This is a genomic window from Paeniglutamicibacter psychrophenolicus (genome assembly GCF_017876575.1).
In the GTDB taxonomy this organism is placed as follows: Bacteria; Actinomycetota; Actinomycetes; order Actinomycetales; family Micrococcaceae; genus Paeniglutamicibacter; species Paeniglutamicibacter psychrophenolicus.
In genome coordinates, this window is the sequence record NZ_JAGIOE010000001.1 from 1,207,397 (window position 1) to 1,318,222 (window position 110,826).

General features: G+C 65.9%; 110 protein-coding genes (2 of these 110 only partly in view). 57 read left to right on the forward strand and 53 right to left on the reverse strand.

Annotated elements, in window-relative coordinates; genetic code table 11:
• The 4 genes from JOF46_RS05240 to JOF46_RS05255 form a co-directional block, all read right to left on the reverse strand.
• Positions 1–170: the start of an amino acid ABC transporter permease gene (locus JOF46_RS05240; RefSeq protein WP_209906350.1), read on the reverse strand. 805 nt of this gene lie to the left of the window's left edge; only the first 170 of its 975 coding nucleotides appear in the window; it begins with the start codon at positions 168–170; the stop codon falls past the left edge of the window.
• 3 nt (positions 171–173) lie between these two features.
• A complete protein-coding gene (locus tag JOF46_RS05245; protein WP_209906351.1) occupies positions 174–1,133 on the reverse strand; it encodes an ABC transporter substrate-binding protein in 960 nt (319 codons plus the stop codon).
• A gap of 15 nt (positions 1,134–1,148) precedes the next feature.
• The gene (locus JOF46_RS05250) at positions 1,149–2,738 is read right to left on the reverse strand and encodes an amidohydrolase (RefSeq protein ID WP_209906352.1); all 1,590 of its coding nucleotides are present in this window, start codon (positions 2,736–2,738) and stop codon (positions 1,149–1,151) included.
• A 234-nt stretch (positions 2,739–2,972) separates the two neighbouring features.
• Positions 2,973–3,683: a GntR family transcriptional regulator gene (locus JOF46_RS05255; RefSeq protein ID WP_209906353.1), complete on the reverse strand. Its 711-nt coding sequence runs from the start codon at positions 3,681–3,683 to the stop codon at positions 2,973–2,975.
• Positions 3,684–3,746: 63 nt separating this feature from the next.
• Between JOF46_RS05255 and JOF46_RS05260 the strand changes: the two genes are divergently transcribed.
• A complete protein-coding gene (locus JOF46_RS05260; protein WP_209906354.1) occupies positions 3,747–4,895 on the forward strand; it encodes an ATP-NAD kinase family protein in 1,149 nt (382 codons plus the stop codon).
• 19 nt (positions 4,896–4,914) lie between these two features.
• Entirely contained in the window at positions 4,915–5,673 is a 759-nt protein-coding gene (locus JOF46_RS05265; protein ID WP_209906355.1) for an SDR family NAD(P)-dependent oxidoreductase, read from the forward strand.
• Between the two features lie 194 nt (positions 5,674–5,867).
• Here the strand turns inward: JOF46_RS05265 and JOF46_RS05270 are convergent, their stop codons facing one another.
• The 3 genes from JOF46_RS05270 to gcvPA all read right to left on the reverse strand — a co-directional run bounded on the left by JOF46_RS05270 (position 5,868) and on the right by gcvPA (position 10,920).
• A complete protein-coding gene (locus tag JOF46_RS05270; RefSeq protein ID WP_245348016.1) occupies positions 5,868–7,520 on the reverse strand; it encodes a DUF726 domain-containing protein in 1,653 nt (550 codons plus the stop codon).
• 425 nt (positions 7,521–7,945) lie between these two features.
• Positions 7,946–9,547 (reverse strand): aminomethyl-transferring glycine dehydrogenase subunit GcvPB, encoded by a 1,602-nt coding sequence (gene gcvPB / locus JOF46_RS05275; protein ID WP_209906356.1) that lies wholly within the window; start codon positions 9,545–9,547, stop codon positions 7,946–7,948.
• Positions 9,548–9,549: 2 nt separating this feature from the next.
• Complete coding sequence (gene gcvPA, locus JOF46_RS05280) at positions 9,550–10,920, reverse strand: aminomethyl-transferring glycine dehydrogenase subunit GcvPA (RefSeq protein ID WP_209906357.1); 1,371 nt, start codon at positions 10,918–10,920, stop codon at positions 9,550–9,552.
• A gap of 314 nt (positions 10,921–11,234) precedes the next feature.
• Between gcvPA and JOF46_RS05285 the strand changes: the two genes are divergently transcribed.
• From JOF46_RS05285 to JOF46_RS05295, 3 genes are read left to right on the forward strand one after another with little or no spacing between them, the layout of a single operon-like run.
• Positions 11,235–12,542, forward strand: a complete 1,308-nt coding sequence (locus JOF46_RS05285) for an ABC transporter substrate-binding protein (RefSeq protein ID WP_209906358.1) — start codon at positions 11,235–11,237, stop codon at positions 12,540–12,542.
• Positions 12,543–12,544: 2 nt separating this feature from the next.
• Positions 12,545–13,486 (forward strand): carbohydrate ABC transporter permease, encoded by a 942-nt coding sequence (locus tag JOF46_RS05290; RefSeq protein ID WP_209906359.1) that lies wholly within the window; start codon positions 12,545–12,547, stop codon positions 13,484–13,486.
• Entirely contained in the window at positions 13,486–14,304 is an 819-nt protein-coding gene (locus JOF46_RS05295) for a carbohydrate ABC transporter permease (RefSeq protein ID WP_209911587.1), read from the forward strand. The genes JOF46_RS05290 and JOF46_RS05295 overlap by 1 nt, the downstream gene beginning before the upstream one ends.
• A gap of 61 nt (positions 14,305–14,365) precedes the next feature.
• On the opposite strand, the gene JOF46_RS05300 is transcribed toward JOF46_RS05295, so the two are convergent.
• Positions 14,366–15,601, reverse strand: coding sequence for an MFS transporter (locus tag JOF46_RS05300; protein ID WP_245348017.1), 1,236 nt, complete (start codon positions 15,599–15,601; stop codon positions 14,366–14,368).
• 165 nt (positions 15,602–15,766) lie between these two features.
• On the opposite strand from JOF46_RS05300, the gene JOF46_RS05305 reads away from it, so the two are divergent.
• The gene (locus JOF46_RS05305) at positions 15,767–16,345 is read left to right on the forward strand and encodes a VOC family protein (RefSeq protein WP_425355033.1); all 579 of its coding nucleotides are present in this window, start codon (positions 15,767–15,769) and stop codon (positions 16,343–16,345) included.
• A gap of 17 nt (positions 16,346–16,362) precedes the next feature.
• Here JOF46_RS05305 and JOF46_RS05310 read toward each other — a convergent pair whose 3' ends face one another.
• Positions 16,363–17,181: an AraC family transcriptional regulator gene (locus JOF46_RS05310; RefSeq protein WP_209906361.1), complete on the reverse strand. Its 819-nt coding sequence runs from the start codon at positions 17,179–17,181 to the stop codon at positions 16,363–16,365.
• A gap of 111 nt (positions 17,182–17,292) precedes the next feature.
• Between JOF46_RS05310 and JOF46_RS05315 the strand changes: the two genes are divergently transcribed.
• Positions 17,293–18,660, forward strand: a complete 1,368-nt coding sequence (locus tag JOF46_RS05315) for a plasmid pRiA4b ORF-3 family protein (protein WP_209906362.1) — start codon at positions 17,293–17,295, stop codon at positions 18,658–18,660.
• An 80-nt stretch (positions 18,661–18,740) separates the two neighbouring features.
• Here JOF46_RS05315 and JOF46_RS05320 read toward each other — a convergent pair whose 3' ends face one another.
• Positions 18,741–20,102, reverse strand: a complete 1,362-nt coding sequence (locus JOF46_RS05320; RefSeq protein ID WP_209906363.1) for an MFS transporter — start codon at positions 20,100–20,102, stop codon at positions 18,741–18,743.
• 154 nt (positions 20,103–20,256) lie between these two features.
• Here JOF46_RS05320 and JOF46_RS05325 point away from each other — a divergent pair, with 154 nt between their 5' ends.
• From JOF46_RS05325 to JOF46_RS05335, 3 genes are read left to right on the forward strand one after another with little or no spacing between them, the layout of a single operon-like run.
• The gene (locus JOF46_RS05325) at positions 20,257–21,129 is read left to right on the forward strand and encodes a shikimate dehydrogenase (RefSeq protein ID WP_209906364.1); all 873 of its coding nucleotides are present in this window, start codon (positions 20,257–20,259) and stop codon (positions 21,127–21,129) included.
• Entirely contained in the window at positions 21,130–22,971 is a 1,842-nt protein-coding gene (locus JOF46_RS05330; protein WP_209906365.1) for a bifunctional sugar phosphate isomerase/epimerase/4-hydroxyphenylpyruvate dioxygenase family protein, read from the forward strand. It abuts the gene before it with no gap.
• Between the two features lie 26 nt (positions 22,972–22,997).
• The gene (locus tag JOF46_RS05335) at positions 22,998–23,777 is read left to right on the forward strand and encodes an IclR family transcriptional regulator domain-containing protein (protein ID WP_209906366.1); all 780 of its coding nucleotides are present in this window, start codon (positions 22,998–23,000) and stop codon (positions 23,775–23,777) included.
• Between the two features lie 60 nt (positions 23,778–23,837).
• Here JOF46_RS05335 and ppsA read toward each other — a convergent pair whose 3' ends face one another.
• Entirely contained in the window at positions 23,838–26,234 is a 2,397-nt protein-coding gene (ppsA, locus tag JOF46_RS05340; RefSeq protein ID WP_209906367.1) for a phosphoenolpyruvate synthase, read from the reverse strand.
• Positions 26,235–26,383: 149 nt separating this feature from the next.
• A complete protein-coding gene (locus tag JOF46_RS05345; protein ID WP_209906368.1) occupies positions 26,384–27,229 on the reverse strand; it encodes a pyruvate, water dikinase regulatory protein in 846 nt (281 codons plus the stop codon).
• Between the two features lie 246 nt (positions 27,230–27,475).
• Here JOF46_RS05345 and JOF46_RS05350 point away from each other — a divergent pair, with 246 nt between their 5' ends.
• Both JOF46_RS05350 and JOF46_RS05355 read left to right on the forward strand, forming a co-directional pair.
• Entirely contained in the window at positions 27,476–27,967 is a 492-nt protein-coding gene (locus JOF46_RS05350; protein WP_209906369.1) for a helix-turn-helix domain-containing protein, read from the forward strand.
• A 360-nt stretch (positions 27,968–28,327) separates the two neighbouring features.
• Complete coding sequence (locus JOF46_RS05355; RefSeq protein ID WP_209906370.1) at positions 28,328–28,846, forward strand: hypothetical protein; 519 nt, start codon at positions 28,328–28,330, stop codon at positions 28,844–28,846.
• Between the two features lie 2 nt (positions 28,847–28,848).
• Here the strand turns inward: JOF46_RS05355 and JOF46_RS05360 are convergent, their stop codons facing one another.
• Positions 28,849–29,121: a hypothetical protein gene (locus JOF46_RS05360; RefSeq protein WP_209906371.1), complete on the reverse strand. Its 273-nt coding sequence runs from the start codon at positions 29,119–29,121 to the stop codon at positions 28,849–28,851.
• A 275-nt stretch (positions 29,122–29,396) separates the two neighbouring features.
• Between JOF46_RS05360 and JOF46_RS05365 the strand changes: the two genes are divergently transcribed.
• Positions 29,397–30,542, forward strand: a complete 1,146-nt coding sequence (locus tag JOF46_RS05365) for a glycoside hydrolase family 3 protein (protein WP_209906372.1) — start codon at positions 29,397–29,399, stop codon at positions 30,540–30,542.
• Positions 30,543–30,563: 21 nt separating this feature from the next.
• Here the strand turns inward: JOF46_RS05365 and JOF46_RS05370 are convergent, their stop codons facing one another.
• The 3 genes from JOF46_RS05370 to JOF46_RS05380 form a co-directional block, all read right to left on the reverse strand.
• Positions 30,564–31,196: a GNAT family N-acetyltransferase gene (locus JOF46_RS05370; RefSeq protein ID WP_245348018.1), complete on the reverse strand. Its 633-nt coding sequence runs from the start codon at positions 31,194–31,196 to the stop codon at positions 30,564–30,566.
• 202 nt (positions 31,197–31,398) lie between these two features.
• Positions 31,399–31,953: a Dps family protein gene (locus JOF46_RS05375; RefSeq protein ID WP_209906373.1), complete on the reverse strand. Its 555-nt coding sequence runs from the start codon at positions 31,951–31,953 to the stop codon at positions 31,399–31,401.
• A gap of 160 nt (positions 31,954–32,113) precedes the next feature.
• Positions 32,114–32,605 carry a DUF6328 family protein gene (locus JOF46_RS05380; RefSeq protein ID WP_209906374.1) on the reverse strand — a complete coding sequence of 164 codons (492 nt, stop codon included), beginning with the start codon at positions 32,603–32,605 and terminating at the stop codon, positions 32,114–32,116.
• 138 nt (positions 32,606–32,743) lie between these two features.
• On the opposite strand from JOF46_RS05380, the gene JOF46_RS05385 reads away from it, so the two are divergent.
• Positions 32,744–35,284, forward strand: coding sequence for an excinuclease ABC subunit UvrA (locus JOF46_RS05385; RefSeq protein WP_209906375.1), 2,541 nt, complete (start codon positions 32,744–32,746; stop codon positions 35,282–35,284).
• Between the two features lie 51 nt (positions 35,285–35,335).
• Here JOF46_RS05385 and JOF46_RS05390 read toward each other — a convergent pair whose 3' ends face one another.
• From JOF46_RS05390 to JOF46_RS05400, 3 genes are read right to left on the reverse strand one after another with little or no spacing between them, the layout of a single operon-like run.
• Complete coding sequence (locus tag JOF46_RS05390) at positions 35,336–35,938, reverse strand: protein-tyrosine phosphatase family protein (protein WP_209906376.1); 603 nt, start codon at positions 35,936–35,938, stop codon at positions 35,336–35,338.
• A 1-nt stretch (position 35,939) separates the two neighbouring features.
• The gene (locus JOF46_RS05395; protein WP_209906377.1) at positions 35,940–36,593 is read right to left on the reverse strand and encodes a VWA domain-containing protein; all 654 of its coding nucleotides are present in this window, start codon (positions 36,591–36,593) and stop codon (positions 35,940–35,942) included.
• Positions 36,594–36,623: 30 nt separating this feature from the next.
• Complete coding sequence (locus JOF46_RS05400; RefSeq protein ID WP_209906378.1) at positions 36,624–36,986, reverse strand: hypothetical protein; 363 nt, start codon at positions 36,984–36,986, stop codon at positions 36,624–36,626.
• Positions 36,987–37,112: 126 nt separating this feature from the next.
• On the opposite strand from JOF46_RS05400, the gene JOF46_RS05405 reads away from it, so the two are divergent.
• Complete coding sequence (locus tag JOF46_RS05405) at positions 37,113–38,255, forward strand: hypothetical protein (protein ID WP_209906379.1); 1,143 nt, start codon at positions 37,113–37,115, stop codon at positions 38,253–38,255.
• A 3-nt stretch (positions 38,256–38,258) separates the two neighbouring features.
• On the opposite strand, the gene JOF46_RS05410 is transcribed toward JOF46_RS05405, so the two are convergent.
• From JOF46_RS05410 to JOF46_RS05450, 9 genes are read right to left on the reverse strand one after another with little or no spacing between them, the layout of a single operon-like run.
• Complete coding sequence (locus JOF46_RS05410; RefSeq protein WP_245348019.1) at positions 38,259–39,803, reverse strand: FAD-dependent oxidoreductase; 1,545 nt, start codon at positions 39,801–39,803, stop codon at positions 38,259–38,261.
• Between the two features lie 60 nt (positions 39,804–39,863).
• Complete coding sequence (locus JOF46_RS05415; RefSeq protein WP_209906381.1) at positions 39,864–41,276, reverse strand: cryptochrome/photolyase family protein; 1,413 nt, start codon at positions 41,274–41,276, stop codon at positions 39,864–39,866.
• Between the two features lie 42 nt (positions 41,277–41,318).
• Positions 41,319–42,176, reverse strand: a complete 858-nt coding sequence (locus JOF46_RS05420) for a prenyltransferase (protein ID WP_209906382.1) — start codon at positions 42,174–42,176, stop codon at positions 41,319–41,321.
• A gap of 2 nt (positions 42,177–42,178) precedes the next feature.
• Positions 42,179–42,535: a lycopene cyclase domain-containing protein gene (locus JOF46_RS05425; protein WP_209906383.1), complete on the reverse strand. Its 357-nt coding sequence runs from the start codon at positions 42,533–42,535 to the stop codon at positions 42,179–42,181.
• Positions 42,532–42,891 (reverse strand): lycopene cyclase domain-containing protein, encoded by a 360-nt coding sequence (locus JOF46_RS05430; RefSeq protein WP_342592370.1) that lies wholly within the window; start codon positions 42,889–42,891, stop codon positions 42,532–42,534. The genes JOF46_RS05425 and JOF46_RS05430 overlap by 4 nt, the downstream gene beginning before the upstream one ends.
• Positions 42,888–44,516 (reverse strand): phytoene desaturase family protein, encoded by a 1,629-nt coding sequence (gene crtI, locus JOF46_RS05435; protein ID WP_209906385.1) that lies wholly within the window; start codon positions 44,514–44,516, stop codon positions 42,888–42,890. Before crtI ends, JOF46_RS05430 begins: the two co-directional genes overlap by 4 nt.
• Positions 44,513–45,445 (reverse strand): phytoene/squalene synthase family protein, encoded by a 933-nt coding sequence (locus JOF46_RS05440; protein ID WP_245348020.1) that lies wholly within the window; start codon positions 45,443–45,445, stop codon positions 44,513–44,515. The genes crtI and JOF46_RS05440 overlap by 4 nt, the downstream gene beginning before the upstream one ends.
• 3 nt (positions 45,446–45,448) lie before the next feature.
• Positions 45,449–46,567, reverse strand: coding sequence for a polyprenyl synthetase family protein (locus JOF46_RS05445; RefSeq protein WP_209906386.1), 1,119 nt, complete (start codon positions 46,565–46,567; stop codon positions 45,449–45,451).
• Positions 46,564–47,064 (reverse strand): MarR family winged helix-turn-helix transcriptional regulator, encoded by a 501-nt coding sequence (locus JOF46_RS05450; RefSeq protein ID WP_209906387.1) that lies wholly within the window; start codon positions 47,062–47,064, stop codon positions 46,564–46,566. The genes JOF46_RS05445 and JOF46_RS05450 overlap by 4 nt, the downstream gene beginning before the upstream one ends.
• 122 nt (positions 47,065–47,186) lie before the next feature.
• On the opposite strand from JOF46_RS05450, the gene JOF46_RS05455 reads away from it, so the two are divergent.
• Both JOF46_RS05455 and JOF46_RS05460 read left to right on the forward strand, forming a co-directional pair.
• Positions 47,187–47,999, forward strand: coding sequence for a TspO/MBR family protein (locus tag JOF46_RS05455; RefSeq protein ID WP_209906388.1), 813 nt, complete (start codon positions 47,187–47,189; stop codon positions 47,997–47,999).
• Positions 47,996–49,468 (forward strand): SDR family oxidoreductase, encoded by a 1,473-nt coding sequence (locus tag JOF46_RS05460; RefSeq protein ID WP_209906389.1) that lies wholly within the window; start codon positions 47,996–47,998, stop codon positions 49,466–49,468. Before JOF46_RS05455 ends, JOF46_RS05460 begins: the two co-directional genes overlap by 4 nt.
• Here JOF46_RS05460 and JOF46_RS05465 read toward each other — a convergent pair.
• A complete protein-coding gene (locus JOF46_RS05465) occupies positions 49,465–50,031 on the reverse strand; it encodes a MarR family winged helix-turn-helix transcriptional regulator (protein WP_209906390.1) in 567 nt (188 codons plus the stop codon). The genes JOF46_RS05460 and JOF46_RS05465 overlap by 4 nt on opposite strands.
• 266 nt (positions 50,032–50,297) lie before the next feature.
• On the opposite strand from JOF46_RS05465, the gene rlmN reads away from it, so the two are divergent.
• The 6 genes from rlmN to JOF46_RS05495 all read left to right on the forward strand — a co-directional run bounded on the left by rlmN (position 50,298) and on the right by JOF46_RS05495 (position 55,454).
• Positions 50,298–51,503 (forward strand): dual-specificity RNA methyltransferase RlmN, encoded by a 1,206-nt coding sequence (rlmN, locus tag JOF46_RS05470; RefSeq protein WP_245348341.1) that lies wholly within the window; start codon positions 50,298–50,300, stop codon positions 51,501–51,503.
• 53 nt (positions 51,504–51,556) lie between these two features.
• A complete protein-coding gene (locus JOF46_RS05475) occupies positions 51,557–52,024 on the forward strand; it encodes a carboxymuconolactone decarboxylase family protein (protein ID WP_209906392.1) in 468 nt (155 codons plus the stop codon).
• Positions 52,025–52,031: 7 nt separating this feature from the next.
• Positions 52,032–52,850 (forward strand): oxygenase MpaB family protein, encoded by an 819-nt coding sequence (locus tag JOF46_RS05480; protein ID WP_209906393.1) that lies wholly within the window; start codon positions 52,032–52,034, stop codon positions 52,848–52,850.
• A 352-nt stretch (positions 52,851–53,202) separates the two neighbouring features.
• Positions 53,203–53,568: a thioredoxin gene (gene trxA, locus JOF46_RS05485; RefSeq protein ID WP_209906394.1), complete on the forward strand. Its 366-nt coding sequence runs from the start codon at positions 53,203–53,205 to the stop codon at positions 53,566–53,568.
• 127 nt (positions 53,569–53,695) lie between these two features.
• Positions 53,696–54,901 carry a pyridoxal phosphate-dependent aminotransferase gene (locus JOF46_RS05490; RefSeq protein WP_342592371.1) on the forward strand — a complete coding sequence of 402 codons (1,206 nt, stop codon included), beginning with the start codon at positions 53,696–53,698 and terminating at the stop codon, positions 54,899–54,901.
• Between the two features lie 142 nt (positions 54,902–55,043).
• A complete protein-coding gene (locus JOF46_RS05495) occupies positions 55,044–55,454 on the forward strand; it encodes a DUF2695 domain-containing protein (RefSeq protein WP_209906395.1) in 411 nt (136 codons plus the stop codon).
• Position 55,455: 1 nt separating this feature from the next.
• Here the strand turns inward: JOF46_RS05495 and JOF46_RS05500 are convergent, their stop codons facing one another.
• Positions 55,456–56,376, reverse strand: a complete 921-nt coding sequence (locus tag JOF46_RS05500) for a LysR family transcriptional regulator (protein WP_209906396.1) — start codon at positions 56,374–56,376, stop codon at positions 55,456–55,458.
• A gap of 126 nt (positions 56,377–56,502) precedes the next feature.
• Between JOF46_RS05500 and JOF46_RS05505 the strand changes: the two genes are divergently transcribed.
• The 4 genes from JOF46_RS05505 to JOF46_RS05520 all read left to right on the forward strand — a co-directional run bounded on the left by JOF46_RS05505 (position 56,503) and on the right by JOF46_RS05520 (position 60,942).
• A complete protein-coding gene (locus JOF46_RS05505; protein ID WP_209906397.1) occupies positions 56,503–58,119 on the forward strand; it encodes an amidohydrolase in 1,617 nt (538 codons plus the stop codon).
• Positions 58,120–58,171: 52 nt separating this feature from the next.
• The gene (locus tag JOF46_RS05510; protein WP_209906398.1) at positions 58,172–59,152 is read left to right on the forward strand and encodes an ABC transporter substrate-binding protein; all 981 of its coding nucleotides are present in this window, start codon (positions 58,172–58,174) and stop codon (positions 59,150–59,152) included.
• 75 nt (positions 59,153–59,227) lie between these two features.
• Positions 59,228–60,175 carry an amino acid ABC transporter permease gene (locus JOF46_RS05515; RefSeq protein WP_342592373.1) on the forward strand — a complete coding sequence of 316 codons (948 nt, stop codon included), beginning with the start codon at positions 59,228–59,230 and terminating at the stop codon, positions 60,173–60,175.
• A complete protein-coding gene (locus JOF46_RS05520) occupies positions 60,172–60,942 on the forward strand; it encodes an amino acid ABC transporter ATP-binding protein (RefSeq protein ID WP_209906400.1) in 771 nt (256 codons plus the stop codon). The genes JOF46_RS05515 and JOF46_RS05520 overlap by 4 nt, the downstream gene beginning before the upstream one ends.
• Positions 60,943–61,315: 373 nt before the next feature.
• On the opposite strand, the gene JOF46_RS05525 is transcribed toward JOF46_RS05520, so the two are convergent.
• Positions 61,316–61,801 (reverse strand): septum formation family protein, encoded by a 486-nt coding sequence (locus JOF46_RS05525; RefSeq protein ID WP_209906401.1) that lies wholly within the window; start codon positions 61,799–61,801, stop codon positions 61,316–61,318.
• Between the two features lie 144 nt (positions 61,802–61,945).
• Between JOF46_RS05525 and JOF46_RS05530 the strand changes: the two genes are divergently transcribed.
• Both JOF46_RS05530 and JOF46_RS05535 read left to right on the forward strand, forming a co-directional pair.
• Positions 61,946–62,590, forward strand: coding sequence for a hypothetical protein (locus JOF46_RS05530; RefSeq protein ID WP_209906402.1), 645 nt, complete (start codon positions 61,946–61,948; stop codon positions 62,588–62,590).
• Positions 62,587–62,787 (forward strand): DUF6186 family protein, encoded by a 201-nt coding sequence (locus JOF46_RS05535; RefSeq protein WP_209906403.1) that lies wholly within the window; start codon positions 62,587–62,589, stop codon positions 62,785–62,787. The genes JOF46_RS05530 and JOF46_RS05535 overlap by 4 nt, the downstream gene beginning before the upstream one ends.
• A gap of 26 nt (positions 62,788–62,813) precedes the next feature.
• On the opposite strand, the gene JOF46_RS05540 is transcribed toward JOF46_RS05535, so the two are convergent.
• Together JOF46_RS05540 and JOF46_RS05545 are read right to left on the reverse strand one after the other, a co-directional pair.
• A complete protein-coding gene (locus tag JOF46_RS05540; RefSeq protein WP_209906404.1) occupies positions 62,814–63,251 on the reverse strand; it encodes an acyl-CoA thioesterase in 438 nt (145 codons plus the stop codon).
• An 87-nt stretch (positions 63,252–63,338) separates the two neighbouring features.
• A complete protein-coding gene (locus JOF46_RS05545; protein WP_209906405.1) occupies positions 63,339–63,854 on the reverse strand; it encodes a MarR family winged helix-turn-helix transcriptional regulator in 516 nt (171 codons plus the stop codon).
• A 92-nt stretch (positions 63,855–63,946) separates the two neighbouring features.
• Here JOF46_RS05545 and JOF46_RS05550 point away from each other — a divergent pair, with 92 nt between their 5' ends.
• Entirely contained in the window at positions 63,947–64,618 is a 672-nt protein-coding gene (locus JOF46_RS05550) for an NADPH-dependent F420 reductase (protein WP_209906406.1), read from the forward strand.
• A 39-nt stretch (positions 64,619–64,657) separates the two neighbouring features.
• Positions 64,658–65,701: an LLM class flavin-dependent oxidoreductase gene (locus JOF46_RS05555; RefSeq protein WP_209906407.1), complete on the forward strand. Its 1,044-nt coding sequence runs from the start codon at positions 64,658–64,660 to the stop codon at positions 65,699–65,701.
• 507 nt (positions 65,702–66,208) lie between these two features.
• On the opposite strand, the gene JOF46_RS05560 is transcribed toward JOF46_RS05555, so the two are convergent.
• Entirely contained in the window at positions 66,209–67,105 is an 897-nt protein-coding gene (locus JOF46_RS05560) for a hypothetical protein (protein ID WP_245348021.1), read from the reverse strand.
• A 416-nt stretch (positions 67,106–67,521) separates the two neighbouring features.
• Positions 67,522–68,067 carry a YceI family protein gene (locus JOF46_RS05565; RefSeq protein ID WP_209906408.1) on the reverse strand — a complete coding sequence of 182 codons (546 nt, stop codon included), beginning with the start codon at positions 68,065–68,067 and terminating at the stop codon, positions 67,522–67,524.
• Positions 68,068–68,421: 354 nt separating this feature from the next.
• Between JOF46_RS05565 and JOF46_RS05570 the strand changes: the two genes are divergently transcribed.
• A complete protein-coding gene (locus tag JOF46_RS05570; RefSeq protein WP_209906409.1) occupies positions 68,422–69,519 on the forward strand; it encodes a pyridoxal-phosphate-dependent aminotransferase family protein in 1,098 nt (365 codons plus the stop codon).
• Positions 69,520–69,582: 63 nt separating this feature from the next.
• Here JOF46_RS05570 and JOF46_RS05575 read toward each other — a convergent pair whose 3' ends face one another.
• Positions 69,583–69,831: a hypothetical protein gene (locus JOF46_RS05575; protein WP_209906410.1), complete on the reverse strand. Its 249-nt coding sequence runs from the start codon at positions 69,829–69,831 to the stop codon at positions 69,583–69,585.
• A 357-nt stretch (positions 69,832–70,188) separates the two neighbouring features.
• Between JOF46_RS05575 and JOF46_RS05580 the strand changes: the two genes are divergently transcribed.
• The 13 genes from JOF46_RS05580 (at position 70,189) to JOF46_RS05640 (ending at position 80,641) form a co-directional block, all read left to right on the forward strand.
• Entirely contained in the window at positions 70,189–70,539 is a 351-nt protein-coding gene (locus JOF46_RS05580) for an ArsR/SmtB family transcription factor (protein WP_209906411.1), read from the forward strand.
• The gene (locus tag JOF46_RS05585) at positions 70,536–71,021 is read left to right on the forward strand and encodes an SRPBCC family protein (protein ID WP_209906412.1); all 486 of its coding nucleotides are present in this window, start codon (positions 70,536–70,538) and stop codon (positions 71,019–71,021) included. The genes JOF46_RS05580 and JOF46_RS05585 overlap by 4 nt, the downstream gene beginning before the upstream one ends.
• A 160-nt stretch (positions 71,022–71,181) precedes the next feature.
• Positions 71,182–72,414: a LolA family protein gene (locus JOF46_RS05590; protein ID WP_209906413.1), complete on the forward strand. Its 1,233-nt coding sequence runs from the start codon at positions 71,182–71,184 to the stop codon at positions 72,412–72,414.
• Positions 72,411–73,382: an ABC transporter ATP-binding protein gene (locus JOF46_RS05595; RefSeq protein WP_209906414.1), complete on the forward strand. Its 972-nt coding sequence runs from the start codon at positions 72,411–72,413 to the stop codon at positions 73,380–73,382. Before JOF46_RS05590 ends, JOF46_RS05595 begins: the two co-directional genes overlap by 4 nt.
• The gene (locus tag JOF46_RS05600; RefSeq protein WP_281070092.1) at positions 73,372–74,187 is read left to right on the forward strand and encodes an ABC transporter permease; all 816 of its coding nucleotides are present in this window, start codon (positions 73,372–73,374) and stop codon (positions 74,185–74,187) included. Before JOF46_RS05595 ends, JOF46_RS05600 begins: the two co-directional genes overlap by 11 nt.
• A 38-nt stretch (positions 74,188–74,225) precedes the next feature.
• A complete protein-coding gene (locus JOF46_RS05605) occupies positions 74,226–75,173 on the forward strand; it encodes a hypothetical protein (protein WP_209906415.1) in 948 nt (315 codons plus the stop codon).
• Positions 75,174–75,318: 145 nt separating this feature from the next.
• The gene (locus JOF46_RS05610; RefSeq protein ID WP_209906416.1) at positions 75,319–76,518 is read left to right on the forward strand and encodes a hypothetical protein; all 1,200 of its coding nucleotides are present in this window, start codon (positions 75,319–75,321) and stop codon (positions 76,516–76,518) included.
• Between the two features lie 246 nt (positions 76,519–76,764).
• Entirely contained in the window at positions 76,765–77,700 is a 936-nt protein-coding gene (locus JOF46_RS22145; RefSeq protein ID WP_342592374.1) for an excalibur calcium-binding domain-containing protein, read from the forward strand.
• Entirely contained in the window at positions 77,693–78,652 is a 960-nt protein-coding gene (locus tag JOF46_RS05620) for an HNH endonuclease family protein (protein ID WP_342592375.1), read from the forward strand. The genes JOF46_RS22145 and JOF46_RS05620 overlap by 8 nt, the downstream gene beginning before the upstream one ends.
• A gap of 137 nt (positions 78,653–78,789) precedes the next feature.
• Positions 78,790–79,377, forward strand: a complete 588-nt coding sequence (locus JOF46_RS05625) for a hypothetical protein (RefSeq protein ID WP_209906417.1) — start codon at positions 78,790–78,792, stop codon at positions 79,375–79,377.
• A complete protein-coding gene (locus tag JOF46_RS05630) occupies positions 79,374–79,943 on the forward strand; it encodes an OmpA family protein (protein WP_209906418.1) in 570 nt (189 codons plus the stop codon). Before JOF46_RS05625 ends, JOF46_RS05630 begins: the two co-directional genes overlap by 4 nt.
• 87 nt (positions 79,944–80,030) lie before the next feature.
• Positions 80,031–80,198, forward strand: a complete 168-nt coding sequence (locus tag JOF46_RS05635; protein ID WP_209906419.1) for a hypothetical protein — start codon at positions 80,031–80,033, stop codon at positions 80,196–80,198.
• Between the two features lie 62 nt (positions 80,199–80,260).
• Positions 80,261–80,641 carry a DUF1304 family protein gene (locus JOF46_RS05640; RefSeq protein WP_209906420.1) on the forward strand — a complete coding sequence of 127 codons (381 nt, stop codon included), beginning with the start codon at positions 80,261–80,263 and terminating at the stop codon, positions 80,639–80,641.
• Positions 80,642–80,785: 144 nt separating this feature from the next.
• Here JOF46_RS05640 and JOF46_RS05645 read toward each other — a convergent pair whose 3' ends face one another.
• The 4 genes from JOF46_RS05645 to JOF46_RS05660 all read right to left on the reverse strand — a co-directional run bounded on the left by JOF46_RS05645 (position 80,786) and on the right by JOF46_RS05660 (position 85,504).
• Positions 80,786–82,312: a Fic family protein gene (locus tag JOF46_RS05645; RefSeq protein ID WP_245348022.1), complete on the reverse strand. Its 1,527-nt coding sequence runs from the start codon at positions 82,310–82,312 to the stop codon at positions 80,786–80,788.
• Positions 82,313–82,395: 83 nt separating this feature from the next.
• Positions 82,396–83,409 carry a TAXI family TRAP transporter solute-binding subunit gene (locus tag JOF46_RS05650; protein ID WP_209906421.1) on the reverse strand — a complete coding sequence of 338 codons (1,014 nt, stop codon included), beginning with the start codon at positions 83,407–83,409 and terminating at the stop codon, positions 82,396–82,398.
• Positions 83,406–84,839 (reverse strand): sensor histidine kinase, encoded by a 1,434-nt coding sequence (locus tag JOF46_RS05655; protein WP_209906422.1) that lies wholly within the window; start codon positions 84,837–84,839, stop codon positions 83,406–83,408. Before JOF46_RS05655 ends, JOF46_RS05650 begins: the two co-directional genes overlap by 4 nt.
• A complete protein-coding gene (locus JOF46_RS05660; RefSeq protein WP_209906423.1) occupies positions 84,836–85,504 on the reverse strand; it encodes a response regulator transcription factor in 669 nt (222 codons plus the stop codon). The genes JOF46_RS05655 and JOF46_RS05660 overlap by 4 nt, the downstream gene beginning before the upstream one ends.
• 305 nt (positions 85,505–85,809) lie before the next feature.
• Here JOF46_RS05660 and JOF46_RS05665 point away from each other — a divergent pair, with 305 nt between their 5' ends.
• From JOF46_RS05665 to JOF46_RS05675, 3 genes are all read left to right on the forward strand, one after another.
• Complete coding sequence (locus tag JOF46_RS05665) at positions 85,810–87,246, forward strand: MFS transporter (RefSeq protein ID WP_209911615.1); 1,437 nt, start codon at positions 85,810–85,812, stop codon at positions 87,244–87,246.
• A 148-nt stretch (positions 87,247–87,394) separates the two neighbouring features.
• The gene (locus JOF46_RS05670) at positions 87,395–87,772 is read left to right on the forward strand and encodes an ArsR/SmtB family transcription factor (protein ID WP_209906424.1); all 378 of its coding nucleotides are present in this window, start codon (positions 87,395–87,397) and stop codon (positions 87,770–87,772) included.
• Positions 87,769–88,407, forward strand: coding sequence for an SRPBCC domain-containing protein (locus JOF46_RS05675; RefSeq protein WP_209906425.1), 639 nt, complete (start codon positions 87,769–87,771; stop codon positions 88,405–88,407). Before JOF46_RS05670 ends, JOF46_RS05675 begins: the two co-directional genes overlap by 4 nt.
• 88 nt (positions 88,408–88,495) lie before the next feature.
• Here the strand turns inward: JOF46_RS05675 and JOF46_RS05680 are convergent, their stop codons facing one another.
• The 4 genes from JOF46_RS05680 to JOF46_RS05695 form a co-directional block, all read right to left on the reverse strand.
• Positions 88,496–89,038 (reverse strand): DinB family protein, encoded by a 543-nt coding sequence (locus JOF46_RS05680; RefSeq protein WP_209906426.1) that lies wholly within the window; start codon positions 89,036–89,038, stop codon positions 88,496–88,498.
• A 13-nt stretch (positions 89,039–89,051) separates the two neighbouring features.
• Positions 89,052–89,381 (reverse strand): hypothetical protein, encoded by a 330-nt coding sequence (locus JOF46_RS05685; RefSeq protein ID WP_209906427.1) that lies wholly within the window; start codon positions 89,379–89,381, stop codon positions 89,052–89,054.
• 127 nt (positions 89,382–89,508) lie between these two features.
• On the reverse strand, positions 89,509–90,348 hold the full coding sequence (locus tag JOF46_RS05690) for an aldo/keto reductase (RefSeq protein ID WP_209906428.1): 840 nt from the start codon (positions 90,346–90,348) through the stop codon (positions 89,509–89,511).
• Between the two features lie 46 nt (positions 90,349–90,394).
• Positions 90,395–91,594, reverse strand: coding sequence for an MFS transporter (locus JOF46_RS05695; protein ID WP_209906429.1), 1,200 nt, complete (start codon positions 91,592–91,594; stop codon positions 90,395–90,397).
• A gap of 159 nt (positions 91,595–91,753) precedes the next feature.
• Here JOF46_RS05695 and JOF46_RS05700 point away from each other — a divergent pair, with 159 nt between their 5' ends.
• On the forward strand, positions 91,754–92,200 hold the full coding sequence (locus JOF46_RS05700; protein WP_209906430.1) for a MarR family winged helix-turn-helix transcriptional regulator: 447 nt from the start codon (positions 91,754–91,756) through the stop codon (positions 92,198–92,200).
• A 28-nt stretch (positions 92,201–92,228) separates the two neighbouring features.
• Here JOF46_RS05700 and JOF46_RS05705 read toward each other — a convergent pair whose 3' ends face one another.
• Entirely contained in the window at positions 92,229–92,570 is a 342-nt protein-coding gene (locus JOF46_RS05705) for a hypothetical protein (protein ID WP_209906431.1), read from the reverse strand.
• A 96-nt stretch (positions 92,571–92,666) separates the two neighbouring features.
• Between JOF46_RS05705 and JOF46_RS05710 the strand changes: the two genes are divergently transcribed.
• From JOF46_RS05710 to JOF46_RS05720, 3 genes are all read left to right on the forward strand, one after another.
• Positions 92,667–93,803, forward strand: coding sequence for an IS630 family transposase (locus JOF46_RS05710; RefSeq protein ID WP_209906432.1), 1,137 nt, complete (start codon positions 92,667–92,669; stop codon positions 93,801–93,803).
• A gap of 287 nt (positions 93,804–94,090) precedes the next feature.
• A complete protein-coding gene (locus JOF46_RS05715) occupies positions 94,091–95,326 on the forward strand; it encodes an acyl-CoA dehydrogenase family protein (protein WP_209906433.1) in 1,236 nt (411 codons plus the stop codon).
• A gap of 41 nt (positions 95,327–95,367) precedes the next feature.
• Positions 95,368–96,618, forward strand: a complete 1,251-nt coding sequence (locus JOF46_RS05720) for an acyl-CoA dehydrogenase family protein (protein ID WP_209906434.1) — start codon at positions 95,368–95,370, stop codon at positions 96,616–96,618.
• A gap of 86 nt (positions 96,619–96,704) precedes the next feature.
• Here the strand turns inward: JOF46_RS05720 and JOF46_RS05725 are convergent, their stop codons facing one another.
• Positions 96,705–97,946: a hypothetical protein gene (locus JOF46_RS05725; RefSeq protein WP_209906435.1), complete on the reverse strand. Its 1,242-nt coding sequence runs from the start codon at positions 97,944–97,946 to the stop codon at positions 96,705–96,707.
• Positions 97,947–98,075: 129 nt separating this feature from the next.
• Between JOF46_RS05725 and JOF46_RS05730 the strand changes: the two genes are divergently transcribed.
• Entirely contained in the window at positions 98,076–98,717 is a 642-nt protein-coding gene (locus JOF46_RS05730; protein WP_209906436.1) for a hypothetical protein, read from the forward strand.
• Positions 98,718–98,940: 223 nt separating this feature from the next.
• Here the strand turns inward: JOF46_RS05730 and JOF46_RS05735 are convergent, their stop codons facing one another.
• On the reverse strand, positions 98,941–100,410 hold the full coding sequence (locus JOF46_RS05735) for an APC family permease (protein ID WP_209906437.1): 1,470 nt from the start codon (positions 100,408–100,410) through the stop codon (positions 98,941–98,943).
• A gap of 417 nt (positions 100,411–100,827) precedes the next feature.
• Here JOF46_RS05735 and JOF46_RS05740 point away from each other — a divergent pair, with 417 nt between their 5' ends.
• Genes JOF46_RS05740 through JOF46_RS05750 form a run of 3 tightly spaced genes read left to right on the forward strand, consistent with a single transcriptional unit; the run spans position 100,828 to position 103,275 of the window.
• The gene (locus JOF46_RS05740) at positions 100,828–101,790 is read left to right on the forward strand and encodes an ABC transporter ATP-binding protein (RefSeq protein ID WP_209906438.1); all 963 of its coding nucleotides are present in this window, start codon (positions 100,828–100,830) and stop codon (positions 101,788–101,790) included.
• A complete protein-coding gene (locus JOF46_RS05745) occupies positions 101,787–102,542 on the forward strand; it encodes an ABC transporter permease (RefSeq protein WP_209906439.1) in 756 nt (251 codons plus the stop codon). The genes JOF46_RS05740 and JOF46_RS05745 overlap by 4 nt, the downstream gene beginning before the upstream one ends.
• A 58-nt stretch (positions 102,543–102,600) precedes the next feature.
• Positions 102,601–103,275 carry a metal-dependent transcriptional regulator gene (locus tag JOF46_RS05750; protein ID WP_209906440.1) on the forward strand — a complete coding sequence of 225 codons (675 nt, stop codon included), beginning with the start codon at positions 102,601–102,603 and terminating at the stop codon, positions 103,273–103,275.
• Here JOF46_RS05750 and JOF46_RS05755 read toward each other — a convergent pair.
• The 3 genes from JOF46_RS05755 to JOF46_RS05765 are packed head-to-tail and all read right to left on the reverse strand — an operon-like array spanning position 103,272 to position 105,879.
• A complete protein-coding gene (locus JOF46_RS05755; protein WP_209906441.1) occupies positions 103,272–104,180 on the reverse strand; it encodes a metal ABC transporter permease in 909 nt (302 codons plus the stop codon). The genes JOF46_RS05750 and JOF46_RS05755 overlap by 4 nt on opposite strands.
• On the reverse strand, positions 104,177–104,920 hold the full coding sequence (locus JOF46_RS05760) for a metal ABC transporter ATP-binding protein (RefSeq protein WP_209906442.1): 744 nt from the start codon (positions 104,918–104,920) through the stop codon (positions 104,177–104,179). The genes JOF46_RS05755 and JOF46_RS05760 overlap by 4 nt, the downstream gene beginning before the upstream one ends.
• Positions 104,917–105,879 (reverse strand): metal ABC transporter substrate-binding protein, encoded by a 963-nt coding sequence (locus JOF46_RS05765; protein ID WP_209906443.1) that lies wholly within the window; start codon positions 105,877–105,879, stop codon positions 104,917–104,919. Before JOF46_RS05765 ends, JOF46_RS05760 begins: the two co-directional genes overlap by 4 nt.
• A 270-nt stretch (positions 105,880–106,149) precedes the next feature.
• Here JOF46_RS05765 and JOF46_RS05770 point away from each other — a divergent pair, with 270 nt between their 5' ends.
• On the forward strand, positions 106,150–106,932 hold the full coding sequence (locus tag JOF46_RS05770; RefSeq protein WP_209906444.1) for a VOC family protein: 783 nt from the start codon (positions 106,150–106,152) through the stop codon (positions 106,930–106,932).
• A gap of 147 nt (positions 106,933–107,079) precedes the next feature.
• Here JOF46_RS05770 and JOF46_RS05775 read toward each other — a convergent pair whose 3' ends face one another.
• The 3 genes in view from JOF46_RS05775 to JOF46_RS05785 are tightly spaced (each overlapping or abutting the next) and all read right to left on the reverse strand, a layout consistent with a single transcriptional unit that may run on beyond the window.
• Positions 107,080–108,588 carry an FAD-dependent oxidoreductase gene (locus JOF46_RS05775; protein ID WP_245348023.1) on the reverse strand — a complete coding sequence of 503 codons (1,509 nt, stop codon included), beginning with the start codon at positions 108,586–108,588 and terminating at the stop codon, positions 107,080–107,082.
• Positions 108,585–110,753 carry a molybdopterin oxidoreductase family protein gene (locus JOF46_RS05780; RefSeq protein WP_209906445.1) on the reverse strand — a complete coding sequence of 723 codons (2,169 nt, stop codon included), beginning with the start codon at positions 110,751–110,753 and terminating at the stop codon, positions 108,585–108,587. Before JOF46_RS05780 ends, JOF46_RS05775 begins: the two co-directional genes overlap by 4 nt.
• Positions 110,754–110,826, reverse strand: the end of a protein-coding gene (locus JOF46_RS05785; protein ID WP_209906446.1) for an MFS transporter. It continues 1,283 nt past the right edge of the window; only the last 73 of its 1,356 coding nucleotides appear in the window; its start codon lies off the right edge, out of view; the stop codon is at positions 110,754–110,756.

Consider the following 110,826-nt stretch of genomic DNA (forward strand, 5'->3'; position numbering starts at 1 on the left):
TCCCCCCAGATGATGTGGTCATTGGTGGCCAGCACCCAGACGAACCAGCTGATGCCAGCGATGCACAGCAGCGCTACGATGAGGCGCCCCGGGTGGCGCAGCCGGACGGTGTTGCCGGGCCCGGGTTGCTCGACCAGCCGCGGCGGTGCCGCGACTTGTTCCTGGGTCATGGCCTACTTGCCCTGGTTGACGGTTGCCTCGGGAAGCGCCATCTGGTCCAGTTCCCAAGCGCCGAGGATCTCGGTGTAGGTGCCGTCCTCGATGAGCTTGTTCATGGTGTCCTGGATCAGCTTCACCAGTTCCTCGTTCTTCGGGTCGATCGCGATGCCGAACAGGGAGCTGCCGGGGATTTCGATGGCTTCCAGCGCTCCGTTGGATTCCTTGGCGCGGAAGACCGCCACCGGGTAGTCGTTCAGACCGGCGACGGCGCGGCCGTTTTGCACCTGCAGCAGGGCCTCGGGGTCGTTGGCGAAGCCCAGGATCTTGATGGGCTTCTCGTTCTTGGCCTCGCAGTCCTTGCTGAACTGTTCGGCCAGCTGCATGTAGTACCCGTTGTCGAGCACAGCCATGGTCTCGCCACAGAGGTCTGCCGGGGACTTGATGCCCTCCGGGTTGCCCTTGGCGACCATGATCGAGCCCGAGGACTTGGCGTAGTCGACGAAGGAGACCTTTTCGCGGCGCTCGGCGGTGTCGTTGAAGCCCGACATCAGCACGTCGAAGCGACCCGAGACGACGCCGGGCATCATGCCCGAGACATCCGAGTTGCTGATCTTGGCCTCGACTCCCAGCAGGTTGCCCATGGCGCGGGCCAGGGACATGTCCACGCCGACCATGGTCTTGCCGTCGGTGTCGAACATTTCCATCGGCGGATAGCCTTCGGCCGCTGCGATCTTCAGTCCGCCGGTCTTGATGGCTTCCGGAACGCGGGCCGCGAGGTCGGAATCGACAGTGATGGCCGCGATCTGGGCGGCCGCAAGGTCGCCTGAAGGTGCGGTGTTTTTGAACGCGCCCGCCTCCGCGGCACCGGAAGCCGAGGGGGTTTCGGCCAGGGACTGGCCGCCGCATCCGGTCAGGGCTGCTGCGCCCAGGGTGAGAACGGCAGTGAAAAGCATTCCTCGCTTGAAGGATTTCATGTGTTTCTCCTTGTGTTAGTCGGACCAGTGGATGCGGCCGTCGATGACTGTCATCAGTGTGTGGGTCGAGTGGAGTTCCAGGGGCGTGCAGGAAACCGGGTCGCGGTCAACGACGATGAAGTCGGCCAGCTTTCCGGTTTCCAGGGTTCCCTTGAGGTGCTGTTCCCCGGTGGCCCGGGTGTGCGAGGTTGCCGCGGCATGTAGGGCCTGGGAGCGGGTGAGGATCTCCTCGGGTTGCCAGCCCCCGGCAGGGAAGCCGTTGGGACGCTGGCGGGTGGTGCCGGCGTGGAGGCCATGGAAGGGGTTGGTTCCCTCGACCGGGGCGTCGGAACTGAAGGAGACTGCCCCGCCCGCGTCCAGGATGCTGCCCCACGCGTAGGAAAGCACGTCGTGGTCGCCCAGCAGGGAGTCGACCAGCTCGATGTCCGAGGTGCAGGACGCAGGTTGCATGCAGGCCAGCGCGCCACTGGCGGCGAGCCGGGGCAGGTCGCGGCGGGCGATGTGTTGGACGTGCTCGATCCGGTTGGATGCGGCCGGCAGCGACGTGCGGTTTTGAGCGGCCAGCTCGAAGGCATCCAGGGCGTTGGAGACGGCGCGGTCGCCGATGGCGTGCACTGCGGCGGACAACCCGTTGTGGTTGGCGAGCTTGACCAAGCGGTTCAGCTCCTCCGGCGCGGTGACGGCCAGGCCCTCGGAGCGGGAGTGGCCGTAGGGTGCGTGCATGAGGCAGGTGCCCGATGAGAGGGACCCGTCGGAGAAGATCTTCACGCCGCCGCGCCGCAGCCAGGGGTCTCCCTGTCCGCTGCGCACGCCCTGCTCAATGATGTGGTCCAGCACCGCGACGGGCATGATCTTGTTGACCCGCAGTGGAAGTTCACGGCGTTCATGCAGGTCGGAGAAGGCATCCCACGCGTCCATGCCGTCGATGTCGTGAATGGAGGTGATGCCCTGGCGGACCAGGGTGCGCAGTGCTGAGGGCAGCAGCTTCGCAAGGGCGTCCCGGGTGACTTCCTCCAGGGCCCGGCCGGCGTTGAATCCGGCGGCTTCCAGCAGGATGCCGGTGGCGGAGCCGGAGGTGTCGCGCACGATGGTTCCACCGACCGGGTCGGGGGTTGCCGCGTCGATACCGAGGTATGCCAATGCCGCGGAGTTCAGCCAGTAGGTGTGCAGGTCCGAGTGGTGCAGTGCGGTGGGGTGGGAACCGGTGGCGGCGTCAAGTTCGTGCCGGTCGGGGAGTTCTGTTTGGTCCCATGCGCGGTGGTTCCAGCGGCCGCCGAAGATCCAGCTGGTGGAGTCGCCGGGTTCGAGCTGCGCCACGCGTTGGGCGACCAGGGCGACGGCTTCCGAGGATGAGCTGGCGGGGGAGAGATCGACTTCAGCCTGGCGCAGTGCGAACTGGGCGGTGTGGATGTGGCTGTCGGCCAGTCCGGGCATCGCGTGCGCCCCGCCGAGATCGATGCGTCGTGCCTGCGGGGCAAACTCCCGGGCCTCGCCGACGGATCCAAGGAAGCGGATCCGGCCCTCGTCCGCAACCAGGGCGGATGCCGTCGGATTGTGCGGGTCGAGGGTATGGAAAACAGCATTTTCGTACACCGTGAACGTCATGCAGGGCCCCCATCATGCGGTGATTTTTCGCCATTCGAAGCTCCTGTGCATCGAATACTTTGCACTGTATACCGCATACAGATTCTGTTCAAGACTTTTCTTGATCCATTCAACAGGTGGCTCAATTGTGACCTGGCGTGGGGGTTCTTGGGGTCGGCGACCTTGTGGAGAAATGCAAAAAGCCGCGTCGGGAATCCCTGAGGGGTTCCCGACGCGGCTTTGCGGTGGGCGGTCCTAGACGGCCACCTTCGCGCCTTCCTTGCTTGCCATGGCCTTGCCGATGCGAGAGGTGCTGTTGAGCCAGTTGGCGGTCAGCGCCGCCTGTGCGGCGGAAAGGTCTTTCGCAATTAGCGCCTTGGCGATTGCCGAGTGCTCGGTTGCTGCTCGTTCGACGCGGTCCTTTGCTCCAACGAAGAACTTCTCGTAGCGCCGCAGGGCAACCTTGTGCGAGGCGATGGTTTCCAGAAGCCGCCGGTTGGGGCATTTGGAGAGCAGAAGCTCGTGGAAATCATCGTCGTGGCTGTTGACCTCTTCGGCCAGGGCCTCGGTGGCGGTGAATGCCTGCGCTGCAGCCAGGATCCGTGGCGCAATCACGTTCAGCTCGTCCGCGGGACTAAGTTCCAGCCCGAGGCACTCGAGGGCGGCAATGATCTGCACGGCCTCGGCGAAATCGCGCTCACTGATGGGAGCCCAGCGGAAGCCCTTGCCGGAAATGCGCGTAATGACACCCTGCTGGGTTAGTGAAATGAGCGCTTCGCGCAGTGGAGTCCGACTGACGCCGAGATCGGCGGAGAGCGTTACCTCGTTGATGCTCTCGCCCATATCGAAATCGCCTGCGCCGACGCGGTTCATGATTTCTGTTTCGATCTGTTCGCGCAGTGATTGGCGTTGTATTGCCACTGTCGCCCCCTGGTTCTCGATAGATGAAGCACCGGATTTGATCACCTCTATTGTACTAGAGACTGGGTTCAGTATACTGTATACAGAAATATGGGAGGAAGTTCACGCATGAACGTGACCATCGGCTTGATTGTGAACCCGGTCGCCGGTCTTGGCGGCCGTTTGGCCCAGAAGGGCAGTGACGCCTCGGATATCCGCGATATGGCCGAGCGCGCGGGGATCGATTCCCTGGCTGCGGAACGGGCCGGGCAAACGGTTCGCCGGCTGATGGACGGGCTGGAACCATCCCGGGTTGCCGTGCGGATCCTTGCAGGTGCCGACGAAATGGGTGCCGATGCGCTCGACACCGGCACGCCCCATGAAACCGTCACTTCCGACGTCGTCCACCCCGGTGCCTCGAGTTCCGACGACACCAAATCAATGGCTCGGAACATGGCGGACCAAGGTGTCGACTTATTGCTCTTTGCCGGGGGAGACGGCACTGCCCGCGACATCCTCGACGCCGTCGGAACCCGCGTCCCCGCGCTGGGCATCCCCGCGGGCGTGAAGATCTACTCCGGCGTATTTGGCCTGACGCCTTCGGAAACCGGCGCGTTGGCCGCGGGTTGGCTGGCCAACCCGAACCGGTGCAGCGATGAACGCGAAGTCGTCGACATCGACGAGGACGAACTGCGCCAGGGCCTTGCGACCCCCAGCCTCTATGGGACGCTACGGGTCCCCTCGGACTCCCGCAGGCTCCAGCCCCGCAAGTCCGGCAGCCCCGCCTCCGACGCCAACGCGGCCCGGTCGTTGGGCATTGCGTTCGCAGCCACCATGGTCCCGGACCGGCAATACGTGCTCGGCCCGGGAAGCACCACCATGGCCATCGGCAGCGCACTGGGTTTGGAATTGACGCGGCTGGGAGTTGACGTCATCTGCAATGGCCGGCTCATGGCCGAGGACGTCGACGCCGAAACATTGAACTCGTTGGTCCCCGCGGAGGGGGCCACCATCGTTGTCACCCCGCTGGGGCAGCAAGGTTTCGTCATCGGGCGCGGCAACCAGCAAATCGATCACCGCGTGCTGCAACGCAGCGAGCTGAGAATCGTTGCCACGCCCTCCAAAATGATTTCCCTGGGCGGGCGACCGCTCTGGGTTGATTCGGGACATCCCGAACTCGATGCCACGATCTGTGGCTACACCAAAGTATTTACCGGAGCGAAAGCCGAAGTAATTTATCCCATCAGCAATTCAGCTGATGCCCAGGTTCGAGCCTAAACACCACAAGGAGCAGTTCATGCGTTTGAAGGACAAGTCTGCAATCGTCACCGGCGGCGGATCCGGCATCGGCCGGGCCACGGCACTGGCCATGGCTGCCGAAGGCGCCAACGTCGCGATCTTCGACATCAATGAAGAGGCGGCAAAGGCCGTTGCCGCCGAAGCCGCGGCATTTGGCGTCAAGTCCCTGGGCCTGGCCGTCAACGTTGCACTGGATGAAGACGTGAAGCGCGGGGTCGCCGCGGCCGCGGCCGAATTCGGCACAGTCAACGTCCTGTTCAACAACGCAGGCATCATCCGCCGCGCCAACGTCATCGACACCACCCTCGAGGAATGGGACCAGGTCATGGGCGTGAACGTGCGCGGCCCGTTCCTGCTCTCCAAGTACGTGATCCCGCTGATGATCGCCGACGGCGGCGGTGCAATCGTCAACACCGGTTCCGGCTGGGGGCTGAAGGGCGGCGGCGATGCACTGTCCTACTGCACCTCCAAGGCAGCCGTGGTGAACATGACCCGCGCCCTGGCCATCGACCACGGACCGGACAACATCCGCGTGAACTCGGTGAACCCTGGCGACACCAACACCCCGATGCTGCGCGAGGAAGCCCGCCAGCTGTCCCAGGCCGAGGCCGCCTTCCTGGAGGAGTCCAACGACCGCCCGCTCAAGCGCATGGGCACCCCCGAGGAAATCGCCGAGGCCGTCATCTGGCTCGCCAGCGATGCCAGTAGCTACGTCACCGGCGCGGCACTGGTTGTCGACGGTGGCGGCATCGCCTAAACAACGCATGCAAGACGGAATGCCGCCGTGCGAAGCCTAGCTTCGCACGGCGGCATTCTTTACGTTCCCCTCGTCGGGGGTACGCGAGGACCTAAAATTGTAGATGCCTACGTTAGCCGAGGACCGCGGCGAAGCTGGTTTGCGAAAGTGGCTCCAGTTGCCCGCTGTGTTTCGAGAGGAACCAGTGCATTCTTTCACTCGGTAACAGTAGGCTCCTCGAGAGCTCCAACTAGTTGGACTTTTTTGTGATAGTCGAAGTGACTCTTGACCTGTTCCGAGACATCAATGTTCCTCAGTTTGATTTCACTCGGTGTGAAGCCCGTGAGACCGGCTGGGGATTGTCCTGCCTCGGCGACTTTGTAGGCAACTTTTAGGACGCCGTCATCGGTCGAATGGTAGTTGTAAACCGCATCGTCAACCGCTGCGGTCAGGGTGTGCCAGTCGCTCTTGGCTCCGATAGCAGCACCCAGAAGATGGAGGGCTTCGATCCGTGGACCATCGGGTTTGGTTCCCAAGGCCTGAGCAGCGAGCACCATTGCCCTGGCGCCGAGGCTATGGCCCACCAGCACATAGGATTCCTCGTTGGTTCGGGCGAGCAGGTCGGCCAAAATGGCGCCGGTTTTCTCAGCACGATTCTTGGCGACGTGCCAGGGGTTCTTGGCCAGTTCGACAACGACCATGGCTGGCGCGAGCGGACCAAGCGTCCTAACGGCCCGCTTTGCGGCTTGCGCTGCGACCTTCTTCAGGGCGGCTCCGATGGCGAATCTTGCTGCTGCGTCGCCACCGAGGAGTCCCAGGTCTTTGAGTTCCTTGGCGCCCCAGTGGACCCGATAGACAGGTGAGTCAGGGTATCGCTGAGTGATGATTTCCCGCCACTCTCCCCAACCTTTCCCGGTCTTGCTGAGGAAGCCATTGCAGACGACTACCGGTACACCTGTTCCTCCGCACAGCATTTCGATATGGAACGACTTGTCTTCCTGCACATAGGCGTTCGCAACAGTGGAACCCAGCACGCCACCCAGAGCGGCTCCAATTCCTGTGACTACGGCAGTGCCTCCGGCCATGCCCAGTCCTCCGGCGGCAATCGCCCCGCCTCCTAGGAACGCAAGCCCATAACTGGTGGCGGCTGCGCCGGAGTAACCTCCTACGAGCACGCCGACAGCACCTCCGATGGCAGATGCGCCGAAATAAGCGAACGGCGTGGCTAGTGCGATTCCAGCACCAGCGAGACCAACAACTTTAACGGCACGAGCAAGGTTGGGTTTGTCGTATTTGAGGAACTGTTCGTAGTCGTTGAGTGCCCCCATTTTGCTGTTTGCCTTGGCGAAACCGGGGGTTTTATGAAGGTGTTCGGCGCAGTACCGCTGTATTAGGACAGCACCTTGCCCTCGCGTGGCCATGTTTCTGCAACCAAGCCCTGCGCATGGAAGGGTTGGCGATCCGCAGTCATCACACAGATAGGCAGGCAGCTGGCCCAGCGGCCGCTTCGCCTTAATATGGTTGTGCAGACCGAAGCAGGCAGAACACCAGCCGTGCTTCTTCTCAGTCGTGAGTTCGTCTGCCACGCCGACGATCCACTCCGCCGTCTTGCGGTGCGCCTCCGCTCGCTTCTCGGCGTTCTTCTGCTGCTGTTGATCAGGCAGGTTGACCGCGGCATACCTGTCCATTGCAAAAGCCCATGCGCTGTTTACCAAAGCGCGGTTGTTCCCGAGCCCGACTTTTTCGAAGGTGGGCTCTTCACCCGTAGTGTTGCCGGTCAGTGTGAGCTTTTGGCCACTAGGCGAAACGATCTGACATTGAATCTGGTTTCCCTCAAGGACGCGGGCGACAACCTTCGATTTCTGCATGCTGTCATATTCTCATGCGCAGGTCGCCGCGATGCTCATCAACCAGAGCGGGCGCGCCTTACCCAGCGAGGTGTGCATCGAGCTCGTGCAGCACGGCCACCCTATGTCAGTCTGGCGCGTTACGGGCGTGATAGATCCAATCGATTCGATAGCAACCGGTCGGAAACCATGAACCCAAGAAATTGTTCAGCGGATAGGCGCCGCGGGTTGCCTGGGTTCATGACGCTTGCGGGGCTCATCCGAGTTGACGGATTCAAACGCCTGATGCATCAGCGTTTGCCACAATCTATTCACTTCTGGCTTGACTGGGGGAAAGGCTGTCAGAGTTATTAGCAACGTGAGCCCAGACATGGCGATACCCATGTGGGCTGCCGCCGGGAACCCGGCGACAGCCCACATGGGTTATCCGTTAGTCATCTATCTGGTTAGCCCACCGAAACGGGTTCTTCAGCCAACGTCGCCTCGACGCCGCTGAAGTACTTCTTCTGGTACGAGCGCCAGGTGATGGCCCAGCGTGCTGGATCGTCCAGGTCGTCGTGGTCGATCTGGTGGACGGTCTGGTTGTGCGGGGCTGAACGCACCAGCTCGGGGTTCTCCCGGGCCTCGGTGGCGACCTGTGCCAGCGCCGCGACGTACTCGTCGATTTCGGTCTTGGAGTACGATTCGGTCGGCTCCAGGGTGAACGGCTGCGGGACCAGGTACGGGTGGTGGCTGGTCCAGTAGTGCATGCCGTAGTCGCTCATGCGGATGCCGATTTCCTCGGAGCTGATGCCGGTGTCCTCGAACAGTTCCTGCCAGGAGTAGCGGACCTGCTCGATGCGGTGCTTGCCCGTCGCGTACGGTGCGCTGGCGCCCGGGATCTGGCGGACCAGCGCCAGCAGGTAGTTGTTGTTCAGCACGGCGATCTCGGCGACCTGGCGCAGGCCGGAGGCGCCCAGTGCCATGATCCAGGCGTAGGCGCGGACCACGTTCGGGGCGACGCCGAAGAACGGCGCAACCTTGCCGATGGACTTCTCGCCGCCGTAGTTCACGGTGAAGCCGGCGTCGGTCTTTTCGATGCGCGGGTTGGGCAGGAACGGGGCCAGACGTTCGGAGACGGCGCTGGCGCCGGCACCCGGACCGCCGCTGGCGTGCGGGGTGGAGAAGGTCTTGTGCAGGTTGAAGTGGCACAGGTCGAACCCTGCATCCGAGGCGCGGGTGATGCCCAGGATGCCGTTGGCGTTGGCCTGGTCGTAGGCTGCAAGGCCGCCGGCCTCGTGGACGATCTGCACGAACTCGCGGATCTTGTGGTTGTAGATGCCCGTGTCTTCGGGGTTGGTGATCATCAGGGCCGCGGTGCGCGGGGAAACCGCGGCGCGCAGCGCCTCGATGTCCGGGTAGCCGTTGGCGTCCGGCATCAGGGTGATGACCTTGAAGCCGGCGGCCTTGGCACAGGCGGCATTGGAGGGATGGGAGAAGATCGTGGTGATGACCTCGTCGCGCACCTCGCCCTCGCCGTTGGACTCGTGGAAGGCGCGGATCATGGAGATGTTGGCCCAGATCGCGGCGGAGCCGCCCTGGGTTTGCAGGCTGACGGCGTGCATGCCGGAGATCTCGGCGATCGCCTGCTCGGTGCGCCAGAAGATCTCCAGCACGCCCTGCAGCGAGGCCTCGTCCTGCAGCGGGTGCAGTTCGGCGAGCTTCGGGGTGCGGATGATCGTCTCGTTGACCTTGGGGCTGTACTTCATGGTGCAGGTGCCCTGGCCGATGTCGACGTTGAAGTCGGCTCCCAGGTTCTCCTGGCTGATGCGCAGGTAGTGGCGCACCACGCGCATCTGGGCCAGTTCCGGAAGCGCGGGGGCGCTGGCGCGGCGCAGCGAGGACAGCTGGTCCTCGACGGCGCCCAGGGCCTCGACGGCGGCCGGCTCGGCCTGGGAGACCAGGATGCCGCGCTCGCCGGGGGTGCTGAGTTCGAAGATGATCGGCTCATCCCAACGGGCCTGGTGGAACCGGCGGTGGGCTGGCTTGGGGCTGACTGGAAGGGCCATTGTTACTTCTCCTTCAGGAAATCGGTGAGGGCTGAGACCAGGGTGTCGATGTGTGCCGTGGTGATGCGTTCGGTGACGCAGACCAGCAGGTTGTGTTCGCCGATGACCACGCCGGGCTCGATGTTCAGTGCGCGCAGGGCGGTGACAACCTCGGCCGCGGTCTTGCCCGAGGCCGAAAGGTCGAGCACGAATTCGCGGAAGTGCGCGGCCGAGTCGCCGAGTGAAACGCCGTCGATGCCGGCGAGCTGCGCCTGGGCGTAGGCGGTGCGTGCCAGGACGGTGTTGCCCAGGTCGGACATGCCGGTCGGGCCCATCGAGGCCAGGTAGACGCCGGCGGCGATGCCCCAGAGGGCTGCGGCGGTGCCGACCCATTCCTTGCCTTCTTCACGCAGGGCGAAGGAGGTGCGGTCCCAGGCGACGTCGCCGAAGCCGTACTCGCCCTCGACGGAGGTGCTGGCCAGGCCGAAGAGGCGCGAGGGCATCTCCATGATGAACTTCGGGTCGTCGTGCACCGCGATGAAGCCGCCGCGTCCGCCGCCGAACCACTGGTGGATGCCCAGGGACTGGATTTCGCCGCAGACGATGTCGGCTCCCCAGTCGGCCGGGGGAGTGATGCTTCCGTAGGCGATCGGGTCGGTGCCGACGACCAGCAGCGCGCCGGCCTCGTGGGCCAGGTCCGCGATCACCTGGCCGGAGGTTTCCAGCCCGCCGTGGAAGCTGGGGGTCTGGATCCAGACCGCGGCGGTGTCGGCGTCGAGCCGTGCGGCCAGGGCAGCGGTGTCGACCAGGCCGTTGACACTCGGCACAAAGACCAGCTCGGTGTGGCTGCGCACGTAGTCGGTGACCTTGGAGACCAGATCCGGGTTGGTGTCGGAGGCGACGATGATCTTCGAACGTCCGGTGATGCGTCCGGCCATGGCCAGCGCCGTGGCTGTGGCCTGCATGCCGTCGTAGGTCGGCACGTTGACCACGTCCATGTTGAGCAACTCGCCCATCATGGAGGTGTACTCGAACAGTGCCTGGAAGCGGCCGTGGTCCTCGTAGGGCTCGCCCGCGTAGGCGGTGAGGAATTCGCTGCGGTTGATGACCTCGTCCACGACGGACGGGACGTAGTGGTTGTAGACGCCGGCGCCCAGGAAGCTGATGACCTCGCGGGTGCTGCGGTTCTTGTTCAGCAGCCCGGTGACGTGCTCTTCCAGTTCGGCCTCGGCAAGGAACGGCTCCGGGAGGTTCAGCAGGCCCTTGACGCGCAGGCTCTGGGGAATGTCTTCGTAGAAGTCCTCGATGCTGGTTGCTCCGGTGACCGCGAGCATTTCCTCGATGACCGAGGGAACCGTATTGGGAATGTAGGGGTGAACTGTGGAATTTTGCATGGAAGGTCGCCTCCTGCTTTTGTCATGACCCGGCACATTCCCTGGGGGCGCAGCGCGGGATAACTTTGATGAAATTCTGTATACAGTGCACATTATGCGGAATTGTTGCGAGAGTCAATTGTGACCCACGCCGCTCCTCGGGCGGGGCCGGGGCCCCGTGCGAGGAGCTCGGAGGGGGCCCCGGGCCTGGGGTAGTCGCGTGTGTCATTTTGGTTGGATTTGATGGAAAAAGTCCGAAAACTATCCCAAATGTTTTGAATACTGTGTACAGTGTCGTCAACTAACGAGGTCTTCCTGACGACAAGGAGCTCCAAATGTTCAAGCCCATGAAGCTGGCCGCACCGGCCATCGCCCTTGCCCTGTTGACCGGCTGCGCCGGCGGCGGAATTCCCGCGCAAAGTGGCGCGACACTCACGCCGGATGCACAAGTGTCAGGCGAAATCACCGTCTGGAGTTGGGATGTCGCCGCGACCGCGCTGAAGCGGCTGGCCACCTCGTACTCCGCCGAGCACCCCGGCACGACCGTCAAGGTCGTGGACATCGGATACGACAACGCCTACGACAAGATGTCGGTTTCCCTGCAGGCCAACAGCGGGCTGCCCGACGTCGTCACCGTCGAAACCGACCGGATGCCGGCCTACGTCACCCAGTTCCCCAAGGGATTCACCGACCTGGCGCCATTGATTGACAACGCCACCAAGGACTTCGACCCGTCGAAGATCGCCGCGTCATCCGACAAGGACGGGCGCCTGCTGTCCCTGCCATGGGATTCGGGAACCGTCGGACTGTTCGTGCGCACCGACTACTTCGCCGAGGTGGGCATCGACCCGGCCTCGATCAAGACCTGGGACGAACTGGTGACCGCCGGTGAAGCCATCAAGAAGAAGACCGGCCACACACTGATCTCCACCGATCTCTCGGGCGGCGGCATCTTCTCCATGCTGCTCCAGCAGCAGGGCAAGGGCACCTTCAACGCCGCGGGCGACATCGACCTGAACTCGCCGGAAGCGGTACAGGCGCTGACCTTGATGAAGACCATGAACGAGAAGGGCCTGCTGCACAACGTCAAGGGCTGGGACGGACAGGTCACCGCGGCCAAGGACGGCAAGTCGGCAACCAACCCCGAGGCCGTTTGGTGGATCGGCACGCTGACCGGCGAGGCCCCGGAGCTCTCCGGGAAGTACGGCGTGCAGCCGCTGCCGGCGTTCACCGACGGCGGCGGAACCACCTCCAACAATGGCGGTTCGACCCTGGCCGTGCCCACACAGGCCAAGAACCCGGAACTGGCGGGCTCATTCGTCAAGTACGTGCTGGCCAACAAGGACAACCAGGTCTCGATGATGAAGGACGAGGGCTTGTTCCCGTCCTACCTGCCGGCGTTCACCGACCCGCTCTTCGCCGAACCGCAGAAGTACTTCGGCGGGCAGAAGGTCTACCAGCTCTTCGCCGAGCAGACGGCCAAGATCCCCGCCGGCACCACCAATAGCGACAGTGCCAAGGCAGGGGACATCGTGGCCAATGCCGTGGTTTCGGCCGTGCTCAACGGGGCAGACCCGGAGACCGAGCTGAAGTCCGCCGCCGAGCAGATCGCCACCGCTACCGGCCGCAAGATCGCCCAGTAACCATGACCACCACGTTGACGCGGCCCTCCGCACCGAAGGAGGGCCGCTCCTCGGCCCGCTCCGCAGCAGGCCGGGCGGCGCGGCGGGCCGCCCGCCGCCACCGTCCCGGATATTTCTTCATCGCCCCGGCGCTCGCCCTTTTCGCCCTGTTCTTCATCTATCCGCTGGTCTCGTCGTTCATCCAAAGCTTCCAGTCGATATCCGGCGGGGAAACCAGCTGGGTGGGCCTGGCCCAGTACCAGCGGTTGTTCGACGATCCGCTGGTGGCCCAAAGCCTGTTCAACGTCTTTTTGATCCTGGTCATCCAGGTGCCGCTGATGGTGTGCATCGCTATTGCCCTGGCCTACATCCTGAACCAAAGCTGGGTGCGCTTCCGGACCGGGTTCCGGGCCATCTACTTCCTGCCCGCGGTCACCACGCTGGTGGCCTACTCGCTGGTCTTCAGGGTCATGCTGGCCACGGACGGGGGCGCGGCAAACCAGATGCTGGGCATGTTCGGGATGGACCCGATCGACTGGCTCAACTCCGAGGGCTGGGCGCGGGTGGCGCTGATCGCCTCCATCACCTGGCGCTGGACCGGCTACAACATGATCATCATCCTGGCAGGCCTGCAGGCGATCCCCGCGGAGCAGTACGAGGCCGCCCGGATCGACGGGGCCGGCCGCTGGGCGGTGTTCTCCAGGATCGTGGTGCCGCAATTGCGCCCGGTGATCCTGTTCAGCTCCATCACCTCGACGATCGGCGCACTGCAGCTCTTCGACGAGAACTTCATCCTGACCGGGGGAGGACCCAACAATGCGACCCTGACCCCGGTGCTGTACCTCTACAAGGTCGGCTTCCAGCAATTCGACTTCGGCTATGCCTCGGCCATCGCCTGGCTGGTCGTGGCCATCATCGCCGTCATCTCCGTTATCCAATTCCGAATCATGAGGGAAAAATCGTGATGCAGACCCTGCGCCGTTCCCCGCTCTACGTGCTGCTGGCCTTGGGCGCCGCGGTGTCCCTGGTCCCGTTCCTGTGGATGGTCATCGCCTCGACCCACACGACGGCGGAGATATTCTCCACGCCGATGCCGCTGCTGCCCGGGGGAGAGCTGTGGACCAACCTGGCCCGCCTCCAGGCGGAGACCGGCTTTGCGCGGGTCATGCTCAACAGCGTGCTGGTGGCCACCCTCTACACCGTCTTCTCCTGCATCGTCAGTGCCATGTGCGGGTACGGGCTGGCCAAGTACCGCTTCCGCGGGCGGGGCCTGATGCTCGGCGGGGTGCTGCTGACCATGATGATTCCCGGCCAGGTGCTGCTGGTGCCGCTGTTCCAGATGATGGCCAGCGTCGGGTGGATCAACAGCTTCCAGGCGCTGATCCTGCCGTTTTTGGCCAACGCCTTCGGCATCTTCCTGATGCGCCAGGCCTTCCTCGATTTCCCCGACAGCCTCATCGAGTCCGCGCGGATCGACGGGGCCAGCGAGATCAGGACGTTCTACCGGATCGTGCTGCCGGTGGCCCGGCCGCAGCTGGCCGCCCTGGTGATCTACACCTTCATCAGCCAGTGGAACTCCTTCATCTGGCCGCTGCTGATGCTCAACAGCGAGGAAAAGTACACGCTGCCGGTCGCGCTGAACACCATGGTGGGGCTCTCCCGCGTCGACTACTCGGGGCTGATGCTCGGCTCGCTGCTGGCCACCCTGCCGCTGCTGATCGTCTTCCTGCTCTTCCAGAAGCAGTTCATTTCCGGGCTCATGGGCGGAGCGGTCAAGGGGTAGCCGGTTGCAGGCGCGCCGGCCGCTGGCTGGCCGGGCCGGGAGACCTGTGGGGACGACGATGTCAGGCGTGTGAAAAATGCATGCCGCCGCGCCGCCCGACCAGGACCGCTGACAGGATAATTCCCAGGACGGCGAAGACGCTGGTCATCCACCACGTCGAAGACCAGCCGCCGGTGCTCATGGCCAGCCAGGCCACGACCATCGGGCCGGTGAAGTTGCCGACGTTGTAGATCTGCTGCATCAAGCCCATGGCCGCTGGGGCCGAACCGCCCTCCGGCGCCAGATCCACCGCCATCCGGGTATTGGTCGCCGGGATCATGGCCCCGGAGAAGGAGAAGAACCCGACGCAGGCGACCTGCCAGGCCAGCCCGCCGGGAACCGGCGACCAGTCAACGGCAAAGGTCGCCAGGCCCGCCGCGGCCATCAGCACGAAAGACAGGAACAGCAGGGCCCGGGCCGGGGCCCCGCGCTGGAGCAGCATGCCGGTGATGATGGCGCCGACCCCGTTGAGCCCGCCGACAACGGCCGACAACACCCCGGCGTGCGTGCCGCTCAATCCGCTGTCCCCGTAGAGAGTGGGCAGGAACCCGACCACGGCCATCCACTGGACGGTGTAGCAGCCGAAGACCACCCCGGCGATCCACACCTTGGGCGAACGGGCGGTGATGCCGATACGTCCGGCCGCCGCCCTGGCCCCTCCTGCGCCGGCGGGCTGGTCCTTCGGGACCAGGCGCAGCACCAGCGGGATCGGCACCAGGCTGACGGCGGCCATGACCCACCACCACGCCTGCCACGTGCCGACCTGCAGGAAGTAGGCACTGGCAATCAATCCCACGAAGGTCGCGGTGCCCTGGTAGGCGCTCCAGCAACCAACGGCCATGTTGACGCGGCGAAACGGTGCATGGCGGCGGATCAGGCCCGGGCCCACCACGGTGGCCACAATGAACCCGACGCCCTCGATGGCCCGCGAGGCCAGCAGGGTGTTCGCGCCGATGGACAGGGCGCCAAAGATCGACCCGGCACTCAGGAAAACCAATCCCAGCAACAGGGTCCGGCGCTCGCCGATGACCTCGGCCAACAGGGACACAGCCAGGCCGCCGACCATGCCGGCCACCTGCACGATGCCCAGCAACACCCCGGCGGCAAGCAGGGACAGGCCCAGGTCCTCCTGGATCCTTGGAAGTGCCGCGGGCAATTTCCAGATATGCAGGGCAGCGGTGATGCCGGCAACCACCACCACGATCCATGCGGCGTTGCCGCTGGCGGTGCTTTGGAGGCTCGGTTGGGTCAAGGTCAATGGAACAGGTCCTTCGGTGGTCAGCTGATCGGATTCTTCCATCTCAGCGACCGGAACACGAAGATAAGTCGCCGCGAGCAGGACGGCGGACAACGACCCGGAACATGAATCGGCAAGGAACGCTGTCGGATTCCTTCAAGACCACGGACCTGCCCGAGGAGTTCAATGGAACGGCAAGCAACCATCCACGCCACCAAAGGAAAGCCGATCATGTCCCCGGAACCAACAACCACGGCAGCAACCGGAAAGCACACGACCAACGGGGTGCCGAACGGCTACACGTCGCTGACGCCGTTCATCGTCGTTGAGCCGGCGCAGGCAGCCATCGAGTTCTACCGCGAGGTCTTCGGCGCCACCGTGCTCTCGGTGATGCCAGGTGCCCCGAAGGAGGACGGCAGCCCCACCGTCTCGCATGCGGAACTCGACTTCGGCAACGGCTTCCTGCAGCTCTCGGACCCGCAGCCGGGATACGGGTTGGTCGTGGCGGATGCGCAACACACCAACAATTCCATCGCGGTTTACGTGCAGGACGTTGACGCCGTCTTCGCACGTGCGCTGGAACGCGGAGCCACCGCCGTCGAGCAGCCCGCCGACTTCGTCTCCGGGGACCGCTTCGCCACCTTCGTGGATGCGTTTGGGCGCCGCTGGAACGTCATGACCCGCGTGGAAGACCTGTCCCGGGAGGAATCCGAGCACCGGGTCACCGCCTGGCTGCAGACCTTCAACGCCTCGGGCACCGAGTAGCGAGATCGCGGCACGGCTCAGCTGCCGACGGACCCGGCCTGGACCTGCCGCACGTATTCTCCCGGGCTCATCCCGGTCACGCCGGCAAAGTCCCGGGTGAAATGCGCCTGGTCCGCATAGCCCAGCGCGTGGGCCAGGCGCGCCAGGTTCGGGCCCGTGCCCCGGCCCATCAGCGCAGCGGCCTCCTGGAGCCGGCGGCGCTGCAGCAGCCACTTCGGCGTGATGCCCATGCGGGTGTGCACCAGGCGCTGGAGGGCCCGCTCGCCGATCTGCCAGTGTTCGCACAGCTGCGCCACGCGCCCGATTCCCGGGGTGGATTCGATGTCCGCGCAGATCCGGTTCAACAGCAGTCCTTCGGCGTCCATGCCGGTCGGGAGCCGTTCCACCAACCAGTCCTCGAAGATCGCGATGGCGCTGCGCTGTTGGTGCTCGATGGTTCCCTCCGCGTGAAGGGCCTCGTGGATGGCTCCGGCGCAGTCAAGCCCGCAGTCCAGGGCAGGGATCGAGCCGTCCACCAGCTCCGGAACGGGAATGTTGCACAGCAGGGCGCCGGTGCCCGGCCGCAGCAGCACCCCGAACGCGCGGCCCGATCCGGACAGCCGCTTGAGCGAGAGCCGGGTGACCGGCCCGTAGAGCGTGCCGATGCCGTCCTCGATGGCGAGGTTGCATCCCGGGTAGGAAAGGATGCGCTGTTCGTGGTTTGCCCCGGCCGGGATCTGCCAGGTGGGGAGCCAGTAGTGGACCACCAGCTCGCGCAGCGCCGCGGAAGGTTCGAGGCGGGCGACGTGCGCCGTTCCTTCGCCTGTCGGTTGCAGCGGTCCGCGCGGGGTGTCCATGGATGCCATTATGCTGCCACGGCACGGCGAACGCCGTGGTTCGGCGCAAGAAAGCCGGGGGACGCGGTGCCGTTTCGCCCCGATCGGTCCCCGATGCAGCAGACTGGAACCATGAAGAACTTGCGTACCCAGCACACGCTGCACATCCAACTCCATGGCTCAGAACCGGCCATCTGGCGGCGCATCGAGGTCGACGGATCCATGACGCTGGAGCGTTTCCACGAGGTGCTGCAGGGAGCGTTGGGCTGGACCAACTCCCACCTGCACCTGTACATGGACCGCAATCCTTTCATCCGGGGCCAGGTGGCGCCGGGCGAGCAGCCGACGACCTGGCTGATGGCCAACAGCATCGAGGACGGGCTGGAGGGCGAGGACGAAACCGGCTCCACCCTCACCGAGGCACTGGCCCGCTCCGGCGGCACGCTCTGGTACGAGTACGACCTGGGCGACAGCTGGATGCACCTGATCACCGAGGAATCCTCCCGGCCGCTGGACCCCGCGGCTCCCGAGGCCCGCGTGCTCGACGGCGCCCTGCGTGTTCCGCTGGAAGACTGCGGGGGACTGGGCGGCTGGTACGAGATGCTCAAGCTGTCCCGCGTCCCCTCGGCGAACCCCGACCGCAGCTACATCGTGGACTGGTTCAGGGCCCACTTCGGCTACTTCACTCCCGTGGATCCCGAGGCCTTCGATGCGGGAGCGGCGAACATGCGGGTGCGCCTGCTGCTCGGCGGGATGCCCCAGGACACCGCCACCGGAAAATGGCTTTCCACCCTCCCGGTGTACGCTTCGCTGGTGTTGGCCGAGTTCCTCCACAGCCTGGGAATCGACGTGTTCGCGCATCCGGCGCCGGCGCCGATGCCCGAGGATGCACCGCGGGCCATGGCCTCGATCCTGTGGTGGATCGCTGCCTGCGAAGGCACGGGCCTGCCGCTGACCGCGGCCGGCTACCTGTCCCCGTCCGTGCTGCCGGAGGTGATCGCGGGGATCGGCTGGGAGCACGAGGACTTCGTGCAATTCGGCGGCAAGACCGAGGTGCACCTGCACGGCATCCACGATTTCCGGTTGATGCTCATGGAAGTCGGCCTGCTCAAGGCCCAGGGCAGGAAGCTGGTGGCCACGCCCGCCGCGCTGCGCGTGGCCAGGGACCCGTCCGCGCTGTGGGCACACCTGGCCAAGCGCGCCAGGAATTCCATCCGTGACAAGGTCAGCTACGATGCGACGATGCTGGCCCTGCTGGCTGCCGCCGGGGCGGGGGACGCGGACACCAAGGCCATCGAGGCGCGCACCAACGAGGGCATGCGGCTGCTGGAATACGTCCACCACGACGGGCGCACCATCGAAGACGGCGACTTCAACCGGCTCGGGGACAGGTACACGGCCCTCACCAAGGCGTTCCGCATGGCGGTGCTGGAAAACGGCAACAGGGGCCGCGCGCCCGGGCTCGAGCGGGCCTTCGCGCTGGCCGTGCTGCGTTCCTGATCGCTCCACTGTACGACCAAGGCCCCGGGGCCTCCCAGAAACGGGAGGCGCCGGGGCCTTGTTTGTGGTGCGCGGCTGCGCTACTGCACGTGGGCACCGGAGGCGGACTCGACCTTGTGCGCGGTGCGGCCCAAAAGGTGCGTGGGCACCTTGTAGGTTTCCTTGGCGGTCAGCGCGGAGATCGAGGCAATCAGCGCGATCGCCAGGGTGAACAGGCTGATGACCACCCAGCCGCCGGGCTCCAGGCCGCCGAGGGCCGCAACGATGGACGGGGCGAAGCCGGCCATCAGGAAGCCGAGCTGGGTGCCGATGGCCAGGCCGGAGAAGCGGACCTGGGAGGAGAACATCTCGGCGTAGAAGGAGGGCCAGACGGCATTGGCCGCGGCGTAGGCGCAGGAGAAGACCAGCAGCGAGAGTGCGAACTGCAACAGGGTGTTGCCCGACTCCATGGAACGCAGGTAGAACGGCATGAACGCGGCCGAGGCCAGGGCCCCGTAGATGAACACCGGCTTGCGGCCGATCCGATCGGCCAGCTTGCCGAAGAACGGCTGGGTGAACAGTGCCCCGACGTTGCCGGCAACCACCAGCCACAGGGTGACCGACGGATCCATGTCCCCAACGGTCTTGCCGTAGGAGATGGCCAGGGTGCCGTAGACGGTGGAGACCGCTGCGATGAAGGCGCAGAAGACCACGCGCAGCACGTCGCGCCAGTGGAAGCGGATCAGCACGCCCAGGGGCAGCTTGGCGATCTCGTTGTTCTTCTTGGCCTTCTCGAATTCCGGGGTCTCGTGCAGCGAGCGGCGGATGAAGAAGGTGACGATGACGACGACCGCGGAGAGCCAGAACGGGATGCGCCAGCCGATGGTGTACTTGAACTCGTCGGGCATCGCGACCACGGGAATGAAGATCAGCGCGGCGAGGATCTGGCCGCCCTGGGTGCCGGTCAACGTCCAGGAGGTGAAGAAGGAGCGTCGGTCATCCGGTGCGTGTTCCAGGGTCAGCGAGGAGGCGCCGGCCTGCTCGCCGGCGGCAGAGAGGCCCTGCAGCAGGCGCGCGAGCACCAGCAGGATCGGGGCCAGCCAGCCGACCTGGTCGAAGGTGGGCAGGCAGCCGATCATGAAGGTCGCCGCGCCCATCAGCACCAGGGTGAACATCAGGACCTTTTGCCGCCCGATCCTGTCCCCGAAGTGGCCCAGGATCACCGCGCCGACGGGGCGGGCGACGTAGGCGAAGCCGAAGGTCGCCAGCGACATGACCGCGGAGTTGGCATCGGCGTCGGGGAAGAACACGTGCGGGAAGATCAGTGCGGCGGCGGAGCCGAAGATGAAGAAATCGTAGTACTCCACGGCGCTGCCCATGAAGCTGGCCAGGGCGGCCTTGACCGGCGTCCTGCCCCCGGTGCCGGGCGCGGGTTGCGCCGTTGTGTGATCGGTGTTTGGCATCGGATACTCCTAGGTAAGACGGGGGCATTGGGGAGATGAACGGCTATTTGTGCGCATTGCGTACAGTTGTACGAATTGCGTACAACCATTAGAGTAGAGCTAAATCACATCCATGACAATCCCCATGCAGGAAATCCCACGGACCGGAGCACTCATGAGCACCACCACGCAGTCGTACCTTGTAGGCCTGATCGGGGACGGGGTCATGCCATCGCTGACGCCTCCCATGCACGAGGCCGAAGCGGACGCGCACGGATTGCGCTACCTCTACCGCCCCATCGACCTCACCGAGATCGGCAAGGAAGGCAAGGACGTCGGGGAGCTGCTGCGCGCCGGGGCCATGCTGGGATTCAACGCCTTCAACATCACCCACCCCTGCAAGCAACTGGTGCTCGAGCACCTGGACGAGATCAGCGAAGAAGCCCGCGCCATCGGTGCGGTGAACACCGTTCTCATCCGCGACGGGAAGTTCCACGGCTACAACACCGACGCTTCCGGCTTCACCTACGCACTGGCCAACGGCCTGCCCGGTGCAGCCCTGGACGCGGTGCTGCAACTCGGAGTCGGCGGGGCCGGCTCCGCGGTCGCCTACGCCTTGCTGGCCTCCGGGGCCAAGGAACTCTTCCTCGTGGATCCCGAACCCTCCCGGGCCACCGAACGCGCCGACACCCTTACGGCCCAGTTCCCCGAGAGCACCATCACCGCCCACACCCCTGCCGACGTTCCCGCCCTGCTGCCACGGGCCAGCGGCGTGCTGAACGCAAGCCCCATCGGCATGCACCACCACCCGGGTGTGCCGCTGGATGTCACCGGCCTGAACGCCGGCCACTGGGTGGCGGATGTGATCTACCGGCCCGTCGACACCGAACTCCTGAAGGCCGCCCGGGCCCTGGGCTGCCAGACCCTCGACGGCGGGCACATGGCCGTGGGCCAGGCGGTCGACGCCTATCGCATCATCACCGGACTCGCCCCCGAGGCGCCGCGGATGCGCAACCACCTGCTTGAAATGCTGGAGGCGGGCCTGTAAATGCGCACCTCCATCGCCACCGTCTGCATCTCCGGCACGCTCGAGCAGAAGATGCTCGCCTGCGCCAAGGCCGGCTTCGACGGCATCGAGATCTTCGAGCAGGACCTCACCGTCTCGGCCATGTCCCCCGAGGAGGTCCGCGCCCTGGCCGACCGCCTGGGCCTCACCCTGGATCTCTTCCAGCCCTTCCGCGACTTCGAGGGGGTCGATGGGGCAACGCTGGCCGCAAGCCTTGCCCGCGCCGAGGCCAAGTTCAAGCTCATGAACAGGCTGGGCATCGACACCATCCTGCTGTGCTCCAACGTCGGCACCGCCACCATCAACGACGACGAACTGTTCGCCACCCAGATCCGTGCCCTGGCCGAGCTTGCCGCCGCGCACGGGGTGAAGATCGCCTACGAGGCCCTGGCCTGGGGCAAGTACGTGAACACCTACCTGCATTCCTGGAAGATCGTGGAACTGGTGGACCACCCCAACGTGGGCCTCTGCCTGGATTCCTTCCACATCCTCTCCCGCGGGGACGACCCGGCGGGCATCGCGGACATCCCGGCCGAGAAGATCTTCTTCGTCCAGCTGGCCGACGCCCCGGTGCTGTCCATGGACGTGCTCTCCTGGTCGCGGCACTACCGCGTGTTCCCCGGCGAGGGCGGCTTCGAGCTCGATAAGTTCATGGGGCACCTGGTCCGCTCGGGCTACGACGGGATCGTCTCGCTGGAGATCTTCAACGACGTCTTCCGCCAGTCCAACGTCGAGCGCACCGCCGTGGACGGGATGCGCTCGCTGATCTGGCTGCAGGACCGGGCCATCGCGCACCTGGGCGACGGCGCGGCCGATTACCCGCTGGGGATCGCGGCGCTGCCCGGCGCCCAGGCCCCCTCCGGCTTCGACTACGCCGAGATCCGCACCGAGGACCCCGAGGCCGTGGCCGGGATGCTGGCCCAACTGGGCTTCACCTTCCGCGGCCAGCACCGCCGCAAGCCGGTCACGCTCTGGAGCGCCGGGGACGCCCGGATCATCATCAACACCCAGCGCAGCCGCGGGATCACCGCGGAGGTCTCCGGCTTCGGCATCCAGGTCCCCGACGCGGCCCTGGGCACCCGGCGCGCCACCGCGCTGAAGGCCCCGGCCGTCCCTCGCCACCACACCGTGGACGAGCAGCCGCTGCACGGCTTCACCGCCCCGGACGCGACCGAGGTGTTCTTCGGGACCACCTCCGCCGAGCCGGCCTGGGCCCCGGAGTTCGGCAACGGCAGCAAACCCGCGGACACTTCCCTGGTGACGGGCATCGACCACATCAACCTGGCCCAGCCCTGGCAGGCCTTCGACGAGTCCGTCCTCTTCTACACCTCCGCGCTGAACCTTCAGGCCCGCCCGGGCACCGAGGTCCCCAGCCCCATGGGCCTGGTCCGCTCCCAGGTGCTGCGCACGGCCGACGGCGCGGTGCGCCTGGCACTGAACATCGTGCCGCACGGACTGGAGAACACCACTGACCGCGCCCCGGGGTATCCCGAGCACATTGCGGTGCACACCGATGACATCGTCACCCTGGCCCGCCACGCGGTGGGAGCGGGCATGGAGTTCCTGGCCGTCCCGAACAACTATTATGAGGATCTGGCGGCACGGTTCGGACTCGACGAGGCCACGCTGGGGCAGCTGCAGGAACTGAACCTGCTCTACGACCGCGACGAGCACGGGGAATTCCTGCATTTCTACACCGAAACCGTGGGCACCATGTTCCTCGAGGTCGTCGAACGCCGCGGCGGCTACGACGGCTACGGGGCACCGAACGCCCCGGTGCGGCTTGCCGCGCAGTTCGAGCGCAACCGCCTGACGACGCACTAGGGAAGAACAAAGGGGAATGGTGAGCCATGGCCGAGCAGCCTGACTACTACGTGAAGTCGGCGGAAAAGACGCTGGCGGTGCTGCTGGCCTTTGACGCCGGACACCAGTCGCTGACCGTCACCCAGGTGGCCGAGGCCATTTCCGTCTCGCGCGCCGCGGCCCGCCGCTTCCTGCTGACCCTGGTGGACCTGGGATACCTGGAGGCCGACGGCAACGCCTACCGGCAGACCCCGCGGGTGCTGGACATCGGCGCCTCCTACCTTTCCGGGCTGACCCTGCCGCAGGTGGCCCGCCCGCACCTGCAGTCGCTGGCCGTCGAGCTGTCCGAGACCACGGCATTGTGCGTGCTCGATGAGCAGGACATCCTGTATGTGGAGCGCATCAGCAACCCGCGCCTGCATTCGATGAATGTGTCCATCGGCAACCGGCTTCCGGCCTGGGCCACCTCGATGGGCCGGGTGCTGGTCGCCGAGCTGCCCGAGGCCGCGCGCGAGGAATTCCTGGCCAACGCCCAGCTGCGGAACTACACCTCCAAGACCGTGGCCAGCATCGGGCAGCTGCGTGCCGAACTGGACCTGGTGCGCGCGCAGGGCTGGTCGCTGGTGGCGCAGGAACTCGACGAGGGGCTGCGCGGGCTGGCGGTTCCCGTGTACCGGGGCGCCCAGCTGCTCGGTGCCCTGAACGTCTCGGTGCAGCCCGGGCGCATCGGCTCGACCTCGATCACCGAGGAGATGCTGCCGCTGATGCGCCGGACCGCCAAGAACATCGCCGACGACTTCGGCGGGCGCACCGCGGCACGCAACTAGGGGCGCAGCGCCGGCCCGCCACCGGCCTCGCTGCACCCCAAGGCGTCGTTTTCGAAGGTGCTACCGCGGTGCCGGCACCTCCGCGGCCTTGGCGGCCAGGCGCAGCCAGGTGTCAACGACGGTGTCCGGGTTCAGCGACACCGAATCGATGCCCTCCTCGACCAGCCACTGCGCGAAGTCCGCGTGGTCGCTGGGGCCCTGCCCGCAGATTCCCACGTACTTGCCGCGGGCCTTGGCCGCGGCAATCGCCATGCTGAGCACCTTCTTGACCGCCGGGTTGCGCTCATCGAAACCGCCGGAGACGATGGCCGAATCCCGGTCCAGGCCCAGCACCAGCTGGGTCATGTCGTTGGACCCGATCGAGAAGCCATCGAAGTGGTCAAGGAATTCATCGGCCAGCAGCGCGTTGGACGGCAGCTCGCACATCATGATGACCTCAAGCCCGTTCTCGCCGCGGCGCAACCCGTTCTCGGCGAGCAGGTCGATGACCCCGCGGCCCTCGGCCAGGGTGCGCACAAACGGGATCATCAGCTTGACGTTGGTCAGCCCCATCTCGTTGCGGACAAAGGACAGCGCCTCGCATTCAAGATCGAAGCAGTCCCGGAAGGATGGTTCCAGGTAGCGCGAGGCCCCGCGGAAGCCGAGCATCGGGTTTTCCTCGTGCGGCTCGTAGGCCCGCCCGCCGACCATGTTGGCGTACTCGTTGGACTTGAAGTCTGACATGCGCACGATCACCGGCTTCGGTGCGAACGCTGCGGCAATCGTCGCCACGCCCTCGGCCAGGCGCTTGACGTAGTAGTCGCGGGGGCCGTCGTAGGCGGAAATCAGTTCGCGGATTTCCACGGCAATCCCTGCCGGCTGGTCCTCGAGGTTCAGCAGCGCCTTGGGGTGGATGCCGATCTGCCGGTTGATGATGAATTCGAGCCGGGCCAGGCCCACCCCGTCGTTGGGCAGCTGGGAGAAGGCGAAGGCCTGCTCCGGGGTGCCGACGTTCATCATGACCTTGATCGGTGCTTCGGGCAGCGTGGCGATCTCGGTTTCCTCGAGGCTGTAGTCCAGCAGCCCCGCGTAGATGAATCCGGTCTCGCCCTGGGCGCAGGAGACGGTGACCTCGGTGCCGTCGGCGAGTTCCTCGGTGACGTTACCGGTGCCCACCACCGCCGGGATGCCCAGCTCGCGGGCGATGATCGCCGCATGGCAAGTGCGCCCGCCGCGGTTGGTCACGATGGCCGAGGCCCGCTTCATGATCGGTTCCCAGTCCGGGTCGGTCATGTCCGCGACCAGCACGTCGCCGGTCTTGAATCCGGCCATCTGGTCGATGGAGCTCAGGATGCGCACGGCACCGGAGCCGATGCGCTGGCCGATGGCGCGGCCCTCCGCGAGCACCGGGCCGCTCTCGTTGAGCTTGAAGCGGCTCAGCCGGCCGGCGGCGCGGCGGGACTGCACGGTCTCCGGGCGTGCCTGCAGGACATAGATCTCCCCGTCGATCCCGTCCTTGCCCCACTCGATGTCCATGGGGCGCCCGTAGTGCTCCTCGATTGCCAGGGCATGGCGGGCGAGCGTCTGAACGTCCGCGTCGGTGATGCTGAAGCGGTTGCGCAGCGGGGCTTCCACCGGCACAAAATCAATGGTCCGCCCGACCTCCTCGCTGGCCGTGTACACCATCTGCAACGCCTTCTCGCCCAGCCCGCGCTTGAGGATGGCCGGGCGCCCGGCACGCAGGGCCGGCTTGTAGACGTAGAACTCATCGGGGTTCACCGCACCCTGGACCACTGCCTCGCCCAGGCCGTAGGAGGAGGTCACGAAGACCGCGTCCTGGAATCCCGATTCGGTGTCCATGGTGAACATGACGCCCGAGGCCCCCACGTCCGAGCGCACCATGCGCTGGATCCCGGCGGAGAGGGCGACCTCGGCGTGCTCGAACTTGTGGTGCACGCGGTAGGCGATGGCGCGGTCGTTGTAGAGGGAAGCGAACACGTCCTTGATGGCCAGCAGGATGTTCTCGATGCCGCGGATGTTCAGGAAGGTTTCCTGCTGTCCGGCGAACGAGGCATCGGGCAGGTCCTCGGCGGTGGCGCTGGAACGCACGGCCCAGGACAGGTCCGCGGATCCGCCGTGCTTGGCCACCAGTTCCTGGTAGGCGACGCGAACCTGGGACTCGAAGGCCGGAAGGAACGGCGTCTGGCGCATCATCTCGCGAATTTCCTGGCCGGCGGCGGCCAGCGCGGTGACGTCCTCGACATCAAGGCCCTCCATCCGCGCAACGATCTTGCGGTCAAGGCCCGAATCGGCAAGGAAAGCGCGATAGGCGTCGGCGGTGGTGGCGAAGCCGTCGGGCACCTGGACGCCGGCCGATCTCAGGTTCTGCACCATCTCGCCGAGGGAGGCGTTCTTGCCGCCCACCTGGTCCAGGTCGCCGAGTCCGAGTTCCGAGAACCACAGGATGTCTGTTGTCATGGTCATTGCTCCTTTGCAAATGCTGACATGCGTTGGTACTGCCTCGTGCGCGAAGTCCATCGGCCGGAGACGTTCTTTGTCCACTGTGACAGGTTTACAGCGATTTCCACTAGGTGACGTGTGCCATATTGACGTGGCAAGGGAATTGCCTAGTGCTTCAGCCGCATCCTCTGCAAGATGGTCGCCGCCATCTCCTCGACCGACACGCTGGACGAATTCAGGTACGGGATTCCGTGGGTGAGGTACATGAGCTCGGCGCTGCGCAGCTCGTAGCTGCACTGCCGCAACGAGGCATAGGCGGAGTCCCGCCGGCGTCCGGTGCGGATCTGGCTCAGCCGCTGCGGCGTGGAAGTAAGTCCGAAACATTTCTCCGCAAACGGTTTCAGGGGCTCGGGCAGCCCCTCCCTCTCGAAGTCCTCCTCCACCAGCGGGAAATTTGCCGCGAAGATGCCGTGTTGCAGTGCCAGGTACATGGTGGTCGGTGTTTTCCCGCAGCGTGACGGGGCCACCAGGATGATCTGGGCCTTCTCCAGGGCCCGCAGGCTCTGGCCGTCGTCGTGCTCCATGGCATACTCGACGGCAGTCATCCTCGATTGGTACCTGGCGGCATTCCCCAGGCCGTGCGCCTGTCCCGGCTTGCCACTGGCAGCGGCGCCCAGCGCCCCCTCGAGTTGCCAGATATGCGTCCCGATCAAATCCACCACGGTGGCCCGGCAGGTGGCCAGGGTCAACCGGATGTCACCGCCGACCACCGTGGAAAAAACGATCGGCAAGACCCCCCGGGCGGCCACCGCATCAACGGTGCTCACCACCGCCTGCGCCTGCTCGACGCTGGTGATGAACGGAATCGTGGTGCGGTCAAAGGTGCTCTGGGGGAACTGGGTGAGCAGTGTGTTGCCGAGTGTTTCCGCGGTGATTCCGGTGCTGTCCGAGAGGAAATAGACGGGGCGGGAAACCGGTTCAACGCCGCCGGGATTTTCGATATTGCCCAACATGCATCTCCTTTTTTCCCCATCATTGCAGATGACCCCTAATTCCGGGGCCCCACCGCAAGACGCAGTGAGTAAGGGGATGTCCAAGAGCTGAACGTGCGGGCAAGCGGCTCTATCCAACGTCATCTTTTGCCCGAGGCAGCACGGTCCAGACCGTACCGGCTCGCAGGTGCGTCGCCGGCGGACTGCGGCCGGTTTTTGGTTTGTGCGCTGGGAGGCGGGAAACCAACGGAGAAATCAGAGACAGCCATGGCGAATTCCCCCTCCGGCGACTCCGTCGTGGAGCGGATCGTCAAGCTGCTCAGTGCCTTTGGGTGTTCCACCCCCGCGTTGAGCATGAGTGAACTCTTCCGCGCCACCAGCCTGCCCAGCAGCACCACGCACCGACTGGCAACCGAGTTGCTGGCCGCCGGGTCCCTGGACCGGGACGCGGAGGGGCGCTGCGGCATCAGGGTGAAAATGTGGGAACTGGCCGCCCGCTCCAACCCTGTCGAGGAATTTCGTCGACGAGGCCTTCCGATGCTCGCGGGCATTCACGAGGCGGTGCGCCAACACGTCTCATTGTCCATCCCAAGCTTTGAGGACTTCACGGTGCTTTACCTGGAGCGCTTGGACAAGATCGGTGTAGTGGTCAACCTCGCCGAGATCGCCGGGAGACTGGATATGCATTCGACGCCAGCCGGGCTGTGCATGGTGGCGCACGCGCCGCACCACATCCAAGCTGAGCTGCTGAGCTGCTGAGCTGCTGAGCTGTTGGCCGGCGCGCCGGTGACGTCGGCCCAACACGCCGCGAACAGCCCCGGGCCAAGCCGCGCCAGCCACGACGATTCCGGGCTGCCCACCGGGTTGCCGGTGGGCAGCGACGAGAATGCCCTTTACACCGACTGCAGCCCCTACTTAAACGACCCCACCGTCTGGTCGGACTTGGCCCCGACGAACTTGCGATAAAGTCCACCGGGCGTTTGCCCGTACCCGGATCTTCCCGGGGCCCGTGAGCGGCAATGTGCATTCTGCCCGCGCCGCAATCGGGCGGCAGGAAGCTTGTCCACAGGCCTTGGTGGATCATGCCTGTGAATGGCTCCACATGGTTACCATCACAAGATGAACCTTGCATCGTGCCCCTCGGTGGTCGACTACGACGCTGCTGCCGTGTGCACTGAACTGTCCGCCCAATTGACAGCACTCAGCTGGCATCCGTGGGTGACGGCCTTGAGAGGTGTGCTGGCGGCCGGATTGACCGCCTATCTCAGCACGAGCGGTTCCTTGAAGGCCAAGAAGACGGACCGGCGAAACCTCAGCCAGCGTGAGGCCCTTTATGGGGCTCAAGACGCGGCACAGGCGCTACTAAGCAGATGGACGCAGCTCAAGGACTGGCATGAAAACGGCGAACGGGGCCAAAGCCCGTTTCCAAGCCATGAAGAACAAGATTTGTTGGGAGCCCTGGAAAAAGTTGTTAGCCGGATCGAAGAGGAGCGGATTCGAGGCAACTTCTATGAATGGCGGGATACGGCACGCTTCTTTTTCCACGCTTCGGACGGATACGACCTTCACGACGAACGGATAAGTCGTGAAAAAGCCATCAGGGAAGCGGGTAAGCACGCCGCAAACCTGGACAAGTAGTCCTACAAATCAGCGACTACCGCCGTGATACCGGCGGACCGGGCTGCCTCGCGTACCGCGTCGTACCATTGCTGGCCACCGCCTACTAGCTCAAACGACGTCAGGCCGGCGTCGGAAATCCTCTTGACGATCTGAAGCAGGAAGCTGTCGGTATTGATGTCGAGATTCCGTCCGTCAATCCTGAGCGCTGACTCCAGGTCCAGTTTTACGCCATCGATGAGTCTGTCGGCCAATGCACGTGAACCTGCAACATTGGGAAGAACTACGGTAGCCATTTCACTCTCCTTATCCCTGGCAACCATCATAACGCTGAGGTCTGGAAGGCCCAGGGAAGTTTCGTTGCAAAGGTGGATTGGCATCACTTCGCCGAGCCGTGCAATCCGGCGTCGGCAAGCGTGAAAGAGCCCGGAATCTGTCTCTTGGCAGCGGGTCAAACCATCCGGCGGAAGACTAGAATTGCGTCAGTTTCCTTAGAATCGAGGCGTTCGCCATGCGAGGGCATTCTACTTCCACCCCTCGTTCCGCCGCGCGGGCGGCAGTCACCGGAGCCTTGGCACTCGCACTGGCGGTGGGCCTCTCGCCGATGGGCCCGCCCCTGGCAACGCCCGGTCCGGCGGCCGTCACCGCACCGGTGCAGCGCGCCGCGGTGAACGTCGCCGCGCTGACCCCGTCCCAGACCTTGGCCACACTGACCCTCGACCAGCGCGTCGGCCAGGTGCTGATGATGGGCGTGCCTGCCACCGGAGCCAGCGCCACGGACCTGTCGATCCTCACGAAGAACAAGATCGGCAACGTGTTCCTCAAGGGCCGCAGCTACACCGGGGTCACCGCCACCAAGGCCGTGGTCAACAAGATCAACGCGACGGTGTCCCTGACGAGCACCGGCGGGCAAAAGCGCTTCATCGCCACCGATCAGGAGGGCGGCTACGTCCAGGTGCTCAAGGGGCCCGGTTTCTCCACCATGCCCACCGCGCTGCACCAGGGAACCTGGGCTCCCTCGACGCTGAAGGCCGCGGCCACCACCTGGGCCAAGCAGCTGCATGCCGCGGGCCTGAACGTGAACCTCGCGCCTGTCGCCGACACCGTCCCGTCGGCGGCCTTCGCGCCCTACAACCTGCCCATCGGGTATTGGCACCGCGAATACGGATACACCTCCTGGCACGTCGCCGACGAGGTCGCGGCGTTCGTATCGGGGATGCGTGCCGGAGGCATCGCCCCGGTGGCCAAGCACTTCCCGGGCCTCGGCCGGGTCACCAAGAACACCGACACCTCCACCAACGTGAAGGACACCATCACCACCCGCTACAGCGTCTACCGCCGGCCCTTCATCCGTGCCATGGCCTACGGCACGCGCTGGATCATGGTCTCCAACGCGATCTACACCCAGATCGACCCAAGCCACGTCGGGCCGTTTTCCTCCACCATCATGAAGACAATGCTGCGCCACGACTTGGGCTTCACCGGGATCGTGATCTCAGATGACATGTGCAATGCCAAGCAGCTCTCGCCCTGGAGCTACGCGACCCGGGCCAAGAACTTCTTCAACGCCGGTGGCACCATGATGCTCTGCGTGAATGCCGCCGCGATCCCGACCATCCACCAGGCGCTGGTTTCGGCGGCCAAGGCCAGCCCGAGTTTCCGGGCCAAGATCGACGCCGCAGCGCTGGAGGTGCTGCAGACCCGCGCCGGGCAGTAGCAGTGCGGCCGCGCCGGCCCGCTACGGCTTCTCGAAATCGATGCGCATGACGAAGCGACGCGGGGTCGGGTGGCCGATCTCCCTGAAACCGGCGTCGGCAAAGATGGAACGGCTGCCCACATACAGCTCGCCCCACATCGGGGCCTTGCCCGCGGGCAACAGCAACGGGTAGCCCTCAAGTGCCCGTGCCCCGCGGGACCGGGCGAAGTCCACGGCCGCTGCGGCCAGCGCGCGGCTGACCCCGCGGCGCCTAAACCCGGTGCGGGTGACAAAACAGACCGCCGCCCACACACCCACATCGTCCTTGTCCTCGTCGCGGCCGCCAAATGTCACCCTTGAGGTGCGCAGCCGCGGGTAGGCGGTGCGCGGCTCGACGGCGCACCAGCCCACGGGCTCGTCTCCCAAATAGGCGACCAGGCCGCTGGTGCTTGGTGCATCAGGCCTCCCGCACCGGGTCTGGGCACGCAAGTCGTGCGCGCGCTCCTGAACGGAGAGCGCATCGAAGGCCTTGCCGGGATTCTGGAACCACTGGCATTGGCAATCCCACGCGGTTCCCCTGGATCCGAAGACCATCTCCAGGTCCGCGCTGCCGGCCTGGTTGGCCGGAACGATGCGCATCCCAGCGCTCTTCGTGGCTTCCTGGTTTGTTCCCATGCCCTTGGTTCTCCCACCCCGGCGGTATGTGCCGGGCGAGGTTCGTCCGGCCTGCTGGCTACGAGACTGCCAGCGTCGCATGCGACGGTCAACGGTGCACGCGGCCCGATGGCCCCGTTGCCGGATTCGCGTCGGTGCGGGACGAAGGGAAGGGGACCCCGGAGCATGCTCCCGGGTCCCCATCCGTGCCGTGAGGCCGGCGCTACTTGACCTTCTTGGCCGCGCCCTTCTCGGTACGGGCCGAAGCGTTGGAGAGTTCGCCCGCGCTGTTTTCCAGGTGGGAGCGCATGAACCACTGGAATTGCTCCAGCTCCCCGGTCTGGCCAATGAGGATGTCCTCGGTGATCGGGTCCAGCTTGCCGACGTCCTCGATGGTCTTGCGCATGGAGGTGATGACCCCGGTGTAGACCAGGTCCAGGGCGGCAAGGTGCTCGGTGGTGCTGGCCCGTCCGATTTCGTAGTCGTCCCAGCTGCGCGCCGCCACCAGGGCACCGGGCAGCCCGTTGGGTGCCACTCCCATGGTCGCCATGCGTTCGGCCAGTGCGTCGATCATGGCGCGGACCAGGTCGATCTGCGGGTCGAGCATTTCGTGGACACCGATGAAGTCGCGACCCACCACGTTCCAGTGTGCGTGCTTCAGGGTCAGTTGCAGGTCGTTGAATGCGTGGATCCGCATCTGCAGCGCGTTGGCGACCTTGTGGCCATTGGCCAGGCTCAGGCCCGGGACGGTGAATCCTGCGTTGGTTTTTGCTGCCATAACTGCCTCCTCGACCATCGACTGCCAGGCAGTCTTCCGTGGATACTCATGTGATGTAGCGGTGACAGCAACGTATCACGCGGCGGGAGCGAAACGCCCGGGGTTTTCGCGAATAGCAAACAATGATGGGTTAGTTCCCGCTCCGGGCCCGGTCCGCCGTTCATTCCGCCGGAAGCGTCGAGCGAGGAGTGACGATCCGCGGCAGGATGAGCAGCAGGAAGAGTGCGGCCGCCATCAGGATCCCTCCCACGATCAGGCCCGTCTGCCAGCCGTGCAGGACCTGGACGACAAACCAGACACACCCTGCCACCAACACACCCACCCCCACAACGACAAGCCGCGAAATGATGTGGCCCAGGTGGACGGTGGTGGCCTTGAGCTGCTGGCCGAAGAAGTGCCGGTGCACGGCCACGGGAGTGACCAGCAGGAGGATCACCAGGGCCGAGGCGACCAGCAGCACCAGGTAGAACCTTTCATCGGGCACCTCCAGGGTGTCGAAGCGGGACTGGAAGGGAAGGACCACCAGGAAGGCAGCCAGGATCTGCGCGCCGGTCTGCATGACCCGCATCTCCTGGAGCAGCTCGTTCCACTTGCGGTGCAGCTCCTCGTCGCTGTCCTCGGTCTTCGAAGGCGGTGTGCTGTGCTTGGCCATGACGGTTCCTCTTGCCGGGGATGGTTTGTGAAAAACTTTATGCGACGCGCCGGCCCCTGCCCCGGCAACACGGCCGGTGGAATGCGCCGAAACAGCGGTGCGGGTGGAGCTCCGGCGCAAGCTGGCCCTAGGGTGGGGATGGTGAACAGCATTGGCCAGAACACCGAGTACACCCCGGCACCAGGCACGCATGACGGATTCGTCCATGTGCGCGGAGCCAACGAAAACAACCTGCAGGACGTCGAGGTGCGCATCCCGCGCGATGCCATCGTCGCCTTCACCGGGGTCTCCGGTTCCGGCAAATCCTCGCTGGCCTTCGGCACCATCTTTGCCGAGGCGCAGCGACGGTTCCTGGAATCCGTGGCACCCTATGCGCGCAGGCTCATCGCCCAGGGCCACACCCCCAAGGTCGAGTTCATCTCCGGCCTGCCCCCGGCCGTTGCCCTGCAGCAGCGCCGCGGCACCGCCAGCTCCCGCTCGACCGTGGGCACGCTGACCACGCTGTCGAACTCGGTGCGGATGCTCTTCTCCCGCGCCGGGGACTATCCGGCCGGGGCGCCGCGCCTGGATTCGGATTCCTTCTCGCCGAACACCGCGGTGGGCGCCTGCCCGCAATGCCACGGGCTGGGCATAGCGCACACCGTCACCGAGGATTCGTTGGTCCCCGACCCGTCGCTGAGCATCCGCGAGGGTGCGATTGCCGCGTGGCCCGGCGCCTGGCAGGGCAAGAACCTGCGCGACATCACCACGCACCTGGGCCACGACGTGGATGTGCCCTTCCGCCAGCTGCCGAAGAAGGTGCGCGACTGGTTGCTGTTCACCGACGAACAGCCCGTGGTGGAGGTGGCACCCGAGCGCGACAGGGTCGCAAAACCCTACAAGGGCCGCTTCTGGAGCGCTCGGCGCTATGTCCTGCACACCGTGGCCGAGTCCAAGTCCGAATCGATGCGGGCCAAGGCGCTGCGCTTCATGCGCTCGGGGCCCTGCCCTCAATGCCGTGGCACCGGCTTCCGCCCCGAGGCGCTGGCCGTCACGGTGGCGTCCCTGGACATTGCCGGTTTCAACGCCACCGCGCTCGACGACCTTGCCGCGGTGCTGCGTCCGCTGGCCGATCCCCGGAACGCGGCGCCCGGGGACCTTGCCGGTGGGGTCGCCGCCTCGATCGCCGCCGACCTGCTGGGACGCATCGAGGTGCTGGCCAATCTGGGCCTGGGCTACCTGAGCCTTGACCGCGGAACCCCGACGCTCTCTCCCGGGGAGATGCAGCGCCTGCGCATCGCCACGGCGCTGCGCTCGGGTCTCTTCGGGGTCATCTATGTGCTCGACGAGCCCTCGGCCGGCCTGCATCCGGCCGATGCCAGGCCGTTGCTTGAGGTGCTTGAGGCGCTGAAGGCGTCCGGGAACTCGGTCTTCGTGGTGGAACACAACATGGAGGTGGTGGCCCGGGCGGACTGGCTGGTTGACGTGGGCCCCGGCGCGGGTGCCGGCGGCGGCCGGGTGCTCTACAGCGGCCCGGTGGCCGGGCTTGAAGACGTGTCGGAGTCCGTGACCCGGCGGTTCCTGGAGCCCCGCGAGGATGCCGCGGTGGTGCGGACGCCGCGGGTGGCCGAGCACTGGCTGGAGCTGGAGGGGATTTCCCTGCACAACCTGGCGGACCTGGATGCGCGCTTCCCGCTGGGCGTGCTCAGCGCCGTCACCGGGGTGTCCGGATCGGGCAAGTCCTCCCTGGTCAGCCGGGCGCTGGCCCACGGGCTGGCGGAGAAGTTGGGCGGCAGCCGGCGCAACGGATCCGCCGGGACCTCCGGGCCCGACGACGTGGATCCAGACACCGATACGGCACTGGCCACGGTGCGCGAGGTGCGCGGGGCGCAGCGGATAGAGCGGATCGTGGCCATGGACCAAAAGCCCATTGGCCGCACCCCGCGCTCGAACCTTGCCACCTACACCGGCCTGTTCGATGCGGTGCGCAAGGCCTATGCCGACACCGTGCTGGCCCGCGAACGCGGCTACGGGGCCGGGCGGTTCTCCTTCAACGTGGCCGGCGGGCGCTGCGAGACGTGCCTGGGCGAGGGCTACCTGGAGGTGGAGCTGCTCTTCCTGCCCGGAAGCTACGGCCCCTGCCCGGTGTGCCACGGCTCGCGCTACAACACCGAGACCCTCGAGGTCACCTACGAGGGCAAGAACATCGCCGAGGTCCTTGCCCTGGACGTGGATGCGGCCGCCGGCTTCCTGGCCGGGATCCCTGCCGCCGCCCGGTCCCTTCAGACACTGCGTGACGTGGGACTGGGCTACCTGGCCCTGGGGCAGCCTGCCCCCGAGCTCTCCGGCGGCGAGGCCCAGCGCATCAAGCTGGCCACCGAGCTGCAGCGGGCCCGGCGAGGGCACACGCTCTACCTGCTGGACGAGCCCACCACCGGCCTGCACCCGGCGGACGTGCAATTGCTGCTGGGCCAGCTGCACCGGCTGGTCGAGGAGAAGAACACCGTGGTCGTGGTCGAACACCACATGGACGTGGTGGCAGCCGCGGACTGGGTCATCGACCTGGGCCCCGACGGGGGAGACAAAGGCGGGAAAATCGTTGCCACCGGAACGCCGCGGGAACTGGCGGTCCACCCGGAGTCCAGGACAGCTCCCTACCTGGCCAGGCGCCTGGGACTCGTGGGGGCGGACCCGCTGTGACCGGCGGAAACCGGCGGGCGCGGCACCTCGCGCTCGCCGGTTGGCCCGGGCTCAGGCCGTAAAGCCCAGGTCCCGTCGGTGGGTCTGGCGCATCAGGTGGCGGATGCGCCCGACGGTGCTGGGCGTGAGCACCTCGTCGATGTGCCGTTGCAGCAAACGTGCCTGCTTCTCCCCGTTGGCCGGTGGCGCTCCCTTGCGCTGTTGCCGCGCGGCGTGGGCGGACAGGGCGTCCTGCGCATAGGCGATGAAGGCCTGCGGCCGCGCGGCGTGGATCATGTCGAAGGCCTCGATGGGGGAGTGGCCCCGATCCAGCAGGATCGCAAACCCCATGGACGGTCCGCGGTTGATCCCCATGTGGCAGTGGGCCAGCACCTTTCCGCCCTCGCGCACCGCGAGCCGGGCGAAGCGCACGCCCGCATCGAAGACCTCCGGCGGGACCACGTGCCCCTCGGCGTCGGTGGTGCCGACCCGCAGGTAGGCAATCTTGGCGGTCTCCCAGATCTCGGTGTCGTCGTCCTCGATCCGCAGGTCCAGAACGTGGGTGATTCCGGAATCGATGATCTCGAACACCTGGGCGACCATGGCGGTGTCGTCGTAGGCCAGGTCCCCGCCGACGGCCAGGTCGGCGGTCACCCAGTTGAGGTTGGCGCGCATCTCACTTGCCCGCGTCCTTGCGCTGGCGAGCGGTGAAGACCGACTCGGCGCGGATCTGCTCCCAGTCCGCGCCGATTCGGGTGGCGCCGCGGGCCTTGCTGGTCATCTGGCTGTAGGCGTCCATGGCTTCGGCTGCTGTTTCCCGGGTGTAGGTCAGTGAGCGCTCGGGGGCGATGCCCAGGCTGGCACCGACCTCGACGGCGTCCTGGTCGCAACCCATGTAGGAAATGATCCAGTGGTCGACTTCCTGCTGGGCTTGGACCATGTCCCGGATGGCCCGGCGGGAGTACCGGGTGGAGGCGTTCTCGTGTCCGTCGGTGGCGATGTTCAGGTGCACGATGCCCGGGCGCTTGTGGGCAGGCATGGCGGCAATGCGCTTGCGGGTGTTGGTGATGGTCGTGGCGATCGAGTCGAACAGGGCCGTGGAGCCGCGGGGTTCCAGGGTGAACACGGGCACGTCCTCCAGTGGCTTGTCCAGGTAAACGTCTTCGTACTCGTTGTCGAATTGGTGCAGGGAGGCGGTTGCGCTGCCTGCTTCCGCCTTCTGCTTCTCGACGTAGGCGTTCAGCCCGCCCTCGATGTCGTGCTTGATGTCGTGCATGGAGCCGGAACGGTCGAGCAGGAAGACGAGCATGGCGGTGTCTTTGTTGGACATGGCGAGTGCCTTTCGGATGTGGCGCTTCGTTTAGTTGGGGCGCCGGGGTTTGAAGGTCATCGGTTCGGTGGGCGCGGGGCGCCCGGTTTCCGAGTCGTAGCGGGCTCGCTCGATGGAGGAGCTTGACACCTTGCCGCCGGCGTCCGTGTAGCTGGACAGCTGCGAGGTGCGGGCCAGCCGCGGGGGGACCGCGTTGGGCGAGAGCCCGGCGCGGACGGCCACCGACCGGATCGATGCGCCCTCGAGGGCGGCCTTGGCCATCTCCTCGTTCAATGCGGCATCAATCAGTTCGCGGACCTCGCCCAATCGCTCGACCGCTGCCAGCGGGTCGGACGGTACGTCCCCAAGCAGCTGGCGGGCTTCATCGATCGGGCTGCGCTTCTTCTTGTTCATAAACTCATCATGCGCAGTTTGTGAGCATGTGTCAATAGTGAGAGGTGGGTTATTTTGCGCATGGTTTCGTCCGCTCGAGTCGAAAGGCCCATGGAAGGCCGCACAAAGAATGGCAGAATCGAAAGTGTGGACAGTGAACCAGGACCGAGAACCCATGCCCCATCTGCCGAAATCCAGTTCCGGGTGGAGAGCTGGGCGCTATGGCTGGGACTGGGCTGCACCGTGGCGGGCATCGTGGCGGGACTCATCGGATTCGTCGGCTACCGCCCCGATTTGGCCGGCTTCCGCTCGGTGGGCGTCTACGCAGCGATTGCCGCTTCGCTCGCCGCCACCGCCGGCGCCATCCTGGGATACCAGCGCTTCTTGCTGCAGACCCAGGTTTGGCTGCTCGAATTTCCCCGCTACCGCAAGATCATCAACGCCGCCGCCCTCGTGCTCATCCATGCCGCAATCTGCACCATGGCCGCGATCATCGTCTTTAGGGTGTTCCAGGACGCCTTCCTGGGACTGACCGTGGACAGGTTCGCCGGAAGCCTGATGGTGGGCGTCTTTGCCGGGATCGCCGGGTACGCGGCGCTGGTCTCCGCGGCCAGGCTCAACGCCCAGAACCTCTCCGGGCTGCTGGCCATCTTCCTGGTGACGGGCGTTTTCATCAGCATGCTGGCGGCCGAGAACCCGTATTGGTGGAGGTCGATGTTTTCCTCGCTGGGAACCAGGTCCTCGGGACTCACCTCGTTCTGGACCTTCAACGCCACCCTGGTGATCTCCGGACTGGTGCTCAGCACCCTGACCGCGTTCATCGTGCGCAACGTCAGCCTGCTGGCCGTCATCCACGACGAGTTCGCCCGTGCCCAGGGCAGACCGCGGCCCAGGTTCATCCGGCCGCGGCCCGCGGTGGTGCGCACCTGCCTGCTGGGCCTGGGTGCCTGCGTCATCGGCATCGGGCTGGTTCCGGTCAACGTCGCGGCCCCGGTGCACTCGGTCATCGTGAGGATCGCGGCGGGATTCATCGTGGTGCTGCTCCTGGGTGCCGCGTTCTGGCTGCCGGGGTTCCCCTGGGTCTTCCACCTGCTGTCCTTTGCCTGCTTCCTGGGGCTGGTGGGCGCGGCTTTGCTCTGGCAGCCGTTGGCCTACTACAACCTCACGGCGTTCGAGCTGGCGGTGGTGGGCATCGTCTTTGGCTGGCTGGTGGTCTTCATCCGGACCACCGCCGCGGCGCTCGCCGTCAAGGAGAAGGCACTGGCCGACGTGGTGGCGGTCAGCGGCTGAGGCTCAGGCCGGGACCTGCTCGAAGTGCGCGACGAACATGTCGGGGCGCACCAGCACCACCGAGCCGTTGGGCAGCAGGCGCTTGGGGGCGGCAGCGAATTCATGCAGTGGCACCCCGTACTCGGAAGCCAGTTCCTCCCCGCGGTCCCGGCCGGCGGGCCCGTAGATGTGCACCTGCCAGCAGGCGTCGTTGAGCACCTCGAAGTTGTCCGGTGCGGCTCCGGATCGGTTGGGCACCCAGGGCAGCCGGCGGCCCAGCACCTTGCCGCGGCGCCGGGTGCGGGCGAAACCTGTGGCCAGGGTGGCGCGGTCCTTGGACCGGTCGTCCATCCAGTAGTGGATGCGGATCTGCGAGAGGTAGCCGAAGAAGCGGCGCCCGACGGAGATCCTGCCCACCAGGCGCACCGCTGCCGGCCAGAAGATCGGCAGCGCACGGGTGCGCACCGTACGGGCCAGCAACGAACCGGAGGTTGCTGCGCTGAAGAGCTTGTCGGTGGTGGAAACCAGGCGCAAGGCCACGGGACGGCGCTCGGCCTCGTAGCGCTGGAGGTAGGTCTCGGGCATGCGGCCGGAGAACACATCGGCCAGCTTGCACACCAGGTTGTGTGCGTCCTGCAGACCGGTGTTCATGCCCTGGGCCCCGACGGGGGAGTGGATGTGCGCGGAGTCCCCGACCAGGAATACCCGGTCCTGGCTGAAGTGCTCGGCGACGCGGTGGTGCACCCGGTAGGTGGCAAACCATGCGGCATCCCGGTACAGGACCCCGAACTCCTGGCGCAGGCTGGCCCGCGCCCGCTCCTCGTCAACGTCGAGTTTCTCCTTGCCGGAATTCTTGGGCTCGTGCAAGATGCCCAGCAGCCGGCGGCGCTCCCCGCCGTTCTGGTCGTTGCCCATGGGGAATCCCAGCATGAAGTTCTCGTCGGAGAAGCGCAGGTTGATGCCCGAGCCCATGCCCGAGACCCCCTGCGCATCGAGCACGTAGAAGACCTCGTCGTCGGTCGTTCCTTCGAAGGCGATGCCGAAGGATTCTCGCAGGGGGGAAGATGCACCGTCCGCGGCGATCACGTAGCGCGCGGAAAAGTGCACCGGTCCCTCCGGCCCGGTGCACTTGACGAGCATCCTGTCCCCGGTGTCCTCGAAGGATTCGTAGCCGTGCTCCCACATGACCTCGTGGCCGCCGTCCTTGAGGCACTCGGCGAGCAGTTCCTCGTTGGCGCTTTGTTCCAACATGGTCAGGCCCGCGTAGTGCGTCTGGGCGTAGCCGAGCCGGTTGAGCTTGATGCTCTTGAAGCTGCGGGCCCCGATGCCGGGGCGCATTTCACCGGTGGGGATGGCGCGGGCCTTGACCTGGTCGGCCAGGCCAAGCTGTCGGTAGATCTCCATGCTGCGCGCCTGCAACGCCAGCGCCCGGGATTCCTTGGTCGGGCCGGACTTCAGGTCAACGACCTTGGCGTCGATCCCGAATTTTTGCAGCCATGCCCCCGCCATCAGGCCAGTGGGCCCGGCGCCGACCACCAGAACGTCAGTGTGAAGCAGTGTCGTGTCCATGGAACCCACGCTACGCCCCCACGCCGGGCAAAGCACTGAGGGAAGGCGTGTGGCGGGCAATCACCGGGCTCCTTCCGGAGGGGCATTCCCCTTCATGCACGCGTAAGCCGCCAAGGCGTCGGCGCGGGAGGCCATGAGGTCCACGACCGGCTCTCCCGGGGCGAGCGGGGCGAATCGGGCGACGTAGGCGCCGCGGGGATCGAACTTCCGCGCCTGCAGCAGTGGGTTGAAGACCCGGAAGAACGGGGACGCGTCGGCTCCGGACCCGGCGACCCACTGCCAATTGGCCGGGTTGGAGGCGGCGTCCGCGTCCACGAGCGTGTCCCAGAACCATTCCTCGCCGACCCGCCAGTGGATGCCCAGGTTCTTGACCAGGAAGCTCGCGGTGACCATGCGGACCCGGTTGTGCATCCAACCGGTCTCCCAGAGCTGTTTCATGCCGGCGTCCACCAGGCCGAAGCCGGTCTGTCCGGTGTGCCAGGCCTCGAGGTGGCGTGCCATCCCCGCCTCCTGTTCTCCGGCAGGTTCGCCGGCGGGCGGCCAGCCCCATGCAAACGCGTCGAACTCGGCGCGCAGGTTTCGCGTGGCCAGATCCGGGTGGTGGTAGAGCAGATTCCAGCAGAAGTCGCGCCACGCCAGTTGCCGCATCATGGCCCGCGACCCCGCTGCCCGGTCGGGATGCTCGGCCAGGACGGCTCCCAGGGCCTCCCACACCTCGACCGGACTGAGGTGCCCCCAGCGCAGGGCGGGCGAGAACCGGGAGGTGCCGTCGGTGTCGGGCCGGTCGCGGGTGTGGTCGTAGTCCCCGGCGATGTCCCGAAGCACCGTGTCCAGGCGGTCGCGCGCCGCCGCTTCGCCGGGAACCCAGGTGGTCGCCAGCCCCTGCGACCAGTCCGGATTCACCGGCAGCAGGTCCCACGCGGCAAGCTCCTCCGCGGGCAGGGAGATCGCCGGGGCGTGTTGTGCGGCGGGCCGCGGCAGCGCCCGGCGAAGCGGCAGGGCCTGCAACGCGTTGAAGAAGGGCGTGAACACCTTGAAGTTCGAGCCGCCTTGCGTCGACACGGACCACGGCTCGTGCAGCAGGGTGCCGGCATGGCTGTGGACCTCGATTCCCGTCGCGGCCGCCAACGCCTTGGCCGCGGTGTCCACCGCGCGTTCGGGCCCGCCGTAGCGGCGGTTGAAGTGCAACGCGCTGAAGGAACCGGTGGCCAGCAGCCCCGGGAGGATGTTGGTCGCGGCCCCGCGGTAGAGCAGCAGCGGCACGCCGAGCCCCGCCAGGGAATCGCGCAGTTCATTCAGGGCATGGTGCAGCCACCACTTGGCCGCGCCGCCCAGCGGCCGGATCCCGGGGGACTGCTCGTCGAGGATGAACAGGGCAACCCCCGGCCCCGCGGCCATGGCTGCGGACAGGGCCGGGTTGTCGGTGACGCGCAAGTCGTCGCGAAACCACATCAGGGAAGTGGGTGTGTTCATGGTCCGGTCCTTCGGGCTCTGTGGGGCGGGTTCGGGGCGGGCCTAGCGGCCCAGGACATGCCAAATCAGCAGCATGGTGACGAAGAACCCGGTGGCGTAGTTCAGCCACAGGAAGCGCCGCCAGCCGGCGTTGGCCGTGGCGGAATCCTCGTTCCGCAGCCGCGTGTAGGGCAGCACGTTGGCCAGGTAGGGCAGCGCCAGCAACGCGGCCAGCGGACCGGGCCAGTCAGTGGTCAGCAGCAGCGCTCCGGCTCCGAGGTAGGTGGCCGCGGCGAAGCGGACGGTCCATCTGGCCCCCAGCACCGTGCCGATGGAGGCCAGGGACGCGGCGCGGTCGGGCACGATGTCCTGCACCGCGCCAAAGGCGTGCGAGGCCATGCCCCAGAGGAAGAAGGCCAGCAGGATCGCCACGAGGGCGAAGTCGAAGTGCGCCCCGGCCAACACCAGTCCGTAGAGCGCGGGGGAGACGAAGTGCGTGCTGGAGGTCAAGGAGTCCAGGAAGGGACGCTCCTTGAAGCGCAGGTGCGGGGCGCTGTAGGCGATGACCGCAGCCATCGAGAGCAGCAGCACCAGGTTCGCCGGCCAGGAACCTGCGACGCCCAGTACCGCCAGGAACGGCACGCAGGCCACCGCGCAGGCCACCAGGATTCCGGTGTGCCGGCTACGGTCCACCACCGCACCTTCCGCGCCGCCCTTGCGCGGGTTCAGCAGGTCCGACTCGTGGTCGAAGACGTCGTTGATCCCGTACATGGCCAGGTTGTAGGGAATGAGGAAGAAGAGCGTTCCCACCACCGCGAGCCAGTCGATCCGCCCGGCTGTCAGCAGGTAGGCGGCGGCAAAGGGGTAGGCCGTGTTGACCCAGGAGACGGGCCGGGAGGTCGCCAGCAGTTCGCGCAGCACGCTCAGCCTTCCTTTCCGGAGTCGTGGGGGGAGGTCGGCTTCGGCGCGGCACCGGAGTCAGAGCCCCCGGCCAGCCACCACAGGGCGGGGACGACAAGCGCCGCGCAGAACGGGTAGCTGAAGTCCTCCAGCGGGGCCAGGCCCACGCGGATGCCCAGCAGGGTTTGGCTGTTGTAGTCAAAGAGGCCGGAGCCGATCATCACGTTGTCGAACACCGCGGTCAGCACCAGCAGCACCGCCAGGGTGAGCCCGGCCGCGGGGGCGATGTCGCGCAGCCCCAGGCGGCGCACGCGCAGCGCCACGGCGAAGAGCGCCAGGGAGCCAAGCATGAAAAAGAGAGACAGGTGGGCGAAGCTCATGATCGTTCCTCCGGGGCCGGAACGGTTGCGGCGGGACGGGTCGCCGCGGAGCGCCGTGCACCGAGGGCCAGGGCGCCGGTGAACAGGACCATCGTGTTGTAACAGAGGAAAAACAGGAAGAAGGCCTCCTCCAGCGGCAGCTGGTCAGCGAGCATCACCCCGGTCATCAGCCCCGACTCGCGGTGCAGGAAGATCCCCAGATCGATGGCGATCACGTCCCAGAGCAGGAACACCGCGGTGCCGCCGGCCAGGGCCAGTGCGGCGGGCAGTGGCCTGGCGAAGACGAACAGCCGGTACCTGGCATCCAGGGCGCCCATGCAGGCGATCAGTGCCAACAGGATCAACAGGTAGGTCACGGGCGTGCCTCCCGGGCGGATGCGGTGCGCGGGGCTGCGGCCGCCCATGCCGGGCGGCCGGGGTCGATGGGCCCCTTCCCCGTGATCCCGTTGATTTTCTTGGCAATGATTTCGGCACTGATCAGGCACATCGGGATGCCGATCCCCGGACGCACCGAGCTGCCGGCGTAGTGCAGCCCGTGGACCTTCGAGCTGTGGTTCGAGGGACGGAAGAAGGCCGACTGGCCCAGCGTGTGGGCCAGCCCCAGCGCCCCGCCCTGCCAGGCATTGACGTTCTGCGCGAAATCTCCGGGGCCAAAGCTCTGGCGCACCACGATTCGCTCACGCAGGTCCTCGATCCCGACCCAGGCGGCCAGCTGGTCCAGGGCCGCATCGGCGACGGCCTCCACCTGCGCGGAGCCGGTGCCATCGGGGCCGCCGGTTCCCCACGCGGGCAGGGCCGGGGACGGAACCAGGATGAACAGGTTCTCGTGGTCCGCCGGTGCCACGGAGGGATCGGTCGCGCTGGGCATGCAGACGTACAGGCTGGTTTCCTCCGCGAGGTCCTCCCCGCGGTGGATGCGCCCGAAGTTGTCGTCCCAATCGGCGGTGAACAACAGGTTGTGGTGGCTGAGCCCCGGGAGCCTGCCGGCGATGCCCAGGCAGAGCAGTACGGCGCTGGGTCCCGGATCGCGCCGTTTCCAACTGGCTGCTGAGGATGAGCGATACTCCGGCGGGAGCAGTCCGGTCTCCAGGTGGTGCAGGTCCGCGGCTCCCACCACGGTCTGCGCCTCCAGATGCCGTTGGGTGCCTTCCTGGATCCAGCGCACGCCCCGGGCCCGGGCGTTCGCACCGGTGCCGGAGACCTCGATTCCGGTGGCCTCGGCCCCGGTGATGACCTGCACCCCGGCATCCTTGCAGAGCGAGGCCATGGCATCGACCAGCTGCGCGAAGCCGCCCATGGGGTACTTCACGCCCTGGGTCAGGTCCAGATGGCTCATCAGCTGGTAGAGCGCCGGGGTGCGTTTGGGGCTCGAACCCAGGAACACCGCGGGATAGCCCAGGATCTGGCGCAGCCGCGGATCGCTGAATCGCTTGGCCACGAAGGACTCCAGGGAGCCGGCCAGCAGCGGCGCGAGCCTGGGCAACAGCGGCAGCAGCCGGGGGTCGAGTACGGAAGCGGGGTCGGAAAGATCGGCATAGAGGAAATGTTCCAGGGCCAGGTGGTGGCTCTCGGCGGCCTTTTCCAGGTATTTCTCCAGCGCGGCGCCCGCACCTGGCTGCAGGGATTCAAAGGCTTCCCGGGCCCCGGCACCGGACGGCATGTCCAGCGGCGTGTAGTCGCTCTGGAACCAGGTGCGGTAACCGATGGGCAGGTCCACCAGATCCAGCTCGTTCTGGGTGGAGGTTCCCATGAGTTCGAACCAATGCTCGATGACCGCCGGCATCAGGTACCACGAGGGCCCGGTGTCGAAGCTGAATCCTGCGCGCCGCAGTCGTCCGGCGCGGCCGCCGAGCTCTTCCTGCTTTTCCAGCAGGGTCACCCGGTGGCCGGAGACGGCCAGCAGGCCGGCGGTGGCCAGGCCGGAGAATCCTCCGCCGATGACCACCACCGTGCGTCCGGTGTCGGTTGGTGTGTTTTTCATGGTCGTCCTTTGGTCGCCGCGGTGGCGGTGGCGGTGGTGGGGCGTCGGCCCAGGGCAGTGCGCAGCGCGATCAGTGCCTTGCGTCCGGGCGGTACCGAGATCCGCCGGGTCATGAGCTCGGCGGCGGGGGTGCGTTCGAGCCGGTGGTTCAGCTCGCTGAACAGCCCGTGGGCCATTGCCACGGCGCGGGCGGCTCCAGGCGCCAGATGCTCGATTCCAAGGGCCGCGGCGTCAAGGTCCGCGCGGATCTCCCGCACCAGGGCGTTCTTGTGCCCGTCGGAGAAGGTGCGCGGATCCAGCCCCGGGAAGTAGCTGCGTCCCAGTTCGGAGGTGTCGGCGGCAAGGTCGCGCAGGAAATTGACCTTCTGGAAGGCCGCACCCAGGCGCCGGGCGGCGGCCTCGGTTTCCGCCTGGTGCCCGGCCGGGGCGCCGGGCATGGAGCCGAACACCCGCAGGCACATGAGACCCACGACTTCCGCCGATCCGTAGATGTAGCCCTTCAGGGTGTCCGCGTCGTGGCTGGCGACCTGCAGGTCGCTGCGCATCGAGGCGAAGAACGGGCGGGTCAGCTCGGTGTCGATGCCCTGGGACCGGGCGGTGCAGGCGAAAGCGTGCACGATCATGTTGGTGCTGTAGCCGCTGGCCAGCGCCGCCTCGGTTTCGGCCTCGAGTTGTTCGAGCGCCGCGGCGACCTCCCGGGCTTCGAGGCCCGCCTCGTGGGCGACCCCGTCGACGACCTCGTCGGCCAGGCGCACCAGGGCGTAGATGTTGGAGATGTGCTCGCGGGCGGGGCCGCCCAGCAGGCGGCAGGCCAGCGAGAAGGACGTGGAATAGCGGGTGATGACCACCCGGGCGCTGCTGCTGGCCGTGGCCGAATAGCGTTGCAGGGCGGTGGGCCCGCCGGTTCCCGCCATGGTGTGATGGTTCATGTCCTAGGCGCCCCGGTTCAGGATCAGGTCGGCAAATTCCTCGAGCTCGGCACTGACGTTCACGGGCAGGTTGAGCGTGCGCGAGGCCGAAGTGGCTCCGGCGCACAGGTCATGCGCCAGTTGCCGGGCGAAGCGCTCCGCGCCCGCAGCTTCCAGTGCCGAGCGCATGGCCGGGACGTCCGCATCCGGATCACGGAAGAGCTGCAGATGGGTGCTGAATCCGGGAGTGGCCGCGGCCATGGCCGTGAGGATGGTGCTTTTGCCTTCGCGCAGGTCCGACTCGATGGACTTTCCCGTCTGCTCGGGATCGCCGAAGGTCCCCAGGATGTCGTCGATGAGCTGGTAGGCGACTCCCAGCTGGCTGCCGATGTTGGCCAGGGCCGCGGCCCCGGCGGCATCGGCACCGGCCAGCAGCGCCCCGGTATGCAGCGGCACCTGGAACGAGTACGCGGCGGTCTTCAGCTTCTCCATGCGCAGCACCTCGTGTACCTGTGCCGGAACGGGGCCCAGGGAGAAAAGCAGGTCCTCCAACTCGCCGGCGGCGGCGTGGTGGATGGCCTGGTGGAAGGAATTCTCGATGGCGTCGGCAGCGGGCAGCGAATCGGCGGCGCACCGGGCGAGCTTGATGGCGGCGGCCAGCAGCAGGTCCCCGGCGATGATGGCGGCCGAGTGCCCCGCGTGTTCGGCGTCCTGCGCGGTCTTGCCCCGGGCCAGGGCATCGTCGCGGTACAACGCCGAAAGGGTGGGGCGCCCGCGGCGGGTGAAATCGCGATCTATCACGTCGTCGTGCATCAACAGCGAACCGTGGAGCAACTCAAAGGCGCAGCCGAGCTGGATGACACGTTGAAGACGCTCCGCGGACTCGGTTTCGCCGGCGGCGGGGGAAGCGAAGGCCTCGTGGCCCAGCAGCACCAACCGTGGCCGGGTGAGCTTGCCTCCTTCCAGGGCCTGCCCGATGCGGGTCCAGAGTGTTTCGGCGGCCTTCGAATACTCGCCGGCGGCCTCCCGATGCTCCTGGATGACGGCCGCCAGGTGGAGCCGGACAGGCTGCTGGAGCGCGTCCGATGCCGGGGCTGGTCGTGGTCTGCAAGTCTGCGCGGGACTTTGGCTGGGCAGGCTCATGATCGTTCGTTCCGTTTCTTGGTGGCGGGCGGAGGTGTGAGGGAATCGATCCGGGTTTGCATGACGGAGAGGATGTGTTCCAGGTAGCGCACCACTGCGCGTTGCCCCTCGGGGTTCAGCCCCTGGATGGCGAGTTCGGCGTCGTCGAAGAGCGGCCGCAGCGCGGCCATGGTCCGGGTCACGGCCAGGGGGCTGGGCCTGAGCAACAGGCTGCGCCGGTCGGTGGGGTGGGCCAAGCGCATCACGAACCCGCGTCCATTCATCCGGTCAATCAAAGCGGTGGTGGCGGCGCTGGAGATGTTCAGCTTCGCCGCCAGATCCCGGGGAGTCATGGGATGGTCGAGCATCAGGTGCTGCAGGGCCTGGAAATCGGTCTCGTTGATGCCGAGGTGGCGGCATAGGGCATGCTCCAGCGCGGCGTTACGCCTGAGCACCGAATGCAGCAGTGCGGACGCCGCGTGCGGGCCGGATGTCTCGCCGGTGGAAGCCTGGATCACAAATGCCTCGAATGGTTGATTACTAGCTTGGCTAGATACATCATCGGTTAACGAGATAGGGTTTGTCGAGTATGGCAGCTCGATTCAGTGCATTTTTCCCCGAGGCAAAGGAAACCGAATCCATGCAATCGACACCACCGGCGTCCATCGCGAGCCGGATCATCTGCGCAGCGGCAGTGTTCGCCGCCATCGCCGGGGCTTTCATCGGAAGCGGCGCGCTGGGCGGCACGCCCATTGCCGAGGCCGCCGGCGGTCGGCTTGGATCCGACTCGACACTGCTGGCCCCGGGCACCGGAGCCTTCTCGATCTGGAGCGTGGTCTACCTCGGGCTCGTCGTCTACGCGATCTGGCAACTGACGCCCGAGGCGGCCCGCAGTGCCACACAGCGTCGGATCCGCCCCCTGGCTGCCGGCTCGGCCGTCCTCAACGCGCTGTGGATCGGCGTGGTGCAACTGGGCTGGCTCGGCGCCAGTGTCGTGGTGATGCTGTTTCTGTTGGCCGTGTTGGCCGGCATCTTCGTGCTGATGCGGCCGCGGATCGAGGGGCGCGCCGAGCGCTGGATCATGGGTTTGACCTTCGGTCCGTACCTGGGCTGGGTCAGCGTCGCCACCGTGGCGAACATCGCCGCGTGGCTCTCCTCCCTCGGCGTGGGTGCCGGGGCGACCTGGACCGTGGCGCTGGCCTGCGTCCTGGTGGTGGTGGCCGCCCTCATCGGTGCCCTGACGGTCGCGTTCTCCGGGGGCCGCATCGCGGCCGCCGTGGCCATGGTGTGGGGCATTGCCTGGATCGGAGTGGGACGCAGCGACGGTGGACTGGAATCCGGCACCGTCGCGACCGCCGCCTATTGCGCTGCCGGGGCCCTGCTGCTCTTCGCACTCGTTTCGGCCGCAAGGCGCAGGATCCGCGGGAACGCAGCGACAGCGGTGGCGGCATGAGCATCATCGCCGTCACCGGGGCCACCGGCTACATCGGCGGGCGACTGGTTCCGCTGCTGCTGGAACAGGGCCATAGCGTGCGGGTGCTCACCCGCCGCGGCAACGCCCTGCGCGACGTTCCCTGGGGAACGCGGGTGCAGATCGTGGAAGGGGACCTCACCGATCCGCAGGCCGCCGCCCAACTGTGTGAGGGAGCCGAGGTCCTCTACTACCTGGTCCACTCCATGGGCGGCACCAGCAATTTTGCCCCCGTCGAGGAACGCTGCGCCCACACCATCGTGGAAGCGGCCCAATCCGCAGGAATCGGGCGTCTGGTCTATCTCTCGGGACTGCATCCCGAGGGCGAGCTGAGTCGCCACCTCGCCTCACGGGTCGAGGTCGGGCGGATCCTGGAATCCAGCGGCATTCCCACCATCACGCTGCAGGCCGGGCTGATCATCGGCTCCGGGTCCGCCAGCTTCGAGATGGTCCGCCACCTCACCGACGTGCTTCCGGTGATGCCGGCCCCGCGCTGGGTGCTGAACCGGGTCCAGCCCATAGCCGTGCGCGACGCCCTGCACTACCTGGGCGCATGCGCGGGCCTGCCGCCGGAAGTGTCCGGCACCTACGACATCGGCGGGCCGGAGGCACACAGCTACGGGGACATGATGCGCCTCTACGCCGATGCCGCGGGCATCCGCCGCCCGGTCATCCTGGCGCTGCCGGTGCTGACCCCGTGGCTGGCGGCCCAGTGGGTCAACCTGGTCACCCCGATCCCGCGCTCGCTGGCCATTCCGCTGGTCGAGTCCCTGCAGCACGACTGCGTGATGCGAAACCGCGACATCGATGCGGTCATCGACCGCCCCGCCGAGGGGCTGACCGGATACCGGCGCTCGGTCGAGCTGGCGCTGGCCAAGATGCGCGACGACACCGTGGAAACCACATGGACGACCGCACACGCCCTGGAAGCTCCGGCCGAGCCGCTGCCCTCGGATCCGCAATGGGCCGGGCACACCGTCTTCACCGATGTCCGGGAGCGGGAAACCAACGCGAGTCCCTCCGCGCTGTTCCGGGTCATCGCGTCACTCGGCGGGGAAACCGGCTACTACTCGCTGCCCGGAGCCTGGGCGCTGCGCGGGTTGCTGGACAAGCTCGCCGGGGGAGTGGGCCTGCGCCGCGGGCGGCGCAACCGCACCTCCCTGGCGCTGGGCGACGCGGTGGACTGGTGGCGCGTGGAGGAGCTGGTGCCCGATCGCCTGCTGCGCCTGCGTGCGGAAATGCGGGTCCCCGGACGGGCTTGGCTGGAGCTCTCGGTGGAACCGACCGAAACCGGAAGCCGCTACCGGCAACGTGCGGTGTTCTTCCCCGAGGGATTGGCGGGCCGGCTCTACTGGCTGGCGATCCTGCCCTTCCACGGGGTGATCTTCTCCTCCATGGCCCGCCGCATCACCACTGCCGCCGAGGGGCTCGAGGCCAAGGACGAAGCCTAGTCTTCGGGGGGCTTGGTCTCGCCGACCGAGCCGATGCTGTCCTCGAGGTCCAGGGCCGTTTCGGCGAGGAACCGGATGACCACCTCGCGTTCGGCGGGGCTCAGCCGCGCGGCCGCGCCGAAGCGCGCGGCGTGGTGCCGACCGACCTGTTGGCGGGCGGCAAGGTGCGTCTCGGGGGTCACGGTGATGCACAGGGACCGGCGGTCGGTGGGGTGTGCCGCGCGTACCACATGCCCCGCCTTCTCCAGCCGGTCAACCATCTTCGTCACCGAGGCGGTGCTGATGCCCAGGTGCTTGGCCAACATGCCCGGGGTCACCGCGGAGTCGGTGTGCTTGGCCGAGATCAGGAACCTGATGGCCCGCATGTCGGTCTCGTTCAGCTTCATGTAGCTTTGCGACGCACGGGAGATTTTGCGCTCAACCGCCCGCAGCCTACCCATCTCGGCCATGATCCGATCGATCTGCTGAAGCGTTTCCTCGCTGAGCTGCGACCTGTCGATCAACTCGCTGCGAGGGTCGCTCGAGGCAAGGTTGAAGATGGTGGGAAGTTCCTCGCGGTCCACTTCTTTCCACTCCCTTCCCCGGGCCTGCTGATACGTTTGACGTCCCCATGATACGACCCGGTCGTGCCCTGCTTGGACCGGGAAGCGCACCCGTGCGTCGGGTGGTGCCCAATCTCACCGCCCGGATCCTGGACATACATGGGAGAATGGAAACGATGACTTCCCCCGAAATTACCCCAGTGACCGAGCCTGCCGCTGCTGCGCCGACCGCAGATGACATAAAGGCACGCCGCGCTGCCCAGGCCGCGGCGCAGGGCGCCCAGCAAATGCGCATCTCCGAATCCCGGGCCAAGGCCGAGGGTCGCGCCCAGGTGCGCCCCACCGCCGAGGGGTGGAAGCAGGCCATGGGCGAGGACGGCCGCCCGCAGCTCCAATTCACCGCCAAGGCCCGCGTCAGCCAGCCGCCGGTGCACCTTGCCGACCTGACCCTGGCCGAGCGTGCGGAAAAGCTCAAGGAACTGGGCCTGCCAGGATTCCGCGCCAAGCAGCTCTCGGTGCACTACTTCCAGCACTACACCACCGATCCCGAGCTGATGAGCGATCTTCCCAAGGACCGCCGCGCCGAGATCGCCGAGGTCATGTTCCCCAAGCTTTTGACCGAGGTCAAACGGCTGGCCACCGACGATGGGCGAACCATCAAGTTCCTCTGGCGCCTCTTTGACGGGTCGCTGGTCGAGTCGGTGCTGATGCGCTACAGCAACCGCATCACCCTGTGCATCTCCTCGCAGTGCGGCTGCGGCATGAACTGCCCGTTCTGCGCCACCGGCCAGGCAGGTCTGACCCGCAACATGTCCACTGCCGAAATCCTGGACCAGATCGTCCAGGCCAACCGCGTCATCGCCGAAGGCGGGCTGGGCGGCCAGAAGCACCCCGAAGAGCGCGTGGGCAACATCGTGTTCATGGGCATGGGCGAGCCGCTGGCCAACTACAAGCGCGTGATGAACGCCGTGCGCCGCATGGTCGCCGAGACCCCCGAGGGCCTGGGCATGTCCGCCCGCGGCATCACGGTCTCCACCGTGGGCCTGGTGCCCGCCATCAATAAGCTGGCCGAGGAAGGCATCCCTGTCACCTTCGCCCTGTCGCTGCATGCGCCGGATGACGAGCTGCGCGACGAGATGATCCCGGTGAACTCGCGCTGGAAGGTCGACGAGGCAATTGACGCCGCGTTCAACTACTACGTGAAGACCGGTCGCCGCGTCTCCATCGAGTACGCGCTGATCAAGGACATGAACGACCACGGCTGGCGCGCGGACCTGCTGGCCCGCAAGCTCAACGCCCGTGGCCGCGGCTGGGTGCACGTGAACCCGATCCCGCTGAACCCGACCCCGGGCTCGGTCTGGACCGCTTCCGAGGCCGACGTCACGGCGGAATTCATCGACCGCCTCGAATCCGCCGGAGTGCCGACCACGCTGCGCGACACCCGCGGCAAGGAAATCGACGGGGCCTGCGGGCAGCTCGCCGCTGCTGAGTAGGCTGTAACCACCACGTTGGGGCGCGATGCGCCATTGATGAGATGAGTTTGTAGATGTCGTTGGCAGCACCGTTTTTCCTGGACAAGTCCGACACCGCGAGCTGGAAGGCCCTGAACGGGCTCTCGCTCAAGGTGAAGGAAGCCGCGGATGCCGCCGGGCTGGGCACCAGGCTCATTGAGTTGCTCAACGTGCGCATCTCGCAGATCAACGGCTGCTCGTTCTGCCTGGATATGCACTCTCGGATGGCGCTTGAGGCCGGCGAGACCACCCAGCGCCTTGCGGTGCTCTCCACCTGGCGCGAGACCTCACTCTTCGACGACCTGGAATCCGCGGCGCTCTCGGTCGCCGAGGCGACCACCACGTTGCCGGATTCCGAGACCCGGATTGCCGAGCTCGCCGCATCCCGGTTGGTGTTGGACGACGCGCAGTTCTCCGCGATCCAGTGGGCAGCGATCGCCATGAACGCCTTCAACCGCGTCTCGATCCTGTCCCAGCACCCGGTGCGTCCGAGCAAGAAGTAGCGGCGCCATGGCAGCGGGCACGGCAAAGTCGCAGGGCACCCAAACGCGCTCCGAGTCGGTGCTCTCTCGCTTTGCCCCCGAATGCGTCTACCTGCTCGGTGGCGGGCGGGCCATCCTCATGCAGCTGGCGCTGCCGGGGGTCGGCCACGGCGTGGCCAGGCACTCGAGCTTCGCTGCCAACCCGCTTGGCCGCCTCAACGGCACGCTGACCTATATCTACGCGCTGAGTAACGGCACAGATGCGCACCGGGCCAAGGTGCGGGAGATCGTGCACGCCGCCCATGCACCGGTCAAGGCGCCGGCGGCGAAGGATGGATCGCATCCGGCGTATTCGGCACGGGACCCGAAGCTCCAGTTGTGGGTTGCCGCAACGCTCTACGACTCCGCCATGCAGATCCAGCACGCGGTGTTCCCTCCGCTCGACGACGAGACGGCCGAGGCGCTGTACTGCGAGTACGCACAGTTGGGCACCGAGCTGGGCATGCCCGCACACCTGTGGCCTGCTACGCGGGCCGACTTCGCCGAGTACTGGGCCAGCACCCTGGACCAGCTGCAGGCCGATCCGCCCGTTCGCTCGGTGGCCCACGAGCTGCTTGCCGCCCGTCATGCGCCCTGGTGGATCCGTGCGGCGATGCCGTTGGTGCGCCTGATGACCATCGGACTGCTGCCCGACCGGGTGCGCTCCATGTACGGCTTCGAGTTCGGTCCACGGCAGCAACGCCGAATGGGCATGGTTCTGCGCTGCGCCAGGGTGTCAATGCGCATGCTGCCGCGCGTCATCAGGCACTTTCCCATGCACTACTACCTGCGCCGCCTCGATGGGTGAACTCAGATCGGGCATGACAACCTTGACGTTCGAATGAAGGATTGGCCACCTCGGTAGTGCAGAATGCGAATGGCCCGGCACCAGCCGGGCCATTCGCGGTTAGCCTTCGTTACTTGCAGGTGCAGCGATCAGCCACAGCAACGTCACCGAGCGCGTCCTCGATGTGCTCGCCGCAACCTTCCCAGGTCGGCTTGGCGCAGGCTACGCAGGTGATCTTCTTGCACATGTGGTGGCTCCTTGGGAAATAAGTGTTTACGAACTCATTGGAATATTACCCCTGTGGGTATCGTTGTGCCATTTGTGGATTCAATTCGGGGTCCGTGTGCACCACTCTCGAAGGGACAGGGTATCTATGGCTTCCATGGAACTGACATCAAAAAACTTTGAAGCAGCAATCAGCGGGCAAGGCACCGTCCTGGTGGACTTCTGGGCCGCATGGTGCGGCCCGTGCCGCAACTTCGCCCCGGTCTTCGAAGCGGCCAGCGAGAAGTACCCCGACATCACCTTCGGCAAGATCGACACCGAAGCCGAGCAGCAGTTGGCGGCAGCCGCAAACATCACCTCCATCCCCACGCTGATGGCGTTCCGCGACGGGATCCTCGTGTTCTCCCAGCCCGGCGCACTGCCCGCAGAGGCCCTTGAGGACCTCATCGGCCAGGTCCAGGGACTGGACATGGAAGCGGTCAAGAAGGACATCGCAGCCGGCGCAGAGGTGTAAACACCGGCCCGCCCAAGACTCGAAGGCCCCACCCGCATGCGTTGCGGGTGGGGCCTTCGGTCTTTCCCGGTGCCGCTTGTGACACCCTTGGGGGAGTGCAAGAAGGCACAAGTTCACTGGAGGAAGAGTGCAGCGCAGTTTGAAGGTCGCGGACCGGGCCAAGGTTCCGGCGTTTGAGGTCATGAACATCCTGGACCGGGTGGCCCAGTTGCGGGCCGAAAGCCGAGACATCATTTCCCTGTGCGCCGGCGAGCCCGGGGACGGGGCCCCAACGGCTGTCTCCAAGCGCGCAGCCCAGATCCACGCCGCCGGTACCCCGATGACCTACACCCCGGCCCTGGGCATCAGGGACCTGCGTGAAGCCATCGCCAAGCACTACAAGCGTTGGTACAACATTGAGGTTTCGGCGGACAACGTCGCGGTCACCACCGGCAGTTCCGGCGCCTTCCTGCTGATGTTCCTGTCCGCCTTCAACGCCGGGGACAAGGTCGCGTTGGCCCGTCCCGGCTACCCCGCCTACGCCAATATCCTGCGCACGCTGGGCATCGATGTCATCGAGCTCGATGCCGGGCAGGAATCCCGTTACCAGCCCACCGTGGACCTGCTTGAATCGGCCTGGCAGCAGCACGGGAAACTCGATGGCCTGATGCTGGCCTCTCCGGCGAACCCGACGGGCACCATGGTCTCCGGGGACGAGCTGGCTACCCTCACCGGTTGGTGCAAGGATCGCGGTGTCCGCTTGATCAGCGACGAGATCTACCACGGCATCGACTACCCGGAGCCAGGCACCGAGGCCCGCCGTTCGGTCAGTGCCTGGGAAATGGACACAGACACCGTCGTGATCTCGAGCTTCTCCAAGTACTGGGGGATGACCGGCTGGCGTCTGGGGTGGGCGCTGGTGCCCGACGACATGCTGCCCACCGTTGATGCGCTGGCCGGCAACGTGGCACTCTGCCCTCCGGCCCCGGCCCAATACGCCGCACTGGAGGCCTTCACCGAAGCTTCCTACACCGAGGCCGAAGCCCGGGTTGCCGAGTTCGCGCGGACCCGCGCTGCGGTCCTGGAATCGATCGGGCGCCTGGGATGGGGCGAATGTGCCCCGGCCGACGGTGCCTTCTACCTGTATGCGGATTTGGGCGACAAGCTTGGAGCCCACGTGAATGCTGCAGCGTATTGCGCAGCGTTGCTCGAAGCCGAGGGCGTTGCCATTGTTCCGGGCAACGACTTTGACCGCGTCAATGGTCACAGCCACGTGCGCCTGAGCTTCGCTGCCGGATACGAGGCGGTCACCGCGGCCATCGAGCGAATCGTGCGGTTCCAGGGCAAAGCCTGATTCCGTGCGGCAAATCGCCGCTTCTCCGCACAGTCTTGCTCGGCCCCATGCGGTTCCGTTTGTGCACAGCCGGGGTGCACACCGGCCCGGCGGCAGCATCCAATGACCATGCTGAAGACTCCACAGATCCAAGGAGTCCACCATGGAGCAATACACGGTCGCGGAACTTGAGGACGCACTCAAGGTCGTCAAGAGGCTGCTGCCGCCGCGCTACGAATGCCTGGCCTGCTACGTCAATCGCATGCTCGACCACGGCTGCAACGGGTTGAAGTGGTGCACGACGTACCGGGACCTGCGTGCACCCCGGGCCACGGCAATGGAACGGAAGTTCCCGGAGCTCGGCGGCTACTGCGACTGCGAGGTCCTGGCCAACGTGTTCCGCATCAACGACGAACTCTGGCCGCACGCGGAGGACGGAAGCACCGACGACACCTACGTTCCGCAGTGCCACAAGGTCCGGCTCGGGACCATCAAGCCGTGCGAACTCTGGCTCATGCGCAGCGGGGTCCAGTGGGGCGGGGGAGCCTTCCGGCAGGCAAAGAAGGCGTCGTGAATCAGCTACTAATGGAATCCATGACCACTTCGTAGGCATCCCGCAGGCTCTGGATGAATGCATCCATTGCCTCACTAGGGCAATTTTCGGTGCTGACAATAAAGATGTTTCGTGACAAGGCGAGTTCGGGAACATTCACCAAGCCAAGTCCCTCCGGGGCGTCTACCAACGCCAGGTCGGGGACAAGCGCTGCACCGTAACCAGCAGCAACGAGACGCAGTGTCGTATTGAAATCGTCGCTGTGGGCTGCGATACGGGGGTGAATTCCTGCGCGCATGAACAGTTCGTCCGTAATCGAGGCGTCGCTGGAACCCTTGTGGTGGAGAATCCACGGTTTCAAACCAAGTTCAGTGATTCCCAACCGTTCGTTCCGGTCGTTAAGCCACCCAATCGGAACTACGACTCGAAACTTGTCCTCGGCAAAAAACGTGCGGTTGACTCCTTGCGGCAAGGTCAGGGGCGAATCTGCTACTTGATAGGTGACGCCAACGTCAAGGAGCCCGCCGGCCAACAGCTCTCGGGCAACGCCACTGGGCTCGGCAACCGAGATCCGTAGTTCGTAACTCATGGATTGCCAAGACGGGGACTTGACCAGCAACGGAAGCGCAACCGTGGCCAGTGAAGGAAAAATGCCGATGCGTAGTTCCTTAACGGCCAGACGGCTTGCCGATGCGCCTGCGGCAAGCATAGATTCGACGTCGCGGAGGATCTGTTCCGCGTATCTGGCCATGGTGTGTGCAGCTTCCGTTGGCTGGATGCTCTGGGCGCGCCGAAGGAAAAGTATTAGGCCGGCGTCTCGCTCCAGGGCCTGCATTTGCTGCGATACCGCAGAAGCCGTGTAACCAAGCCGGTTGCCTGCGGCCGTGAAGCTTTTCAATTGCACGACTGCAACCAATGTCCGTAGGTGAGTCAGGTTTAGCATTAGCAATCCTTGAAGTAAGTTGACCGTAACGTCGACGTGACGTAAGTCATTTTCGCGGTAATACTGACCTATAGTGTAGCTTGCCAGCGAATTGGGCTACCAGCCATCACTATCGGAGGATTAGCAATGCTTCAACAGCGGTTATTCGTCAACGCAACCGTTCACACGCTTTGGGCTGACAAGCCGGTTGCCGCCACTATTCTGACGCGCGGAGAAAGAATTGTTGCGGTTGGAACAACCGATGAGTTGCGGTCGTACTTGACAGGTGCCGAGGAAGTCGTGGATCTCGAAGGAAACGTCGTGGTGCCCGGGCTTACCGATTCGCATATCCATCTCGCCAACTATGCGCGAGAGATATCAGCCGTCAATCTCCGCGGTGTCAAAAGCCTGCAGGAGGCACTTCAAACGATTCGGGAGTATTGCAAGGACTTGCCAAAGGACGCCTGGGTGCTTGGGGGTCGATGGGACTTCAATGCATGGGCCGTTCCCAAGCTGCCCACTCGACAAGAGCTGGACTCGGTAACCGATGGTCGTCCTGCTGCCCTTGCCAGCGTCGATGGCCACACCACGTGGGTGAATACGCAAGCACTTCGAATCGCTGGAATATCGGCAAACGATCATGACCCCGTCGGGGGCGAAATCGTTCGGGATGACGCCGGCGAACCAACGGGAATTCTTCGTGAGACTGCCCGCGACCGGATCAAGCACTTGATGGATGCCGGAGCCGGAAACCTCAAGCAGCAAATGGAAACGGCACAGAAGCGTCTCCTGGCGGTCGGACTGACAGGTGCCCATGATTTTGACGGCGAAGATTGTCTGGATGCACTGAGCGAACTTCACCAAGACGGAATCCTGTCCATGCGGGTGCACAAGGGCATTTCCATGGCAGGGCTTGATGCCGCCATCGGAGAGGGCCGAGCCACCGGCAACGGAGATCTTTGGCTGAACACCGGACCCGTCAAACTCTTTTCGGACGGAGCTTTGGGATCACATACCTGTCACATGTCGCAGGCATTTGCCGGTGACGACTCAAATTTCGGCATGGAAGTGCTTCCTTACGACACGATGCTGCACTTGGTCCGAAAGGCTGCAGCTGCAGGAATCGCCGTTGCGACACACGCGATTGGCGACCAAGCCAATCACTTGGTCCTGGATGCCTACGAGGACCTCCTGAACAACCCGCAATCCATTCCAAGCGACGGTGGGCCACTGCGTTCTCCACTGCGTCATCGGATCGAGCACACCCAGCATCTGCAGCCCGCTGATGTTCAACGAATCATTGAACTAGGCGTTGTCCCATCAATGCAACCTACCCACTGCACGACGGACATCCCTTTGGCCTCGACAATGTTGGTCGGCCGTGACCTCGCCTCGTATGCATGGAATTCGTTGATCAAAGCCGGCGGACGCCCGGCGTTTGGTTCCGATGCGCCGGTAGAACTTCCAAACCCAATGCACGGAATCCACGCGGCAGTCACGCGTCAAAATGCAATGTCCCAACCCGACGGTGGATGGCAACCCGACGAGCGCATTTCGGTTTCACAGGCCTTGCATGGATTCACCACTGGAGCGGCTTACGCCTCGGCCGAGGAACACCTCAAGGGAATGATTCGCCCCGGGATGTTGGCCGACTTCACGGTGCTGGCGCAGGATCCGTTCCAGGTTGCGCCCGTCGACCTGCGCGACATTCCTGTCCATTCAACAATCGTTGGCGGCCAAGTCAGATTCTGGTCCACCAACTAACAATCCACTTTGGCCATTCCGGCCGCAAAAAACCACACCAAGGAGGAACCCCATGAAGCGTTCAACGAAGAATATTGCCCTGAAGAGTGTCCTTTCTTCACTCGCAGCAGCGGCGCTGCTGGCGACCACGGCCTGCGGCGGGCAAAGTCTCGCCGGTGGAGACCCGACGCCTTCGGCGAGCGGAGCCGCTGCTGCCTTCACAGCTGTTCCTGCGCCCGACGAGGACCTTGCCAAATCCGCAATTGATGAGATCAAGGCAAATCCTGAACTGACCGCGATTCTGCCAGAAGCCATCCAGAAGGAAGGCCTTAAGATGACAACTTCGGAGGGATACCCGCCGATGGAGCTGTATGCGAAGGACGGCAAGACCCTCGTGGGAGTTGACCCCTCGGTGGGTCGGGCACTGGCCAACAAGCTCGGTGTCAATCTGACCATCAAAGATGAGGACTTCAACGCCCAGATCCCGGGTATCACCACCGGTCGCTACGACATGATCATGTCCTCGATGACCGACAACGAGGAACGCCGCAAGACGGTCACCTTTGTCGATTACGTGCAGGCAGGCAACGGATGGGTCGTGAAAGAAGGAAACCCGGCAGGCTTGGGAAATCCGGAAAGTGCCTGTGGCAAGACCGTTGCTGTGGTCGACAATGGGTCCTCACTCGATCTTGTCACCGGTTTCAGCAAGGAATGCGAAGACGCCGGAAAGTCCAAGATCAACATCTTGAAGTTCAGTGGGGATCAGGAAGCAATCCTCCAGGTGCGCAATGGCCGAGCAGACGCCGGGGTAAACGACTACCCCGTCGCTGCATATCGGGCCCAGATCTCTGAAGGCGCTCTTGAAGCCGTCGCAATTGACGGGCCAACGAGCCCATGGGGAATTGCAATGAAGCCGGAGAACGAGCAGCTCATCGAGGCCATGCAAAAAGCGCTTCAGGAACTCATTGACGACGGCACCTACAAGCAGGTCCTGGAGGCGTGGAACGTCGGGCAAATGGCCGTGGATTCCGCCAAGATCAACGACGGCAAGTAGAAGACCAGGTACAACATGAGACATTCACGAAGCCCCAAGGTCCTCACGGGCCCCGAGGGGGAGCCGATACCTGTAGTGAGGCTCAAGCATCTGGGCCGCTGGGTGCTCGGTGCGTTGGCCGTGGCGGTGTTTGTGTGGTTCATGAACGCACTGATCGCTAACCCGAACATCAACTGGGGCAAGGTCGCCGAGTATTTGTTCTTCCCGAAGATCATTGACGGGATCTGGGTGACGCTAATGATTTCGGTACTCGCCACAGCCCTCGGCCTGATTCTCGGAGTGATGCTGGCCGTCATGCGTCTGGCACATAACCCGGTGCTGAATTGGTTTTCCACGCTCTACATCTGGTTCTTCCGTGGAACACCAGTGCTTGTCCAGCTCATTTTTTGGTACAACTTGGCTTTCTTGTTTCCGAATCTGGTTCTGAAGATCCCTTTCACGAACATCGGAATGATGTGGGACACCAACACCGTGATGACCGGTTTCAACGCGGCGATGCTGGGCCTTGGTCTCAACATGGCCGCGTACTTCGCGGAAACAGTCCGTGCGGGAATCCAAGCCGTTGACGAGGGGCAGTCCGAGGCTGCATACGCCCTGGGCATGACGCCAGGGAAACGAATGCGCAAGATCGTGCTTCCCCAAGCGTTGCGGATCATCATTCCACCCACAGGCAATGAATTCATTTCCATGCTCAAGACGACGTCACTGGTATACGTTGTTGCCGGCAACGATCTCATGACCAATGCGAGCCAGATCTACAAGCAAAACAACCTGATCATGGAGCTGCTTATTGTGGCCTCACTTTGGTACATGCTGATGACCGCCATCGCAACGTTCTTCCAAGCCAAACTTGAAGCCAAGTTCGGTAGGGATGCTGTCCGGCTGGTTCGCCCGGCAGGACTGGCGCAACGTGCGTTGGACCAGAAAATGGCCAAGCTTGCGGACCCGACGGATGGGGCTGAGGCATCGGCCCTTGAACCTGCATCCGGCGATGTTGCAACTGCTGGAAAGGAACTCTCGTGAACGAAGAACTCCATGTTGACGCACGGGGCATCACAAAGTATTACGGCGATCATCAAGTCCTGTGCGGGGTGGACCTTACAGTGCGATCCGGTGAAGTCAGCTGCATCGTAGGTCCCTCGGGATCTGGAAAATCGACATTCCTGCGTTGCCTGAATTCCTTGGAAGCGTATGACGACGGCTCGCTCCGAGTGAATGGACAACACGTTGGATACGACCTGCGCGATGGGAAGTACCACGAGTGGAGAAGCAAGGACTTTGCTTCTTTCCGGTCACGTATCGGCATGGTTTTCCAACGGTTCAACCTGTTCGGACACCTGAATGCCGAAGAAAATGTTGCCTGCGCCTTGGTTGAAGTTCGAGGCATGAACAAAAGCGCGGCCAAGAGTCGTGCCATCAAGGAACTAACAAAAATGGGGCTTGCCGAACATGCGCACAAACGGCCACATCAGTTGTCTGGAGGGCAGCAGCAGCGCGTGGCCATTGCACGTGCGCTGGCGATGGACCCGGAGATCATGCTCTTTGACGAACCGACGTCGGCGTTGGACCCAGAACTGGTTGACGAAGTATTGGAAGCAATGAAAAGTCTGGCCCGCGAAGGTATGACCATGGTCGTTGTGACACATGAAATGGGCTTTGCCAGGGAGGTAGCAGACACCGTACATTTCTTTGATGCGGGTGTCGTTGTTGAATCGGGTAGGCCAGACGAGGTTCTGGGCAATCCGCAGATGGATCGAACCAAAGCCTTCCTGGCCAAGGTTCTGTCCTAGGCCCAAACCGACCACTTCATTGGCGAAAAGGATGGCGGCAACCAAATTGAAGGGGTTGCCACCATCCTTTCCTTTATTTCCTCCCGGCTGCATGGTGCCTGCAGGCTCCGATACCGTAGGCGAGGGGCCGTAAATCGGTCGACGTCGGCTTCCGGCCCGAATGATCTCTCGCTAATTGGGCCTGTTCCTGCATAAATGCCCCTCGCCATTGGGTCGAGATTCCCCCGTCGCTGTCGCCGACGACACCTACGTTCCGCAGTGCCACAAGGTCCGGCTCGGGACCATCAAGCCGTGCGAACTCTGGCTCATGCGCAGCGGGGTCCAGTGGGGCGGGGGAGCCTTCCGACAGGCAACGAAGGCGTCGTAGCCGGGGCTATTGGTTGGCGCCGGCCAAGGAGCCCGTGATCTTGGGGCTCTCGGGATCGGTGACCAGGCAATGCACGAGCCTGTCGCCGTCGGCCCAACTGCTCTTGGTGGGCTGCATCGAGGTGTAGTCCAGGCTGGATTCCTCGTACGAGCGCCCCACAAATGTCCTGAATGCGGGGTCGCACTGGTCAAACGTCAGCTCGTCCATGGCTTCCTGCGTCTCGGGGAAGTCTGCTGTTTGGATACTGAATTCGTGGAAGACCTCAAGCTCGTGCGGTTCCGAACAGGGAACAACCGGAACGCGGTCGACGTCGCCTTCGCCGGGATCGTTGATGCAGTCGCCGACCCGGATGGAAAAGGCATCGGCATTGGCCTTCTTGTCGATGGCCCCGCTCTCGTCGCGCGGGGCTTCGCTGGCACCAATCAGTGCACAGCCACTGAGCGCGAGCGCGCCGGCAACGAACAAGATGGCCGTCTTCGTCGATCGAATCATTGCTGCGTCCCCCTGCATGCGAGTGATGTTTGGAATCATCGTAACCGTCGCCTGCAAGTGGGCTGACAATGAGCCGTGCGTGTCGCGAATGCCCCCGGCCTAAAGTCTCTGTTTGTTGAGGGAATACGGTGATGGACTGGGCACATGGCACAGGATTCGCGGGCCGAGAGCGTTGGAGCCGCGTTGCAAAGCAGGCTCACCGTTGGTTCGTTGGTTGTCCTCGTCCTGGCCGGTGGATTTCACCTTGGCCGCGGCGCGCCCATCGACGGGGTCACGTACCTGGCGCTCGCCGGCATCATCTTCTTTTCCGAGCGTCGTGGGAGCAAGGAACCCGACCGGGCCGGGCTTCGGCGGCGGCGGCCGGCGTTGACGGCGAAAGGCCCATGGCTCTGGGCGGCGGTGGTGTTACTGGGCACGGCCTTGGCCATGGTGCCGATGGGCAATGGGCTGGCAGCAGCGCTGCTGGCACTGGGTGCGGTGATGGTGTTGCTTGGGTGGCGGCAACCGGCGCTCCGGTCGGAGCAGGACCACGCCCACCGAAAGGCGGTGCGGCGGACCTCCCTGGCCTGGTCGCTGGTCATCCTGTACCTGTGCGCCTGGGAGCTGGGAATGTTCTTCAGCGACCACTACCATCCGCAGGGGGCCAGCACGTATCCGCCGCTGACCGACCTGGTGGAGCCGGCCTTCCAGCAGCCGTTCACCCGCTGGCTGGCGACGGTGATCTGGCTGGGGGCCTCTGCGCTGGTGCTGCGTGCGCGCCGCGGCAGGGAAACGGAGGGCAAGCCATGACCCGAGACATCGCAATCACCGGGTACCTGCTCGTTCCGGTGCTGGGCCTGGTGCTCTTCCTACTGCCGCGGCGGTGGCCCGATTTGTGGGTTCCGCTCTCGGAAATCACGGGGATGCTGTGGGAGAACCGGGCCGCCCGGCTGACGCTGGTGCTGTTCTGCTGGTGGTTCGGCTGGCACTTCCTGATGGACGGATAGGCCCCCTCGGCGGGGGCCGGCACCGGTTAGCCCTCGTCGGGCTGCTTGATCTTCAGGTGCTCGCCCGGGATGCGGTCGCGGTCGTAGGTGATCTCCGAGTAGCCGTGCGGGGCGGGTGTTCCGTCCGGGCCCATGTTCACGAACACGATCTTCTCGATGGTCAGGATGGACTGGCGGGTGATCATGTTGCGGACCTCGGCGCGCATGGTCAGCGAGGTGCGTCCGAAGTGGGTGGCGGTCAGGCCCATCTCGATGAGGTCGCCCTGTTGGGCCGAGGAGACGAAGTTGATTTCCGACATGTACTTGGTGACGGCAAAGCCGTTGCCCAGCTGGACGATCGCGTAGATCGCCGCTTCCTCGTCGATCCAGCGCAGCAGGCTGCCTCCGAAGAGTGTGCCGTTGGCGTTGAGGTCTTCGGGACGGACCCATTTGCGGGTGTGGAATGTAATGTCGCCTTCGTTCATGGAACGAGTCTATGGCGTGGGTGCCTCGCGGAACGTCCACGGTGACCGGCACCATGCCTACTGTGTCCGCAATCTCCCAGGGGAAGACTACCCGAGGTGGTCCATGGCCTCGCAGGGATTCGCGCCCGGCTGCGCGCGATGGATGGCCATGGACAGCTTGGAGACCAGACCGGCAAGCTGGGCGCTCTCCGTGGCTTCGAGTCCGGCAAGCAGGGTCTGCTCCGCGGCGGCGACGCGCGTCTCGAGCCGGGACAGCAGCTCGGTCCCCTGCTGGGTGGCAACGATCTTCCGGGCCCGGCGATCCGTGGGGGCGGGCACGCGTTCGACCAGCCCGGCCTCGACCAGATCGTCGATGAGGTAGGTCAGCACCGTGCGGTCGATGCCCAGATGCGCGCCCAGGGCCTGCTGGTTGGCCGGATCGTGGTGGACGACGGTGGAGAGCATCTGGTAGCCGCGCACCGAGCAGGGCATTTCCTCGACGGCCTGCGCGAAGTGGGTCTGGTGGCCGCGCAGGATCATGCCGAGGTGCCAAGCGAGATCGCCCGGGATGAATCCCGGCAGCGGCTTGTCCAGCGAAAGGGGTGCGTGCTCAGTGGTGGCCATGGCATCCATCATACCCGACGATATGGAGTTGCACAGATGATCTGTTGGTAATATAGTCTGTGTAACAACATATATTTTGGAGAGAAGGGCAGATGGACATCGGCGCACAAGAGCACACCGCTTCCCGCGGCACCATTGGCATCCTGGGTGCGGGCCGCGTGGGCACGGCCATTGCCCGCCTGGCGGTTGCCGCCGGGTACCGCGTGAAGATCGCCACCTCCAAGCCGGCGGCCGAGAACGCCTTGATCATCGAGATCGTGACCCCCGGGGCCGAGGCCGTCGATGCGGCCGAGGCTGCCGGCTCCGACCTAGTGGTCGTGGCAGTTCCGCTGCACAAGTACAAGTCCGTCAACGCCGATGCGCTCGCCGGCGCGGTCGTGGTTGACGCCATGAACTACTGGTCCGTCACCGACGGGGACATTGCCGACTTCGAGGTCGATGACCGTTCCTCCTCCGAGGTCGTCGCGGCCCATCTGTCGGCCTCGCGGGTCGTGAAGTCCTTCAACCACATCGGCTACCACGAGATGGAACCGGACTCCGCGGCGCCCGGCACCGCCGACCGCCGTGCCTTGGCCATTGCCTCCAACGACGCGGCAGCCAAGGAACAAGTTGCCGCATTCATCGATGCGCTGGGCTTCGACGTCGTGGACGCCGGGGAACTGGCGTCGGGCAAGGCCTACGAGCCCGGGACCGACGTCTTCAACGGCCGCTTCAATGCCAATGAACTTTCGATGAAGCTGCGCCCCAGCCTCGTCACCGCCTAACACGCTCCCCGCAACCTTCAACGAAAGAGACGAACCCACATGGAAATCGGCGCCTACAGCTTTGGCGATACCCAGCGCAACACCGACGGAACCCTGCGTTCCACGACCGAGGCCATTGCGAACCTCTTCGAAGCGATCAAGCACGCCGATGCGCAGGGCCTGGACTACTTCGGGGTCGGCGAGCACCACACCGCCACGATGCCCGCGTCCTCGCCCGGTGCCATGATCGCAGCCGCGGCGGCAGCCACCGGGCAGATCACCCTGGGCAGCGCCGCGAGCATCATCGGCACCGACGACCCGGTGCGCATCTTCCAGCAATTCGCCATCGCCGATGCGATTTCCGGCGGCGGGCGCGTGGAAATCACCGCCGGGCGCGGCTCCTCCGTGGAGACCTTCCCGCTCTTCGGACACAGCCTGGAGGAATATGACGAGCTCTACGCCGAAAAGCTCGACCTGCTCATGACCATCAACAACGCGACCACCGAGAACGTCACCTGGTCCGGCACCGTGCGCCCGGCGCTCGACAACCTGGCCGTGGTGCCGCGCCCGGCCTCCGGCAAGCTGCCGATCTGGCTGGCCACCGGCGGCAACGCCAGCTCCTCGGCCCGTGCCGGGCAGCTTGGCCTGCCGGTCTCCTACGGCATCATCGGCGGGGCCCCGCACCGCTTTGCCCCGCTGGCCGAGCTTTACCGCCGCTCCGGCGCGGCCGCGGGCCACGCACCCGAGACCCTGAAGGTCTCCGTCGGCGCGCTGGGCTTCGTGGCGCCGACCAAGAAGGAGGCGCTGGAGCGCTTCTACCCCGGCTGGCACAACCTCAACGTGGAAATGGGGCAGCTGCGCGGCTGGCCGGCGCCGGACAAGCGGGCCTATCTGGCGCAGGCCGACGCCCCGGGTGCCTACTACGTCGGTGCCCCGGACGAGGTCGCCGAGCGCATCGCCCACCTGCACGGGCACCTGGGCCACATGCGCCACTTCCTGCAGATGGACCTGGGCGGCATCCCGCAGGAACACCTGCTCGAATCGATCACGCTGCTGGCCACCGAGGTCAAGCCGCGCGTGGCGCGATTGCTCGCCCAGAAGTAGCAGCAACTCCACGTGCGGGACCGGGCTCCGGTCCCGCACGTCGTGGTGCCCGGGGCCTTGGTCCGGGTTTCTCCCGGTTCGGCCCCGTGGCACCCGGCTGGGTGGACCCGGCCGGGTTGGCCCAGTTGAGGGTAGAACCGGGTGCCGGTCTTTGCTTGGATGGATACGTGGTCACACACCAGCAGGCAAACGCATCTCGCGGACGCCTGGGCAGATCTTGGGGGATAGCCTGCCCGCTCGCGGAGACGCGGTCTTGCCCTTCGTATCGAGGCAGGCGCTTGCCCGTTGGGAAAAAGACCACCTGCGCATGGGCGTAGGCGCCAGGGCGCATCGAAACCCCGGCCCCGGGTGACTGGTGCCGGGGAAGGCCCGGGCTCATCCCCGGGTGGACATCGATGCGGCCTGTTGCCGATGACGACCAACGCCGCGGCCGGCGCGGGGTGCCGGGCTACTTGGGGGTAGCGGGCACCCCGCGTTCCGGAAACTGCATGCGACGCCGACCGGAGACTAGGTTCTGCGCCGCAGGTGCACGGCCGCCTCGGCGGTCTGCTCCAGGGTGAGCCCGTCTCCCGGATCGACCATCGCCAGGAAGAGCGACAGCGCGGCGGTCCCCAGCAGTGACGTCCGTTGTTCGTGGTTGAGCAACGGCTCATCCACGCCCGAGATCAGGCGCAGACCCAGGCCCTCCGCCATGGCCTGCAGCAGGATCGAGAATTCCTCCATGCCCACCCCGGGCCGGAACTCGAACCCGTAGTGCTCGAAGACGCCGGTATACAGCGACATCCACACCTTTGAGAGGTTCTTGTACATGCGCGCCAGCGCCTGCGCTGAGGCCGAATCGGCCTGTGCCGTGGCCACGGCCAGCAACTGGAACCGGTAGGCGGGCAACTCGAGCACGAGTTTGAGATCCTCGTAGGCGATGCGGTGGACGGCCGCGGCGAAATCCTCGCCCGCCGTCAACAGCTCCCTCCCATGCCGCGACAGTGCGATCTGCAGGCTCCAGTGCTTGTCGGCCAGGGCGTAGGACACGAAGTCAGCCAAGAAATCGCCGTGGGTGCTCCAGCGGTGGCGCATCATGTTCTCGCTGAGGGGGAAATCGTCGCCGCAATTGCTCCGGGCCTTGGCCAGGACCTTCCGGCGGGAGAGATATGACATCACCGGACGCGCGTCTTCCTCATCGTTGTCCAGAAGCTGCTCGGAGAACGCCGGGGTGAACAACTCAGTGGTCAGGCCCAGGGCTGCGTCAAGAAAGGCGCGGGTCTCGCGGCCGTTGGCCAGGCGCCTGCGAGTCTGTGCGCTGCGTCCGGAGATGTTCGTGACGATCTTGGCGTCGTAAAGATCCAGGCCTGCTCCCAAGTGGACCTCGGCGGGCAGGTTCAGCGGTTCTTGTTGCTGTGGACTCATCATCGCCTCCCCCGTAAGGCTCTAAAAGTTCAGGACATGCCTGCCCCCAACGTACCCCACCGATGCCCGCCCGGTGCAGGTGCGGTTCCATAACGATATGGGCCCTGAGCGATTCCGCGGGGCCGGCGGTCAGTTTGCCGGGCGCGGAATGCAGGGCCGGATGCGGCAAAAGCTCTCCGGGCCGGCGGGGGAGTGGGCCGGCGCTTTTTGGCCGACGGGCTTCCCCGCGCCGAACTGGAGCTGGCCAAATCGCTGGGAACGGCGACCGGAGTCATCATCGCGGTGTAGCGGCCGGCATGCCAGGAATTCGAGGAAACCGCAGAACCCGGGGGCAGCGCGTTTCTTGTGGGGTAGAGGTTAAATGCGGGTGGTGCCGCCCAGGAATACGGACGGCACCACCCGAGGGCAGAAGATTGTTAGCTCTGCGAAGCGAGCACGAAGGCGGAATCGATGTTGATGGTGACCTTGTCGCCAACCAGCACGCCGCCGGCCTCGAGGGCGGCGTTCCAGGTGATGCCGAATTCCTTGCGGGAGATCTGCGTGGTGGCGGAGAATCCGGCGCGGGTGGCACCGAACGGGTCAACGGCCACGCCGCCGAAATCGACCTTGAAGGTCACAGGCTTGGTGGTTTCCTTGATGGTCAGTTCGCCCTTGAGTTCGAACTCTTCCGGGGAGCCTGCAACGCCGGTGGACACGAAGGTCATTTCCGGAAACTGCTCAACGTTGAAGAAGTCTGCGCCCTTGACGTGGGCGTCGCGGTTGTTGTCGTTCGAGTCGAAGGACTCGGTCTTGACGATTGCTTCGACCTTTGAGGATGCGATCGAATCGCCCACGGTCAGGGTGCCGGTGACGTCGGTGAATGCGCCGCGGACCTTGGAGATGCCTGCGTGGCGAACGGTGAAGCCAACTTCGCTGTGCGAGGTGTCGAGGTTCCAGGTGCCGGGGATGATTTCAATGCTCATGGGGGAGACTCTTTCTGTCGGAAGCCGGTGCAACTGACCGGATTGCATGTGTATGCATATAAATATGCCACACGATGGTTGACGTGTCAACCATTTCTTTCGGACGGTGAAACATTTCTTAATCTGCCGGATGACAGTTGCGGCCCGGGCAACCCTGGGTTGATGGGCGGTGAACATCCTGCGCACATGTCAGAGGTTGGTGAGGCGAGGGGTGTTCCCTGCCGCTTGGGCGATCGGGGACCGGGGGTATTTGGTTTCATTGGCCCGAGGCTTCACATGCGCCCGGGCTGGGGGCCTTCCGGCATAAGCTGGCTTCGAGATATCCAGCGATTGCAGTGAGAAGAGAGAGACCAAATGACACAGATTGTTCCAGTTCGCCATCTTTTCGGGCCGGGCCCGTGCAACCCCTACCCGGAAGCCACCGCCGCACTCGGCCTGCCGCTGCTGGGCCACCTTGACCCGGCATTCATTGCCCGCATGGATCGCACCTGCGATGGCCTGCGCACCCTGTGGGGAACCGAGAATTCCCGTACCCTGCCACTCAGTGCCACCGGTTCGGCCGGCATGGAAGCCGCGTTCGTGAACACCGTCAAGGCGGGCGACGTTGCTGTCATTGCCGTCAACGGGCTCTTTGGTGAGCGCATGTGCGAGGTCGCCTCGCGTGCCGGCGCCGAAGTGGTCCGCGTGGACCACGAGTACGGCACCCCGGTCGACGCCCAGCGTGTCGCCGATGCGCACCCGAATCCGACGGTCATTGCCGCAGTGCACGCCGAGACCAGCACCGGTGTCATCTCCGACATGGCAGCGCTTGGCGCCATCAAGGGCGATGCGCTGTTGATCATGGATGCCGTTACCTCGATCGGAGGGATGCCGGTGAAGGTCGATGAGTGGGGCGTGGACGTCGCCTATGCCGGAACACAGAAGTGCATCGGGGTGGCCCCGGGCCTGGCCCCGTTCACCATTTCCGAGCGCGCGTTCGAGCGCCGCGTGCAGAAACCGCAGTCCTGGTACCTGGATCTTGGATTGCTCGGCGGATACACCACCGGAGGTGCCGGCGGCGGGCGCACCTACCACCACACCGCGCCGGTGGGAATGGTGGCCTCACTGGAAGCCGGCATCGACCGGATCCTGGCCGAAGGCATTGAAGCGGTCACCGCCCGCCACCAGGCCGCCGGCCAGGCATTGCAGGACGGGCTTGAAGAGATGGGCCTGACGCTCTTCGCCGCCGAGGGCCACCGTCTTCCACAGCTGACAACCGTGTATGTCCCGGAGGGAGTGGACTCGGCCAAGGTCCGTAGCTACCTGCTGGAGCGATTCAACATCGAGATCGGCGGCGGCGTGGGCAAGTACGCCAGCACCGTGTGGCGCATCGGGCTCATGGGCCCGAACGCCAACCCAACCTCTGTCGCGCTGATCCTTGCCGCGCTGAAGGAAGCCATCGCCAAGGCGTAGCGCTGATCAACAATTGCTTGCCCGCTGCCCGTTCCGATTCCGGGGCGGGCAGCGGACTTTGCGCTAGTACTGCCGGTGGCGCACTCGCTGGCAATGCCCAATGACCTTGTGGGCGTCGCAGGATCTAATGGAGTCCAGCGATTGGCACGGGCGCCGGAGGATCTGGCTGACGTTGCTGAGTACATCATCCTGGTCGTTGCTGCCCAGAATCCGCAACTCGCGCAACATCAAGTCCTTCTCCGCCCGGCTTGCCGTGTGCGTCGGCCTGTCCAGCAGCATGGTTTCTTCAAGGATCTCGTATTGGTCAGGCATTTCCCCTCTGCCTTTCCCGCCCCCAAGGCGGTAGTGCTCCGGCCCTATGGCCGTACTCTCAGTAGAGCACGGGGCTAGGACATTTTGGCGTACAGGAGCGCCGGAAATTCAGGCAATTTTCCTCCGGAAACGTTCCTCGCCGACTCCACGCGCCGTTTCCACGCGCCGCTTGCCGAAGCAGCCAGCCGGGGAGGCTGGAAAGGTTCGGAGACGCAACGCCCTGGCCTTGGGAGCACCGCAAGCTGACTTGGTATTTTATGCGATGCTGCGGCACGGATAGGGATATTCGGCGGAATCTCGAAAACATGCGTCCCGATCCATTGCGTCGGAACTCCGGGCGGAGTAATCTACAACCAAATGGTTGTATATGAACTGAGCGAATCCGAGATCGACCGCATCTTCCAGGCCATGGCGGATGCAACCCGGCGCGACATCATCAAGCAAGCAATGCTCCGGGAACAATCGGTCTCCGAACTGGCGAGGCGCTATGCGATGAGCTTCGCTGCCGTGCAAAAGCATGTGGCCGTGCTCGAGCGGGCCTCGCTGGTTATCAAGCAACGACGCGGGCGGGAGCAAATCGTGCAAGCCAATCCCGAATCTCTGCGCCGTGCAGCGCGGCTGCTGGAAGCCTACGAAGACATCTGGCGCGAGCGGGCAAACCTCATTGGGGAGATACTCTCCAACCAACCCGAAGGAACGGAACCATGAGTGTCATCAGCACCCACAAGGACACGGAAAACCTCACCCTGACATTCGTCGCGGAATTTCCCGCCGACATCGATCGGGTCTGGCAAATCTGGGAAGACCCGCGCCAACTCGAACGCTGGTGGGGCCCTCCCACCTGGCCGGCAACGTTCGTGCGCCACGAAATGGTCCCCGGCGGGGAGTCCCGGTACTACATGACCGGACCCGACGGGGACAAAGCCCGTGGCTGGTGGAAGATCATCGCGCTGGATGGCCCCAGGAGCTTTGAATTCGAGGACGGATTCGCCGGGGACGACGGGGAACCCAGCGGATTCCTCGGCAGCACCCGCTGCGTGGTGACCCTGGAGCAAAACGGCGGGACCACCCGGATGACAACGGTTTCCTCGTTCGAGAGCGCCGAGCAGCTCGAAGAAATGGTCAAGATGGGCATGGAGGAAGGCGTGGGCCTGGCCATGGGACAGATCGACGCGTTGCTCGCCGCATAGGCAAGTTCGCGGGCGGGCGGGTCCGGCAACGAAATGATCCGCCCGCCTCCGGGCAAGGACACAGCGTGTTGGCATGTCGTGGCAGGCCATGGGCCATCGCCAAGCCCCCGGCTCCGGCGTACCGTGGAGATACCACGCCGCCTGAATCGGATCGAAAATCATGAAACCCGCTGTGCTCAAGAAATGGATACCTGCCGTGCTGGCGCCCGCGGTCATTGCGGCCTTCGCCATCGGAGCCTCGATCTCTGCCGACGCGCAGGTGCAGCTCGAGCCCAAGACGCCGCAACAGGTCCTGCAGATGATCGCCGGCTCCAAGGTCACCGACTTCTCCGGAAGCACGAGCACAACCCTGGACCTCGGGATTCCCCAGCTGCCGGATCTGGGAAGCAACGGCACGATGGCGACCCCGGGCCCCGGGGCTTCCGCCTCGCCCGATTCGACCACGGCTCCTGACGAAGCCAACCTGATGGACATGCTCGCGGCACTCTCCGGCACACATGAGGCCCAGGTCTACGTCGACGGACCCAACAAGGCACGGATCCAGGTGCTCGACGGCATGGATGAACAGAATTTCATCCGCAACGGTTCCTCGCTGTGGCATTACGACTCCTCAAACAACACCGCCGACCACATGGTGGTTCCCGGGTTCCCCCACATGATTGCGCCGAAGCATTCGACAATGCCGCCGACACCCGGAGCCGTGGCAGATACGCTCCTGGCAGCCATGGGGCCAAGCACCGACATGAGCGTGGCCGACGGGACCAGGATTGCCAACCGCGATGTCTACACCCTCGAATTGGTCCCGCGCAGCGTAGACTCCCTGGTTGCGAAGGTGAGCATCGGGGTCGATGCGGCCACCGGGGCGCCGCTGCAGGTCGTGGTGGACGCCGTGGGCCAAACGAACCCCGCGGTATCCGTGGGATTCACGACCTTCACCCCGGGCACTCCGGCGGCCAACATCTTTGAGTTCAACCCTCCGGCGGGGGCCAAGGTGAACGAACACAAGGTCCCGCCGCAGGCGCTTAAGCACAATCCCGGCCACAAGCCCGACGCCGCCAATCCAGGCAACAAGTTGGGCCACAAACCCGGCAAGGCCAAGCCGGGCAAGCAACCGGGCCACCGACTCGATGCAGCCAAGCCCGGCCACAAGAACGCGATGCAGGTCCCGGATTCCATCAAGGGCACCGGGTGGGACACCGTGGTCGTGGTCCCGGCCAAGGAAGTCCCCAAGGAGTTGTCCGGCAACGCCATGCTGAACCAGCTGGCAACCCCGGTTCAGGGCGGAAAGTTGTTGCACACCTCGCTGCTCAACGTCCTGCTCACCCAGGACGGACGCATGGTCCTCGGCCCGGTCTCGCTGGCTCGGCTGCAGGCCGTGGCCAACGGCCAGTGACCGGGGTGCCGGACACCGGCGACCTCGCCATCCACACCACGGGCCTGGGCAAGAGCTTCGGAAAACGCCGCGCGGTCAACAACCTGGATTTGGCCGTGCCGCGTGGTTCGGTCTTCGGGTTCCTGGGACCCAACGGCTCCGGGAAGACCACCACCATCCGCATGCTGCTGGGCCTGTCAACCCCCAGCAGCGGAACCATGTCCCTGCTCTCCCAACCCATGCCCGCGGCCGCCGGCCAGGTGCTGCCGAAGGTGGGTGCCCTGGTCGAGGGCCCGGCCTTCCACCTTTTCCTCAGCGGACGGGCCAACCTCACCCGCCTCGATTCGGCCGATTCCACCGCCGACCGCTCCACCCGGACCCGCCGCGTGGATGCGGCACTGGAGAAGGTCGGGCTGGGCAAGGCCGCGAAGCTTCCGGTGCATGCCTACTCGCTGGGGATGAAGCAGCGCCTGGGGATCGCCAATGCGCTGTTGCGTGAACGCGAGCTGTTGGTGCTCGATGAGCCGACCAACGGACTGGACCCGCAGGGGACCCGCGAGGTCAGGCACCTGATCAGTGCCCTGGCCACGGAGGGGACCACGGTTTTCGTCTCCAGCCACCTGCTCTCCGAGATCGAGCAGATGTGCAGCCATGTGGCGGTGATGAGCGTGGGGAACCTGGTGGCCCAGGGAACCCTGGAGCAGTTGCGGGCACAGGGCAGGCGCGGGGTGAAGGTGGCGACGCCGGACACGTCCGTGGCCATGGCGGTGTTGGCCCGGCTGGGCCTGGACCCGCACGTCGAGCCGGTGCCCGGCGGGGAGGACGGGATGGTGGGAGCGGTCCTGGGCCCGGAGGCCACGGAGCCCGAGCATCTGGTCGAGGGGCTCGTGGCGGCCGGGGTGCGCGTGCGCGGATTCACGGTCCAGCCCGCGAGCCTGGAGGAACGCTTCGTGGCGCTGACCGGGGAGGGATTCGACCTTGTCCAATAGGGGATTGCTGGCCAACGAAGTCATCCTGCTGTACCGGCGCCGCCGCACCTGGGCGATGCTGCTGGCTCTGGGCGCGGTGCCGGTGCTCATCGCCGTCGCGGTTCGCCTGACCTCGGGACCGCCCACCGGGCGCGGGCCTGCATTCCTGGACCGGGTGGCCGGGAACGGGTTGTTCGTCGCGATCACCGGGCTGCTGGTGTGCATCCCGCTCTTCCTGCCGCTGACCGTGGCCGTGGTTGCCGGGGACACCATCGCCGGGGAAGCCGGGAGCGGCACGCTGCGCTACCTGCTCACCGCCCCGGTCTCGCGACCGCGCCTGCTGCTGGTCAAGTTCACCGTCGCGGCGCTCTTCTGCCTCTCGGCCACCGTCATGGTCGCCCTGTGCGGGCTGGGCATCGGATCCTTGCTCTTTCCCGTGGGGCCGGTGACGCTGCTCTCCGGAACCACCATCTCCGCGCCTGCGGCCCTGCTGCGCGTGGGGTTGATCGCGCTGTATGTGGCGGTGTCGTTGATCGGCCTTGCAGCCGTGGGCCTGTTCATCTCCACGCTGACCGACGTGCCGGTCGGCGCCATGGCAGCCATCGCGGTGCTCGCCGTGGCCGCGCAGATCCTGGGCCAGCTGCCGCAGCTTGACTGGCTGCATCCATGGTTGTTCACCCACCATTGGCTCGGCTTCGCCGACCTGTTGCGCGATCCGATCCGCTGGACCGAATTCGGGCAGAACGCACTGCTGCAGGGCGGATACCTGCTGGTCTTCGGGGCCCTGGCCTACGGCAGGTTCGCCAGCAAGGACGTGCTCTCCTGACACTGGTGCCCGCGCCACCGGCACGCAAGAATGGGGGAATGGACATCGCGACCTGGCTGCTCGACTCCGATCCCTCGCTCCGCTGGCAGGTCATGCGCGACCTGTTGGACAGGCCCGAGCCGGAAGTGGCCCGGGAACGGGCCCGCGTCGCGCTCGAGGGGCACGGCGCACAGTTGCTGGCACTGCAGGATGCACGCGGCTACTGGAACAACGACGAATACGGCGAGGACCAGGACCGCCGCTCCGTGTTTTGGTCGCTCGCGCTGCTGCGCCGCCTCGGTGCCGACCCCGCAGACCCCGGCGTGCGCACCGCGGTGGAGAGGGTGCATGAATCGGTCATCTGGAAGTACTGGGACAACCTGCCCTTCTTCCACGGCGAGGAAGAACCCTGCATCAACGGCGGCGTGCTCTCCCAGGGAGCCTACTTCGGGAAAACCGGCGAGGGCTCCGAGCGCATCACCGCCCGGCTGCTCGCCGAACAGCTCCCCGACGGCGGGTGGAACTGCGAGGCACCGGACAAATCGAAAGTGTCGTCATTCGACACCACGCTGTGCGTGCTGGAAGGACTGCTCGAACACGAACGCGCGGTGGGCGAGGTTCCGGCCGCGCTCGCCGAGGCCAGGACCCGCGGCGAGGAGTACCTGCTGAAGCGCTCGGGTTTCAAGCGGCTGAGCACCGGGGAGGTGGCCAACGGGCGCTACTTGAACTTCTCCTTCCCGCCGTACTGGTTCTACGACGTGCTGCGCGCCCTGGACTATTTCCGGGATGCGGGCGGAACCTTCGACGCGCGGCTTGAACCCGCCATTGAGTCGCTGGCCTCCCGGCGCGGTGCGGACGGGCGTTGGGCGGCCGGGGTCACCTGGCCCGGGGATGTCTACCTGGATGTCGATGCGCCCGAAAGCGAACCGAGCCGCTGGAACACCCTGCGCGCGTTGCGGGTGCTGCGCTGGTCCGGGGTGGAAACGCAATCCCAGGACGTGGGCTGAACCAGTTCGGGACGGACGCTTGAAGTTTGCCACCGGTTAACGTCACGCTGGGGAAGCGTTGGGTCTGGTGCGACAACGTGGAGACCACGTGGGTGTTGGGGCGCCCTGGCCACGCCTGCTCAACGAACCGAAGGACATCCACGACATGCCTAAAAAGCCCATGCCCACCACCGCCGCACTCTGCCTTGCCCTTGGCCTGCTCGCCGGGCTCGTTGTCCCGAGCACGGCACAGGCCACCGGCACCCCCGATCGACAAGGACCGCCCGTGCACGCGGCACCGGAAAAAGCCATCGACCGGTACCCGACGACCATCGATTCCGGCTCCTGGGACGCCGGGCACATCCAGGGCATCGCCATCGATGAAAAGGGCGGCTTCGTCTACCACTCGTTCACCAACATGCTTGTGAAGACCGATCTGGATGGCAACATCGTGGGAACCGTCGAGGGCTTCACCGGCCACCTGGGCGACCTGGACTTCAACACCCAGGACGGCCGCGTCTACGGTTCGCTCGAGTACAAGGCCGCCGAGTCCTTCTACATGGCAATCTTCGACGTCGAGAAGATCACCGAGATCGGCATGGATGCGGAGGATTCGGGCATCGTCACGGCCGTCTATCTGGAGGAAGTCGTCGAGGACTTCACGGCGGACCTGGACGGCAACGGGATCTTTGATGGAGACACCGCCAACACCGCCGACCACCGCTACGGATCCAGCGGCATCGACGGGGTTTCCTTCGGGCCGGCCTTCGGTGCCGCCAACGGCAAGCAGCAATTGATGGTCGCCTACGGGATCTACCGGAACAACCAGCGCGAGGACAACAACCACCAGGTCATTCTGCAGTACGACGTTTCCCGCTGGGGCAAGTTCGAACGACCGCTGACCCAGCAGGATCCGCACTCCTCGGGACCGGCCGAGGTGGATGGAAAGTTTTTCGTGCACACCGGAAACACCAACTTCGGTGTCCAGAACCTCGCCTACGACGAGGCCAGCAAGAACTGGTATCTCGGTGTCTACCGCGGTTCCAAGCCCGGCTACCCAAACCGCACCCTGTACGTCGTGGACGGCACCGCAACCCCGACCGAGGGGGCGCTCAACGGGCAGCCGGGGAATGAAAGCGGGCTTCTGCTGTCGTTGGTCCAGACCGGGATTCCCGATGAGTCCACCGGCATCTTTGGCTGGGAGTTCAAGTCGGATGTCGGCATCGAGCCGGTCGGCCACGGCTACTTCTACGTCGCGCGGGACTTCGACGACTATTCCAGCGGGCACAAGCAGGAAGCTGCAACCCTGGAGCTGTATCGGTGGACCGGTGCCGGCAGTGCCGGATTCGAGCGCGTGGTCCGCTGACGACGCCGGGCAACTCAACAGAAGGCCGGGGAGCGCATCTTGCGCGTTCCGGCCTTCGCGTATCACCGCAAGGGGTCACAATCGGTGCGCGCCTATCGCATTCATTGCTGTCACCCGATGTTTCGGTGAATCGGAGGCCAGCAACCCGAAGTAAGAAGTGACCACCCGCGCAATAGTGGCTATGGTTTGGCTATTGGTTGGAATAGTTGAAGCTTTGGGGAAATCGTGAGCTGGAGTAATGAATCGGTGCCGTTGAAACGGCGGAAGAACGTGCGTTGGATTTGGTTGGGGATTGCCGTTGCAGTCCTGATCCTGTTTGGCATCGCCGGGGCGCTACCGGGGTTGATGATGTTTGCCGGAATCATTGCCCTGATCCTTGGCATTGTGGCATTGCTGGCCAACGGCATCAAATGGGCAAGGATCCCGAATCGAAAGTTCGGGGCCGGGGTCGCCGGTGCGGCGCTGGTCCTCACGATTGCAGGCGGTGCATTGAGCGGCACCGAGGGGACTGCCGGCCCGGAGGAATTACTCGAGGAATCTGCGGTAGCCGAGACACTCCAGGCGGACCTCGCGAGCTTCATCGGCAAGTCCTGCGAATTCGACTACCAGGTCATGACCCAGGGCGATGACAACAATTATTGCGACGAGGATTCAATCGGCGCCCTTATCTGGGTCGACCAAGAGACCCATGATCGTGCCGAAGCCGACCTGGCGGTAGCCCGCGAAGCCGAAACCAAGAAGAAATTGGAGGAGGCAGCGGCGGCCAAGGCGAAGGAAGCCGAGCAGGCCAAGACAGCGGAAGCTGCGGAAACGGCCAAGGCCAAGGAGGCAGCCGACGCCGAGAAGGCGAAAACGGCGGCAGCGGCCAAGGCCAAGGAAGCCGCCGAGACTAGGAAGGCGAAAGCGGCGGCAGCGACGAAGACCAAGGAAGCCGCCGACGCTAAGAAGGCGAAAGCGGCGGCAGCCGCAAAGGCCCAGAATGCGGCCGACGCCAAGGCCGCCCTGGCCGCAGAAAAGGCCCGTAAGAAGAATGCCGAAGCTGAGGTTCGGAAGAGTCCCTCCAACACCTATTACAAGAACTGCACCGCGGTGAGGAACGCCGGAGCTGCCCCGATCTTTAGGGGTGAACCGGGATACAGCCGCAAACTGGATCGCGACGGCGACGGCGTCGCGTGTGAGTAACAACGAAGCTTTGACACCGGATGGTTCCACGACGAGGAGGAACCCGAAACCCAGCATCAGGACCGGATCTGCCGTCCTTCTTTCGGGGATGGCTCTGGCTCTCGGCTTGGTGTTGGTATCTTGCACGGGAACTGGCATCGATGCCACAGCTGTTGCTGCGCCGGTCATCTGGTCGGAGGCTCCAACTGCGGAACCCTTGGTTGTTTGGTCGGAGGCACCGGTACCGGAGGCAACAACAAGCGTTGCCGTGCCCGAGCCCGAACCGTCAGCCGAAGAGACCCAGGTACCGGCCGAGCCGTCGCAGGAATCTGCACCAACTTCTGCGGCGCCGCGCTCATCTCCCGACAACGAAAACTCCAGCCAAGCCAAGGCCGGCACGACGCTGCACCAACTTGCGGGCATCCAGGTCAAGGGTCGGGCACCGAAGACCGGTTACGAGCGAAGCTTGTTCGGCAGCGGTTGGAAGGATCCTGACCGCAACGGTTGCGATGCACGCAACGACATGCTGCGTCGTGACCTGACAAGGATCGAGGCGAAGCCGGGAACCAACGGTTGCGTCATCACCAGCGGAGTGCTCGCAGACCCGTTCACCGGAAAGCGCATCGATTTCGTGCGCGGCCAGGGGACCAGCACCGAGGTCCAAATCGACCACGTCGTGGCGCTGTCCGATGCCTGGCAAAAGGGTGCGCAAAAGATGACCGAAGAGCAGCGGGTGGCCTTTGCCAACGATCCGCTGAACCTCTTGGCGGTTGATGGTCCGTCAAATGCCTCCAAGGGCGATTCGGATGCGGCCACGTGGTTGCCGCCGAACAAGTCGTTCCGTTGTCCCTACGTGGCACGTCAGACGGCGGTCAAGGCCAAACACGGATTATGGATGACCAAGTCCGAGCAGGAAGGGATCAAGCGGATCCTCACCTCGCAATGCCCAAACCAGGCGATCCCCGCGGGTTAGCGGGCCCTCCAGCAAGAGCTCGGATCCGGCTTGTCACAAATGATGTCGTGCAAGGCTATGCGAGACGATGGAAGGACCATTTCCCCTGTCCGGGTGTTGACAGGGGAAATCACGTCCGTCAACCACCTGGAGTACTGATGAAACCGGTCCATTCACTGTTTGCCGCGGGCCTCCTGGCCATCTCCCTGTTGACGGGATGCAGCTCACCGACGGATGGGCAGACCCCGTCGGCCCCTGCCACGGACGGAACCGCCACGTCGGCTGCCGGCACCCAGGCTCCCGCCGACGCGTCACCGGCACGCGTGGTCCAGGTGGACACCGGGACCGTCATTGCCACCCAGGAATACACGGTTCCCGGGACCAAGGACAAGGTCACCGTTGGCCTGCAGTCCCTGGTCGTGGACGAAAAAACCATGGTCCTTCAATTGGTGCTGACACCTGATTTCACCTCGGTCAGCGACTCCTCCGACATCTCGGTCTTCAAGATGTTTGGGGAGACCTCGCCCCGGCCCAAGCTGGTCGACCGGGACAACCTCAAGGAATACTCGCTGATTTCCGCCCCCGGCCTGAACTGGTCGGCGGATTCGGTGTATACCAAGACCACCAACCACGAGCCCGTTATCTGGTGGGGCGTCTATGCGGCTCCCCAGGACAACAACGAGACCTTTGACGTGCGTGTGGCAGATGCGTTGGCTGAGTTCACCGATGTCCCGGTGACCCGATGACCGCCACCCCTCGACGTATCGCGGCGGTCGCGCTGCTTGCCGCGGTGCTCGGGCTGCAGCTGGTGCCTGCCCAGGCCGCAGGCACAGGCCCGCAAGACCTGCCCGAGCCCACGGGCGAGATGCTGGACAAGTCCGTCAGGGCATGGGATCCAGCCGGCAGCGTCCGGATCTGGGACCTGTCCGGCTCCGTGAAGGACGTCGACGAGGTGAAGACCAAGGGCAAGGAGACGACCATCAGCTTGTCCACCGACATCCTGTTCACCCCGGACAGCTCCACGCTGCCGGACAGCGTTTCGGCCAAGGTGGAAGCGCTGGTGGCCAAGGTGCCCCGGGGCGCAAGCGTGAAGGTCAACGGGCACACCGACTCGGTCAAGGGCACCATCGACAACAAGGTCCTGTCCACCGACCGGGCCAAGGCGGTTGCCGCCGTCCTGAAGAAGGTGCGCCCGGACCTGGAGCTGAAGGTCAAGGGGCTGGCCGCCACCGAACCCGCTGTGCGCGAGGACGCCGACGACCCTTCGAGCTTCGCTGCCAACCGCCGCGTGGAAATCATCTTCGCAAACTGATCCCGGGACCCTGCCCGAAAGCTGTTGCCAACGACGCGGACCGGTGCCACGGTGGAGATATCCGAACCGTGTCACCGGAGGCGCACCATGGGCAACAACCATCATGAGGATGAACGCTACAAGAAGTTCTATGACCGCCCGCCGCACGGCGAAGTGCCCAAGGACCAGCGCGTCAAGGAAGCGAAGGAAGGCGGGAACGAGCCGGTGGAGGACGGTTCGGACGCGAGTGCGACCCCGGACCCGTCCCGGCCCTAGAAAGCGCTCGAATTCCCGGTCCGTCCGGTGACTTTGCGAGGGGCCGGAAGTACAATTTGCCCATGAACGCCGCGGCCCTGATCCTGGCAATCCTGGAGGGAATCCTCCTGCTGGGCATCGGCACGCTCGAGGCGTTTTTCTTCCGCAAGCCCCAGCTGTACCCGATCTTCCTGATCCGGCCCGAGGACCACCGTGCCGTGCGGTTGTGGACGGTGAATGTCGGCTGGTACAACATCTGCAGCGGGCTGGCGATCGCGGTGGGACTGGTCCTGGCCGCCACTGCTTCGGCCGACAGCGGCCTTGCCGTGGTGCTGACCATCTGCGCAATGCAGGTGGTGCTCGGGGTGGTGCTGGTGATGACCGAGGCCAAGCTGTGGCGCGGGGCCGTGGGCCAGGCGCTCTTGCCGCTGGCCGTGATTCTCGCCGCGGTACTGCTCAACTGATCAGTCCGGCCAAGCACAATTGGTCCGCGGCCCTACTTGAAGTGGGGGTGAGCTTGCTTTGCCTTGGCGATGACTCTTCGTGATGCAGGTTGCGCCACGGCCGTGGCGTCGGGGCCAGACTCGAATGATTCCCCAGATCAGTCCTCAGGCGCGTAAGCGTTTCCCGGCCCTCGCCGCGAATCCGTCCAAGGCAGCGATCATTTCGGGGGCTACCCATACCTTGTGGCCCTTGATGTGGCGGCTCGGACGAAGTGCTCCGATCGATTCCAGCACCTCTAAATTGCGGTAGGCGGAGCTGGGCGACTGGCCCGTAAGTTCGGACAACATGCGGGCGGTGAGGGCCGGCTCGCGAACCATGAGATCTATGGTCCGTTGCAAGCTTTCGCTGGGATTGTGCGGCAAGGCGGCGTAGATTCCGGCCCGGGCGTCTTGGATGTCTTCGGCAAGCTTGCGCCCGTTGTCGGTGGCAGCGAACGTCGATTCGGCGAACATCTCCGTGATTGGACCGGGATCGCCATTCCGGTAGGACCCCAATGCATCAAAATAGGACGTGGTGTTGGCCAGCAAGCCGGATGACACCGGGATGGTCACCTTTTCGGTTACGCCTTTGTTTCGGAGCAGCGCACCAACCAATGCGCGGCCCGTTCTTCCGTTTCCGTCAGGGAACGGGTGGATCGTCTCGAACTGGGCGTGGGCAATGGAAGCCTGCAGCAGTGCGGGGATATTGTCCCGGTGCATGAAAGCGACCAGATCGTCCATGGCCTTTTCAACTGCTTCGTGGCGGGGAGGAACAAAGAGTGCGGAGTGCGGAGAGCTTCCACCAATCCACACCGCGTCGGCTCGCAACTTCCCGGCAATGCTCGGATGGGACGCTTGTAAAAGCGTTTGGTGCATGGCCAGGATGTTGGGGAGATTGATTTCATCGGACAGGTCGATGGCTGCTCTCATCGCGGCGACGTTGGATGCGATCAGCGAAGCGATGGCGCTGGAGCAGTCACCCAGTTGCGCCAGGGCAATACGCTTGGCTCCGGCCGTGAGGTTCTCGATCTCCGAGCTGGCCGCCGACTCGCTGCGGAGCAAGAGTGCGGCAAAGGGGGCTGCGTCGTCGCCCAGGTCGCGATCGAAGCGAACCATGTCGATCGTAGCTACTTCGGCCAGTGCGGATACGTGGCCTTCCACCAGCGGAATTGCATCCGCGATCGGCGGAACAACGGCGGCCAGATAGGGGCCGCGCGCGCGGAGCCTTTGCCGACGAGATTGGCTGACATCTGGCTCGGCCGTCCAGGCGACCTCCTCGTAGCCAATGCTTGGCCATGCGCCGCCAGGTACGGAAGCTCCCGGCTCCGGTCGGAGGCCACGGGGGAATTTTCCACCGATGGCCGGCCCTTCGGCTTTGCGTGGCTGATCCATCAAGCCTCCTTGGGAATGAATTTCTCCTGTATCACCAAGATAAGCAGTGTCTGGTGATACAGCTTCGTTGAAATCCCATGATTGTCCATTTCTGAGAAAATGGCTGTAACCCACCCCCACGGTACTTCCCGGGTCTGAAGTCGAATCTTCATGGTCTTCGCCCCTCGTCGAGTCGCCCCTAGACTCGATCAGCCCGGTGCCCTTGGTGCCGAGGTCGGACGAGACGGTGGCGCGCACCAGGCACCCGTCGGCGACAGGCATGGACGGTCCGCTTCGAACCCGTATGGGCGTCGGCGGCCGCGGCCCGCTGGTGGCCGACCCAAGGCATTGCCGCCGCAGGAAGGCTACCCGTGCAGTGCCCTGTACGCCTCCGCGGCCGCCGGGTGCAGCGGGATGTCCGCGGTGTTGATCAGCGAATCGGCGCTGAGGAACTGCACCCCGACGCTGGAGCGCGGGATCAGCTCGTCGGCATGGCCCACCAGCAGGTTGACAGTGGCCTTGGCGGTGTCGGCATCCAGGTCCGCGCGGCACAGCAGCAGGTTGGCGACCCCGACGGTCCACACCGCCTCCATGCCCGCGTAGCTTCCGGCCGGGACCAGCACCTTGTCGTAGAAGGCTCCGTACCTTTGGCGAAGCCCCGGCAGCAGCGCGGAGAGATCCAGCAGCGCGAAGCCGGTTTCGGCGTGCGCCTTCGCGATGGCCGCGGTGGGCACCCCGCCGGACCAGAACAGCGCATCGACCGTGCCGGCGGACAGCGCGGCGATTCCGTCGTTGAGTCCCAGGCTGCGCACCGTGGTGGCGTCGGAGGGCTTGGTGCTTGAGGCCGGGGCCGAGACGAGCCCGGCGACCTCGAAGAGCCGCGGGGTGATCAGCGAGGTGCCCGAGCCCGGCCGGCCCACGGCCACGGTGCGCCCGGCCAGGTCGGCCAGGGAGGAGATGCCGCTGTCCTTGCGCACCACCGCGTGGACGTAGTTCTCATACACCTTGCCCAGCGCGGCGATGCGCCCCGGGGTCTGGCTTTGCGGCCCGCCCTCCAACGACGCGGCATCGGCGAGGGCCACCGCGAGGGTCGCCTCGCCGCGCAGCAGCGTGCGCACGTTGTCGAGGCTGCCGCCGGTGGACAGCACGGTGGCGGACTCGGAGACCCGGTGCCGTTGCAGGGAGTCGGCCAGCAGCGTGGCGAATTCCAGGTAGAAGCCGCCGGGTTCCCCGCCGGCCACCACGATGGGGCCCGCGTGCGAACCGGTGGTGCAGGAGGCCAGCGCCGGGGCCAGGACGCCTGCGGCCGCGGTGGCCAACACGGCGCGCAGCAGCGTGCGCCGCGACAGCGGGGCGTGGAAGCGCGGATTGGTGCTCATCGGCTGTCCTCCCGTTCCGGGCCGGGGACAACGGCATCGAACACGATCCGGGCGCGCAGCCCGTGCGGCTTGTTGCTGCCCAGGACCAGGTGGCCGCCGTTGGCTGTCGCGAGCTTGTCCACGATGGTCATGCCCATCCCGGTGCCGCGGATAGAGGCGTGCTCCGGGGCGCGCCAGAAGCGGGTGGTGGCCGCGGCCAGCTGCGCCGGGGCCAGCCCCGGTCCGGCGTCGGCGATCTCGAGGATGATCCGCGAGCCCACCTGGAGCACCTCGGCGGTGATCTCGGTGCCCGGGGCGTACTTGATGGCGTTGTTCAGCAGTTCGCCGAGCATCTGGGCCAGCTCGATGCGGTTGCAGTCGATCTCGATGCCCGGGTCCTGTTCCGGGGCCAGGGTGATGGTGTTGCCGGCCTTGCCTGCGGCGGGGCGGGCGCGGTCGACCTCCTCGGCCAGGACCACGAGGGCGTTGACCCCGGAGGGGACCAGGGTCTCCAGTTCGCCGGGCGCCGTGCCGGCCGAATCCTCGATCACGCGGTGCTCGGCCACCGCGAGGCGCAGCACCGAGTCCAGGATCTCCTCGACGCGTTCGAGCTCGGCCAGCACCCCGGCCCCGGCTTCCCGCTCGTCCTTGTTCTTGAGCTTGAGCAGCAACAAGTCCACGCGCAGGCGCAGCGCCCCGACGGGGTTGCGCAGGTGGTGGGAGGTGTCGGCGATGAGCTGGCGCTGGGACTCGATGACCTCCCCGAGCGTTGCGGCCATTGCGGTGAAGGAACGGGAAAGCTCGCGAAGTTCCGGCGGCCCGGCCTCCGGGAGCCGGGAGGTCCGCCCGGTGTCCTTGAGCTCGCGAACCGCCGCGCCCAGGCGCTGCACCGGGCGCAGCACCCAGCCGGTGACCCGTCCGGCGAGCAGCAACAGCAACGTGGCCAGTGCGATGGCGGCAACGCCGGTGGCCAGCCAGCGGGCGCGCAGCTTGGCCCGCGCCGCGTCGAGGTTCACCTCCATCACCGCCTCGCCCAGCACCTGGCTGGCGGACCCGAAGGACCGGGAGATCACCTCGGTGCCGGAGCCAAAGGGAGTGACGGGGTCCAGCGCGGTGTCGGAGAGGTTCAGCGAGGCCCGGCCCAGCGCGTCGCGCACATCGGGCCGTTCGGGGTCCAGTCCGCCGGAGACCAGCGTGCCCGATTGCAGGCGCACCACCAGTCCCTCGTCGTAGAGCCCGGAGTAGGTGTCCATGTCCCGCTGCAGCACCGTGGTGTCGGAATCGGTCGCCGCATCGAAGGCGACCTGGGCGATCCGGTTCAGCGAGGCGGCACGGTTGATCTGCAACGCGGAGGTCAGTTCGCGGCCCGCGGAGGAGAGGATCACGTTGGAGACGATCAGCACCAGCAGCAGCGCCAGCACGCTGAGCACGCCCAGGACACGAAGCTTCACCGCGGGTCGGCTTCGATCCGGTACCCGACGCCGCGGACGTTGACGATGAAGCCGGGCAGCGCCAGCTTGGAGCGCAGCCCGGTCAGGTGCACATCCAGCGAGCGCGAGGAGGCCAGGAACGCGTCTCCCCACAGCGTGTCCAGGATCTGTTCGCGGGTCACCACAGACCCGGCGTTCTTCGCCAGCAGGGCCAGCAGGTCGAACTCGGTAGGCGTCAGGGCGAGTTCCGCGCCATTGACCTGGACCACGCGCCGGTCCGTATCCAGTGCCAGTTCCCCGAGGCGGATCAGGGAGTCCCTTCGCCCGGAAGCGGGCATCGCGCGCCGGGTGACGGCCTCGATGCGGGCGAGCAGTTCCACGAGCTTGACCGGCTTGATCAGGTAGTCGTCGGCGCCCGAGCGCAGCCCGAGGACCACGGAGCGTTCATCGTCGCGGGCGGTGAGGATCAGGATGGGGACGTCGGTGACCTGGCGCAGCTTGCGCAGCACCTCGAGCCCGTCCATGTCCGGCAGCCCCAGATCCAGCAGGATCACGTCGAAGTCCCGGTGCCGCAGCAACGCGTCGGTTCCGCGGGCCACGCGCACGGCACCGTGCCCGGTGGAGGACACCGCCGCGGTGAGTGCCGCGGCCATGGAGTCGTCATCCTCAACGATGAGTACGTCCATGGACAGGTTCCTTAGCTTTGTGGATTGTGTCGTAAAAAAGTTGTTGTCCACTGCCGTCTTGTGCGTGGCGTGTCCGTCTTGGAGATTACCATTTCCTCGCGGTTCACGCCGTGCACTCATCGGCTTCCCGGCCGCCGCCGGCCGTCCCGGGACCCGCGGGGGAGTCCTAAGGAAGCGTTAGGAATTGGCTGTCGCGTTGGCTGCCGCCGGTGGCGGGACTACCTTGGTTGAGGCCCTCGAAGCATTGTGTGGGGGCCGCCAACGCAAGAGGAGGAACACCCATGGGCCAAGCCGCCCTGGACAACATGAAGAAGGCGCCGCGCCGCGGCGCCCGCGTCAAGGACCCGATCGAGGCAGCCGCGACCCGCAAGGCCGTGAGCAACATCCTCAAGGGATCCGCCGGAAACCTCGTGGAGTGGTTCGACCTCTACGTCTACACGGTATTCGCCGCGTACTTCCAGTCGCACTTCTTCAACTCGACCAACGAGCTGCAGGCAGGACTGGAGGCGATGGCCGTCTTCGCCACCTCGTTCCTGATGCGCCCGGTGGGTGCCTGGTTCTTCGGCCGCTACGCCGACCGCCACGGCCGCAAGGCCGCGCTGACCCTGTCGGTGACCATGATGAGCGCCGGCTCGTTCGCCATCGCGATCCTGCCGACCCAGGAAGCCATCGGCATGTGGGCCATGGTCCTGCTGGTCTTCGTGCGCCTCTTGCAGGGCTTCTCGGTGGGCGGGGAGTACGGCACCAGCGCCACCTACATGTCAGAGGCCGCGACCTCCAAGCGCCGCGGGTTCTTCTCCTCCTTCCAGTACGTGACCCTGATCGGCGGCCAAATGCTGGCCCTGCTGGTGCTGGTCATCCTGCAAAACACCATGAACCACGAGACGCTCACCGCGTGGGGCTGGCGCATCCCGTTCGCCATCGGCGGCGTGGCCGCCCTGGTGGTGTTGTGGCTGCGACGCACCATGGAGGAAACCGTGTCCGCGGAGCAGGTTGCCGCGGCCAACAAGCCCCTCGCCGCGGGCGAGGCACGCCCGGGCACCATGAAGCTGCTGTTCACCCAGTACTGGAAGCCGCTGCTGGTCTGCATCGGCATCACCCTGGGCGGCACCGTCGCGTTCTACACGTACACCAACTTCATCCTGAAGTTCATGAATGACACCTCCGGCATCCCCAAGACGCAGACCTCGCTGATCAACTTCTGGGCGCTGTTCATCTTCATGCTGCTGCAGCCCGTTTACGGCATGATCTCGGACAAGATCGGCCGCAAGCCGCTGCTGCTCTGGTTCGGCATCACCGGTGTGCTCTTCACCTGGCCGCTGCTGTCGATGCTGGCCGGAACCCAGAACCCGGTCTACGCCTTCCTGCTGATGATGGGCGGGCTGGTCATCGTCGGTGGCTACACCTCGATCAACGCCCTGGTGAAGGCCGAACTGTTCCCGGCCTCCATCCGCGCCCTCGGCGTGGGCCTGGGCTATGCGATCGCGAACTCGCTCTTCGGCGGCACCGTTCCGCTGATCGGCGCCGCGCTGCAGAAGGCCGACCGCGTGGATTTGTTCTTCACCTATGTCACCGTGGCGATCGCCATCTCGTTGCTGGTCTACGTCTTCGCGCTGAAGAACAAGAAGACCACGCACCTGGATGACGAACAGGGCCACGCCTGGACCGGGAAGAACCCGGACGCCGAGGCGCCGGCTGCCAAGGACTCGGACGACGACAAGAAGGAGCTCGTCGACGCATAGTCCCGCGGAGCGCCATCCGCACCAAAAACCACCCGCCTGCGCGCGTCCCAACGTGCAGGCGGGTGGCTTTTCCGTGCCCGGCAAGGCGGGTTTCCGAAAACCTTGATTAAGCTCTTGCTTATATAAGTGGGAGTTGTAGTATGGGAACGTGCATGCATTTGAAGTCCTGGGCGACCCGACCCGTCGCCGTATCCTCCAGCTGCTGGCCAACGGAGAGCAAAGCTCCGGGGCCATTGCCGGACGCATCCGGGACGAATTCGGGATCACCCAACCCGCGGTCTCGCAGCACCTGAAGGTGTTGCGGGAAAGTGGATTCGCCTCGGTCAGGGCCGCGGGAACCCGCAGGCTCTACGCCGTTGCCTCCGAACCGCTGCGCGAGATCGACACCTGGCTCGAGGACTTCAGGCACTTCTGGGACCAGCCGCTGGATGCGCTGGAAACAGAGATCGCCCGCGGAAAACGAGAACGGCGGCTGGCCGCTTCGGCCACCGAAGACCCACAGAACCCACCCGAGGAGCAACAATGATCGACATTGCAACCCAGATCGGTGCCATCGACCGGACGGTCTCCCGGCGGACCGAAGTAGACGGAAGTGAAATCGTCTCGGTCCTGGCGCGCCGAACCTACAAATCCGATCCCGCCGACCTCTGGGACGCGTTGACCAACCCGGAGCGGATCCCGCGCTGGTTCCTTCCGGTCAGCGGTCAGTTCCATGAAGGTGGCACCTTCCAGCTGGAGGGAAATGCCGGGGGCCGGATCCTGGAATGCGCACCGCCCGCTCGCCTGAGGGTCACCTTCGGTGGCGACGACAGCCTCGTCGAGCTGCGCCTTGCCGCGGGCGAGGCCGGCACCACGACCCTGGAGCTGGAGCACACCGTCCCGCTGGCCATGGCCCAAAGCGGTGCCGGGGCACTGTGGGTGGGTCCGGGCTGGGACGGAATGTTCCTGGCCCTGGGACTGTTCGTGGATGGAATCGTGGCCGAGGACCCCGCCGCGGCCGCGCTTTCGCCCGAGGCACTGGCATTCTCCGAGCGTTCGGTTCGGGCCTGGGGCGAGACGGTGCGCGAATCGGGCACTGCCACCCCCGAACAACTCGAGCAGGCGCTGGCCATTTCCCTGGCCCAGTTCGCACCCGGCGCTGAAGACCCGGCTTCCACCTAGGTCCGCGGGGCCACGGCCACAAGCAAAAGCCACCCGCCCGACGCGTGTCCCAACGTGCCGGCGGGTGGCTTTTTCGTGCGCAAAGGCCTCAGGAAGATCCGGGGTCCGGCCCGCGGGGCAGGTCCAGCTGCCCGGCGTGGAAGTCGAAGTGATCGGTGGGGTAGGCGTAGAGCTGCGCCAGGGTCATGCCCCGGGTGAAGAACGGGTCCCAGCGGGTCGGGAAGGGCATGGCGCGGGCCAGTGAGGCAGGGGACTCGGCCGCGAGCTTCCTGCCCAGCACCGCCAGGACCCGATGGAGCTTTGCGGCCATCCGGTGCCGGTTGTAGAAGCGGGCCGCGGCCTTCGAACCCCAGAAATTGACGGCATCGAAGGGGACGGTTGCGGCATCCAGGACGGCGGCGAATCCGGCGGACACTGGCGCCGGCAATCGGGAGCACACCCGGTGAAGCGGCAACAGGGCGCGTGCCACCATGTAGCCAAAGACCATGTGGAAGAGGAGTTCCTCGTTGTTCCAACGGGTCCCGTTGCTGGAGCGGCCGAGGTCGGACGGGGACGCATGTGCCAACCAGTCGCGCAATTGGTGCTCGGCGCGGGCGTACTGGGCGAGGATGCGTTCCCGGTCCTGGTCCATGACTGCCTTTTGGCTAGGCGCGGGCGTTGGGTGCAGGTGCCGGGAGGACCGCCCGGATGGCCCGGCGCAGGTCGTCAATCCCCGGCTGGCCGGCGAGTCCCGAGGCCGTGGGGTAGACCCGGCAGGCCACGGCCGGTGCGGCAGCGGAGGCAAAGAGGTCGGTGCCGTCGAGGCTGAAGCTGGGAGAGCCGTGGAAGTCGTATCGTTCGGCCTGGTCCTGGGTGGTGATTTCACGAACCTCGACCGCATTCGTGATGCCCTCGAGCCCGAGGGCACTGTCGAAGAGTTCCTTGGCGGTGCCTGAATTCGGGCATCCGGGGATCACAAGCAAAACTAGTTCCATGTCTTCAGTATCGCGCGTTTCGCATCCAGCGGCAGCGCAACGTGGCACGGAACACCGGCACCCCGGGCCCGCACAGAAGACGGACCCGGAGCGCAGTGGTCCGGGAAGCGGTGGAAGGTGAGTGGAACTAGCCGTTGAAGGTGCCCGGGAACGGGCCGGTGCGCCCGTCGCGCTCCAGCGCATCGAGGGCGGCGACCTGGGCGGTGTCCAGGTCGAAGCCGAACAGCTCCAGGTTCGAGGCCATGCGCGAGGCCGTGACCGACTTCGGGATCACCACGTTGCCCTGCTGCAGGTGCCAGCGCAGGATGACCTGGGCCGCGCCCACCCCGTGGGCAGCGGCGGCTGCCAGTACCGCCGGGTCATCCAGCACGGCGCCCTGGGCCAGCGGGCTCCAGGCCTCGGTCGCGATGCCGTGGGCGCGGTTCACCGCGGCGGTTTCGCGGTTCTGCAGGAACGGGTGCAGCTCCACCTGGTTGACAGCCGGCACCGTGCCGTCGAGCCCGATGACGCGCTCGAGCTGTTCGGGCAGGAAGTTGGAGACCCCGATGGACCGCGTCAGCCCCTCGGCGCGCAGTTCCTCCAGCACCTGCCAGGATTCGAGGTACGCCTCGGTGTCGGTGCCCGGCCAGTGGATCAGGTACAGGTCCACGTGATCCAGGCCCAGCTTGTCCAAGCTTGCGGCCAGCCCGCCACGGGTCGTTTCCCTGCCCAGGTCGGCCAGCCAGAGCTTGGTGGTGACAAAGAGTTCCCCGCGCGGCAGTCCCGATGCGGCCAGCGCCCTGCCGACCCCGGACTCGTTGCCGTAGATGGCGGCGGTGTCGATGCTGCGGTACCCGGTTTCCAGCGCCGTGGACACCGCTGTGGTGGTCTGTTCGTCGGGAACCTGGAAGACCCCGTAGCCCAGCTGCGGCATGCTGGTTCCGTCGTTGAGGGTGATGGTGGGGATGGTGTTTGTTGCGGTGTTCATGGTGGTGGCCCTTGGGTTGTGTGGTGAAAGACGATTGGAGTGGGTATTAGCCGACGCTTGCGGAAGCGCGTTCGGAAACCCTTGGCTTGGCCTTGGCATGTTCGCCGCCGGGCATGCGGGTGGCGATGAGCATGACCGCCAATCCGGCAGCGGTGATCCCCGCTCCGGCCCACAGCGGGGAGGTGTAGCCCAGGCCCGCGGCGATGGCCAGGCCGCCGACCCAGGCGCCGAGCGCGTTGCCCACGTTGAACGCGGCGATGTTCGCGCCCGAGGCGAGGGTGGGTGCGTGGGCCGCGTGGTTCATGATGCGCATCTGCAAGCCCGGTACCGTGGCGAAGCCGATGCCGCCCATGAGCAGCAGGGCGACGATGGTGGCGATCTGGTTGCCGGCCGTCAGCGCGAAGGCGACCAGGACGACGGTGAGGATTGAGAGCACCGTGATCAGTGTGGCGGCCAGGTTGCGGTCCGCGGCGCGGCCCCCGAGGATGTTGCCCACGAACAGGCCGACGCCGAAGAGCACCAGCAGCCAGGGAACGGATGAGGCGGCAAATCCGCTGACCCCGGTGAGCGTGAAGGCGATGTAGGTGAAGGCGCCGAACATGCCGCCGTAGCCCAGGATGGTCACGAGCATCGACAGCCAGACCTGCGGGCTGCGGAAGATGCCGAATTCGGCGAAGATTCCGGTGCGTGGGGAGCGTGCCAGGTTGCCCGGGACCAGGGCAATGAGGCCGATGAAGGCAATGATGCCGATGGCGGTGATGGCCCAGAAGGTTGAGCGCCAGCCGGTGGCCTGGCCCAGCAGCGTGCCGAAGGGGACGCCGAGCACGTTGGCGATGGTCAATCCGGCAAACATGAAGGCGATGGCCCCGGCGCGCTTGTTGGGTGCCACCAGGTCGGCGGCGAGAACCGAACCGATGCCGAAGAAGGCGCCGTGGCACAGTGCCGCGATGACGCGGCCGACCATGACCAGCTCGTAGCTCGGGCCGGTGGCACTGAGCAGGTTTCCGATGATGAACAGCAGCATCAAGAACAGCAGGGATTTCTTGCGGTCCAGCCGGTTGAGCAGCGCGGTGAGGATGATGGCGCCGATGGCCACGGCGAGGGCGTAGCCGGAGATGAGGTAGCCGGCGACGGTTTCGGTGACCCCGAAATCCGCGGCAACCTCGGGCAACAGGCCCATGATGACGAATTCGGTCAGGCCGATTCCAAAACCGCCCAGGGCAAGGGCGTAGAGAGCTATGGGCATGGTGAACCTTCGGTGTCTGAGGGTTGAAAGAAGGTGCGGAGGGTTTCCCCGCATCATTCGTTGCGTCTGCAACTACTTGCTAACGCAATGATTGCACACGCGTTATATCAGCGCAAGGTGCTACGCTTGAAGGGTCGGAAAACAAGAGGAGCATCACCCATGGGGATCAAGGACGACGCAGTGCAGGTCCGTGCACAGGGCTGGCGCACGCTCGCCGCGCTCCACAACCTCATCGAAGGTGAGCTTGAGCGTGCCCTGCAGGCCAAGCATGGCCTGTCAGTCGTTGAGTTCACGGTGCTCGATGCCCTGAGTCGGCAGGACGGGTGGCACATGCGCATGGCCCAGCTCGCCCGCGCCGCCGCACTGTCTTCCAGTGCCACTACCCGCTTGGTGACCCGGCTCGAGGACCGTGCCCTGTTGACCCGCATCCTGTGCCAGGATGACCGCCGCGGAATCTATACCGAGCTCACGCCCGCGGGGGAGCAGCTGTGGGCCGAGGCCCACCCGACCCACGATGCGGTGCTCAGGGAAGCGCTCGAAAACGCCGCCCGGGTTCCGGAGCTGCAGGACCTGGTCACCGCGGTCGCGCCCGACCCCAACGCCTAGTGGTCATTAACCCAAGTTCGTCGGGGGTTCAGGTCCAGGCGGTCGGGTCATTGAAGTAGAGGCCGCAGGCGGTGTCGAGGGCTTCCTCGGCGCTGCCCAGCGGAAGTCCGCTGGGCAGCACCGAATCGTCGTAGTCGTCGTGGCTGGCGCGGTAGATCGCGAATCCCCAGACATGCGCCGATCCGCCGTAACGCAGCCGGCACAGCTTCTGCATCGTCGGCTCCGCGTCCCCGGCGGTCCGGGCATCGACATAGGCGAAACGGCCCCTGAACCGCAGCTCGATGTCGCGGATCTGCGGCCACCGCTCCCTCGCCCGGATCAGCAGGCGCTGCTCGAGGGAGGTCTTCGTGGAGTCGGGGATCACGGCCATGGTTCGTATTCTTCCCCATTTTCCTCCGTTTGCACCCGCCTCCCGGCGGCCTGGTTGACGACGGGGCGGTGCGGGGTGGATAACGGAAACATGGCCATGAAATCCCCGTTTCCGATCCATCTGGATCCCGCCGAGCAGCGGGTGCTGGAATACCGCGCCCGCGGCTCCAAAAGGCCCCACCGGGAGGTGGAGCGCGCCCGGATCATCCTGGCCGCGGCCCGCGGGGAACCCCTGGCCCGGATCGCCACGGCCCTGGGCATCCACGTGGACACCGTCCGCAAGTGGTGCAAGCGCTTCGCCGCCGAGGGGATGCGCGGGCTGAAAGACCGGCACCGCTCCGGGCGCCCACGGGTCTTCACCCCGGTGCAGGTCGCCGGGATCAAGGCGCTGGCCTGCACCCCTCCGACCGAGAAGGACCTGCCGTTGTCCAGGATGACCACCGGTGAGATCAGGGACCTGGCGGTGGCCGAGCACCTGGTCGACGGCATCAGCCTCACCACCATCTGGCGCTGGCTGGATCAGGACGCCATCAAGCCGTGGCAGCACCGCTCCTGGATCTTCCCCCGGGACCCCGACTTCGCGGCCAAGGCCGGACGCGTCCTTGACCTCTACGCACGCACCTGGAACGGGCAACCGCTGGGCCCGGAGGACTATGTGGTCAGCGCGGATGAGAAATCCCAAATCCAGGCCCTGCACCGCCGGCACCCGTCCCTGGCCCCGGGCCCGGGACGGGCGACGCGCATCGAGTTCGAATACTCCCGTGGCGGGACCCTGGCCTACCTCGCCGCCTACGACGTGCACCGGGGACTGGTCGCGGGTTCCATCGCCCCGAGCACCGGCATCGCGCCGTTCATGGCGCTGGCCGGCCAGGTGATGGCCGCCGAACCGTATGCCTCGGCCCACCGGGTGTTCTGGGTCGTGGACAACGGGTCCTCGCACAACCGGGCCCCCTCCATCGCCCGGATGTCCGCGGCATGGCCGAACGCGACCCTGGTGCACCTGCCGGTGCACGCCTCCTGGCTGAACCAGGTGGAAATCTACTTCTCCATCCTGCAGCGCAGGGCCATCGCCGGCGCCGACTTCCCGGACCTGGACGCCCTGGCCGAGCGGATCATGGCCTTCCAGGAACGCTACAACGCGACGGCGGACCCCTTCGACTGGAGGTACACGCGGCACGACCTCAACGACTACCTCCACCGGCTGGCCGCGCACGAACCCGGGCTTGCCGCCTGACCCCCGACGAACTTGGGTTAATGACCACTAGCCAGCCTTCCGATTCACGCCAAACCCCGCCGCATCATCGGCGAGCTCGGGCAAGATCCGTGACGTTCCGTGTGCCCGCATGTCCGCTCGATGACGCCCGGTGACTTCCCGCGGCATACGAGGCGGCGTTCCGGCGGTGGCGGTGACGCTTCATGACAACGTGCTTCGGTCGGTGACGGGCCGGATGCGCAACCCCCTTCCCGGTTCCTAGAGTCAAGTCATTGATTCGACGCGAACCTTCGAAGGAGCCCACCCGCATGAGCACCACCGCCCTTGACACCGACGCTCTTCCCCGCACCCCATGGAACGGGAACGCCGGCGAGAACGAACTTGAACACTGGTCATCCATCGCCCGCACGGTTGCCGATGCCCTCGCCGTTGATGCGCTGGCCCGCGACGCCGCGAACCAGGACCCGTTCAGCGAGGTTGGCCTGCTGCGGGATTCGGGGCTGCTGAACCTGCTGGTCCCGGCCGAATTCGGTGGGGCCGGCGGACACTGGGAGTCGGCCTTCGCGGCGGTGCGCATCATTGCGGCGGCCGACGGGTCGATCGCCCAGCTGCTGGCCTACCACTACGCCAACCAGTCCAGCATCGCGTTCTATGCCGATCCTGCGACCCAGGGGGAATGGTTCGCCCGCAGTGCCGCCGAAGGCTGGCTCTGGGGCGACTCGGTGAACCCCGTTGACCCGGACCTTTCCCTCACCGCGGTTGACGGGGGCTACCGGCTCAACGGGCTCAAGCGCTTCTCCACCGGTTCTTCCGTGGGGGACGTGATCGTCATCAATGCCGCGGTGTCGGGCGGGGAAAAGGACGGCAAGATTATCGCCTTCGTGCTCGAACGAACCCGCGAGGGACTGGAACTGCTCGGGGACTGGGACCACCTGGGCCAGCGGCTTTCGGCCTCCGGCTCGGTGAAGTACCACGACGTGCTGGTGGCGCCCGAGGACGTGCTGGGCGAAATCACGCCCGATCCCATCGTCACGCTGCTGACCCCGGGGCTGCAGCTGGCCTTCGGGAACTTCTACCTCGGCATCGCCGAGGGCGCACTGGCGGCCGGACGCAGGATCCTGCTGGAGCGCAAGAACACCTGGTTCCTTTCCGCGGCCGGCAGCTACGCCCAGGACCCGGTCTTCCAGCGCACCATCGGGGAGCTGAAGGCACGCACCGCCGCCGTGGGAGCCCTGGCCGAGAAGCTCAACCGCCGCTTCGACACCGAGGTGGGCCGCGCCGGCGCACTCGATGCGTCGCAGCGCGGGGCTGTTGCTGTGGCCATCGCCGAGCTCAAGGTCGTCGCCACCGAGGTGGCCCTGGAGGTGGCCAACCGTGTCTTTGAGGTCACCGGAGCCAGCTCCACCAAGAACGACGTGGGACTGGATTTGTTCTGGCGCAATGTGCGCACGCACTCGCTGCATGACCCGGTGGACTACAAGAAGATCGAGGTCGGGGAATACTTCCTGCACGGAACCAACGCCCCGCTCTCGCTCTACACCTAAACCGCGCACCCGCACCCGAACCACGAAGAGGAGCACCCGACATGGGAACCACGACCCTGAACCCTCCGCGACTGCAGCGACTGCGCGAACGCTTCGCACCGCTGTTTGCCAACATCGCCGCCGGCGCCTCGGAACGGGACGCCACCCGCACCCTGGCCCGCGAACAGATCAAGGACCTGGCCGCCTTGGGCTTCGGTGCGCTGCGCGTACCCGTTTCCCACGGCGGGGCAGGTGCCACGCTGCCCGAGCTCTTCGCGCTGCTGACCGACCTGGCCGCATCCGATCCCAACATCGCCCAGGCGCTGCGCGGGCATTTCGCCTTCGTCGAGGACCGGCTTGTCGCACCCGTTGGCCCGGGCCGCGATGCCTGGCTGGAGCGCTTCGTCGCCGGCGAGCTGGTCGGCAACTCCTGGACCGAGATCGGCACCGTGGCCCTGGGCGAGGTCAACACCAAGGTGGTGCCCGACGGAAACGGCGGCTTCACCGTGACCGGGCAGAAGTACTACTCCACCGGCAGCATCTTCGCGGACTGGATCGACACCTACGCCGAACGCACCGACACCGGCCAACGAGTCATCGCCGTGGTCAAGGCCCACCAGGACGGCGTGGAACTGGCCGATGACTGGGACGGCTTCGGGCAGCGCACCACCGGCACGGGCACCGCGACGTTCACCGGCGCGGTGGTGGAAGCCGGGCACGTGATCGACTTCGACAGCCGTTTCAAGTACCAGACAGCGTTCTACCAGGGCGTGCTGCTGGCGGTGCTGGCAGGCAGCGCCGCTGCGGCCGAACGCGATTTCGCCGCCGAACTGGCAGCCCGCTCGCGGACCTTCAGCCACGGGGCCGCCGCGTCGGCCAACGAGGACCCGCAGCTGTTGCAGGTCATCGGCGAGGTCTCGGCCGTCGCGTTTGCCGCGGCAGCCACGGTCGACTTCGCTGCCCGATCCCTGCAGGGCGCCTACGAGGCGGCCCTGGCTTTGCGCGCCGGGGACATCGACCTGGCGGCCGAGGAAGCCGCCAATGACGCGGCGGAGCTGGCCACCGCGCAGGCCCAGGTGGTGCTGACCCCACTGGTGGTCAACGCGATCTCGCACGCCTTCGATGCGCTGGCGGCCTCGGCGACCAGCGTTTCCAGGAACCTGGATCGGCACTGGCGCAACGCCCGCACCGCCGGGAACCACAACCCTTGGGTGTTCAAGGCGCGGGTCATCGGCGCGCACTCGGTGCACGGCCGGGCGCTGCCGCGCATCTGGGCCATCGGTGCCTCGGGCGGGTCAACGGGCAGCAAGTAGCCACGGGCCCGGGCACTTGGGAAACGCAGACGGGCGGGAGGGGTGCGCAGCCGCGCGCCCTTCCCGCCCGTCTTGGCGCGGTGGACCTAGTCTTCGGCGCCCAGGTAGGCCAGGTCCTCGTCCTCGGGGTCCTCGTAGCTGACCTCGAGGCCCGCAGGCTCGGCCACGGCGAAGGCCACGAGTTTCTTGAGCACGGAAGGAACGCGCAGGTGGGTGTCGCGTTCGAGCAGGCCTTCCTCAACCATCAGGTCCAGGGCGAGCTGGGTGAGCGGCACCTCGGCAAGGCCGCCATCCTCCAGCGTCGCCAGGGCCACAGCGAGTTCCTTGGCCTCGATGCCCTCGTCGATCCCGGAATCCAGGAGGACCGACGAGACCAGGTCGCCAAAGAGGTCGGTGTCCTCCGGGTCCTCGTCGTCCTCAAGTCCGGCCGCCGTTGCAATGAACTGCATGTAGAGGCTCAACGCCACGTCCCGCACCAGGTGCATCAGCATGTCCTCGCGAGCCGCCCCGGACAGGGAATCCAGGGGGCGGTTCATGGTCGCCCGCCGCGAACCCACTTCGATGATGCCGATGCGCACCAGCGCTTCCCAGAACAGGTCAAGCTGGGGGATCTGCTGCGCGCTGGTCGCCTGGAAGGGTGCATCCTCATAGAGGTCGGCATCATCCGAGATGGCACCGACTCCCCGCGCCGCAACGCCGAGGGCCGCGGATGCGCCCTCGATGTCCTTGCGCGTGAGCAGGCCGGTGGAAGTGACGTCGCGCTTGTCCCCGAACCATACGAAGAATGCCTGTAGGTGCGCTGCCAGCGGCAGAGCCAGCAGGGCATCGCGCGTCTTGGCGCGGGACAGGGCAGGGACCTCGAAAACCCGGTCGTCGAGTTCGGCCTCGGTTTGCTCGTCCGCGGTTTCCAGCAGCTCTTCCTGCACCTCGTCGAACAACCGGTCGCTGCCGCTCCAGAGGTCCGAGTCGTCCAGATACAGCAGGTATCCCATGACGACCTGCAGGACGAAGCCGAAGTCCTCCTCCGGGTGGTCGAAGAAGTACTTGCCCAGGGCCACCCGCGTGGCGAAGGGATGAAGCTCGGTGGCAACCTGGGTCTTGGCGGCAACGAGGTAGTTTTCCAGGAATTCCCGCAGCACCGGCAGCGGGTCGCCCAGCTCGGGCAGCGAGGTGTTGGCGCGCACCCATTTCATGAACCCCGCAGCCACCTGGTCCCCGCCGGTGCGTGCGCGGAACTCGTCGATGCTGATGATGTGCCCGGCCGCCCCGGCCCGTGCTGGGTGCCCCTGCTTGGCCTTGTGGGAGGTGGGTTTCTTCTTCTTGGACACGGACTCTCGCATTCTCGGTGTTGGGGGCGGGCAACTGCTCACCACAGTACAACGGATCGATGCCCGGGAAGGGACGGGAATGCGTGGACTTGGCGGGCGGTCTCGTGGGAGATTTGGATGGTGGATGACATGAGCGCCGAAATCGAATTGAAGACGCTGGACCGTGCCCGGGAACAGCTCGGTGCGATGCTCCGCCTGGTCGAAGGCGGCCAGGTGCGTTGCAGCGCCGCCACCAAGAAGCCCTCGGCCGCGACCATGCGCCTGTTGTCCGAGATCCTGCCCGGCGGCGACTTCTACCCGGGGGAACACATCTCCGCCTTTGCCTGGCCGTTGCTGCTGCAGGCCGGTGGATTGGCGGCCGGGACCAAGCTGGAACTGACCGCCCGGGGGCGGGCGGCGATCAAGAAGGACCCGGACGAGGTCCTGCTGGGGCTGTGGGACAGGTGGATCCGCGGCGGGGTGATTGACGAGCTCAGCCGGCTCGAGGCCATCAAGGGCCAGAAGCGGACCAACACCCTCTCCAGCCTGAAGATCCGCCGGGGAAACGCTGCCGATGTCCTCGAGGTGCTGGACACAGGCGATTTCACCCCGATCGAGCCCGCATTCAACGCCCTGTTTCCGTTCGGCTCGGGCTTCAGCACCGTGCGCAATGAACGGGCCGCCTACAAGTTGTACATCGGCGAGCCCGAATACGGCAGCCTGGGCTTCGGGCACATCGAGTTCGAGCGGACAGTGGATATGCGCTACCTGATGGCGCTCCTCTTTGAGTAGGCCGCGACCCTGGGCCTGGTCGATGTTCGTTACGTCGATCCCGAGTTGGCGATGGACGACGTCGATGACTTGTGGGGTGCCCAGGGATTCAAGCGGCTCAGCCGCTACGACGGGCTGCGTTCGGTTCGCCCGACGGCATTGGGCGAACAAGCCAGGGCGTAGCCAAACGCGGGCGGGCACCGGATCACCGGTGCCCGCCCGCGGCTTGTGCGATGTCCGGGTGTTACTTCCTGGACCTGGACTTGGACTTGGCCTTGCGGGCGTTGACGATCTCCATGACCTGCTCCTCGGCGTCGATGCCGGCCTTGATGCCGCCGGGAACCTTGAAGAAGAAAACGGCGCCCATGCCCCACCAGACGAAGAAGATCAGCCACGGCTGCCACGACAGCGAGGCGGGCATGCCCGGCATGTACAGGGAGAACAGTGCCAGGGTCAGCACCGTGGCGGCGATGCCGATGATGATGCCGCCCTTGCCCTTGCCTCCAATGCGCAGCGGACGATCCATCTGCGGTTCGCGCTTGCGCAGCACCAGGAACGTCACTGCCACCAGGAAGTAGGCAATGATGATGCTCGGTGCGCCGCCGTCAACCAGCCAGCCGAGCATTTCGACGCCGAAGAACGGTGCAAGCATCGAGATGCCGCCGATGAACAGCAGCGCGTTGTGCGGGGTGCGGAACTTCGGGTGCAGGGCGCCGAACCATGCCGGCAGCATGCCGGAACGGGCCAGCGAGAAGACCAGGCGCGAGGCGCCCAGCAGCAACGAGTTCCACGAGGTCAGGATGCCGGCGATGCCGCCGGCGATCAGGATCTTGGCCATGATGTCGGAGCCGAACAGTGCGCCCATGGCATCCGCGGTGGCGATGTCGGTCTTGACCAGCTCGCTGGCCGGCATCGCCGAGGCGGTGGTCAGCACGACCATGACGTACCAGATGGTGGCCAGCACGACCGCGATGACCACGAGCCTGCCAACCTGGCGCGGCGGGATGTTGACCTCCTCGGCAGACTGCGGGATGACGTCGAAGCCGATGAAGAGGAACGGGACCACCATCAGCACCGCGAAGTAGCCGCTGACCCCGTTGTTGAACATCGGGAACATGTTCTCGGTGTTGCCGCCGGTGACGGAGCCGAAGAGGAGCAGGGCACCGATCAGCAGCAGGAAGATCACGGTAAAGGTCTGCACGATGCCGGCCTGCTTCACGCCCAGGATATTGATCAACGTGATCAATGCCCCGGCGACCACGCCGACCAGCGCCCAGGTGAGATGGACCTCGTACCCGGCGATGGTCCACAGCGGGATCCGACTCAGGCCGGGAACGATGTATTCGATGGTGCGCGGGAGCGCCACTGCCTCGAACGCCACGATGGTGACGTAGCCGCCGGTGATGGCCCAGGAACCAATGAACGACGGACGGGGGCCGAGCGCACGCAGGATGAAGTTGTGCTCGCCTCCCGCCTTTGGCATTGACGAGGTCAACTCGGCGTAGGTCAGCCCGACGATGGCCATGATGACGCCGCCGGTGAGCATGGCGAGGATCGCTCCCATGGTCCCGGCGCTGGAGAGCCAGCCCCCGGTGAGCACCACCCAGCCGAAGCCGATCATGGCGCCGAAGCCCAGGGCGAGGGCGTCGCGGTTGCCCAGCGTCTTGGCCAGCGTGTTCGCCGGTCCCGACTGGGGCTTGAAATCTGTAGTCATAAGTGGTCACTCCTTCGTGCCTTCAACGGTGCAGTATGTCTGAATGACGTGATCCAGATCCATGTGCAGATCGCCGACCACGGCCCTGCCCGTTGTGTCTGCGCCCAATGCGGTCGGCCCCGCCGCATGCATCGTTCCATTGGGCGCTCTGCGGGGGCCGCTCAACGCACGCTCAAAGCAGTTTTGTGCCGGCGGTGAAGTGCCACACATTTGTGAAATGTGACGTGTCGCCCATGGTCTTCGGGGTCCGGAACCGACGGGAGTGCCTCGCGGGGGCGCTGTGCCGACGCGTTGGTGGTGCAGGTGGGTGAGGACGCCCGCGGCTGTTTGCGGGTGCCGTTGGCCATCACAGCTGTCATGGACGATTCATGATCTTTGGGTCTTCTGCGGGCAGGCCCAAGGGGACAGACTTGAAACATGAAAATTACCTCCGCACGGCAATCGGTTTCTACCGGTGCAGTTCCGTCGAGCCGCACGGCACTGGAACTGAACGCAGTGCACAAGTCGTTCCGCACGAACCAAGGCAGGATCGAAGCCGTGGCCGGAATCGACCTGCGCGTGGGCACCGGCGAGATCGTCGCATTCCTGGGCCCCAACGGCGCGGGCAAGACCACCACGATCGACATGATGCTCGGGCTGACCACGCCCACCTCCGGCACCGTTTCGGTGTTTGGCCGGGACCCCCGCACCGCGGTTGAAGCCGGGCAGGTATCGGCCGTGCTGCAGACCGGCGGGCTGCTGCGCGACCTTTCGGTGCGTGAAACAGTCACGGCGATCGCCGCATTGCACGGGGCCAAGGACCGGATCGAGGAGGTCATGGAGCGCACCGAGATCTCCTCGCTGGCCAGGCGCAAGGTCTCCAAGTGCTCGGGCGGCGAACAGCAGCGGCTGAAGTTCGCGCTCGCCCTGCTCCCCGACCCGCAGCTGCTGATCCTTGATGAACCCACCGCCGGGATGGATGTCGCGGCCCGCCACGCGTTCTGGGACACCATGCGGCAGGATGCGCTCGCCGGGCGCACCGTCCTGTTCGCCACGCACTACCTGGAAGAGGCCCAGGACTTCGCCGAACGCACCGTGCTGATCGGCTCCGGCCGCGTGCTGGCCGACGGGCCCACCGCGAAGCTGCGTGAAATGACCGGCGGACGGGTGGTCAGTGCCATGCTGCCTCCCGGCAGACCAACGGCACCGGCACTCGCCGCCCTGGAAGCAGTGGGGCAGGTGTCCTCGGTGCGGCTGAACGGGCTGCGGGTCTCGGTGACGGGACCCGACTCCGACACCGCGGCACGGATGCTGCTGAATGAACTGGCTGCCACCGACCTGGAAATCACCGCGCCGACCCTCGAAGCGGCATTCATGGCACTGACCGGAGAAGACTCATGAACCCGACCTATGTCCGCATCGAACTCTTCCGCCAGTCCCGCGACATCGGGAACCTGATGTTCATGGTCTTGATGCCCATGGTGATGTACCTGCTCTTCGGGAACACGTTTGGCGGCGGGGACCAGCCCGCCGGGAACGGAAACGTCAAGTTCTACGTGATGGCCTCGATGGCCGCCTACGGGGCGGCCTTGGCCACCACCTCGATCGCCGGGACCGCCGCCACGGAGTCGATGCTGGGCTGGGGCCGCCAGATTGCGCTGACCCGGATGAAGCCCTCCGGCTTCGTGGCCTCCAAGCTGGCCGTGGCGTTGATCGTGGCCACCGGCTCCGCCGGGCTGGTCTTCGCCGTTGGCGCCGGGACCGGTGCACGGGCCGACACCCCGTGGATCTGGACGGCCAGTTTCCTGGTCTGTGCGTTCGGTTCCGGGATCTTCGCGCTCTACGGGATGGGTGTCGGGATGGCCTTCAAATCGGAAACCGCCCTGGGCGTGGCCAGCGGAGGCATGGTGTTCTTCGCGTTTTTCGGCAACGTCTTCATGCCGCTGAGCGGAACCATGCTGGACATCGCGCGCTTCACCCCGATGTACGGGTATGCCGGACTGGTCCGCTACCCGTTGACCGAGGGCTTCGGGGCAGGGGAAGGCGCCGCAGCGGATTCGGTGGGCGTGCTTGTTGCCAACGCGGTGGCATGGACGCTGCTCTTCGCGTTGCTCGCGCTGTGGGCCGTTCGCCGTTCGCGCATGCGGCAATGAGCCGGGCCGGGGCCGGAGGGGAAACGGTGCGGTCCCCATCCTCGGTAGACTCGTACACATGTCGGTTTCGGAACTTTCCATCAGCACGCAGAACTACCTGAAGGTCATCTGGGGCCTGTCCGAATGGTCCGACGACCCCGTCACCGCAACGGACATCGCCCAGAAATCGGGGCTGCGGGTTTCCTCGGTCTCCGACGCGGTGCGCAAGCTGACCACCCAGGGACTGGTGAGCCACGCCCGCTACGGGGCGGTGGAACTGACCGAACTGGGCCGCAAGTACGCCCTGGACATGGTCCGGCGGCACCGGCTGCTGGAGACCTTCCTGGTCGAACACCTGGGCTACGACTGGGACCAGGTCCACGACGAGGCCGAGAACCTGGAACACGCCATGAGCGACTTCATGGTCGAACGCCTCGATGCGTTCCTGGGCCACCCGTCCCGCGACCCGCACGGGGACCCGATCCCGAGCGTCGACGGGGTGCTCACGGTGCCCGACGCGGTGCTGCTGAGCACCGTGGAGCCCGGGCTGCGGGTCGTGGTGGAGCGCATCAACGACGAGGACCCGGAACTGCTGCAATACCTCAGCGCGCAGGGCGTCGTGCCGGGGGTGGGCCTGGTGGTAGCCGAGGCCGCACCCTTCTCCGACGCGGTGCAGCTGCTGGTCGCCGGCGGCACGGCAACCATCACGCTGGGCCGCCAGGCCGCCGACGCACTGCACGTCTCGCGCAGCTAGCCCCCGATTCGCGCACCTTCCGGCGCCCGGGTCCCGGCTTCCGGGGTGCGGCGGCGGCGCGCCGAGGCGAAGATCCTGCGCCCCAGCAGCCCCTGCGCGGGAGCAAAGAGGTACACCAGCGCGAACACCGCGCCCTGGACCAGCACGATCATGCCGCCCGAGGCGGTGTCCAGGTAGTAGCTTGCATACAGCCCGATCACCGAGCAGGCGACCGAGATGGCCGGGGCGATCAGCAGCATCCGCCCGAAGCGGTCGGTGAGCAGGTGCGCGGTGGCCCCGGGGATGATCAGCATCGCCACCACCAGGATCACGCCCACCGCCTGCAGCGCCACGACGGAAGTCAGCGCGAGCAGGCCCAGCAGCGCCGCACCCAGCAGCCGCGGGTTCAGGCCGATGGCGTGCGCGTGGGTCGCATCGAAGGCGTAGAGCGTGAAATCCCGGCGCCACAGCAGCAGCGCCGCCAGGGCCAGCGCACCCAGGATGAGGATCTGGAGCACCTCGGCCTTCGAGACCCCCAAGAGGTTCCCGAAGATGATGTGTCCCAGGTCGGTCTCCGAGGGGGTCACCGAGATCAATACAAGTCCCAGCGCAAAGAGCGTGGAGAACACGATGCCGATGGCCGCGTCCTCCTTGATCCGGCTGGTGTCGCGCACCGCGCCGATCAGGCCCACGGCCAGGAAGCCGAAGAGCAGTGCACCGATGGCGAAGGGCACCGAGAACATGTAGGCCAGCACGACGCCCGGGAGCACCGCGTGGGAGACCGCGTCGCCCATCAGCGACCAGCCGATGAGCACCAGCCAGCAGGAGAGCACCGCGCAGACGGCAGCGGCGGTCACCGCGGTGGCCAGTGCGTTGGCCATGAAGCCGTAGCCCAGGGGTTCGATGATGATGTCCAGCAGGTTCATGGGTTTTCGTTCCGTCCCAGTACGTCCAGGCCGAAGGCCAGGGCAAGGTTTTCCGGGCGCAGCACGGTGTGCGGGTCCCCGTGCATCAGCACCTTCTGCATCAGGAGCACCGCCTCGTCGGCCAGCGCGGGCAGGGCGTGCAGGTCGTGGGTGGAGACCAGGATCGCGGCCCCGGCCGCGGCCTGTTCGCGCAGCAGCCGGGTGATGGTTGCCTCGCTCCTCTTGTCCACCCCGGCGAAGGGCTCATCAAGCAGCAGCACCGATGCGCCCTGGGCAATGCCGCGGGCGACGAAGGCGCGCTTCTTCTGCCCTCCGGAGAGCTGCCCGATCTGCCGGTGCGCATACCCGGTCAGCTCCACGCGTTCCAGTGCCTCGGCGACGGCCAGCTTGTCGGCCTTCGCGGGCCGGCGGGTGAATCCCATGTGCCCGTAGCGGCCCATCATCACCACGTCGTGCACCGAGACCGGGAAGGACCAGTCGACGTCCTCGGACTGCGGCACGTACCCGATGGCCGCGGACTTCCGGGCCTGGGCGGGGGTGCCGCCGTTGATGCGCACGGTTCCGGCCTCGGGCTTGACCAAGCCCATGATGGCCTTGAACAGCGTGGACTTGCCCGATCCGTTCATGCCCACCAGCCCGCAGATCCGCGAGGGGTGCAGTTGCAAGCTGGCCCCGTCCAGGGCCAGGACCTCGCCGTAGCGCACGGTCAGGCCGGCAGCGTCCACCGCCGGGGTGCTCACTTGGTGCCCCCGGCCAGCGCCTCAAGGATCACGTCGGAGTCGTGGCGGATCATCTGAAGGTAGGTGGGGACCGGGCCGTCGGCCTCGGAGAGCGAGTCGACGAACAGCGTGCCGCCGTAGGCCGCGCCGGTTCCCTGCACGACCTGCTGCATCGGGGCGTCGGAGACCGTGGATTCGCAGAAGACCGCCGGCACCTGGTTCTCCTTGACGAACTCGATGACCGAGACGATCTGCCGCGGGGTGGCCTGTTGTTCGGCGTTCACTGCCCAGATGTACTTTTCCTTCAGCCCGGCGTCGCGGGCCAGGTAGGAGAAGGCGCCCTCGCAGGTCACCAGCGCCCGCTCGTTTTCCTTCAGCCCGGCCAGCCCGTCGAGCAGGTTTTCCTGCAGGGCCTTGAGCTCGGCGGTGTAGGCGCTGGCGTTGGTCGTGTAGTGCTCGCGGTTTTCGGGATCCAGCTCGATGAAGGCGTCTCGGATGTTGGCCACGTAGTGCTGCACGTTGACCGGGCTCATCCAGGCGTGCGGGTTGGGTTTCCCGGCGTTGGCGTCCTCGGTGATGTCCATGACCTCGATCCCGTCGCTGAGCACCACGTGGGGCACGTCTAGCTCGGCGACGAATTTGCCGAACCAGGCCTCGAGGTTCAGCCCGTTGTCCAGGATCAGCTGGGCCTTGGAGGCCTTGGCGATGTCCTGCGGCGTGGGCTCGTAGCCGTGGATCTCTGCCCCGACCTTGGTGATGGATTGGACCTCGAGCTTGTCGCCGGCGACGTTTTGGGCGATGTCGGCCAGCACCGTGAAGGTGGTCAGCACAACCGGGCGGTCGGAAGCGCCCTGGGCGGGTGCGGTGCCGGGGGAGTCGCAGCCGGCAAGCGTCGCGGTGAGCGCGATCGCAGCGAGGGTAGCTGCGAGGCTGCGGCGCCAGCGGGGAGTCGCGGCACGGAGGCGTTGAGGATTCGTCATTGAGGTCCTAAGCGGTGCGGGGTGTCGAGCGGGTGAAAAAGAACGGATATCCCATGTTACGTCATGACGTAGATCGATGTACGTCTTGACGTAACTTTGTGACCCGGTGCCCGCGCGAAGGGCAACTGCAGCAGGATCCGGGGCCCTGGAGCGCGATTCCGCGAGCTACCGACCGGTATCCGGAAGAAACCATTGATGTGGTGCGGGCACCGGCATAGAATCGCCCGTGGATCCACATTCATACACCACTCTTGATTGGTTGGAGTCGTCATGCCCAAGCCCGAGCTGCCCGTGGGATCGCCCTGCTGGATCGATCTGCTGACATCGAACCCGGAGAAGTCCAAGGAGTTCTACAAGGAACTCTTTGGCTGGACCTACGAGACCGGGGACCAGGAGAAATACGGCGGCTACGTCACCGCGTCCAAGGATCAGGCGATGGTCGCCGGAATCATGAAGAACGAGGGAACCTCCGGTTCCCCCGACACCTGGACGACCTACCTGCGCGTGGATGACATCGACGCCGCGGCGAAGTCCGCGGCCGAGCATGGCGGACAGGTCTACCTGCAGCCCATGGAAGTGCCCGACCAGGGCAAGATGGCGATGTTCGGGGATGCCTCGGGGGCGGCCATCGGGATCTGGGAATTCGGCGGGCACACCGGGTACCAGCTGGCTGCCGAAAACGGGGCACCGGCCTGGCACGAGCTGTTCACCCGGGACTTCGCCCCGGCGGTGAAGTTCTACCAGGACGTCTTCGGCTGGAAAACCGCGATGGTCGGCGACACCGACGAATTCCGGTACACCACCCTCGGGGAAGGCGACAACGCAAAGGCCGGAATCATGGACGCCAGTTCGTTCCTGCCCGCGGGGGCCCCGGCCAGCTGGCACGTGTACTTCGCGGTCGACAACGCCGATGACGTCGTTGCCCGGACAGTGGCCCTGGGCGGGGCGGTCATCCAACCCGCGGAGGATACGCCCTTTGGGCGCAACGCAGCGCTGACGGATCCCACCGGTGCGGAGTTCTGGATCACCCAGGACATCGGCCAGGGCAGCTAGCTTCGGGAACCGCCGCAACGGTTTCCCGCTTGGGGGATTCATTGACGTCGGCGCCCGTTGCTTGGGGCGCGAGGCGCCGGCGTCAATGGAGGATTGGTTGCCCGCCGGGCCGCGGCGATGGCAGGGGAGCGGGCCGGGGCCATCAGGCTAGGCCGGGACGGAAACCCGCAGCATCGCCTCGATCTTTCCGCGGCACCCGCCGCAGCCGGTGCCCGCCCGGCAGGCCGAACCCACCTCGGCAACCGTGCCGCAGCCTTCCTCGACTGCCCGGGCCACCTGGCCATGGGTGGCGCCGGTGCAGCGGCACAATTGGTCATCGGCACTTGCCGCGGCCAGCGATTCGGGCATGCCCGGGTCATCGAGCCGCAACAGCGTGGAGCGGTCTTGGGGCAGCGCGCTGCCCCGCTCGAAGGCCAGCACCAGCTCGGCGCCGGTGCGCGGCAACCCGATCGCCAGGAACCCGGTGAGCACCTCGTCCTCGGTGACCAGCTTCAGGTATTGGCCCGCCTGCGGATCGGCAAACACGCTCACCCGGGCCCGGCCCCCGTCCCACGGGCCGGCCATCACGTTCCCGGCAACCACCAGCTCCAGGCCCTGGCCCTTGAGCATCAACACGTTCGAGGCCCCCTGGACCGGTGCCGCGGTGCCGGGATCCAGCGGGCGGCTCGGCTCGTCGGGTGCAGGTGCCCGGTGCTTCAGCAGGAAATCGGCCAGCCAGGCGGCCTGCGCCCAGCCCGGCGCCAGCAGGCCGGCCGGTGCCGCACCGGCAACCTCGGCGCAATCGCCCAGGGCGAAGACCCGGTTCTCGGTGTCGGCCACCAGGTGCTCGTTGGTCTGGATGCCCCTGCCCACCTTCAGCCCGCAGCCGGCGGCCAGCTCGGTGCGTGCGCGAACCCCGCAGGAGAGCAACAGCGCATCCCCGGCGATCTCGCCGTGGTCCTCGGTCGCCAGCGCGGTGAACCCGGCTGGATTCCGCCGCACGGCGGTGGCCCTGACCCCGGAAACGACCTCGACGCCGGCGGCACGCAGGGAACGGGCCAACAGCATCCCGCCATCGGGGTCCACGGCGCGACCCAGCGGTGCGGGGCCGTGGTGCACCAGCACCGGCCGGTGCCCGGCCTCGGCCATGGCCAGGGCAGCCTCGATGCCCAGGATGCCGCCGCCGAGCACCAAGACCCTGCCCCCGGAAACCAGCACATGGTTCAGGGCAGCCGCGTCCTCGAGGGTGCGCAGCGCCATGACACCGGCGGGCAGGTTGGCCTCGGCATGCGGGGCGAAGTCCAGCCCGTTCAGCGTCGGGACCACCGGGCGGGCGCCGGTGGCGAACACCAGCCTGTCGTAGGCCAGGGTCCTGCCCGAGTCCAGGAAGACCAGCCGCCGCGAGCGGTCCACCCGCAAGACTGATTCCCCCAGGTGCAGCCCGACGCCCGCCTCGGCCAGGCGCAACGGGTCGATCATCCCCAGGTGCCCGGCGGGAGTCGCGCCGGCGGCAACCTCTGCCAGCAGCACGCGGTTGTAGGCGGCGTGCTCCTCGGTGGAAACGACGTCGAGGGTGAACAAGCCGTCGGCAAGGCCCGGAAGCAGGCCCTCGATCAGCGAGGCTGCGACCGGGCCGAAGCCGATGACGAGAAGGCGTTCGCGGATTTTCTGGCTCATGATTCATCTCCCAGGGCGTGCAGGGACACCGAAGCGTTCTTGAATGCGGGCATCGCGCTGATCGGGTCCACCGCCGAATCGGTCAGCAGGTTGGCGTTCTGCTTCCCGGCAAAGTGGAAGGGCAGGAACACGGTGTCCAGGCGCACCGCGGTGGTGAGGCGTGCGCGGGCCACGACTTCGCCGCGCCCGTTGCGCACCGCGACGCGTTGGCCCTCGGCGATGCCGTGGGCGAGTGCGGTGGCGGGGTGGATTTCCAGGCGCGTCTCGGGGGCCGCACCAGCCAGCTCGGCGACCCGGCGGGTCTGTGTCCCGGATTGGTAGTGCTCCAGCAACCGTCCTGTGACCAGCGCCAGCCGCCCGGCGGAGTGCAGGTCCCCGCCGGAGGCGCCGGGGAACACGGCGATGAGCCGGGCCCGGGCATCCGGGTGCGCGAAGCCGTCCAGAAAAAGCCTCGGGGTGCCCGAGCGCTGCCCCGGCACGCGCGACACGGCGTGCTCGGCGGAGCAGGGCCAGTACACCGCGGCCCCCGCGTCGAGGTCGTCCCAGTCGACACCCGAGTAGTCGGCCAGGCCTCCCGCGGAGGCGAGGCGCAGCTCCTCGAACACCTCGCGGGCGTCGGCCGAGAACGTGCCGGGGGACTCCAGCCGCCTGGCAAGTTCGGCCAGGATCCACAATTCGCCGCGCGTCCCCGTCGGTGCTTCCAGGGCCTTGCGCCGGCGCAGCACCCGTCCCTCGAGATTGGTCATGGTGCCCTCCTCCTCGGCCCACTGCAGCACCGGAAGGACCAGATCAGCCTCGGCCGCGGTTTCCGAGAGGAAGAAGTCGCAGACCACCAGGAAATCCAGGCGGCGCAGGCCGGCCAGGACCTTGGATGCGTCGGGGGAGGAGAGCACGGGGTTGGAGCCGTGCACCATGAGCATGCGTGCCCCGGACTCGGTGCCCAGGGTGTGCAGCAGCTCGGTGGCGGGGATGCCTGGGCCCGGAATCGTCTCGGGGTCCACGCCCCACACCTTGGCAACATGTGCGCGGTCGGCGGGATCGGTGATCTTGCGGTAGCCGGGCAGCTGGTCGGCTTTTTGCCCGTGCTCCCGGCCGCCCTGGCCGTTGCCCTGCCCGGTGATGGTGCCGAACCCTCCGCCGAGGGTTCCGGGCAACCCGAGCAGCAGGGCGATGTTGATGGCCGCGGTGGTGGTGTCGGTGCCGTTGGTGTGCTGTTCGACCCCGCGCCCCGTCAGGATGAACACGCCCCCGCCACCGGTCTTGGCGGCGGCAGCTGCAGCGGCCAGTGCGCGGGCGGTGCGCCGGATCTCGGTTGCAGGGACGCCGGTGGTTGCTGCGACGCGTTCGGGCCACCACCCGGCAACCGAGGCACGCAGTCCCGGCAGCCCGTTGGTGCGGTTCGCCAGGTACTGATCGTCGACCAGGTTCTCGGCCAGCAGCACGTGGGCCAGCCCCAGCAGCAGCTGCAGGTCGGTGCCGGGGGTGGGCTGCAGGTGCCAGCCGGATCCGTCGGCGCACAGCTCGGCGGTGGGGGAGCGGCGCGGGTCGACCACGATCAGCCCGCCGCAGGCCCGGGCGTGCTCCAGGTGGCGGACAAACGGCGGCATGGTCTCGGCGACGTTGGAGCCCAGCATCAGGATCATCGAGGCGGCATCCAGGTCCGCCAGCGGGAAGGGCAGGCCGCGGTCCAGGCCGAAGGCCCGGTTCCCGGCGGCTGCCGCGGAGGACATGCAGAAGCGTCCGTTGTAGTCGATGCGGGCGGTGCCCAGGGCCAGGCGGGCGAACTTCCCCAGCTGGTAGGCCTTCTCGTTGGTCAGCCCGCCGGCGCCGAAGACCGCCACCGCGTCGGCCCCGTGTTCCCGGCGAATGTCCGCCGCGCGCTGCGCCAGCACATCCAGTGCCTCGTCCCAGCCGACCGGTTCGAAGCCGCCGTCCGCGGCGCGGCGCAGCGGGGTGCGCAGGCGTTCGGGATGGTTGAGCAGGTTCCCCGCGCTGTATCCCTTGCGGCACAGGGCACCGCCGTTGGTCTCGAAGTCGCGGCCGGCCAACAGCACCGGCTCGCGCGCCTCGGCGCCCGGGCCGGGGTCCAGGCTGATGCCGCATTGCAGGGCGCAATAGGGGCAGTGCGTGGGCGTGGTCCTGGTGTCAACGGCTGAGGCTGCCATTTAGATGCTCCGCCCGGCAAAGCCGGTGCCGCGGCGGATGTAGCAGAACCAGAGAAGGAACATCAGGGCCGCG

What these genes read in the sequence shown, in the direction of transcription:
- JOF46_RS05290 (WP_209906359.1), top strand. Translation starts at nt 12,545, where the DNA reads ATGACCACCACGTTGACGCGGCCCTCCGCACCGAAGGAGGGCCGCTCC.
- JOF46_RS05720 (WP_209906434.1), top strand. Translation starts at nt 95,368, where the DNA reads ATGGGAACCACGACCCTGAACCCTCCGCGACTGCAGCGACTGCGCGAA.
- JOF46_RS05695 (WP_209906429.1), bottom strand. Translation starts at nt 91,594, where the DNA reads ATGCCCATAGCTCTCTACGCCCTTGCCCTGGGCGGTTTTGGAATCGGC.
- JOF46_RS05270 (WP_245348016.1), bottom strand. Translation starts at nt 7,520, where the DNA reads ATGCAGAAATCGAAGGTTGTCGCCCGCGTCCTTGAGGGAAACCAGATT.
- JOF46_RS05495 (WP_209906395.1), top strand. Translation starts at nt 55,044, where the DNA reads ATGGAGCAATACACGGTCGCGGAACTTGAGGACGCACTCAAGGTCGTC.
- JOF46_RS05415 (WP_209906381.1), bottom strand. Translation starts at nt 41,276, where the DNA reads ATGAACACACCCACTTCCCTGATGTGGTTTCGCGACGACTTGCGCGTC.
- JOF46_RS05730 (WP_209906436.1), top strand. Translation starts at nt 98,076, where the DNA reads ATGAGCGCCGAAATCGAATTGAAGACGCTGGACCGTGCCCGGGAACAG.
- JOF46_RS05705 (WP_209906431.1), bottom strand. Translation starts at nt 92,570, where the DNA reads ATGGCCGTGATCCCCGACTCCACGAAGACCTCCCTCGAGCAGCGCCTG.
- JOF46_RS05400 (WP_209906378.1), bottom strand. Translation starts at nt 36,986, where the DNA reads ATGAACAAGAAGAAGCGCAGCCCGATCGATGAAGCCCGCCAGCTGCTT.
- JOF46_RS05585 (WP_209906412.1), top strand. Translation starts at nt 70,536, where the DNA reads ATGAGTGTCATCAGCACCCACAAGGACACGGAAAACCTCACCCTGACA.
- JOF46_RS05295 (WP_209911587.1), top strand. Translation starts at nt 13,486, where the DNA reads ATGCAGACCCTGCGCCGTTCCCCGCTCTACGTGCTGCTGGCCTTGGGC.
- JOF46_RS05555 (WP_209906407.1), top strand. Translation starts at nt 64,658, where the DNA reads ATGGAAATCGGCGCCTACAGCTTTGGCGATACCCAGCGCAACACCGAC.
- JOF46_RS05500 (WP_209906396.1), bottom strand. Translation starts at nt 56,376, where the DNA reads ATGCTAAACCTGACTCACCTACGGACATTGGTTGCAGTCGTGCAATTG.
- JOF46_RS05755 (WP_209906441.1), bottom strand. Translation starts at nt 104,180, where the DNA reads ATGAACCTGCTGGACATCATCATCGAACCCCTGGGCTACGGCTTCATG.
- JOF46_RS05580 (WP_209906411.1), top strand. Translation starts at nt 70,189, where the DNA reads ATGGTTGTATATGAACTGAGCGAATCCGAGATCGACCGCATCTTCCAG.
- JOF46_RS05650 (WP_209906421.1), bottom strand. Translation starts at nt 83,409, where the DNA reads ATGAGCACCAATCCGCGCTTCCACGCCCCGCTGTCGCGGCGCACGCTG.
- JOF46_RS05380 (WP_209906374.1), bottom strand. Translation starts at nt 32,605, where the DNA reads ATGGCCAAGCACAGCACACCGCCTTCGAAGACCGAGGACAGCGACGAG.
- JOF46_RS05660 (WP_209906423.1), bottom strand. Translation starts at nt 85,504, where the DNA reads ATGGACGTACTCATCGTTGAGGATGACGACTCCATGGCCGCGGCACTC.
- JOF46_RS05385 (WP_209906375.1), top strand. Translation starts at nt 32,744, where the DNA reads ATGGTGAACAGCATTGGCCAGAACACCGAGTACACCCCGGCACCAGGC.
- JOF46_RS05750 (WP_209906440.1), top strand. Translation starts at nt 102,601, where the DNA reads ATGTCGGTTTCGGAACTTTCCATCAGCACGCAGAACTACCTGAAGGTC.
- JOF46_RS05700 (WP_209906430.1), top strand. Translation starts at nt 91,754, where the DNA reads ATGGGGATCAAGGACGACGCAGTGCAGGTCCGTGCACAGGGCTGGCGC.
- JOF46_RS05440 (WP_245348020.1), bottom strand. Translation starts at nt 45,445, where the DNA reads ATGAACCATCACACCATGGCGGGAACCGGCGGGCCCACCGCCCTGCAA.
- JOF46_RS05350 (WP_209906369.1), top strand. Translation starts at nt 27,476, where the DNA reads ATGGCGAATTCCCCCTCCGGCGACTCCGTCGTGGAGCGGATCGTCAAG.
- JOF46_RS05590 (WP_209906413.1), top strand. Translation starts at nt 71,182, where the DNA reads ATGAAACCCGCTGTGCTCAAGAAATGGATACCTGCCGTGCTGGCGCCC.
- JOF46_RS05305 (WP_425355033.1), top strand. Translation starts at nt 15,767, where the DNA reads ATGGAACGGCAAGCAACCATCCACGCCACCAAAGGAAAGCCGATCATG.
- JOF46_RS05535 (WP_209906403.1), top strand. Translation starts at nt 62,587, where the DNA reads ATGACCCGAGACATCGCAATCACCGGGTACCTGCTCGTTCCGGTGCTG.
- JOF46_RS05680 (WP_209906426.1), bottom strand. Translation starts at nt 89,038, where the DNA reads ATGGACCAGGACCGGGAACGCATCCTCGCCCAGTACGCCCGCGCCGAG.
- JOF46_RS05355 (WP_209906370.1), top strand. Translation starts at nt 28,328, where the DNA reads ATGAACCTTGCATCGTGCCCCTCGGTGGTCGACTACGACGCTGCTGCC.
- JOF46_RS05610 (WP_209906416.1), top strand. Translation starts at nt 75,319, where the DNA reads ATGCCTAAAAAGCCCATGCCCACCACCGCCGCACTCTGCCTTGCCCTT.
- JOF46_RS05665 (WP_209911615.1), top strand. Translation starts at nt 85,810, where the DNA reads ATGAAGAAGGCGCCGCGCCGCGGCGCCCGCGTCAAGGACCCGATCGAG.
- JOF46_RS05545 (WP_209906405.1), bottom strand. Translation starts at nt 63,854, where the DNA reads ATGGCCACCACTGAGCACGCACCCCTTTCGCTGGACAAGCCGCTGCCG.
- JOF46_RS05645 (WP_245348022.1), bottom strand. Translation starts at nt 82,312, where the DNA reads ATGCCTGTCGCCGACGGGTGCCTGGTGCGCGCCACCGTCTCGTCCGAC.
- rlmN (WP_245348341.1), top strand. Translation starts at nt 50,298, where the DNA reads ATGCGCATCTCCGAATCCCGGGCCAAGGCCGAGGGTCGCGCCCAGGTG.
- gcvPB (WP_209906356.1), bottom strand. Translation starts at nt 9,547, where the DNA reads ATGGCCCTTCCAGTCAGCCCCAAGCCAGCCCACCGCCGGTTCCACCAG.
- JOF46_RS05480 (WP_209906393.1), top strand. Translation starts at nt 52,032, where the DNA reads ATGGCAGCGGGCACGGCAAAGTCGCAGGGCACCCAAACGCGCTCCGAG.
- JOF46_RS05735 (WP_209906437.1), bottom strand. Translation starts at nt 100,410, where the DNA reads ATGACTACAGATTTCAAGCCCCAGTCGGGACCGGCGAACACGCTGGCC.
- JOF46_RS05425 (WP_209906383.1), bottom strand. Translation starts at nt 42,535, where the DNA reads ATGAGCTTCGCCCACCTGTCTCTCTTTTTCATGCTTGGCTCCCTGGCG.
- JOF46_RS05455 (WP_209906388.1), top strand. Translation starts at nt 47,187, where the DNA reads ATGCAATCGACACCACCGGCGTCCATCGCGAGCCGGATCATCTGCGCA.
- JOF46_RS05315 (WP_209906362.1), top strand. Translation starts at nt 17,293, where the DNA reads ATGAAGAACTTGCGTACCCAGCACACGCTGCACATCCAACTCCATGGC.
- JOF46_RS05510 (WP_209906398.1), top strand. Translation starts at nt 58,172, where the DNA reads ATGAAGCGTTCAACGAAGAATATTGCCCTGAAGAGTGTCCTTTCTTCA.
- JOF46_RS05675 (WP_209906425.1), top strand. Translation starts at nt 87,769, where the DNA reads ATGATCGACATTGCAACCCAGATCGGTGCCATCGACCGGACGGTCTCC.
- JOF46_RS05765 (WP_209906443.1), bottom strand. Translation starts at nt 105,879, where the DNA reads ATGACGAATCCTCAACGCCTCCGTGCCGCGACTCCCCGCTGGCGCCGC.
- JOF46_RS05375 (WP_209906373.1), bottom strand. Translation starts at nt 31,953, where the DNA reads ATGGCAGCAAAAACCAACGCAGGATTCACCGTCCCGGGCCTGAGCCTG.
- JOF46_RS05460 (WP_209906389.1), top strand. Translation starts at nt 47,996, where the DNA reads ATGAGCATCATCGCCGTCACCGGGGCCACCGGCTACATCGGCGGGCGA.
- JOF46_RS05635 (WP_209906419.1), top strand. Translation starts at nt 80,031, where the DNA reads ATGGGCAACAACCATCATGAGGATGAACGCTACAAGAAGTTCTATGAC.
- JOF46_RS05285 (WP_209906358.1), top strand. Translation starts at nt 11,235, where the DNA reads ATGTTCAAGCCCATGAAGCTGGCCGCACCGGCCATCGCCCTTGCCCTG.
- JOF46_RS05410 (WP_245348019.1), bottom strand. Translation starts at nt 39,803, where the DNA reads ATGGACACGACACTGCTTCACACTGACGTTCTGGTGGTCGGCGCCGGG.
- JOF46_RS05550 (WP_209906406.1), top strand. Translation starts at nt 63,947, where the DNA reads ATGGACATCGGCGCACAAGAGCACACCGCTTCCCGCGGCACCATTGGC.
- crtI (WP_209906385.1), bottom strand. Translation starts at nt 44,516, where the DNA reads ATGAAAAACACACCAACCGACACCGGACGCACGGTGGTGGTCATCGGC.
- JOF46_RS05260 (WP_209906354.1), top strand. Translation starts at nt 3,747, where the DNA reads ATGAACGTGACCATCGGCTTGATTGTGAACCCGGTCGCCGGTCTTGGC.
- JOF46_RS05360 (WP_209906371.1), bottom strand. Translation starts at nt 29,121, where the DNA reads ATGGCTACCGTAGTTCTTCCCAATGTTGCAGGTTCACGTGCATTGGCC.
- JOF46_RS05565 (WP_209906408.1), bottom strand. Translation starts at nt 68,067, where the DNA reads ATGAGCATTGAAATCATCCCCGGCACCTGGAACCTCGACACCTCGCAC.
- ppsA (WP_209906367.1), bottom strand. Translation starts at nt 26,234, where the DNA reads ATGACAACAGACATCCTGTGGTTCTCGGAACTCGGACTCGGCGACCTG.
- JOF46_RS05245 (WP_209906351.1), bottom strand. Translation starts at nt 1,133, where the DNA reads ATGAAATCCTTCAAGCGAGGAATGCTTTTCACTGCCGTTCTCACCCTG.
- JOF46_RS05390 (WP_209906376.1), bottom strand. Translation starts at nt 35,938, where the DNA reads ATGCGCGCCAACCTCAACTGGGTGACCGCCGACCTGGCCGTCGGCGGG.
- JOF46_RS05335 (WP_209906366.1), top strand. Translation starts at nt 22,998, where the DNA reads ATGGCCGAGCAGCCTGACTACTACGTGAAGTCGGCGGAAAAGACGCTG.
- JOF46_RS05320 (WP_209906363.1), bottom strand. Translation starts at nt 20,102, where the DNA reads ATGCCAAACACCGATCACACAACGGCGCAACCCGCGCCCGGCACCGGG.
- JOF46_RS05605 (WP_209906415.1), top strand. Translation starts at nt 74,226, where the DNA reads ATGGACATCGCGACCTGGCTGCTCGACTCCGATCCCTCGCTCCGCTGG.
- JOF46_RS05325 (WP_209906364.1), top strand. Translation starts at nt 20,257, where the DNA reads ATGAGCACCACCACGCAGTCGTACCTTGTAGGCCTGATCGGGGACGGG.
- JOF46_RS05770 (WP_209906444.1), top strand. Translation starts at nt 106,150, where the DNA reads ATGCCCAAGCCCGAGCTGCCCGTGGGATCGCCCTGCTGGATCGATCTG.
- JOF46_RS05505 (WP_209906397.1), top strand. Translation starts at nt 56,503, where the DNA reads ATGCTTCAACAGCGGTTATTCGTCAACGCAACCGTTCACACGCTTTGG.
- JOF46_RS05780 (WP_209906445.1), bottom strand. Translation starts at nt 110,753, where the DNA reads ATGGCAGCCTCAGCCGTTGACACCAGGACCACGCCCACGCACTGCCCC.
- JOF46_RS05475 (WP_209906392.1), top strand. Translation starts at nt 51,557, where the DNA reads ATGTCGTTGGCAGCACCGTTTTTCCTGGACAAGTCCGACACCGCGAGC.
- JOF46_RS05530 (WP_209906402.1), top strand. Translation starts at nt 61,946, where the DNA reads ATGGCACAGGATTCGCGGGCCGAGAGCGTTGGAGCCGCGTTGCAAAGC.
- JOF46_RS05630 (WP_209906418.1), top strand. Translation starts at nt 79,374, where the DNA reads ATGACCGCCACCCCTCGACGTATCGCGGCGGTCGCGCTGCTTGCCGCG.
- JOF46_RS05310 (WP_209906361.1), bottom strand. Translation starts at nt 17,181, where the DNA reads ATGGACACCCCGCGCGGACCGCTGCAACCGACAGGCGAAGGAACGGCG.
- JOF46_RS05710 (WP_209906432.1), top strand. Translation starts at nt 92,667, where the DNA reads ATGAAATCCCCGTTTCCGATCCATCTGGATCCCGCCGAGCAGCGGGTG.
- JOF46_RS05560 (WP_245348021.1), bottom strand. Translation starts at nt 67,105, where the DNA reads ATGAGTCCACAGCAACAAGAACCGCTGAACCTGCCCGCCGAGGTCCAC.
- JOF46_RS05570 (WP_209906409.1), top strand. Translation starts at nt 68,422, where the DNA reads ATGACACAGATTGTTCCAGTTCGCCATCTTTTCGGGCCGGGCCCGTGC.
- gcvPA (WP_209906357.1), bottom strand. Translation starts at nt 10,920, where the DNA reads ATGCAAAATTCCACAGTTCACCCCTACATTCCCAATACGGTTCCCTCG.
- JOF46_RS05330 (WP_209906365.1), top strand. Translation starts at nt 21,130, where the DNA reads ATGCGCACCTCCATCGCCACCGTCTGCATCTCCGGCACGCTCGAGCAG.
- JOF46_RS05775 (WP_245348023.1), bottom strand. Translation starts at nt 108,588, where the DNA reads ATGAGCCAGAAAATCCGCGAACGCCTTCTCGTCATCGGCTTCGGCCCG.
- JOF46_RS05265 (WP_209906355.1), top strand. Translation starts at nt 4,915, where the DNA reads ATGCGTTTGAAGGACAAGTCTGCAATCGTCACCGGCGGCGGATCCGGC.
- JOF46_RS05745 (WP_209906439.1), top strand. Translation starts at nt 101,787, where the DNA reads ATGAACCCGACCTATGTCCGCATCGAACTCTTCCGCCAGTCCCGCGAC.
- JOF46_RS05395 (WP_209906377.1), bottom strand. Translation starts at nt 36,593, where the DNA reads ATGTCCAACAAAGACACCGCCATGCTCGTCTTCCTGCTCGACCGTTCC.
- JOF46_RS05625 (WP_209906417.1), top strand. Translation starts at nt 78,790, where the DNA reads ATGAAACCGGTCCATTCACTGTTTGCCGCGGGCCTCCTGGCCATCTCC.
- JOF46_RS05540 (WP_209906404.1), bottom strand. Translation starts at nt 63,251, where the DNA reads ATGAACGAAGGCGACATTACATTCCACACCCGCAAATGGGTCCGTCCC.
- JOF46_RS05445 (WP_209906386.1), bottom strand. Translation starts at nt 46,567, where the DNA reads ATGAGCCTGCCCAGCCAAAGTCCCGCGCAGACTTGCAGACCACGACCA.
- JOF46_RS05370 (WP_245348018.1), bottom strand. Translation starts at nt 31,196, where the DNA reads ATGGGAACAAACCAGGAAGCCACGAAGAGCGCTGGGATGCGCATCGTT.
- JOF46_RS05640 (WP_209906420.1), top strand. Translation starts at nt 80,261, where the DNA reads ATGAACGCCGCGGCCCTGATCCTGGCAATCCTGGAGGGAATCCTCCTG.
- trxA (WP_209906394.1), top strand. Translation starts at nt 53,203, where the DNA reads ATGGCTTCCATGGAACTGACATCAAAAAACTTTGAAGCAGCAATCAGC.
- JOF46_RS05715 (WP_209906433.1), top strand. Translation starts at nt 94,091, where the DNA reads ATGAGCACCACCGCCCTTGACACCGACGCTCTTCCCCGCACCCCATGG.
- JOF46_RS05690 (WP_209906428.1), bottom strand. Translation starts at nt 90,348, where the DNA reads ATGAACACCGCAACAAACACCATCCCCACCATCACCCTCAACGACGGA.
- JOF46_RS05685 (WP_209906427.1), bottom strand. Translation starts at nt 89,381, where the DNA reads ATGGAACTAGTTTTGCTTGTGATCCCCGGATGCCCGAATTCAGGCACC.
- JOF46_RS05740 (WP_209906438.1), top strand. Translation starts at nt 100,828, where the DNA reads ATGAAAATTACCTCCGCACGGCAATCGGTTTCTACCGGTGCAGTTCCG.
- JOF46_RS05575 (WP_209906410.1), bottom strand. Translation starts at nt 69,831, where the DNA reads ATGCCTGACCAATACGAGATCCTTGAAGAAACCATGCTGCTGGACAGG.
- JOF46_RS05525 (WP_209906401.1), bottom strand. Translation starts at nt 61,801, where the DNA reads ATGATTCGATCGACGAAGACGGCCATCTTGTTCGTTGCCGGCGCGCTC.
- JOF46_RS05250 (WP_209906352.1), bottom strand. Translation starts at nt 2,738, where the DNA reads ATGACGTTCACGGTGTACGAAAATGCTGTTTTCCATACCCTCGACCCG.
- JOF46_RS05345 (WP_209906368.1), bottom strand. Translation starts at nt 27,229, where the DNA reads ATGTTGGGCAATATCGAAAATCCCGGCGGCGTTGAACCGGTTTCCCGC.